The following is an 83,498-nucleotide window of genomic DNA, read 5'->3' on the forward strand; positions in this document are numbered from 1 at the left end:
GCGCCCGCGACATGGTCTTCCCCTATGTCAACATGCTGAGTTACTGGTTCTACCTGCTGGCGGTACTGGTGTTGCTCTCCAGTTTCTTTGTCCCGGGCGGCCCCACCGGTTCGGGCTGGACGCTCTACCCGCCACAGTCCATTTCTCAGGGGACACCGGGGGTCGAGTGGGGCATCGTCCTGATGCTCGTCTCACTGGCGATTTTTATTGTCGCGGCCACCATGGGCGGGTTGAACTACGTCACCACGGTATTGCAGGCGCGCACGCACGGCATGACATTGTTTCGCATGCCGCTCTCCGTATGGGGAATCTTCATGGCCTCGATCATGGCCTTGCTGGCGTTCCCTGCGTTGTTCGTCAGTGCGGTCATGATGCTGTTTGACAAGCTGCTGGGCACCAGCTTCTTTATGCCGGCGATGATCTCGCTGGGGCAGCAGCTCGATCACCAGGGTGGCAGCCCGATATTATTCCAGCACCTGTTCTGGTTCTTCGGCCACCCGGAGGTCTACATCGTTGCACTCCCTGCGTTTGGTCTGGTCTCCGACCTGATCAGCACCCATGCGCGTAAAAATATCTTCGGCTACCGAATGATGGTGTGGGCCATTATTGCAATTGGCGTACTCAGCTTTGTGGTCTGGGCGCACCATATGTATGTCAGCGGAATGAACCCGTACTTTGGCTTTTTCTTCGCCGTCACCACCTTGATCATCGCGGTGCCGACCGCACTGAAAGTCTACAACTGGGTGCTGACCCTGTGGCGCGGCGACATCCATCTGACCGTGCCGATGCTGTTTGCCCTGGCCTTTATCGTCACCTTCCTGGTCGGCGGTCTGACCGGCTTGTTTCTCGGCAATGTGATCGTGGATATCCCGCTCTCGGACACCTATTTCGTCGTCGCCCATTTTCATATGGTCATGGGGGTTGCACCGGTACTGGTGGTGTTCGGCGGTATTTATCATTGGTTCCCGAAAGTAACCGGGCGCATGTTGAACGATACCCTGGGCAAGCTGCATTTCTGGATTACCTTTCTGGGCACCTACGCCATCTTCTTCCCCATGCACTACCTGGGATTCCAGGGCATGCCACGCCGCTACTACGCCTATGAAAACTACGCGTTCATCCCGCAGTCGGCGCAAGATTTGAATGCTTTCATTACGGTGATCGCATTGTTCGTCGGCGTTTCCCAACTGCTGTTTCTGTTCAACCTGGCCTGGAGTGTGTTTAAAGGCAAGCCCGCAGGCAGTAATCCCTGGGGCGCGGCCAGTCTGGAATGGCAAACGCCGGACACCCCGCCGAAACACGGAAACTGGGGAGAGAAGTTGCCGGTCGTGCATCGTTGGGCCTATGACTACAGTGTGCCGGGGATAGAACAGGATTTCGTTGCGCAAACGGTCTCCGCCGAGGAGCTGGAGCACATGCGGCAACTCAGTGCCGGCACCAAGATAGCGGACGTTAAAACATGAGCAGGTTGCTATTGAGAAACGCCGACGGTTCTGACCCCGGCGGCAGTTGGAGTCGCGATCCCGGGGATGTTCAGTCCGCCGAGGGTGCCGATAGAAGCCAAATCGCAAGAGTGGGCTTGCGCCTGTTTCTGGTCGTGGTGAGTTCGTTATTCTTTCTCTTCCTGATCGCCTTTATTGCCCGTTCACAAATGGCCGACTGGCTGCCCCTGACAGACCCCTTGGCGCCGTTAGCCAATCTCTGGCAGTTATGGCTGAATTCCGCTTTCCTGGTATTGAGTTGCATCGCGCTGCAGGGGTCGCGTATGGCCGCCCGGCAGGCTCGACTGGGCGCAACGGTCATAGGTTTTGCATTGGGGGGCGCATTTGCCATGGCCTTTCTGGTGGGGCAACTCTGGGTCTGGCAGCAGTTTGTCGCCTGGGGCTACTTTGTCGCCAGCAATCCGGCCAACAGTTTCTTCTACCTGTTGACCGGCCTGCATGGGCTCCACCTGCTGGGCGGGCTGATAGCCTGGGGCATAATCGCCGCTAAGTTCCTGCATCGCTTGCCGTTGCCGCAACTCAGCGTCAGCGTAGAGCTCTGTACCATCTATTGGCATTACTTACTGGGTCTTTGGTTCGTGCTATTCGCTTTGCTGGCCAGCACGCCGCAAACCTATGAAGCGATCGCCAGATTCTGCGGCCTGAGGTGAAAAGCCATGGCATCGCACCCACTTGCCCCAGGCGAGACCCGTTCATCCAATCCACCAGACTCACCGCCTGCACCGGGATGGCAGGGCATCGCCAGCGACTGGTCCTCGGATAAGGAGGCCTTCAAGCAGGTCCCCTGGGGCAAGGCGATGATGTGGATATTCCTGCTCAGCGATACGTTTATATTCACCTGTTTTTTAACCGGCTACATGTCGGTACGCATGACCATCACCACCGCCTGGCCGAACCCCAGTGAAGTGTTCGCATTGACGATCGGCGGTCAGGCGATCCCGCTTATTCTGATCGCCATCATGACCTTTGTGCTGATCAGTAGCAGCGGCACCATGGCCATGGCCGTCAATTTCGCCTATCGCCGTGATCGCGTGAAAACCACTGTCCTGATGCTGGCGACCGCGGCCTTGGGGGTGACCTTCGTCGGCATGCAGGCATTTGAATGGAGCAAGCTCATCGCAGAAGGGGTGCGTCCCTGGGGGAACCCCATGGGGGCGGCGCAGTTTGGTGCCAGCTTTTTCATGATTACCGGGTTCCACGGACTGCATGTGTCAATCGGTGCTATCTACCTGAGCATTGTGGCGCTGAAAGTATTCCGGGGTGATTATGAGCGCTCCGGAAACTATCAGAACGTCGAGATAGCCGGGCTTTACTGGCACTTCGTGGACTTGGTGTGGGTGTTTATTTTTGCTTTCTTCTATTTATGGTAGAGGAGCACTGGTGATGGCACAGGCTCAGGGTCAGCAACATCCAATCAGTTTGTACCTAAAGATCTGGGGGCTGTTATTCGTCCTCAGCACGCTGTCGTACCTTGTCGACTATTTCCACTTCCATGGTTACCTTCGGTGGTCCCTGATTATCACTTTCATGTTGTTGAAAGCAGGTTTAATTGTCTCCATCTTCATGCACATGGCCTGGGAACGGTTGGCCATGGTCTACGCCATATTGGTACCACCTTTGTGTTTGCTGGTACTCGTCGGACTGATGGCCACCGAGGCGGACTATGTTTTCCTCAGCCGCGTCATTTCCTTCGGTCAATAATCGACTTTCGGTGACCTTGAGTCTCCAGGGCTAACCCGATATCACTCGCTTGAACTGATGCCATTTGTGCTGCCAGGCTACTGTCCAGTGGGGGGCTGCCGCTCCCGTGCCAGCGATCTTCAGCGTTGGATGATGTCCGATTACCTGGTCCAATACCGATTCCTGATTCGGATCGACATCCACGAAGAAGATATATTTACCCTCGTCTACCACCTGTTTAAAACTGCGGAAATGAGCGTTCGGCACCTGGAACCCCAAAAAACCGCCTTCCCAGATGCAGAAGCCGAATATAACAACGGCAAGGAAGATAAAAGGCACCCAGCCAGCGGCGGATTCGCTCCAGCCCATCCAATAGGCGCCACCCAGGACCAGCGCCGCGAGTGCCACACCGATCACCGCACCAATCTCCCCGGAGTGAACAGCATCTTGCTTCATTAACGAGTTAACCTCGTGAAGGTGATGTTGTTCAACATCAGCAACTTCTTCACTGAGCACGTGAATTTGTTCGGAATTGATGCCGCTGGCTTCCAATTCATTTTCAACGGTTTCAAGATCGTCGAGATTGTCACTGATGTAATAGTGTCGGTTCATGCCACACCTCCCATCTCGCGTTTGCTGTAGACCTCCTCTGTCCTGCAGCCTTTAACCGAGATTTGCCGTCGGTATCTGTACCCGTGGGGAACGTTGCACACTTGATGCAATCCGAAAGAAGTATAGCACCCGCCAGCATGCGCAGAAGTGAGCGTCAAGATCTTGGCTCCGTTGACTCTCCCGTCAGGGGCCACCCTATGCTGAAAGCGCGCATTTGATGAACGTCAGCAGTTCAACGCTTTGCTGGCTGTAAACCCGATATTTGCCTTCGCGCCTGGGCGGCGGCAGCAAGCCAATGTCACTTGTTTTGCTGGGCCCAACTGGCCCGAACCTCAAGGAGAAGGTGCAAGCGTGCCATCGGGCAAGGTGGCGTTCTGCTTTATTGCTGCCCCCTCCAGTTGAGAGCGTGCCTTGTCACGTCGTTGCTCCCAACGTTCTTTCCTCAAGGCAAGGTTTTTACCTTCAATGAAATCAATGTACTTGGTGAGGAATTCGATGAACTGGGGTTTGAATATCCCATTGTGTCCATCGATGATCTCAGCCTTGGTGTAGACCACGGCAACGGGGCTATTGGGTACCTTGGTTTTCGGTAGCCGCTGCAGGCTTATCCCGGCAAATGACAGGTTACCGGTGAAGTCGAAATGGGAAATGACTTCTCTATTGTTGTAGTCCGCAGCCACTAACGAATCCGGGGTGCCAGGCGTCAACTCTATCGTATGCGTGCGCTGGGGTTCGAACTCGCCCAATGCTTCACCGTAGAGGTTGCCTTGATAGTCGTTGCTGAAGGAGGGGCGGAACGGACGCGTCAGCCCACGTGCAATGGGAAAGAAGAACTGTCTCGCCGAGTCGTTCTCTGCGGAAAAAACCACGAGTTGCGGCGCCTGTTTATAAGAAAACCGGATCTGGCGGTAAAGGCTGTCGATCTTGGCGTACTGGTAGGCTTCGAGCGCAGGGTTGATCAAAATATTGACATCGCCAAAGCTGTCGATCGGCACGATCTGGTCAGCCATCTCGGCCGGAGTCGTCTGCGAAGGATCTTGCAGGGTAGTGGCCAATCTCGGTGCGCGTTCGGTGAGGTAATACTCCAGGGGGCGTGCGATCGATTTCATCAGGACCTGTCCACCGAAACTATGCCCGATACTCACCAGCCCCATGTAGGGCTTGCGGGTTTCTGGCTCAGGGATGTTCGAACGCACGCCCAGGGCGTTGGTTCTTAAGTAGATGCGGTGCAGGCGCTCGATAAATTCACTAATGTCACCATCACCCACCCGTTCGGCGGCCGTTTTGCGCCACCACATGGTTGCATAATCGAGCACGCCGGGAAGTGACTTACCCCGCCAGCCCACATAGACACCGATCAGTTTGAAGGTGGAGTTGCCCGTAATGTTCTGACGCGCGGTGGCGTACTCGGGAGAAGCCAGCTTGGCACCCAGTGACTTGGCGAGGATCGCCTGATAAAGAAAGCGTCCGTCACCACCAGGTAGCGGGGAGCGGCGTCGACAGCGTGCGGTTCAAGTGTTCTCCAATGAGTCAAGTCGACAAAAACAAAAAAGCAAGAGGCTGCCCACTCCGCTTCGGCAGCCACCTTGCAAAGTTTTCTTAATGCGTATCGGATGTCTGCCAGGCCGCGTGATGCCTATGGTTAGAGGTCGGTAGCGGGCCTTTTCAAAGCAGATTTCTTTGGTGCACACTAATAAGTCAAGGCGCCTCTTTGCTCTGGTCGTTGAGCTTCTGCGTAGCCTCGTCTTTCGCCGCATTGGCTTGCGTGATCAATTGGTAGGCAATGTAGTACTTGTTTCTTGTTCAGGTCCTCCTCGAATACCCGAAAGAATTCGTAAGTCGTACCGCGCTGGACACCTCTGTCGACAAAATAAAAAGTCTTGCTGTAAACCGTCAGGACTCGGGTGACCTGTCGATCGATCATCCCGTCGAGATCACCGGTCCACGGTTTCATTGCACTTTCGGTCGAGAGGGTCAGTCGCTCACGCGGCGCTGACTCTGGGGATACCATCGCTTCGGTTGCGGCATGGATCGGGCCGGCGAAAAGAGCGAATGCGAGCGCCGCAAATCCAGGGGAGAGTGCCTCATCCGCTCGCATCTTGCAGCCAGTGGGATCGGGGCCTAGTGTTAAGAAGCAGGCGCCAGTTAAGGGAGGAGGTCGTATGCGCTGCGTAAACTGCGAATTCGAAAACCCCTCCGGGGCCAGCTGCTGTGAAGCGTGTGGTGCCAGGCTGTCTCGCAGCTGTCCGCGCTGTGGTCACGAGGCGGACCTTTGCGCCAAATACTGCAGTGAGTGCGGCGCGCCGCTGACCGATGCGCCTGCTGCGCCATCACCGCGCCCCCGGCCTGTTTCAGGGCCTTCTCCAGCGCCCATTCATTACACGCCCCACTACCTTGCCGAGCGCATCCGCGCCGAACAGGCGGCCATGGAAGCCCGGGGGGAGAGCGCCGGCGAACGCAAGACCATCACGGCGCTGTTTGCCGACATGGCCGGCTCCATGGCGCTGATCCACGACCTCGATCCGGAAGAGGCCCAGCGCCTGATCGAGCCCGTCATCGCGTTGATGATGGAAGCCGTCCACTACTACGAAGGCTACGTGGCCAAGACGCTGGGCGATGGCATCCTCGCGCTATTCGGCGCACCCATCGCCCATGAAGACCATCCGCAGCGGGCGCTGTATGCGGCACTGCGTATGCAGGAGGCGATACACCGACATGGCGACCGTATTCGTCTCGAGAAAGGCATTCCGCTGCAAATCCGCGTCGGCATCCACACCGGAGAGGTCGTCGTGCGTTCGATCCGCACGGACAATTTGCACACCGATTACGATCCGGTCGGGCACACGATCCATATTGCGTCCCGGATGGAGGGAATCGCCGCGCCATCGTCGATCCTGGTGAGCGAGTCCACCCACAAGCTGGCGGAGGGCTATTTCGAGTTCAGGACTCTGGGAGCCACCCAGGTCAAAGGCATCCCCGAGCCGCTCGTCGTGTATGAGGTGCAGGGTATCGGCGCTCTGCGCACGCGCCTGCAACTGGCGGCACATCGCGGGCTGGCCAGGTTCGTCGGCCGCCAGGTCGAGCTCGACCACCTGCATCAGGCGCTCGATCAGGCCAAGGCGGGCCACGGGCAGGTTGTCGCGGTGGCAGGCGAGGCCGGGGTCGGGAAATCGCGGCTGTTCCATGAGTTCAAGGAACGCTCGCGGCGCGGCTGTCTGGTGCTGGAGACGTTCTCGGTGTCGCACGGCAAGGCCTTTGCCTATTTTCCGCTCATCGAGCTGCTGAAAAACTATTTTCAGATCACGGCCCTGGACGACGAGCGGCGGTGCCGGGAAAAGGTCATGGGCAAGACCCTGACGCTCGAGCGTAGCTTCGAGGATCTCGTGCCCTACCTGCTCTATCTGCTGGGTGTCGGCGAACGCAGTTCGGCGCTCGCTGAAATGGATCCGCAGATCCGGCGCGATCGTATCTTCGACGCGATTACGCAACTTCTGGCGCGCGAGAGTCGCGATCAGCCGATCGAACTGCTGTTCGAGGACCTGCAATGGCTGGACCGCGAGACCGAAGCATTCCTCGTGTGCCTCATTGACCGCGTGGCGAGCGCGCCGATCCTGCTCCTCGTGAACTATCGGCCCGAGTATCAGCCTGCGTGGACGCGCGCGGGTCATTGCAGCCAGCTGCGGCTCGAACCGCTGGGCCCGGCCGAAGCCCAGGGACTGCTCGCGGCCCTGCTTGGGGATGATTCAACCCTCGTCCCCCTCAAACAGCTCATCCTGGAGAAAACGGAGGGCAACCCGTTCTTCATGGAGGAAGTGGTGCAAACGCTGGTCGAGGAGAAATCGCTGCTCGGCGAACCCGGCCGTTACCGGATCGAGCAAACTCCGGCTGCGCTGCATATCCCCACCACCGTGCAGGGTGTGCTCGCCGCCCGTATCGACCGACTCCCCGTTGCGCAGAAGGAATTGCTGCAGACGCTCGCCGTCATCGGCAAGGAGTTTGTGTTCAGTCTGATCCAGCGCATCTATGATGGACGGGGCGCTCGGATGGACGACGATTTGCGCGATCTGCTGGCCCGCCTGGAGGCCGCGGAGTTCATTTACCAGCGACCCGCATTTCCGGAGGTGGAGTATTCGTTCAAGCATGCGCTGACCCAGGAGGTCGCGGGCCACTCGCTACTCACGGAGCGGCGTAGCGCACTGCATGAACGCACGGCGCAGGCCATCGAGGCACTGTTTCCCAGCCGTATCGCGGATTATTGCAGCGAACTGGCGCACCACTACAGGCTGAGCGGCAATGTCCCGAAGGCCGTGGAATACCTGTACCGTACCGGGCAACAAGCCCTCCAGCATTGCGCCCATCTCGATGCAATGCGTCACCTCGGCGCGGCGCTGGAATTGCTCGAGCATTTGCCCGACACGCCCGCGCGTGCTCATCAGGAACTGACGTTGCTGCTCTGCCTGGGGCCGGCCTTGATGGCCGTGCGAGGCTATGGTGTGCCCGAGGTGGCGGCCACCTACACCCGTGCACTGGCGCTATGCGAGCAAGTAGGCGACGACTCGCTTTTCCCTGCGCTGATGGGGCTGCGGATGTACTACCAGTTGCGTGCGCAATACTCAACTGCATGCGAACTGGGTGAACGATTGCTTAGTGTTGCGCAAACTGTGCAGGATCCGGACTTGCTCGTGGGAGCCCATGCGGCACTCGGGGCGACATTGCTTTTACAGGGGGATCTGCGCAATGCCCTTGAACACCAGGAGCGGGTGCGTGTCCTCTACAACCCGAACCGTCATCGCACACATGCCATTTCGTACGGCATAGACCCGGGCTACGCCCTGACACATTCTGCCTGGAGCCTTTGGTTCTTGGGTTTCCCCGATCAGGCAAGCACGCGCAGCCGGGATGCCCTTGCTCTGGCCAATAAGATTTTCGACCCGTTCAGCCTGGCCTTCACCCTGTCGGCTACGTCGATACTGGGACAGTTTCGGCACGATGTACAACTTGCCGAAGAGTGTGCTGATGCCGCCATCAAGCTTTCACTCGAACAAGGGTTTCCGTTTTATTTGGCGTGGGGGACTATTCTCCAGGGTTGGGCTCGCGCCGAGCAGGGAAACCTGGACGAGGGTATCGCTCAGATAACCAAGGGTATCGCCACTTACCAGGCAGCCGGAGCAGAGCTTGGATGCTCTTATTTTCTGGCCCTGCTGGCCGCAGCTCACGGGCGCGCCGGGCAACCGCAGGCAGGACTGGATGCCGTGACCGACGCTCTGGCTATGGTGGACAGAACAGGCGAGCACTTTTACGAAGCAGAACTGCACCGGCTCAAGGGAATGCTTACCCTCCAATGTCCGGGTGAAGACAAACAGGATTCTTCCGTGCAGCAGCAAGCGCAAGCATGCTTTCAAAAGGCGATCGCGGTCGCTCGACAGCAAGGGGCAAAGTCATTCGAGCTACGAGCCACAGTGAGCCTTGCTCAGCTATGGGAAACACGGGACAAGGAGGCGGCCAGGCAGATGCTGGCCGGCATCTATGGTTTCTTCACCGAAGGCTTCGACAGCGTTGATTTGCTACAAGCCAAGGCGCTGCTCGATGCATGGGCACCAAGCGGCGGGGTGAACGACCAAGAATGACCACAAAGAATGGAAAGCGTCGGAGCAGTGACGAGCGAAAGGCGGTCGCGCTGGCTTTGCAGGGTGGCGGAATGCACGGTGCATTCACCTGGGGCGTTCTCGATCGGTTACTCGAAGACGGCAGGCTAACCATTGAAGGAGTTAGCGCAACCAGTGCCGGCGCGATGAATGCCGTCGTGCTGGCCTACGGTATGCTGCAAGGTGGCGAGGCCGGCGCGCGCCAGGCGCTGCACGATTTCTGGTCCGCCGTGGCGCAGTCCGCCGAGCGTCATAATCCGTTGCGCTGGATGCCATGGCTGAAAGGGACACACAGCTTCGGTCTGGACTATTCACCCATGTATACGTTCGCGGACATGGCTCTTCGGATGTTCTCGCCGTACCAGTTCAATAGCCGCAACTTGAGTCCATTGCGAGAGGTGCTGGATAAGCAGGTAGATTTCGCAGCCTTGCGAAGCCAGTGCCCGTTCCACCTCTATCTATGCGCGACCAATGTCGAGACGGGGAAAATACGCATTTTCACGGGCGAGGACGTCTGCCCCGAAGCGGTGCTTGCTTCGGCCTGTGTGCCGACCTTGTTCCAGGCGATAACAATCGATGGGCAGCACTACTGGGATGGCGGTTACATGGGCAACCCGGCCATTTTCCCGTTGATCTACCACTGCCATACGCGCGATGTGGTAATTGTCCACATCAACCCACTCGTCCGCCCGGGAGTGCCCATTACAGCCGCCGATATCCTCAATCGCATCAGTGAAATCAGCTTCAACTCGTCGCTGATGCGCGAGATGCGCACGATCGCCTTTGTCACCGACCTCATTCAGCAAGGCAAGATCGATCGCAATGAAACGAAGGAGATGCTTATCCACTCCATTAAGTCCGACGCGGCGATGTGCGCGCTCAGCGTATCCAGCAAGTACAACGCGGACTGGAATTTCCTTTGCAAACTGCGCGACAACGGACGACGCGAGGCCGAGGCATGGCTCACGGAAAATTATCGACACATTGGCGAACGGTCGAGTATCGACATCCGAAAGGAATTTCTTTGAACGCCGCCATGAGACGGGAAAGATGGTTGGCGTCGGCGATGCCGTAGCGTTAGCTGGTCGATTATCGGGCACCAGGCTCGCGCTCCCTGGCCAAGGCCGACCCGGGCACGCTGCATGACCTGCACATGATCATGCCCAGTGTCGGCCGCTCCGAGCACCTGGACCTGTTCGAGCGCGGCATCGCCCGCAAGCTCGACTTCTCTTTCGCCGGCACGCAAAGCCTGCGCATCCGTTGTCTCGTGGGTTGCGGACAACACTCGATCAACTGGCGCGTAAACATCAGGTCTCTTTGAACGTGGCTATCGAGGTCGACACCTTGAACGCAATGAAGGATGTCGCGGCTGTTGGGGGTGCGTTCACGATCCTGCCTTTTCTGGCGGTACATCATGATCTCGCTGGAGAAGTGGGGCCGCGCCATCGTGCTCCCAAGTCAACCTGTATGCAAAGAGGGTGCTGGCTTGCGATTTTTCCAAAAAGTTGTTTGGCCGCTTTCGAATTTTCCGCAGTAAAAAGAAAAAAATCATTTCCGAAATTTTTCAAGTTATTGATTTATAACAAATAATAATATTGGCATTGCTTTTGCTCTCTTTGAAATCAAACAAGAGGAAAGAGCCATGCACGCCTTCCAAGCCAATCCCGAACCAAATCCCTGCTTCGTCCGCATTACGGGTACTCAACGCCAGCGCTTCATCGAGTTCGAGTTTTCCGTCGGCGATCCTGAGCTATCCGTCGAAATGATCATGCCCGTCCAGGCGTTCGAGGAGTTTTGTGCTCGCCACGATGCCCGGCAGTTGAGTGCTGAACAAGTGGCACAAGTCGAGTACGAACGACTGAAGTGGCGCTTCGGTGAGCCCGGTATCACTGAGTGACCCCCCCATCTCCACAAGAACAACAAGGGAGACCTTAAAATGCATGTCGATATCAAGACGTCGTCCGTCAAACCGATTCGTAATACCTACGCCTACGTGCAAAAACGCTTTGGTGACAAACCGGCTTCCCGCTATCAGGAAGCGAGCTATGACATCCAGGAAGAAATCAACTTCCATTACCGTCCGCTGTGGCAGCCGACCCATGAGATCTTCGACAGCTCTCGAACCCAGGTCACCATGCAGGACTGGTACGCACTCAAGGACCCGCGTCAGCTCTACTATGCGACGTACACATTGATCCGTGCCCGGCAACAGGAAGTGATGGAAAGCAATTTCGCGTTCGTCGAGAAGAATGCACTGTTCGCCAGCATTCCCGTCGACCTCCTGGAAAAGGCCCGCAAGCTGCTTGTTCCGCTTCGCCACTACGAGTGGGGCGCCAACATGAACAACAGCTTCATCACCGGCTATGGCTATGGTGCGACGCTGACCAATGCCACCATGTTCGCCACCATGGATCGCCTGGGCACCGCGCAGTACCTGACCCGTATCGGCCTGCTCGTGGACGGCAATCAGCCCGAGTGTCTGGAGCTGGGCAAACAGGAATGGCTCGATGCCGCTTGTTGGCAGCCGCTGCGCCAAAGCGTCGAGCGTATGTTTGTGGTCCAGGATTGGTTCGAGTTGTTTGTCGCCCAGAACCTGGTGTTCGACGGCTACCTCTATCCCTTGGTCAAGGAGATTGTCGACCGTGAGTTAGTGGGCAAGGGCGCTTCGGCCCTCGGCATGCTCACGGCATTCATGAGCGAGTGGTACGACGAGACGCAGCCATGGGTGAACTCGGTATTGAAAACAGCGGCGGCAGAGTCCCCGGCAAACCGTGAACTGCTGGTGGGCTGGATCGCTACCTGGCAAGTACCGGCGCGGGAAGCTATTGCTGCGCTGCTTACTGAATTAGGGAGTGACCCGCAGCAACTGGCACACCTCGATGAGGCCTTCACTAAACGCCTGACCAAGCTTGGCCTGATTGGCATGGAGGTGGCGGCATGAACGCCAATGTCTTTATCGCCTTCCAGGCCAACGATGAAACCCGGCCGATTATCGAGGCCATCGAGCAAGACAATCCACACGCCACCATTACCCACATGCCAGCGATGGTGAAGATCGATGCACCGGGCCGCCTGACGATTTGCAAGGACACGGTGGAAGGACTGCTTGGCCGTTCCTGGAACCTGCAGGAGATCCATATCAACCTCATCAGCATCTCCGGAAACATTGAGGAAACCGACGAAAGCTTCACGGTGGGATGGTTTCGCTAAGCGCGAAGGTATCCCGATCCATAAGAACAACAACGGAGAGAAACCATGAACTCGCAAGCTAATGTCGGTGCTGCGCGCAAACTCAGCCTGAAAGACAAATACGGCCTGATGACCCGTGACCTGGGCTGGGAAACCAGCTATGTACCGATGGACGAGGTTTTCCCGCACGACAAGTTCGAAGGCATCAAGATTCACGATTGGGACAAATGGGAAGATCCCTTCCGCCTGACTATGGATGCCTACTGGAAATACCAGTCCGAAAAAGAGCGCAAGCTCTACGCGATCATCGATGCCTTCGCGCAAAACAACGGCCACTTGAATGTGACCGATGCGCGCTATATCAACGCCCTCAAACTTTTTCTGACCGGCGTCACGCCCATCGAATACAACGCCCATCGCGGCTTTGCCATGGTCGGTCGGCAATTGCGTGGCGTAGGACCACGGGTCGCCTGCCAGATGCAGGCCATCGACGAACTGCGGCATTGCCAGACCCAGGTTCATACGCTGAGCCACTACAACCGCTACTTCAACGGCTTCCATTCCTGGCCGCAGAATTTCGATCGGCTGTGGTATCTCTCGGTGCCCAAGTCGTTCATCAACGATGCCATGTCGGCGGGACCTTTCGAATACCTGGTGTCGATATCGTTCTCGTTCGAGTACGTGCTGACCAATCTTCTGTTCATGCCGTTCATGTCTGGTGCGGCCTACAACGGTGACATGGCGACAGTGACCTTCGGTTTCTCCGCCCAGTCCGATGAAGCGCGGCACATGACCCTGGGGCTGGAGGTGATCAAGTTCATCCTCGAGCAGGATCCGGCCAACGTACCGATCGTACAGAAGTGGATCGATAAGTGGTTCTGGCGTGGCTACCGGTTGCTGACGCTGGTCGGCATGATGATGGACTACATGCTGCCGAAGAAAATCATGTCCTGGCGCGAAGGTTGGGAGATCTATTTCGAGCAGAGTGGCGGTGCCCTGTTTGCCGACCTCGAGCGCTATGGCATTCGCAAGCCCAAGTACTGGGAAGATTCGGTCAAGGAAAAGGATCACATCACGCATCAGGCCTGGAGCATGTTCTACCAATACTGCTGGGGCACCGGCGTACACGGCTGGCTGCCCAAGCAAGAGGAAATGGATTGGCTTGCCGAACAGTATCCCGACAGTTTCGACAAGATTTACCGCCCGCGCTTCGAGCAATGGAAAAAACAGGAAGACGCTGGCGAGCGCTGGTTCAACACCAGCCTGCCTTGTCTGTGCCAGGTTTGTCAGATTCCGATGGTATTCACTGAGCCCGATGCGCCTCTGATCCGCCGTCAGCGTGAGAGCAAGTACAAGGATGAGCGCTATCAATTCTGTTCTGACGGCTGCAAGGACATCTTCGACGACGAACCCGAGAAGTATATCCAGGCCTGGATGCCGGTGCAGCAGATCCTCAAGGGCAAGGCTGGCGGCCCGGGCATCGATGATGTGATTCGTTGGTCCTACCTGGATCCGGGCAGTGACACAGGTGCTTTCGAGGCCTCGGCCGACGCACGCAACTGGAAACTCTGGAAAGGTCTGTAAACCGGGTACCTACCCAAAAAAGACTCCCCGAAATAACAATAAGGCGGTGCTTGCGAGCACCGTCAAGGAGACTCTCATGCCTGTTATAGCGCTCAAACCCGATTACCGTGGTGAAGCTCGCGACGCCGTAGATCAGTTCAACGGACAGCAATTGATTTTTGTCGAGTGGATCGGCCACCTGAGTATTTGTGCGCCCATCGCGGTGCTGGTCGACCCTGAGCAAGGCTTTGGCGACTTCATCGAAAAAACCCTCCAGCAGAGCGTTTTCGCCTCTCATCCCGACTGGGCCGTCATCGACTGGCAACAGGTGCAATGGGGCTTCGAGCGTCAGCCGTTGAATCCGCAGCCCGACGCCACCTTTGCCAGTCTGGGCATCGGTCACAAGGCGTTCATTACGTTGCGCACCCCCAACCTGGATGGAATCTGAGAGGTCGTCATGAGCTACGAATTGACTATCGAACCGCTTGGCCAGGTCATCGAGGTGGAGGAGGGTCAGACCCTCCTTGACGCGGCGTTACGCGCCGGCATCTGGCTTCCCCACGCCTGCTGTCACGGCCTCTGCGCGACCTGCAAAGTGCAGGTGCTCGAAGGTGCAGTTGAGCTTGGCGAAGCATCACCCTTTGCCTTGATGGACATGGAACGCAGTGAAGGCAAGGCGCTGGTCTGTTGTGCCATCCCGCAGTCCGATCTGACTATTGAGGTAGAGATCGACGAGGAACCGGATGCCAAGGCGATCGCCTTGCGCGACTTTGAAGCGACGGTGCATTCGATCGTGGAGCTGACGCCGACCATCCGCGGCATTTTCCTGAAGGTCGACAACGACGAGATCGAATTTCAGGCCGGCCAGTACATCAATCTGTATGTGCCCGGCCTGGCCGAGCCGAGGGCGTTTTCGATTGCCAGCGTTCCTTCGCAATCGAGCCTGATCGAGTTGAATGTGCGCAAGGTCCCGGGCGGCGTTGGCACCACTTGGTTGCATGAGCAACTGCAGGTCGGACAGACGTTGAAGTTCAGCGGTCCGCTGGGTCGTTTCTTTACCCGCCACTCCGATCCCAATCCGGTGATTTTCATGGCCGGTGGTTCGGGGCTATCCAGCCCCAAATCGATGATCCTCCAGTTGCTGGAAGCCGGAGATACGAGAGCCATTTCCCTGTTCCACGGTGCGCGCAATCGGGCAGAGCTGTACTACGCCGAGCTATTTGAGCAACTGGCTCAAAGCTATCCACAGTTGCGCTACATACCGGTGCTCTCCGACGAGCCTGAACACAGCGACTGGAGCGGTGCGCGAGGCTTCGTACACGAGGCGGCCGAGCTCACCTTCGCCAACGATTTTCGCGATCACAAAGCTTATCTGTGCGGTCCTCCTCCGATGATCGAGTCGGCCATCCGCAGCCTGATGCGTGGACGACTGTTCGAACGCGATATCCACCTGGAGAAGTTCCTGAGCGCGGCCGACGCCAATCAGTCAACCCGCAGCCCGTTGTTCCGCAACATCTGAGGAGGCCGGCATGCACCTCATACAACTGTGCGATGGACAGGAGCAATTTTACTGCGATGGCCAGCGCAACTTGCTTCAGGGCATGCAACGGCTGGCCCGCAAAGGCATCCCGCTGGGTTGTCGAGGGGGTGGTTGCGGTGTTTGTCGCGTGCAGGTACTCAGCGGGCGCTACCACTGCCAGCGAATGAGTCGCGAGCAGATCAGCGAGGCCGAGGAGGGCATGGGTATTGCGTTGGCGTGTCGGCTCTACCCGGAGAGTGATCTGCAGATTTGCGTGCTTGGTTTGAAGGGCCGAGAACAGGCCCACCCACAAAACAACAAGAGGTAGACGCCATGAATAGGAAAGCCGTTCTGCGCCCTGGCCACGTTGCCATACGGGTGCTCGACCTGAACGCTGCGGTGCATCATTACGTGAACGTGCTGGGCTTGCTGGAAACCGCTCGCGATGAGCAGGGCAGGGTGTTCCTCAAGGCTTGGGATGAGCACGACCACCATAGCCTGGTACTGCGCGAAGCCGACGCTCCAGGCATGGACTACATGGCGTTCAAGGTGGCGGATGAGACAACGCTGCATCAACTGGAGCAGGCCATTACCGAGTTTGGCCTGGACAGCCAATGGATTGCCGCCGGCGAACATCCGGGGACTGGACAGCGACTGCGCTTCACGGCACCCACCGGCCATGTCTTCGAGCTGTATGCGCACAAGGTATTGCAGGGCAATGGGATGCCGACGACCAATCCCGGCATCAAGGCCGCCAACCTGAAAGGCATCCATCCCAGCCGCTTCGACCACTGCGCACTGATCGGTGACGATGTCTTGGGCAGCTACCGGTTATTCACCGAGGTCCTGGGCTTTGAACTGACCGAACAGATCGTGGCGGGTGATGACAAGGTGGCGGTATTTCTGTCCTGCAGCAATAAACCTCACGATGTCGCATTCATCCACGGGCCTGTGAAGGGCAAGCTCCACCACATGTCTTTTTTCGTCGAATCCTGGGCGCAGGTGCTTGATGCGGCGGACACCATTGCCGACCACGACGTGGCCCACGAGATCGGTCCAACCCGCCATGGCATCACCCGTGGCGAAACCTTGTACTTCTTCGACCCCTCAGGCAATCGCAACGAAGTCTTCAGCGGCGGCTACATCTGGTACCCGGACCGACCTGTGCTGACCTGGACGGCCGATGAACTGCCAAGGGCGCTGTTCTTTCACGAGCGCAAGCTCAACGAAACCTTCCTCAATGTCGTGACCTGAACGTCATCAACCTTTCGACCCCATCATGGAGAACCCCCATCATGAGCAGCAATCCTGAACTGGCCCACAGCCTGACTACAGGCAACTTCACTACCAATTGCCACGACGTCGGAACGGGTGACCCTGTCGTCATGATCCACGGTTCCGGCCCAGGCGTTACCGCGTGGGCCAATTGGCGCCTGATCATGCCCGAGCTGGCCAGACAGCGCCGGGTGATCGCCCCCGACATGGTGGGTTTCGGTTACACCGAGCGCCCCGAAGGCATCGAGTACAGCAAGGAGGTCTGGGTGCGCCAGATCAATGACTTGCTCGACACCCTCGACCTTGAACAAGTTGACCTGGTCGGCAACTCCTTCGGTGGAGGGATTGCCCTGGCCTTTGCCATTGCCTACCCCCAGCGGGTGCGTCGTTTGGTGTTGATGGGCAGCGTGGGCGTGCCGTTCGAGTTGACCAAGGGGCTCGACGCTGTCTGGGGTTACACCCCCTCTCTGGACACTATGCGCGGGCTGTTGGACATCTTCGCCTACAGCCGGGCGCTGGTGACCGATGAACTCGCGCAGTTGCGCTATGAGGCGAGTATCCGCCCGGGCTTCCAGGAGTCCTTCTCGCAACTGTTTCCTGCACCGCGCCAGCGCTGGATCGATGCGCTGGCCAGCCCTGAGGCAGCCATTCGCGGCCTGCAGCAGCAGGCGCTGATCATTCATGGTCGCGACGACCAGGTGATTCCCCTGCAGACCTCGTTGACCCTGCTCGACTGGCTCGAACATTCGCAGCTGCATGTGTTTGGCGAATGTGGCCATTGGGCGCAGATCGAGCATGCCTCCCGCTTTGCGCGCCTGGTAGGTGACTTCCTCTCAGAGTGACCGATGCGCTCCACGACCCTGTCCACAACAATAAAAACGGGACTGACCATGAACTGTAATCGCTACCGCCTGGCCTTGGCTTTATCAGGTTGCTTGTGCGCCGGCGGCGTCTGGGCCACCGAAAACGGTGCCGATTCCTACGCGTTGGGCGCAGAAGGCGTCATGGCCGGGGCTTTGCCTCCGGCCGGGGTCTACCTGCTGAGCTACTACGAGAACTATCACGCTTCGCGCTTTGTCGATAAAAACGGAAATTCCCTGATTCCGGGCTTCGGGCTCAACGTTGATGCCCTCGTGCCACGGCCGGTCTGGATGACCAATCAGCAGATCCTGGGTGGTCAGCTGGGCTTCTATGCTGCACTGCCGCTGGTGGATCTGCGCGTAAGCATGGCGGGGGAACGGGACTCCCGGCGGGCAATGGGCGATTCTATCGTCGCCTCGCTGCTGGCTTGGCACAACGGCAATCACCACTGGGTCGCGGCCGTAGAAGCGGTGTTGCCCACCGGTGATTACGACCGCGATCACATGGCCAATGCCGGCAAGAATTACTACACCGCGCGACCGATCTTCGCCTATAGCTACAGCCAGCCTGATGGGTGGGATCTCTCCACCAAGATCTCCTACAGCATCAACTCGAAGAACGACGCCACCGATTACCACTCTGGCGACTACATCGCTGGGGACTACAGCATGGGCTACAAAGTGGCGCCCAAGTTGACGCTGGCCCTGGAAGGCTACGTCTTCAAACAGCTTGAATCCGACCAAGTGAGCGGTGATGACATCGGCTTTCGCGGCCAGGCCGTGGCCTATGGTCCCGGCGTGCACTACCAGGGCCAAGGATGGTCATTGGAAGCCAAATACCTCCAGGAAACCGCTGTTGAAAACCGTCCCCAGGGCAATGCCACCTGGCTCAAATTCGTCTGGGCTTTCTAGCCTCTGCAAAGGACATCGTGATGACTCAATCCCACCTGGAAATGCTGGCCGAGAGCCTGATAACCGCCGAATGTGCGCGCCAACCCTGCGAGCCATTGCGTGAGGACATCGCAAGGTACAGTGATAATCCTGTCGAGACCGCCTACGCCATCCAGCAGTTGAACGTGCAGCGGCGGCTGGACGCAGGCGCACGTATCGTCGGTCGTAAAATCGGCCTGACGTCCGTCGCGGTCCAACGTCAGCTGGGCGTTGATTCGCCCGATTATGGATGCCTGTTCGCCGACATGGCTTTTGGCGACAACGAACAGATTCCCATTGACCGCCTGCTGCAACCGAAGGTCGAGGCGGAGATCGTGCTGGTCCTGGAGCGCGACCTGACTTTCGAGCGACATACCCTCGCCGATTTGATCAGCGCTACCGCTTATGCCTTGCCGGCACTGGAAATCGTCGACAGCCGCATAGCCGATTGGAACATCGGCCTCACCGACACCATCGCTGACAACGCCTCGTGCGGTGTGTTCGTGCTGGGTAACTCGCCAACGTCCCTGAGCCGCTTCGATCTGGTGGACTGCGCAATGCGCCTGACCGAAAACGGCGTCGAGGTTTCCCATGGCCAGGGCAGCGCCTGCCTGGGCAATCCGCTGAATGCCGCCTGCTGGCTGGCCGATCGCATGGTTAAGCTCGGCACGCCCTTGCGCGCCGGCGACATCCTGCTCACGGGTGCGCTGGGACCGATGCGTCCAGTGCGTGCCGGCGCTGATTATTTTGCAGAAATCGAAGGACTGGGGCGCGTGCGCGCCAGCTTTTCATCACTGGAGGCCAAGTCATGAGCCAACCGCGTATTCCCGTCGCCATCATTGGCTCGGGCAACATCGGCACCGACCTGATGATCAAGGTCATGCGCAACTCCCGGTATCTTGAAATGGGCGCCATGGTCGGTATCGACCCGGCCTCCGATGGGCTGGCCCGTGCCGCCCGCCTCGGGGTGCCGACAACCGCCGAAGGTATTGAAGGCCTGCTGGCGCTGCCCAATTTCAAGGACATCCGCATTGCTTTCGATGCGACCTCGGCGGGCGCCCACGCTTGCCACAACGAACGCTTGCAGGCCCATGGCGTGCAGGTCATCGACCTCACGCCGGCTGCGATCGGCCCCTACGTCGTGCCAGTGGTCAACCTGGATGATCATCTGAATGCGCCGAATATCAACATGGTAACGTGCGGCGGCCAGGCCACCATTCCCATGGTGCGCGCGGTGTCGCAGGTAGCGACGGTGTATTACGCCGAGATCGTGGCGTCCATCGCCAGTAAATCCGCCGGCCCGGGCACCCGGGCCAACATCGACGAGTTCACCGAGACGACGTCCCGGGCCATTGTCGAAGTCGGCGGTGCCCAGCGTGGCAAGGCGATCATCGTGCTGAACCCGGCCGAGCCACCGCTGATGATGCGCGACACCGTGTATTGCCTGGTCGAGGAGGGGGCCGACCAATCGGCGATTCGTGCATCGGTGGCCGAAATGGCCAGCGCCGTGCAAGCCTATGTTCCCGGCTATCGTCTCAAGCAGGCAGTGCAATTCGAGCACTTCGGTGCCGATCGTCCGTTGAATATTCCCGGATTGGGAAAAATCGCGGGGCTCAAAGTGTCGATCTTCCTCGAGGTCGAAGGTGCAGCCCACTATCTGCCGGCGTATGCCGGTAACCTGGACATCATGACCAGCGCCGCACTGTCGGCGGCTGAGCGGTTTGCCGAAGTCCGAATAGCGCAGCGTGCTGCGACGGGAGACCAGCAATGATCGACAAAAACCGGAAAGTCTACGTCTGCGACGTGACCTTGCGCGACGGCATGCATGCCGTGCGCCACCAATACAGCCTTGATCAGGTGCGCACCATTGCTCGCGCGCTGGATGCCGCCGGGGTGGACAGCATCGAAGTGGCCCACGGCGATGGCCTGCAGGGTTCAAGCTTCAATTACGGGTTTGGCGCCCATACCGACCTGGAGTGGATCGAGGCCGTCGCCGATGAGCTAAAGCATGCTCAGCTGGCCACCTTGCTGCTGCCGGGTATTGGCACTGTGCATGACCTCAAGGCTGCCTACGATGCCGGGGCCCGGATCGTGCGCGTCGCCACTCACTGCACCGAGGCGGACGTTGCCCGGCAACATCTGGAGTACGCGCGCCACCTGGGCATGAACGCCGTCGGCTTTTTGATGATGAGCCATATGAGCACGCCCCAGGAGCTGGCCGAGCAGGGCCGGTTGATGGAGAGTTATGGCGCCCAGTGCATCTACGTGGTGGATTCCGGCGGGGCCATGAACATGTACGACATTGCCGAACGCTTCAAGGCAATGAAGGATGTACTGGATCCTCGCACCGAGACCGGGATGCACGCACACCATAACCTGGGCCTGGGTGTGGCCAATAGTCTGGTGGCGCTGGAGCACGGCTGCAATCGTATCGATGCCAGTCTGTCCGGCATGGGGGCGGGTGCGGGCAATGCGCCGCTTGAGGTTTTTATCGCCGCCGCCGAACGCATGGGACTCAATCACGGTTGTGAGGTAAAACGCTTGATCGATGCCGCCGAGGACATTGTTCGGCCGCTGCAGGAACGGCCGGTTCGGGTCGATCGCGAGACGCTGGCGCTGGGTTACGCCGGCGTGTACTCGAGCTTTCTCAGGCATGCCGAAGCGGCGGCACAGAAGTATGGGCTGTCGGCCTTCGATATCCTTGTCGAACTGGGCAAGCGGCGGATGGTCGGGGGCCAGGAAGACATGATTGTCGATGTCGCGCTGGATATGCTGCGCACAGGATAAAAACCTTTCCCCTTCACGGCGGACAGGTTGTCCGCCGTTTCATTCCAGGTCGAACTTCTTCTGCTTGTAGCCAATCTGCGCACGGCTCAAGCCCAACAACCTCGCGGCGGCACTGAGATTGCCGTCGCAGCGTTCGATGGCCGCCTTCACTACCACGGCCTCCAGATTCTCCAAAGTGATGCGTTGGTCGAGAAGGTGGTCCAGGAAAATGTCCACGGCCCGGCTTTCTCGCTGCTCATTCCCGACGTGCCCGTCACGGTTGAGTCCGGTGGTGACTTCGTTGTGCAGCGGATCAATGGGCGACATGAACAGGGTCGATGCATCGATCAGGCTATCGTGCTGCGCCAGGATCATGCCGCGTTCGATCACATTCTCCAGCTCCCGCACATTGCCCGGCCAATCATGGGCCAGCAGGGCGTGGCGAGCCTTGTCGGTCAGCCCGCGTACGCGTTTACCCTCGCGCGCGGAGAACTTGTCGAGGAAGCGCTCCGCCAGCAAATACACGTCTTCCTTGCGATCACGCAGCGGCGGTATCGATACAGGGAAAACATTCAACCGGTAGAAGAGATCCTTGCGAAAGGTACCCTTGCTGACGGCGTCGGCAAGGTCGACGTTGGTTGCGGCGATGACTCTCACGTTTACTTTACGGGTAGTAGTGTCGCCGAGCCGGTCGATTTCGCCAGACTGCAGTGCACGCAGCATGCGGGTCTGGGCACCCATGCTGAGCTCGCCGACTTCGTCCAGGAACAGAGTTCCGCCGTCGGCCCGCTCGAAGCGCCCTGCGCGTGACGATTGCGCCCCGGTGTACGCACCTTTTTCGATGCCAAACAGCTCGGACTCGATCAACTCGCCGGGTAACGCCCCACAGTTGACGGCAACGAATGCCTTGTCGGCGCGTGGGCTGGCATTGTGGATCGCGCGGGCGAATACATCCTTGCCCACCCCGGTTTCACCCAACAGCAGCACAGTCACCGGGCTGGCGGCGGCTTTCTGGGCTAGGGACCAGGCCTGTTTGAAACAAGGTGCTTCGCCGATCAGGTCACCGGGAAGGACGTGTTCGGGCAGTGTCGATCGCAAGTCATCCACCTGACTCTGCAGGGAAAGCAGTTGCTCGACCACCGAGTCGGTCTGGTAATAACGCAGCTCGTCCTCGACGTCGTCCCAGTCTTCGACCGGCTTGCCAATGAAGCGGCAGCTGTTCAGGCCGGTTTCGACTTCCTTGTGCAGAATGAATCGGCCCATCAGCCCGCTGACGTAACCTGTCGCATGGCCCAGTTCACTCCAGCAGACAGGCTGGTCGCTGGCGCCGTAGAGGGTATGGTGAATCTCGTTCTCGATCGAATTGCGCCATAGCGCGTCGATATAGTACAGGCCACCCTTGATGTCGATCTCCACAGCCTGCAGTTCGACCTTGACGATGCCTTCCAGGGCGTGGAGCAATGGCCCTTTGTGCAGGAGTTCCAGATCGGACAGACCTTGGTAACTGCTTCGTACGATTTTCGCATCACGCAAACCCGCGGCATAGCCGACCCGGGTGAGAATCCCGCGTGCGCGTTCGACACCCAGCGAATCGATCAGCTCCTTGCGCAGCGCGGAAAGAGCGGAGGAGTGCATCAAAACCATGCGTTCTTCATCAAGCCAAATCTGGCCAGTCTGGAAAGAAAAGCGAAGACGGGAAGCAACCTCTGCAATGCCCGGCGAGCTTTGTTCCCATCCGTTAAGACGAACGGCATTTTTCATGACGTGGATGCCTATTATTTTTAGATGCGGGGATTGTATGCAGGCGAGCTTTTTTAAGCGACAAGAAGCTAAAACTTCCGTCGTGTGAGCCTATCAATTGATCATGCAAGCCAATGCGGCGAAAGACGAGGCAGTGCAGAAGCTCAAAGACCACAGCAAAGAGGCGCCTTGACTGATCAATGTGGCCACAGAGGCGAAAAAATCTTTTAAAACTACAATGAAGTGAGTTGAAACTGCCCTGGAAAAAACACCCGTGCCCTGGCCTGTGACCTGATGCAAAGAGCATCACGCTGACGCCGTGGCGAGGATGAGCGCATGCAAAGCACTGGAGAGCAAAAGCGGGCCCGTGTACTTGATCCGGTCGATCGTGTCACGGAGGTCATCTTCGGCCTGCTCATGGCAATGACCTTCACCGGAACAATCAGCGTGGCCACGTCTGGCCAGGAGGCAGAGCGCACGATGATGATCGCCGCGCTGGGTTGCAACCTCGCCTGGGGACTCGCGGACGCCGCGATGTATTTGTTGCGAACCCTGATCGAGCGCACACGCAACCGTACGCTTCGTACCAACCTGCTCGGTGCGACGGATGCAGCTGCCGGCCAAGCGCTCATTGCCGAGGCGTTACCTACGCATATCGCGGCAGTGGTCCGCCCTGAGGAGCTGGAATTCCTGCGCCACCGCGTGGTCGAGTATTCATCCATGCCGGTACAGCCGCGTCTCGGTTGGGATGATTTCAGGGGAGCTGTCGGCGTTTTCATGTTGGTGGTGTTCTCGACATTCCCGCTTGTAGTGCCGTTTCTGTTGCTCGACCAGACGGCGCTCGCCGTGCGCGTGTCTAATCTGGTCGGACTCGGGATACTGTTCATCGCCGGTTGGATACTCTCGAAGTATGCCGGCGCAAAACCCTTGCAAGGCGGTCTTGCGATGGCAGTCACCGGGGCCGTTCTCATCACCGCGATCATCGCGCTCGGCGGATGAGCAGAAAGTAACCTACCTGCGCTTGATGGTAGCTGTGCGTAGGGCGCTCATCACCGCCTGCGTGGCATCTGCCCCCGCGGCAGGGCGGGTAAGCAGATCGGTCGCCCGGCTATCAAGCAAGCTACCTGCCTGGAAATAGCCCATGACGGTGGCGACGCTGCGGTGTTCGGTCATGGCCATCACCTCACCCAGCGGCACCCCTTGGCGACCGGCTTCGGTGACAAACCCCGACCTCAAACTGTGCGCGGCCCAATCCCCCTCCAGCCCCGCGAGCTGAGCGCGACGCTGGACGATGCGGGCGACTTGGTCCGCCGACAAAGCCGTGGTGCCGACCTTGCCGCCCTTGTACAAGCGGCGAAACAGCGGGCCGGCTTCGGCCGGCGCGACGGCCAGCCACGCCGCAAGCGCCTGGGCTGCCGGTCCGCGCAGCGGCTTCTCGCGACGGGTGCCGCCGGTGTCCGTCTTGGTCGAGCCCAGGGCGTACAACCAAGTGTCGGCATCCAGCGCTCGCACATCGCCGACCTGCAGGGCGACCACCTCGGAACGCCGCCGGCCGCCACCACTCCAGGTCAGCAAGAGCAGGGCGCGATCACGGGTCCCGCGCACGCCGTCGGTGCAGGTGGCGAGCAGCGCTTGCAGCGGCTCGAGCACCAGGGCCGTTTTCTTGCGCACGCTCACCCCCTGGCGCGACTGTGCCTTGCGCGCTTCGCGCAGCAGGCTCTTCAACGCCGACGCTTCACTCGGGTTGTCCCAGCCCTGCAAGCGGTGCCATTTGCCCAGCACGGCCAGGCGGTGGCTGACCGTGTTGAATGCCAACGGACCCGGTTTGGCCTTGACCCGCGCCTTGACCAACGCGGCGTCGATCGCCGGTGGCAGCAGATGCGCCCAACCGCCATCGGCCAGCGGGCGGGCGAGGTGATCGAGGACGAACTGCACGGCCACCGTGGCCGGTAAGGGTGCATCCCCGAGCGCCTGGCCGTACCGCAACTGCAACCAGGCCGACCAGTAGGCGAGGGCGCTGCGGTAGCTGCGCACCGTATTCGCCGCGGTGCCCGCGGCAATAAAGGCCGCCGCCGCTTCCTGGGCGTTGTTCGCGAGGAAATGCAGGTCTAACGGCGTTTCGTCGACCAAGGTCAACTGATCTGTAATATTTAATACGTTCAACGTATGATAAATCCAATAATCAAAAAATAACGTCGGATAACATTTTATTATCAGACCTAATATAGCCGGAGATGAGTCATGGCAGTAGGGGTTCCCGAAAACGACGTGTTTGCCGCCGCGGATGCGGTATTGGCGCGGGGCGAACGGCCAACGGTGGAGCGTGTGCGTCTGGAACTGGGGCGCGGCAGTCCAGCACGGGTGGGTGGACTACTTGACGTCTGGTGGGATCGGCTGGCGCATCGCCTGAGTGGCGAGAGCCGCTTGCCGGCGTTGCCGGGTGAGGTGGCACAGGCGTTCGTGATGGTCTGGCAGCAGGCGATTCATCTGGCGCAGGGCGCTGCCGAACTCGCTGTAGAATCGCAGCGCCAAGTGCTGGAGGCAGAGCGCGAACGAGTAGCGGCGGTCGAGGACCAGGCGCGTCAGGATGCGGCGCAGTTTCGCCAGCACGCGGCGGAGGCTGTGGCCGGTTGTCAGGCGGCCGAGTCGCGCCTGGCTGATTTGGAATTGCTGCTGGCGCAGCGCCAGACGCAGATCGAGGACTTGCAGCAACAGCGTGAAGGTTTGCTGTACGAGCGTAGCGAGGCGCAGCAGCACGTCCAGGCAACACAGCAGGATCTACAGGCGCTGCGGCTCAAGTCCGAGCAGGAGCGCGTTGCGCAAGAAGCCTATATACGCGGGGTCGAGGATCGTGCGCACCGCGAGGTCGACCATGCCCGGGAGCAGGGCAAAGCCATTTCCGCCCAATTCAAGACCGTCGGACGGCAAGTCGAGCAATTGCAACGGCGGCTGGAGTCGATCCAAACCGAGCTCAGCCAAACCCAACAACGTGCCGCGGCACAGCAGGCCCGTGCCGATACCCTGGAGCAGCAACTGATGCAGGTGCGCGAAGCGCCGCCCGCCAAGCGAAAAGCGCGTGCACGGAAAACGCCCGCGGCACAAAGCTCTGGTTGAACACCGGTACTCGGGGCCGCGGTCCGGCGAAGAAACCGCGGCGGCCGATCAATCAGGCGGCGGGGAGCAGGCCTTTCTGTCTGGCGACATGAGTCGCCAGTGCGTCCATCAAGTCCGGCGACAGGCAGTCATAGGGCTCCAGGCCGATCGAGCGCAGGCGCTCACGGATGGCCTTCATTTGCGCTGGCGGTGTGCCGGTTTCGATGATGGAGGACACGAACGCTGCGAAGCTCGGCGCTGCCCATCCACTTTGGGGCGAGAGCTCGGTGTGGACGAAGTCCAGGCCATAAAACCCATGGTCCTTGTTCTCGATGCGCCCGAAGAGATGGGCGTGGCACTGCTTGCAGGCGTGCCGCTGGATGGTGGCGGTTTCGTCGACAATGGCCAGTTTTTCACCGTGGGCAGTGACGCTGACCTTGTCCCGAGGGACCACGGCAACGACGGAGAATATCGCGTTTTGCGGTTTCCAGCATTTGCTGCAGCCGCACGCGTGGTTATGCAGGGTTTGTGCGTCGATCTTGACCTCGACCTTGTCGGTCGCACACAGGCATTGCAGGGTGCCACCGGTGAAATTCGCGGCGGCGGGCTGGATACCGTTGTCCAGTGCAGGGTGAAGTTTCAAGGTGCTCACGTTGGCTTCTCCTTTCATGGTGTCAGAGGAACAACCGGATTATCGTACGCGAAAACACTTGAGTCAGGACAAACCTCCCAGCAGGCCATCGGCACGAAGCAGATCGACAATCACATGTTCATCGACTGCATACACACCTCGCGAAGCCTTCCAAACCAACTTCTTCTCCTGCAAGGCAATGAGTGCTTGCTGTACACCCGGTACTTCAACCTTTATTTCGCTGGCGGCAATCCCCGCCTGCTCCAGCGCTTTGGCGTACAGCGCCATGGTCGGAGCCTCGAAGGGTGCGTAGTGATCGCCCTTCACGCTCATGACGCGAATAACGGCAGACTGGATAGGGGTGAGGCCATGGATCACCTTCTTGAGGTTCGCGTACAACTCATCAGCTTGCGCTCGAACCAGCTCAGTGAACCGTGCCGGTATGGATTCAGGGTCAATGGTGAAGTCAAAGCGGATTTCGTCAGCCGCCGCGCCGAGCAGTTCAGGGCGGTAGCCACTTTCCTTGAATAGCTGGAACACCTCTGCTGGATCGAGCGCGCAGGGAAGATCAAGGTTGGCACACAACCAATCGATGAAGTCTTGATCCAGGGTGGGGAACTGCACCATGGAAGCGCCAAAGAAGGCCTGATCCTTACTGTTGCGCAGCATGGCCAGCTTGTCCCTGTTCGATCCGGTGCAGACGATGCGAAGGCCATGATGCTTCGAACTGTTGAGTTCGTCCCTTGCCGCCTTGAGGGCGAACAGGGCCGCTACACCTTCGCTCGTTGTTATCGCGTGCTGCGCTTCATCGATCATCAGGACGATGATCTTTCGCGATTCATCGGAGAGCGCCACCAGCGCAGTCGTCAGATCGATGTCTTTTCCGAGCCCGATCTTGTCCAGGCTGAAATTCAAGCCACCGACAGTGACCTTCTCCATGCCGGATGACTTTGCCAGCCGTGTGATGAACCCATCGTTACGCCCAACCGCTTCGCGGACGGCTTCTACGATGACCAGGCCGGGGTCTTTCGTCAGGTCTTTCCACAGGTCGGCATACAGCACAATCGCCCCTGCTGCTTCCAGGGCGGGCCGCAGGTCTTCACGGGCAAAAGTGGATTTGCCGGTGCGTCGTGGCGCTGCCAGAAAGACACCGGAACTGGCCGAACTGCCCACGGCGACCTGCATGATCAGCTTCGAAAGCCGCGCAGCCAAGGCCGGACGGTGAAAGAGGGTTTCAGTCATTGCAGGCCTCACATTCAAGTCTATAGTTGATTATAGAGTGATTATAGACCAATTATAATCAGGGCTTACAGGAGGGCTGTGAGTTTTTATGGCCGATTATAGAGTGACTATAGACAGATTATAGGGTGGGTCGCGGTGTTCCGGCGAGGGCCTTTATCACCGCGTAGCCGTCGATATCAATTGGGCATTCGATAATACCACCCCTTCACTCCTCGCCCGTGTTTCGATATCCGTCGTATGTTTTGTTGATCACGGCGCGCAGCGCCAGAGCGGCGGGGCAGGGTTATAAGGTAAGGTGGACGCTATGAGCCACCCTAAGTGATGGGGTGGTATTATTGCGCAGGTTTCCCAATGCCCGACACCGTCAAAGCCGCATATCAGGAACTATTGAGTTCTCTCGCCATTTTTGACGCTGCGTGGCCACCCTTGGTTTGCGCCGGACATGTTTGGCAGCTTCCAATCTTGAATACCCAGAAAACTCCATCGTATATTCCTGTCAAACACCTGACTGGCCTTGCGGCAGTGAATGCCAGTCGGGCAGCGTTCCGTGAGTTCGAGCGTGATATTGGCCAAGCACCAGGAACGGTCATGCGGTTGCCGGGATACTTCATCCTTAGCAGTTCTGTCCTTGAACAGGGCAGGGCAGTCAACCGCTGCAAAGCAGCCCTCCAGGCTGCTATCGAAGCCGAGCGAGTCGCCCAAAATGTCTCGATAAGTCGCCGATCGCACATTATGCGCCGCTCCCTGGGTAAAGATTTTTCCCTGAATCAACTCAAACGGTGCATTCAAGTCTTCGACGCCACCCCGCGACAGATTACGTTTACATGGGCCGGGCACACTTCCGGGAAGGAGAAAGTTGGGGTAGGGGGGCTACGCGAGTACTTGCTTGCCGAGGCTCAAGGTCGCGCCCAGCGTGAAGGTATTGCCATTGAGCAAACGCCCGAATGGATGGACTTACGAGCCCTATCCAATCTGAGTGATGACGATATGCTTGACTATCCCAAGCAGGTAGCACCTCACCCTCGGTGCATGCTTTGGTTCTCGGGAAGTAGCCGATACGACGCTATGGTTCACGCAAACCTTCCAATTTTCGTACTCCAGGGCAACGTAGAACCCAAAGTGGTTGGCCTGAAAGACTTCGACAGCCAGGCGCGCACAGCCAAGCGGCCAGATCAAAAGAATCGCCGAGCAGCCCTACCAGGAGGAAGATTTTTTCTACCCAGTGATGAGCCTAAAACACCACCAGCGGAGGAAGGTGCACATCTCGACGGTATTGCATCAACCTACGGACAGAGCGAGAGCCTTCAAAATTCGAAATAGGCGACTACGCTGCCTGCCGCAATCGCCCCGTGACTTCCTCGGAGGCCCCGCCAAACTGCGCAAGATGCAAACCGACTTCTCTCAGTAGAGCTGGAAAGATGCTACTTACAGTTGCCCGCTTTCCGATATCCCGCCGCCTGGGCTCCAGATTCAGAATCAAAAGTTATCTGGTTTTTCGCCGACACCTGACCATAACCAGGGCACCCCATTGACAGGTGATAGATCTGGCTTTTCCGGTTGCCAATGATCGAACCTGCTCCGCTTGTGCTTGCCAGGGACGGCTGGGCTGCTGCTCGCGGGGGATTCACAGGAATGGCGCTACCCACTCCATCACCAACCGCCTTGTATCCTTGCGTCCATCGACGGTCACCGGTTACGAACGGGTTGGAATACCCCATGATTGTCGCAATGCGCCTATCACGCTCTTTCTCCCAAGCCGAAACGGGGTGCTGTTTGTCCCAGGCCATCAGGAGCTGTTGCTGCTGACGAGACATGTTCAGATTGTATCGGTCGAACATGTAAAAGGTTGTCCTGGCGACTAGCCCCTTAACCTCGTCACGCGGTTCCGCCGATCGTTGATCGAAATCGACTCGCGTTTTGCACTGCCCATACTGCGGCGCCACTCCGGAAGCCATACCGTAGTTGAAATTGCTACGGTCGCCGTTCACCTCTCCAACGGATGGGTAGAGGTTGAACAGGTCTGCTTCCATTGCTCGAAAAACTGGATCATCGTCTACGCAGTGCTCTCGACCACCGTTCTGCCAGCATTGGCGTTGATTACCGAATGTCCAGGCAGGAACGATGTGTTCCCACTCAGTCCGTTCAGCACGGTTCTGTTGTTTCCTGGTTTGATAGCCGCAAGATTCAGCGTCAATCCGGCCACCCGACTTACCTACCCATGTCCACTTGCAACCACAATACAACTCGCCAAAGGCACTGTTCGCCTGGTCGAGGTAGATTTTTTGCTTTGCGATGACCTTGGCTTCGGAAAAGGTCGATGGAGGGCTTGAAAAAGCGGGGGTGATTACCGAGAGGGCCAGTGCTACTACGGAAAGCAGTTTTTTCATTGGACAGCTTAAGCAATTGAAAGGAAACGCATTATACGCACGACTCATCCAGCAATTGCTGGAAGGACGTGCCTTCAGGTTAGAATGTTCATCAATGTCTGTTCGTAAGAACCCTCCACTCGCTTCGCGTAGTCGCGCCAAGCGGTAGCCGGGCGACCAGCTGCTCATACGGTTTATGTGGCACAACGGAAAAAGCTTTCAGGGCTTGAAAGCGCGTTGCTACGCACTCACTGCTTATATTATATAGTTAAGGACACAAGATGTTATTACACGATTTGAGTCTTGGAACAGCCGTATACCAATCGTTATTTGAAGAATGAATCGCCCGCTGTTTGTTTCTCTAGATGGGCCCAAGGGAACCGGCAAAACCACACTGTTGGAGGCCGTTACGAAAGTACTGAGGGCAGACAACAAGAAGGTGATCCGACTTTGCGAGAAAAAAAGCGATCCCTATAGGGGTGAAACAATGGCCCTCGTTAACAAACTCGTCAGAAATCCCACCCGGGATTTGGAGTTGGGGGTTTGTGAGCGCTTTGCTGATAGCCGTACCTGGATTTCCCAGCACGTGCTGACTAAACAGCCACCGGGCAGCATCATCTTGATCGATCGCTGGTACCCGTCTGATGCCGCGTTTCGCCGGCTAGTCCCGTTTGCAGAGATTCTACAGTTGAACATCGATCGAAACGTGCGAGTGCCAGACCTGCATGTCGGGGTTGTCACCGCCCCTGATGTTTCATGGGCGAGGGCAGAGGCACGATCTCGCGGGTTGGGCAGTACTGTGATCCATAACCTGGAAGAGCATGTCGCTTGTACCAAGGCGTTCGAGCGAGCGATTGCAGATCACGGCTGGGTTTTATGCCGTAATGAAGGAACGATCGAAGACGCAACGATGCAGGTGATTTCTGAGATCTATAGAGTGCTTCGATGCCCCGTAGGCGAAGTTCGCGGCGCCGGCCTTGATGCGATCACGTAGACACGCTTGCCGCTTGCTATCTCTCGATCCGTCGCCAGCTGGCTGCCTGCAGTTCGGTCAGAAGGGCTTCGACCACAAACTCTGGTGGTTTGGGATTGGGCCCGACAGACAGATTGGTCAACGTCACCTTCTTCTACTACCGTAACCAAACGCGCTAACTGTAACCGCAGGATTGGTTGCAACAAGTACGCGGACCGGGACAGCGTCATGGGAGTAACCAAAGCCATCAACGGTGAACAGGTCGGCTTGGAAGAGCGCAAGGACTGGACGAAGAAGGCGCGGAAAATCTGGTTCTGAATGTTCGGCGCGCGGCGCCATGTGGACAGGAGAGGCTTATGAGCGTCCGAAGCAATGCTGCGAAGTTGAGATTTGATCCGGCGTTTGCGTCGTTGCGCGATGGCCTTTCGGTCGCTCAGCAGATTGGCGACTCACTTTGGGTGGCCAACGACGAAACCACGAACCTGGAACGCCTGAAAATCCAGGATGCTGCACCCGGCGACGTCGTGAGGTGCGATGAGCACCAATCGTTCCAGCTCTTGGACTATCTGGACCTGCCCCTACCGAATCAAGACGCCGAGATCGATATCGAGGGCTTGGCCTATGCCCAGGACAGTGGTTACCTCTGGGTGGTGGGCTCCCATAGCCTGAAGCGAAAGAAGGCCGAGGTCGACAACCCTGCGCAGAGAAATATCAAGCGACTATCGACGGTAGAGGCCGACGGCAATCGCTTTCTGCTGGCCCGCATCCCTGTGGTACAGCAGAACGACGGCTATGTACTCGCCAGGAAGGTGGACACCGATGGACGTACGGCGGCGCAGCTACATGGCAACAAGGTCGGTAACGACCTGACCACGGAAATTGCTGGAGATGATCAGCTATGCGACTTCCTGCGTATCCCGGGTAAAGACAACGGCTTCGATATCGAAGGGTTGGCGGTGATCGGCTCACGCCTTTTGCTGGGGCTGCGTGGACCGGTCCTTCGCGGTTGGGCTGTGCTGCTGGAGATCGAGCCCGAGCTGAGCGACGACTCGACTGACACGCTGGTGCTTAAGAAGATCAGCCCGGATGGGCGCCGCTACCGGAAGCACTTTTTCGCACTAAACGGCCTGGGAGTGCGTGACCTGTGCACGAGCGGCGACGATCTGCTGATCCTGGCGGGTCCCACCATGGACCTGGACGGTCCGGTAACGGTCTTCCGCTGGCGCGGCGGTTTCGCGTCCGACGAGGAAAGCGTGGTCTTTACGGATCAATTGGAGGAAGTGCTGAAGGTGCCTTTCGGGCAAGGCAATGATCACGCTGAGGGCATGTGTCTGTTCGAATCGGGAGAGCAGCTTGGGGAGGTTCTGCTGATCCTCTACGACTCCGCGGCGAAGTGTCGTAAACACGGCGCTACGGATGTGGAAGGGGACCTGTTCATCCTGAATTAGGTCCGTCCGTGTGTTTTCAGCGCAGGCTCTTCAGCGCGCGGGATGCTTGGGTGAATCCATGATGATGCGGTGTGCTTGAGGGCCAGCGCAGCCTTCGGCAGCGGCTACGGGCGTAAGCCTGCGTGAAATGTTGAGGGCAACGGCCCGCGCGTTGCTGCAGATTTCACGTAGGAGCGCATTAGAAAAATCTCGATTGTTGATGTGATCACGGTGTATTCATTTAAGAGCGGAGGTTTGGACGAAGCGGGCGTTAATCAGCATGAGCACCCGCCACTCAATACGCGATTTAACATAATATACATTATGCGAACCAAAGGATTGGTGCATCAGGGTCGATGAGGTCAGATTTCAAGGCTGGCAATCCCTCTCTGGCCGACCCTGTAAATTGTCGATGCTCTGATGACATCTGCTCCACGCTATTTCCCATTCTGTTCCATGACTTCACTGAAGACGCTTTGTTGCTAGCGTCGATGACGTTGCTCATACTCGCGAACTTGGCATTGATCGAATCTGCAGGCAGACACTCCGCACAGGAATCCGAAATGATAAGAGCATTTGAGCAGCATGATATGGAACGCATTCTGGACATCTGGCTCAGCGCTTCGCTAAAAGCCCATGACTTTATAGAGGCTGCGCACTGGCAATCCCATGTGGAGACGCTGCGTAACATCTATATCCCGGCATCAGAGTCTTATGTGATCGAGGAGCAATCCAGGGTTTTAGGGTTTTGCTCGTTGCTGGACAACCAGCTTGCGGCGCTGTTCATAGACCCCGCATTTCAAGGCAAGGGCCTGGGTAAGCAGTTACTCAAGCATGCAAAAGCCTTGCGCAATCAATTGACCCTGACGGTTTACAAGGAAAACACCCCGGGTTGCGCCTTTTACCTATCGCAAGGTTGTGTCGTGGTTCAAGAGCAAATTGACGCTCAAACAGGACAGACCGAATACCTGATGGCGACCGCTAATGCCATCGCCAGGGCCTGACACCTTCTCTTTAAATAACCAAATATTATAACTAAACTAAAAATCTATTTAGTTGAGTTATATATATCCGCTCGTTAATTCCGCTGTATCAAATTATCAACGCCCTACCCAACCCGGGCCCCGTGACAGCTACGCTTGAGCGTTTCACTTGGCAACTCTTGAAACAACGCCCGATAGCTGCTGGAAAACCTGCCCAGGTGCCAGAACGACCACTGCATCGCCACTTCGGCCACCGTGGTCTCCATGGGCGAGCGCTTTAGCAGTTCACGGTGCGCGCTGTTGAGCCGGCGCAAGCGTAGCCAATGGCTGGGCGTCATGCCGGTGTAGGCCTTGAACGCCTGCTGCAACTGGCGCAGGGACACCCCGGCTGCCCGAGAAAGCGCCAGCAGGTTCAGGGTTTCTTCCGGAACGTCGGCCGCCCATTCACCGATACGCTTCATGACCGCGCGTTCTTCGGCGCGGCGCCGCAGACCTCCGCGATCGAGGCAGACGCAGGCATTATCGAGGATGTACAGGCAGTCCTCCAGCAGCTGCTGGGTCAATGCCTCCTTGCTCGGCGGATCGAGTGTCTGCGCCAGCCGGGTCAGGGTCCCGCTCAACCAGCGGCTGAACAGCGCGTTTTGCCCCGAGTTCAGCGGCGCCATGAACAGCCCTTCAAGCCGCTCGACATCCAGGCCGTGACGCTGAACGAACGCCGGACCGAACACCACGGCGATTTCCTGGTAGTTCTGCGGGGTGATCCAGATGTTGCGGCTTTCTTCATTCAACACGTACAGCGCGTTATCGCTGCGATCGAAACAGAACGCCAGTGAGCCTTCGGGCGCGCTGAAATTCTGCTCGACCCGGGTGTTCATGTGTTCCTCGTAGATCTCCACGCCTTGCAGGTCCAGGTAGCGCACCCGTCCGGCGAAATGACCCGGCGACATCTGCTGGTAGTGCTGGACCCAACCGGGTGTGGCGCGGATCTGTTCGGCGACATCTTCGGTGTTGAAGGCTTGGACCTGTAACGGACTGGACGCTGTCATGGGAGACCTTACGCACTCGTTTGGTGCGTTTTGGTGCTGCTGAAAGTGGATAGATGGATCGGCAAGGCTCGCCCAAGATAGTCGTCAACGCGCCACAGGGGAAGTGTGTGGTGGATGAAACCACCCTCCCCGGCGTTAATGAAACCAATGACGAGGTCTTTATGAATGTCCCTTTCGATCAGCTGTTCACTTGGCTGAAAGATCACAAGATTACCGAAGTCGAGTGCGTCGTCAGCGACCTGACGGGCATTGCACGCGGCAAAATCGCACCCACCAACAAGTTCCTGCATGAGCGAGGCATGCGCTTGCCGGAAAGTGTGCTGTTGCAAACGGTAACCGGGGACTTTGTCGACGATGACATCTACTACGACCTGCTCGATCCGGCCGACATCGACATGGTGTGCAAGCCCGTTTCCGATGCGGTTTACGTGATTCCGTGGGCCATCGAGCCGACCGCCATCGTGATCCACGATACCTTCGACAAGTTCGGCAACCCGGTCGAACTGTCGCCGCGCAACGTGCTGAAGAAAGTCCTGCAGCTGTACACCGACAAAGGCTGGAAGCCGATTGTCGCGCCGGAAATGGAGTTCTACCTGACCCAGCGCTGCGAAGATCCGGACTTGCCGCTCAAGGCGCCGCTGGGCCGTTCGGGCCGTGCGGAAAGTGGCCGGCAGTCGTTTTCCATCGACGCCGCCAACGAATTCGATCCGCTGTTCGAGGACGTCTACGACTGGTGCGAACTGCAGGGCCTGGACCTCGACACCTTGATCCACGAAGACGGCCCGGCGCAGATGGAAATCAACTTCCGTCACGGCGACGCGCTGGACCTGGCCGACCAGATCACCGTGTTCAAGCGCACCTTGCGCGAGGCGGCGCTCAAGCACAACGTCACCGCGACCTTCATGGCCAAGCCGATCGGCGATGAGCCTGGCAGCGCCATGCACATTCACCAGAGCGTGGTCGATATCGCCAGCGGCCGGCCGATCTTCGCCGATGCCGAAGGCAACATGAGCGAGCTGTTCCTGCACCATATCGGCGGCCTGCAAAAGTACATCCCCAAAGTGCTGCCGATGTTCGCGCCCAACGTGAACTCCTTCCGCCGCTTCCTGCCGGACACCTCGGCCCCGGTCAACGTCGAATGGGGCGAAGAAAACCGCACCGTCGGCCTGCGTGTACCGACCTCCACGCCGGATTCGATGCGCGTGGAGAACCGCTTGCCGGGCGCTGATGCCAACCCTTACCTGGCGATTGCGGCGAGTTTGTTGTGCGGCTACCTCGGCATGGTCGAACGCATTGAACCAAGCGCTGCGGTCCAGGGCCGTGCCTACGAACGGCGCAATCTGCGCCTGCCGATCACCATCGAAGACGCCCTGACGCAGATGGAGGAATGCGAAACCGTCGGCCGCTACCTGGGCAGCAAGTTCGTGCGCGGTTACGTCGCGGTCAAGCGCGCCGAACACGAGAACTTCAAGCGGGTGATCAGTTCCTGGGAGCGGGAGTTTCTGTTGCTTAGTGTCTGAGACCTCACTCCCCGATTAGATCACAGTCCCCTGTGGGAGCGGGCTTGCTCGCGAAGGCGGCGCCATAGTCACTAATGATGTCGCCTGACACGCCGCTTTCGCGAGCAAGCCCGCTCCCACATGGGGTAGAGAACACCAGAGAAACACCTGAATAAAAATTCAACAACTATAAGAGGTGTCGCCATGCATCTATTGAAATCCATGCTCCCGGTCGCGCTGGCCATGCTGTTCAGTACCGCAGTGCAGGCCGGGCAAAGCGTCAGCGTCTACAACTGGACCGATTACATCGGCGAGACCACCCTCGCCGATTTCCAGGCCAAGACCGGGATCAAGGTCATCTACGACGTATTCGATTCCAACGAGACCCTGGAGGGCAAGTTGCTCGCCGGTCGCACCGGGTACGACGTGGTGGTGCCGTCCAACCACTTCCTCGCCCGCCAGGTGAAGGCCGGTGCCTTCCTCGAGCTGGATCGCTCGCAGTTGCCCAACTTCAAGCATCTCGACCCCAAACTGCTGGCGTTGCTGGAGCAAAACGATCCGGGCAACGCGCATTCGGTACCCTATCTGTGGGGCACCAACGGCATCGGCTACAACGTCGAGAAGGTCAAGCAGGTGCTGGGCATTGACCGCATCGATTCCTGGGCGGTGTTTTTCGAACCGCAAAACCTGAAGAAGCTCAGCCAGTGCGGCGTGTCGATGATGGATTCGGCCGATGAAGTGTTCCCTGCGGTCCTCAATTACATGGGCATGGACCCGCGCAGCGAGAACCCTGAGGACTACAAAAAAGCCGAAGCCAAACTGTTGACCATTCGCCCTTACATCACCTATTTCCATTCCTCCAAGTACGTGTCGGACCTGGCCAATGGCGACATTTGCGTAGCCTTCGGTTACTCGGGGGACGTGTTCCAGGCCGCCAACCGGGCCAAGGAAGCGAACAACGGGGTGAACATCGCTTACGCGATACCCAAGGAAGGCAGCAACCTGTGGTTCGACTTGCTGGCGATTCCCGCCGATGCCGGCAACCAGAAACAAGCCCATGCGTTCATCAACAACCTGCTGGACCCGCACGTGATCGCCAACGTCAGTGCTTCGGTCGGTTACGCCAACCCGAACCCGGCTGCCCAGCCCTACATGGACGCCGCACTGGTGAATAATCCAGAGGTGTATCCGCCCCAGGCAGTCCTCGACAAGCTCTACATCTCGACCACCCCGCCCCAGCCGATCATGCGACTGATGACCCGTTCCTGGAGCAAAGTGAAGTCCAACCAATGAACAACCAACACGCGCAGTCCTATTACGCGGCGACAGCGACAAGCATGGCGCCCTACCCCACGCTGGACGAGGATCTGGTCGCCGATGTGTGCGTGATCGGCGGCGGTTTCACCGGGGTCAACACGGCAATCGAACTGGCGCAGCGCGGACTCTCGGTGATTGTGCTGGAAGCCCGACGGATCGGCTGGGGCGCCAGCGGGCGCAACGGCGGTCAGTTGATCCGCGGGGTCGGCCATGACGTCAGCGGTTTTGCCCGGTATGTCGGTGAAGAAGGCGTGCGTTATCTCGAGCGCGCCGGGATCGAGTCGGTGGAACTGGTGGGCAACCGCATCCGCGAACACCGGATTGACTGCGACCTGCGCTGGGGCTTCTGTGAGCTGGCCAATACCAAGGCACAGTTCGCCGCGTTCGAGGCAGAGCAACAAAGTCTGGCCGAGTCGGGTTACGCCCATCAAACCTGCCTCGTGGGGCCGGAGCAGATCCGACAGCAGGTGGTGGACTCCGGGGTGTATGCCGGCGGTCTGGTCGACATGGGCTCGGGGCACTTGCACCCGCTCAACCTGGTCCTCGGTGAAGCGCGACTGGCACAAACCCTCGGCGTGCAGATTTTCGAGCAAAGCCCGGTACTGGAGTTGATTCATGGCAGTACCGTACAGGCGCGCTGTGCCGCTGGCACGGTACGCGCCGGCACACTGGTGCTGGCGTGCAACGCGCACCTGGAAGAACTCGAACCGAAACTGAGTGGCAAGGTGCTCCCGGCGGGCAGCTACATCATCGCCACCGAGCCTTTGGCGCCCGAGGTTGCAGCGCAGTTGATCCCGCAGAACCTGGCGTTGTGCGACCAGAAAGTCGGCCTTGATTATTACCGGCTCTCGGCGGACCGACGCCTGCTGTTTGGCGGGGCCTGCCATTATTCCGGGCGCGATCCGGCAGACATCGAGGCTTATATGCGGCCGCACATGCTCAAGGTGTTCCCGCAATTGGCCGACGTGCGCATCGACTATCAATGGGGCGGCAAGATTGGCATCACCGCCAACCGTTTCCCCCAGGTCGGGCGCTTGCGCCAGCATCCCAACGTGTTTTACGCCCAGGGTTATTCGGGCCATGGCCTGAATGTGACCCACTGGTGCGCCAGGTTATTGGCCGAAGCGATCCATGCCGGACACAGCCAGGGGTTCGATGTGTTCAGCGCCGTGCCGCACATGACTTTTCCTGGCGGGCCGATGCTGCGCTCGCCCCTGCTCGCCCTCGGTATGTTCTGGTATCGGCTGCGCGAGTTGCTCGGTTGACGAAGAAGCCATTGGTTGCCTGACAGGCCGCCTTCGCGAGCAAGCCCGCTCCCACATTGATCCTCATTGAACACAGCATTAGTGAACGACAGAGATCCCGGTGGGAGCGGGCTTGCTCGCGAAGAACGATGACGCGGTCTAAGGGGCAATTGCGCCTTTAGATTTGCTCAATCGCAAGGCACTTCTATATTGAGGGGGTGCTCTGACTTTCCTGTGTCCTGGCGAGTGCGGCCTATGGCTACTACTGACCACCTGATCATCTGCGAGCACTGCGACTGCGTGTATGAAAAAGTCACGCTCGCCAAACATCAGAAAACCCTGTGTACGCGCTGTGGCGGCGTGCTTGAGCGCTATAACGGTCTTTCGGTGGAACAGCGCCTGGCATTGACCTTCACGGCGGCTGTGTTGTGGACTTTCGCCAATTTCTATCCGGTCATGAGCATCAGCCTCAAAGGCCTGAAAAACAGCGCAACGCTCTGGGATTCGGTGCTGGCCCTCAGTCACGGGCCGATCACCTTCATTGCCCTGGTGGCGGCGATTGCGATGATCATCGCACCGGTGTTCCAACTGTTGTTGCTGATCTGGGTCCTGAGTTACGCCCTCGCGAACCAGCGCTCGCCCGGCTTCAGGTTCTGCATGCGCTGGCTGGAAACCCTGAGGCCCTGGAGCATGCTGGAAGTCTGTCTGCTGGGGGCCATGGTCGCGGTGTTCAAGCTCGCCGGCTTGCTCGATGTGTTGCCCGGTATCGGTCTGTTCGCCCTGGCGGTGCTCAGTTTGATGATGATCCGCATTGCCGGACGCGATATCCGCGAACTGTGGGACACCTTATGACGACGCCACCGCTCGCCAGCGAACTCAATCTGTGCCTGTGCCACAGCTGCGGCCTGGCCTGTGACATCACCCATGACCCCCATGAATGCGAACGCTGCGGCGCACCGCTGCACCGGCGCAAGACCGACTCGCTGGCCCGGACCTGGGCTTTTCTGCTGGCGTCGCTGATATTTTATGTGCCGGCCAACCTGCTGCCGGTGATGAACACCACCATGCTCGGCTCCGGTTCCGAAAGCACCATCATGGGCGGTGTGCTGGAGTTCTGGCAGCACGGCGCCTGGGACATCGCCCTGATTATCTTCATCGCCAGCATCGCGGTGCCAGGCATCAAGTTCGTCGCCCTGACGATGCTGCTGGTGACTGCCCAGCGCGGGAGTTCATGGGCGCGCAAGGAACGCTCGAAGCTTTACCGATTCGTCGAACTCATCGGTTACTGGTCGATGCTCGACGTGATTGTCGTCGCCCTGGTAGCGGCGCTGGTGAAGTTCCAGGCCCTGGGCGATATCGAACCGCGCCCGGGCATCTTGTTCTTTGGCCTGGTGGTGGTGTTCACCATGCTGTCGGCGATGAGTTTCGACCCGCGCCTGATCTGGGATCAGCGCGATGATGCACGCAATAACCCGCCCAACGAGGAGGTCATGGATGAAGTCGCAAGCCACTGACGGGCCGCAAGCCCCCGGCCCGGCCCCGGTCAAGACCCGCCGTTTCAGCATTTCGCTGGTATGGATCGTGCCGATCGTCGCCGTACTGGTGGGGATTTCGCTGGTGGTGCACAGCCTCATGCAGGAGGGGCCGACCATCACCATTACCTTCAAGACCGGCAGCGGCCTGACGGCCAACAAGACCGAGGTCAAATACCGCAATGTGGTGATCGGGCATGTCTCGGACGTGGAACTGAGCGACGACCAGAAGAGTGTCAACGCCACCGTCAAACTGTCCAAGCAGGCAGAAAGTTTCACCCGCCAGGACTCGCAATTCTGGGTGGTGCGCCCGCGTATCGGTGCCGGCGGGGTTTCGGGTATCGATACCTTGCTGTCCGGGGACTACATCGGCGCCGATATCGGCCAGTCCAACACCCGTGCGAAGAACTTCACCGGGCTGGAAAACCCGCCGCCCATCACCTATGGCGAACCGGGCAAGCGCTTCACGCTCAATACCCAGGACCTCGGTTCGCTGGACATCGGCTCGCCGGTCTACTACCGCAAGATTCCGGTCGGACAGGTGGTGGCCTATGCCCTGGACGCCGACGGCAAAGGGGTGAACATCGAAGTGTTTATCCATGAGCCCAACGATGCCTACGTCACCGAGAACACAAGGTTCTGGAACGCCAGCGGCATCGACGTGAACGTTGGCGCCAACGGCTTTGCGGTCAAGACCGAGTCGCTGTCATCCATCCTGGTGGGCGGCATTGCCTTCCGCGCCCCGGAATACAGCCCCGACGATCAACCGGCCAGCGAGGATCAAGCCTTCGACCTGTTCGAAGATCAGCAAACCGCCCTCGCCCCGCCCCACGGCAAGGGGCAATACCTGAGCTTGCGTTTCGACCAGGCGCTACGTGGGCTCAGGGTCGGGGCACCGGTGGAATTCCTCGGCATCGAATTCGGCAGAGTGGTGTCGATCAACCTTGATTACGACGCGACAAAGCGCAGTTTCCCGGTCAATGTCGGCATTGTCATCTACCCGCAACGCCTCGGTACGGCTCACGTCAAAATGCTCAAGGCCTTGAATCATGATCCCAATGACGAAGCGGCGGGCGTGCGGCTGATAGGCAGCTTCATCGAAAACGGGCTGCGGGCCCAGGCCCGTAGCGGCAATCTGTTGACCGGCCAGCTGTACATCGCCCTCGATTTTTACCCCAAGGCGGAGAAAGTGGCGTTCGATCCAACCGCCCGTCCCGTCTCTATACCCACCATTCCTGGCAGCCTCGAACAGTTGCAGGAAAAACTGGAGGGCATGGTCAACAAGATCAACCAACTGCCGATCGAGCGCATCGCCGGCAACCTCGACAGTAACCTGGTCGAGCTGCGCAAAGGCCTGGTCCAATTCAATGCCAAGACCCTGCCCGGCGTGCAGACCACCCTGGCGGACGTCAGCAAGACCCTGCAATCGGCCAGCTCGACCCTGGCCGAAGACTCACCGCAACGGGAACAGCTGAGCCAGACCCTGGACGAACTCGGACGCATGTCACGCTCCTTGCGCGAGCTTTCGGATTACCTGGGACGGCATCCGGAGTCACTGATTCGCGGTCGCCCCAACAATGCCGCGCCGCTGGATTTGCAAGCGCCACCGCGCAACTGACTACAGGAGCAATACCATGGCTTTTGCGCTGAAGATAACCTTGGTCACTGTGCTGTTGATGCTCACTGCTTGCCGCAGTGATCCGATTCAATTTCACACCCTGGTCCCGACCCAGTTGGGCAGCCATGGGAAGTCCGCTGTTGCGGAGATCCAGATCGAAGCGATCAGCGTACCGCCCCAGGTCGATCGTCCGCAGATCGTCATCCGCCAGGGCAACAGTGGCCTGGCGATTCTGGAAACCCAGTGGTGGGCCGCGAGCCTGGTGGACGAGTTGAGCAGCGCGTTGAAGGATCAACTGGTCAACAGCAATGCTCAACGCAGGATGTCAGTGCGGCTCGACGTGCAGCGCTTTGACTCGATTCCCGGCCAGTACGGCCTGATCGACGTCAAATGGCGCCTGCGCAATCTGGGCGAAAGCGATAACACCCTGGTCACGTGCCGCAGCATCTTGCAAACGCCTTCGGGACCGAATATCGATGATCTGGTGGCGGCCCAGCAGAACAACGTCAAACGCCTGGCCGCGCTAATCACCCAGGCAGCGAATGGAACACAAAGAGGTTGCCCGTCAGCCCAGTGACTTGACGATTTTTCTCATTCTGCGCATTACATTTGCCAGGCTTAACCTGCAAATGATTCGTATTGGCCTACAATAATTGACGACCACCCCGGTCAAGTCTGCGTGCACGATTCTAAAAGAACAGGAGCGGCCCCAGCATGATCCCCCCTATCCCGTCTTATCTTAAATACGCAGTGCTGACGGCCGCGCTGTTGAGCGCCGGTCACGGGTATGCCGCTGATACCGAGGGCATCGTGGTCTACAACGCCCAGCACGAAAGCCTGACCAAAGCCTGGATTGAAGGTTTTACCAAGGACACCGGGATCAAGGTTACCCTGCGCAATGGTGACGACACCGAGATGGGCAACCAGATCGTGCAGGAAGGCGCAGCTTCCCCGGCGGATGTATTCCTGACCGAGAACTCCCCGGCCATGGTGCTGGTCGACAACGCCGGGCTGTTTGCGCCGGTGGCCCCGGCCACTCTTGAACAGGTCGACGCGACCTACCGTCCGGCCCATGGCAAATGGGTGGGCATTGCCGCGCGCTCCACGGTATTCGTCTACAACCCGGGCAAACTGCCCGAAGCCGAGCTGCCCAAGTCGCTGATGGACCTAGCCGGCCCGAACTGGAAAGGCCGCTGGGGCGCGTCGCCCGCCGGCGCCGACTTCCAGGCGATCGTCGCCGCCGTGTTGGCCCTCAAGGGAGAAGCCGCGACCCTGGAGTGGTTGAAAGGGATGAAAAACAACTTCACCGCGTACCGGGGCAACAGCGCCGTACTCAAGGCGGTCAATGCCGGCCAGATCGATAGCGGCGTGATCTACCACTATTACCGCTTCGGCGATCAGGCCAAGACCGGTGAAAACAGCAAGAACACCGCCCTGCACTACTTCAAGCACCAGGATCCCGGTGCCTTTGTCAGCCTTTCCGGTGGCGGCGTCCTGGCTTCCAGCAAACACAAGGATCAGGCCCAGGCGTTTGTGAAATGGGTGACCGGCAAAGACGGCCAGGCCATCCTCAAGACCGGTAACTCGTTCGAATACGCGGTGGGCAAAAACGCCGAATCCAACCCTGAACTGGTGCCTTTGCAGCAGCTTGACGCGCCGAAAGTCGACGCTTCAACACTCGACAGTAAAAAAGCCGTGGAGCTGATGACTCAGGCCGGACTGCTCTGATTGATGCCTGAAACGCTACCGGCGGATGTCGCTGAGGCGATCCCGCCCAACTTGCGCCGACGCTCCCGCGGCCTCTTTGCGGGCCGCGGCGGTGCGTGGGTGATCGGTTTGTCGGTGCTGGTGTCGCTGCTGGCACTGCTGCCGATCGCTTTCGTCATCGGCGTGTCCTTCGAGACCGGCTGGGCGAGCCTGGTGCCGCTGATTTTCCGGCCACGGGTCGGCGAGTTATTGATCAACACCCTGTTGCTGGTGGTGATCACGATTCCCTTGTGTGTGCTGCTCGGGGTGGCCCTGGCCTGGCTCACCGAGCGTACCGATATGCCGGGGCGACGCTGGTGGTCGTTGTTGGCCACGGCACCGCTGGCAGTCCCCGCCTTCGTCCACAGCTATGCCTGGGTCAGCCTGGTGCCACCGATTCATGGGCTGTTTGCTGCAGTTCTGGTTTCAGTCATCGCCTACTTCCCGTTCCTGTACCTGCCAATTGCCGCATCCCTGCGGCGGATCGACCCGACCATCGAAGATGTCGCCGAGTCACTGGGGCTCAAGCCCTGGGCGGTATTTTTCCGGGTGGTGCTGCCGCAATTGCGCCTGGCCATCTGCGGCGGTGCCTTGCTGGTGGGCCTGCATTTGCTGGCCGAATATGGCCTGTACGCGATGATCCGCTTCGACACCTTTACCACGGCGATCTTCGATCAGTTCAAGTCAACCTTCAACGGCCCCGCCGCCCACATGCTGGCCGGGGTGCTCGCCTTGTGTTGCCTGGCGATGCTGACCGTCGAATCCGCCGCCCGGGGCCATGCACGCTATGCCCGCGTCGGGTCGGGCAGCGCCCGCGAACAGCGGATCGTGCGCCTGTCTACCGGGCCAACCGTACTGGCGCTGGCCTTGCAGATCCTGACCTGCGCACTGGCGCTGGGTGTGCCGTTGATCACCTTGGGTAAATGGTTGATCGCTGGCGGCACGCAAGTCTGGCAATTGTCCGAACTGCTGCCGGCGCTGGAACAGACCGTGCTGTTGGGCATCAGCGGGGCGATATTGACCACCTTGGCGGCCATTCCGATTGCCTGGCTGTCGATTCGCTCGCCCGGGCGACTGCAGCGGGTGCTGGAAAGCTGTAACTACATCACCAGCTCGTTGCCGGGGATTGTCGTGGCCCTGGCCCTGGTGACCATCACGATTCATTTCGCCCGGCCGATTTACCAGACCACGATCACGGTGCTGCTGGCTTATCTGCTGATGTTCTTGCCCCGGGCGCTGGTGAGTTTGCGCGCGGGGATTGCCCAGGCACCGATCGAGTTGGAAAACATGGCCCGCAGCCTAGGACGCTCGCCCGCCCGGGCGCTGTGGCTGATCACCTTGCGTCTGGCCGCTCCGGGCGTTGCCGCGGGGGCCGCGCTGGTGTTTCTGGCGATTACCAATGAACTGACGGCCACCCTGCTGCTCGCGCCGAACGGTACGCGCACCCTGGCGACCGGGTTCTGGGCGTTGACCAGCGAAATCGATTATGCCGCCGCAGCGCCCTATGCCCTGCTGATGATCGTCCTGTCGCTGCCGTTGACCGCGATTCTTTACCATCAATCCAAACGGACGGCAGGCCGATGAACACGCTCGAACTGCACTCGATCTGCAAGTCCTACGGTGCCCAGACCGCCCTGGAAAACCTCAGCCTGTCGGTGCCCGCCGGCAGTCGCACGGTGATTGTCGGCCCTTCGGGCTCGGGCAAGACCACCTTGCTGCGCATGATCGCCGGCTTCGAATTCCCGGATTCAGGCCGCCTTCTACTCAATGGTCTGACGCTGGTCGACAACACCCATGAGGTGCCGGCCCACCAACGATTGATTGGCTATGTTCCCCAGGATGGAGCCCTGTTCCCGCACATGACCGTCGCCGCCAACATCGGCTTCGGGCTGTCGACCAGGGGCCTTGAAAAACAGCAGCGTATCGCCGAACTGATGGACAGCGTGGCGCTGGACGCCAGCATGGCCAAGCGTTGGCCCCATGAACTATCCGGCGGCCAGCAGCAACGTGTGGCCCTGGCGCGCGCCCTGGCCCAGCAGCCGCGCCTGATGCTGCTGGACGAACCGTTTTCGGCACTGGATACCGGCTTGCGCGCCGCCATGCGCAAATTGGTCGCACGGCTGCTGGCCGATGCCGGCGTCACCACCATTCTGGTCACCCATGACCAGAGTGAAGCGTTGTCGTTTGCCGATCAGCTGGCGGTGATGCGTCAGGGCCGACTGGTGCAGTCAGGCCATCCGCTGGACCTGTACCGCTATCCCGACGATGAACAAACCGCCCTGTTTCTCGGCGATGCGGTGGTCATGCCGGCACGGATCGAAGCGGGCTGGGCCCATTGCGACCTGGGGCGGATACCGGTCAACAATCACAGGAACAACAAATGCGCGCAGATCATGCTGCGGCCCGAGCAATTGCACCTGGTCAGCATCCAGCCGAATCCGACAAAGGCCGTCGGCTGCCGTGCAGTGGTGACCGAGCGCGATTTCAGCGGCAATACCTGCACCTTGACGGTGGAGTTGCAGTCGCACAATTGCGCGCAACAGCCAGGCCGATCCTTGATGGTGCGCAGTTCGGGGTTGTATGCGCCACCCATGGGTAGCGCCGTTCAGGTCTCGATGATCGGCCACGCCCACGTTCTGAGCTAAGCCTGAACCCCGCTCCTCACAGATCGAAGCGGTCAACCGCCCGACGCCGCTCGTTGTCATCGCGCACATCGTAGTTGGCGGTGGTCTGAATGTTGCTGTGATGCGCCAGCTTCTGGGCGATCGACAAGTCATGCTCTTCGATCACTCGGGTAATGAACGAGCGCCGAAAGTCATGGGGCATGATCTTTACCCCGACTTGCGCGCCACGCTGGCGGGCAATGTAATAGATCGCGTGCTTGGTGATGCGCTCGCGAGTGATGTGACTGCCGCGGCGGATGCGATTGAACAGGAATGGATCGTCCTCTTCGCCTTCCTTGAGTTGCGACCGGCGCAGCTCCAGCCAGGCATCCAGTTTGGCGAAGGCCCAGGCCGGTGCGTACTTGATCAACTGCTTGTTGCCCTTGGCGGTGACCCGCAGGCTGCGTTCGGCGAAATCGACCTGATTCAGGTCCAGGTTCACCGATTCCGACTTGCGCATCCCCGAACCGTACAGAATCCCGATGATCGCCGCGTCCCGCAGGCCTTGTGGTCGAGGATCGGCGGCGCAGACCTCCATCATCTCCTGGATCAGCGAGCGCCTGAGATTGCGTCCCTGGGACAGCCGTGTACCGGATATTCCCTTGACCGAGCGCATTTTCAGCAGGTGCTCCTGACTGATCAGGCTCATGCGCCACGCTTCGTTCATCACCCCGCGCACGGCGTTGACGTACAGCGAAGAGGTGTTTGGCGCGTAGCCATCCGCGCGCAAGGTGGCCACCAGCGCAATGACGTCTTCGGGCTGCAACTCATGCCAGGGAATCTCCTCGACATTCATGTCTTCGAAACCCAGGCGGTCGGCCGCATCCTGCAAGACGTAGCGCATGGTCAGCTGGCTGGACGGTGCCAGGCGCGCCAGGTACAGGGTCAGCGGATTGATTTTTGGCGTATTGGCCACAACAGCGGGTAAGTCAGTCAAACGAAACGGCCTTGAATGAAAAGTCCAGGGGAAAAGCGCAACGATAGGTAAAGAACTGGCGGTTACGCTGCCGGTCATGGTCGGGAAAGTCAATTGGTTTGCCCGGCTGAGCAGGGACTGCACACGTCATCGCCCAATAACAAATGCGCCCCCCTGTAGCAGCTGGCTTGTCGGATCGCCGCACCGCAGCGAAAGCGGCCTTGGGCCTTGCGTCGCCCATGCAGACGCCTTCGCCGGCAAGCCTGGCTCCTACGGAGTTGGGCCAAACATTCATGAAAAATCAAGCTGGCACCTTCAAGTCGACACCCAACGCCTGGGCAAACGCCTTCACCAGCGGACTGCGCACGGTGTTGTGGCGCAGGATCAGGTTGAACGGCGTATCGATGTGGATCAGGTCCGGACGCACGGCTCGAAATTGCCCCTGGGCCACCAGCGAGGCAGCGTAATGCTGGGGTAGAAAGCCTACGAAACGCCCGGTCTTGATCAACAACGCCACGGCTTCGACCTGGGTCGCCGAGGCCGAGAAGCTGTCGAAGTGGGCGAAATTCAGTTTGTCGCGATGAATCGCATAGCGGTGGTTGATGCACTCGTGGTCCTTGAGCACATTGCTCCCCATTTCCGCCTCCGGCAGGGTGAACAACGGGTGGCCGACAGCGCAGTAGACTTGCGAGCGCTCCTCATACAGCGCGTAATAATCGAACTCTTCCCGTCGTTGATAGACCGGGACAATCCCCGCCAGCAATCGCCCCTCTACCACGCCCCTTTCCACCTCGTCCAGTTGAGAGGTCTGAAGTTGGAATCTTACTTTGGGCGACGCTTCGTTAATTCGTCTTAGTGCAGCAACTAACGGCGAATGGGCGTCGGAAATCGTATTGTCAATAATCCCCACGCCAAGATCGCCGACAAGTTCATTTTGCGCTGAACTAAGACGATCACGAAAGTTATCGACCGAGGCAAACAGGTCAATGGATGCCTGATACACCAGGCTGCCTTCTTCGGTCAGGTGAAAGCCTTCCCGCCCCCGAGTGCACAGGCGCATGCCGATGCGAATTTCAAGGTCGGAGATCTGTTTGCTGATGGCTGCCAGCCCCACATTCAGCTCGTTCTGGGCCGCACTGAACCCACCGGCCTCAACCACGGCCTTGAACACTTTGAGCAATTTGAAGTCCAGGCCACTGAGGGTCAGCGGTGCCCGATGCGGCGTTTTTGGCGGCGGGTTTCCGGAATTGGAAAGTGGGGTTTCCATAATGCTTATTTACCTCTGGCGCCCTTTTCAACACTCTGTGCACAACAACAAAAACATAGCTGGCCAATAATAATGAACACAGAAAACCAGGCTTGGCAACCGCTAAAAAATTTCGCCCATCAGTGCCAACTCACTGATTTCGAACTGTTAAAGCTGACATTTCGATCAACTCTCGCCACTGCGCAACTGCCCTTATGAAAACTGCTTGGACCGAACCACGCCCCGAATAATTTCCGGCGCGTATTCCCAGCCCGGCACCCCGATCCGTAGGCGCTGGCTGGTGTAGGAACTGGCTTGCCAGCGAAGCTCTTGGCCACAACACCATTTACCTCCGAGCAACGACGAGGAAAACAACAAATGTCTCAACCCATCGACCGTCTCTGGGGTGCCCGCTTCAAAAGCGGCCCGTCCGAAGCCCTGGCGACCCTGTCCCGTTGCCCTGAACGCTATTTCCGGCTCACCCCGTACGACCTCGCCGGTTCCAAGGCGCATGCCCGTGAACTGCAACGTGCCGGGCTGTTGAGCGAGCAAGAAACCCGGACCATGCTCGACGCCCTGGAGCGTATCGGTGATGACTTCCGCGCCGGCAGCATCGCCCCTACCCTGGACGACGAAGACGTCCACACCTTCATCGAACGCCTGTTGACCGAACGCCTCGGCGCCCTCGGTGGCAAGCTGCGCGCCGGTCGTTCGCGCAATGACCAGACCGCCAATGACCTGCGTCTGTTCCTGCGTGATCACGTGCGCACCCTGACCGTTGAAGTCCTGGCTTTGCAGCACGCCCTGGTGGATCAGGCCGAGCAACACGTCGAAAGCATCTGCCCGGGTTTCACTCACCTGCAACAGGCCCAGCCGATCGTCTTCGCGCACCACTTGCTGGCCCACGCCCAATCCATGCTGCGCGATGTGCAGCGCCTGGTGGACTGGGACGTGCGCACCTCGCTGTCGCCACTGGGCGCGGCGGCCATGGCCGGCTCCGCCATTGCTCGCCTGCCGCAGCAGTCGGCCAGGGAAATGGGCTACAGCGGTGTCTGCGAAAATTCCATCGACGCCGTGGCCAGCCGCGATCACGTCGCCGAATTCCTGTTTATCGCCAGCATGCTCGGGATCAATATTTCCCGCCTCGCGGAAGAATTCTGCCTGTGGTCGTCCCGGCAATTTCGCTGGGTCGACCTGGACGATGCCTACGCCACCGGCAGTTCGATCATGCCGCAGAAGAAGAACCCGGACATTGCCGAACTGGCCCGGGGCAAGGCTGGCCGCCTGATTGGTAATCTGACCGGCCTGCTGTCCACCCTCAAATCCCTGCCGCTGTCGTACAACCGCGACTTGAGCGAGGACAAGCACGGCGTGCTCGACAGTGTCGACACCTTGCTGCTGGTGCTGCCGGCCATGGCCGGCATGGTCGCGACCATGACGGTCAATGTCGAAGAGCTGCGACGTCAGGCTCCGCTGGGCTTCACCCTCGCCACCGAAGTGGCCGACTGGCTGGCGATGCGCGGTGTGCCGTTCAAGGAGGCCCACGAAATTACCGGTGCGCTGGTCCAGGCCTGCGAGAAACACGACATCGAGCTGTGGGAAGCTTCCCCGGCACTGTTGGCGGAGATCGATCCGCGTTTGACGCCTGAGGTACGCGACAGCCTGACCCTTGAAGCGGCCATCGCGGCGCGCAGTGGTTGGGGGGGCACGGCGCCGCAACAGGTGCGCGAGCAGATCGGCCGCTTGAAGACCGCCCTCGCCGCGCAGCACGCGTGGACCGAGAACTATCAGGGTTTCCGGCTCTGAAGCAGGACACAAAACCTGTAGGAGCGAAGCTTGCTCGCGAAAGCGGTGGGGCAGTTGTCATCAGCGTTGACTCACACGCCGCCTTCGCGAGCAAGCTTCGCTCCTACAGTGGATTGTGGTTGGCCTGAATTACCAAGTGTACGGAGAAGCAAGATGAGCCAGACTCAGGCAGAACGACTCCAGGCGGAGCGCAAACTGGCGGAAAACCAGTTCGATATCACCCAGTATCACCATGTGCCACGGCGTTATTACGGGCGGATTTTCTTCGCCACCGTGATCGTCATTGCCATTCTCGGCCTGGTCCGCGCCTTCGCCGAAGGCAAGATCGAATGGTCGTACATCGGCCAGTTCCTTACCTCCCAGGCGATCATGTGGGGCTTGCTCAACACCATCGTCATGGCGGTGCTGGCAATGGCCCTGGGCATCGTCTTCGGGGTGATCACGGCGATCATGCGCATGTCGGCCAACCCGATCCTGCGTTATGTGGCAGTGACCTACACCTGGCTGTTTCGCGGTACGCCGCTGATCCTGCAACTGCTGTTGTGGTTCAACCTGGCGCTGATCTTCCCCACCATCGGCATCCCCGGCCTGTTCGAAATGGACACCGTGAGCCTGATGACGCCATTTGTGGCGGCCCTGCTCGGCTTGAGCATCAACCAGGGCGCCTACACCGCCGAAGTGGTACGTGCCGGCCTGTTGTCGGTGGACACCGGCCAGTACGAAGCCGCCAAGTCGATCGGCATGCCGCGCCTGCAAGCGCTACGCCGGATCATCCTGCCCCAGGCCATGCGGGTCATCATTCCGCCAGTCGGCAACGAATTCATCGGCATGGTCAAAATGACGTCCCTGGCGAGCGTCATCCAGTACTCGGAATTGCTCTACAACGCCCAGAATATCTACTACGCCAACGCCCGGGTCATGGAGCTGCTGATCGTCGCCGGTATCTGGTACCTGGCCACCGTCACCGTACTGTCCTTCGGTCAAAGTCGTCTGGAGCGTCGTTTCGCTCGCGGCGCCGGCAAGCGTTCTTGAGGAGTCCGACATGAGAAGCATCGTCAAGGCCGTGAGCCTGAACAAGTACTACGACCATTTCCACGCACTCAAGGACGTCAACATCGAAGTCGAGCAAGGCGAAGTGCTGTGCATCATCGGCCCTTCCGGCTCCGGCAAAAGCACCTTGCTGCGTTGCATCAACCAGCTGGAAAAAATCGACAAGGGTGGGCTGTGGGTCGACGGCGAACTGGTGGGTTACCGCATCGTCGGCAACAAACTGCACGAGCTCAACGAGTCGCAGATCGCCCGTCAACGCCTGTCCACCGGCATGGTGTTCCAGCGCTTCAACCTGTTCCCGCACATGACTGTGTTGCAAAACATCATCGAAGGGCCGTGCCAGGTGCTCAAGCGTTCGCCCAAGGAGGCGCACGAAGAAGCCGTGGAACTGCTCGCCCGCGTAGGCCTGGCGGACAAGCGCAACAGCTACCCGATCGAACTGTCGGGTGGCCAGCAACAACGTGTTGCCATTGCCCGTGCTTTGGCCATGCGCCCCAAGCTGATGTTGTTCGATGAACCCACTTCGGCACTCGACCCGGAACTGGTCGGTGAGGTGCTGTCGGTGATGCGCGATCTGGCGCAGACCGGCATGACCATGATCGTCGTCACCCATGAGCTGGGCTTCGCTCGCGAAGTGTCCAACCGCATGGTGTTCATGGACGGCGGGCAGATCGTGGAGGCTGGAAGCCCCGAAGAAATACTAATAAGTCCGCAAAACCCGCGCACCCAAAGCTTCATTTCTGCCGTTCGATCCTAAGTGCCGTGCTTGGAAAACAAGAGCAGCCTCACAACACTCATAAGAGAACGACCATGAAGAACTTCGTTATTCCAGCAGTACTCGCCAGCGTCATGGCCTCCGGCTTCACTTTCGCCGCCGAATTACCGGCCAGCATCAAGGCCAAGGGCGAGGTCGTGGTCGCGATCATGCCGAACTACCCGCCGATGGACTTCAAGGACCCGGCCACCAACACCCTCACCGGCCTCGACTATGACTTGGGCAATGCCCTGGCCGAACGCCTGGGCGTGAAGATCAAATGGCAGGAAACCGGCTTCGAGCAAATGATCAACGCCCTGACCACCGACCGGGTGGACATGGTGATGTCGGGCATGACCGACACTGCCGAACGCCAGGCCAGCGTGACCTTCGTCGACTATTTCACCAGTGGGCCGCAGTTCTACACCTTGCAGAAAAACAAGGACACCAACGAGATCATCGACCTGTGCGGCAAGAAGGTCGGCACCAGCCGCCGCACGACTTTCCCGACGGAAATCGCCGAATGGAGCAAGGCCAATTGCGAAGCCGCAGGCAAGCCTGCAATCAATGTGATCGGCACCGAAGGCTCGGCCGACGCCCGCGCGCAACTGCGCCAGAGCCGTATCGATGCGGCGATGCAGGGCAGCGAGACCTTGTCGTACCTGAAGACTCAGGAAAAGGACATGTACAAGACCGTGGGCCTGCCGATCTCCGAGCAGTTTACCGGGTTGGGCGTGAGCAAGAAAAAGCCTGAGCTGAGTGAAGCGGTGAAGGTGGCGTTGCAGAGCATGATCGATGACGGCACCTACCAGGCGATTCTGAAGAAGTGGGACCTGGAATTGGGCGCGATCAAGACGGTGACCATCAACGCCGGCAAGTAATGCTTGCCCTGTAGGAGCGAGGCTTGCCCGCGAAGGCGGTGTTTCAGTCAGCAGAGATATTGAATGTGCTGGCCTCTTCGCGAGCAAGCTTCGCTCCTACAGGGGCGGTGTTTTACCTATAGAAGAATGGAGTGCCACTGATGTCCTCCTCACCCCAACCCACCTGGCCCGACCAGCACAAGGGCTGCCTCGCCCTGGCTTTCGACCTCGATGGCCCCACCGGCGATGCCATGCTCAATGGCTCGATCTGGCGCAAGCCCGACTACTTCGGTTTCGGTGGTTACGGCCCCTATCGGGCGCTGCCGAGGATCCTCGACCTGCTCGACGAGTTCCGGATCCCGACGACGTTTTTCGTCCCCGCCTGGGTGGTGGAGAACTGGCCAAGACAGTGCCAGGCCATTATCGAGCGCGGACATGAGGTGGCCTACCACGGCTACAAACACGAATCCTTCTACGCCCTGACGCTGGAGCAGCAAAAGGACGTGATGAACACATCCCGCGAGGTGTTCTGGCAACACCTGCACATCCGCGCCGAAGGTTTCCGCACCCCGTCCGGCGACTGGCGAGCCGAGACGCCGGCGATGCTGGTCGAGGCCGGTGTGACCTACTCCAGCAGCATGCGCGGCGATGACCGGCCGTACCTGGTGACAGTGCCGGGCTTTGACACGCCGTTGGTGGAGATCCCCGGGCGCTGGGAAATGGATGACTACGCCTCCCTCGCCTACACCCGTGCGCCGGATTTCCCTTCGGGACTCGACCGCACCGCCAGCTACGAGCTGACGCTGGACAACTGGTGCCGCGAATACGACGGCGCCATGAACGAAGGCCTGTGCCTGACCACCTTGTTCCACCCCAAGATCACCGGCAAGCCGGGGCGCATCCTGCTGCTGGAGAAACTGTTCGAACACATGCGCCAGCGCGACGACGTCTGGTTCGCCACCTGCCGCGATGTCGCCCGGTGGTGGCTGAAGGAGCATCACCATGGCTGATTCCACTGTCTGGCCCAACGGCTATCGCTGCGCCGTGGTGCTGACCGTCGATTACAACGACATCCACGGCATTCTCACCCAGGCCCCGGAAGTCGCCGGGCGCGACAAGACGCTATCGGTCTGGCGTTATGGCACCCAGCGTGGTGTCGATCGTTTGCTCGGTTTGTTCGCAGAACTCGGGATTTCCAGCAGCTGGTTTGTTCCCGGCATCGTCGCCGAGGAAAACCCCGAACATATTCGGTCGATCCAGGCCGGTGGGCATGAGATTGCCTGCGCCGGCTATCGCCATCAAAACTACGACACGCTGGACCTGGCCGCGCAGAGCGCCGAGATCGCCAAGGGTTGCGCGGCGTTGACTGCGCTGACCGGCCAGCGTCCTACCGGGTTTCGTATCCCGGCCGGCAATGGCGCGCCGGGTTTCATCGAGGCTTTGAAAGACCATGGCATACGCTGGTCGTCGTCATGGCGTGGCGATGACTTGCCATTCCCTCACCCGACCGCGCCCGAAGTCATCGAGCTGCCGCTGCACTACGAACTGGAAGACGAACCCTACTTCGCCTTCAACCTCAGCCCCGCCGTGCCACCGGCGCAATCGCGGATCGCGTCTTACAGCCACACCTTGGGCAACCTGCAAATGGACTTCGCCGGATTTCATCGGTTTGGCTTGTGTTATGTGCTGCGGCTGCACCCGGAGATCATTGCGACCCCGGGGCGGATTGGTGTGTTGCGCGAGTTGCTTGAGGGGATTCAACAGCACGATGACGTGTGGATTGCCACGGGCGCCGACGTCACTCGATGGTGGGCCGAGTCGGCGCTGCCGGTGACCGAGGACCATCCCGCTTCAGTGTATGAGCGGCATTACCGGGATTACCTCCTATGACGGAACCCATGCAACGACTGGCGCTGGATGAACTGGAATCGGTCGGGTCGCTGGACCGATGGCTGAATTGACTATGGCATTGCCTGACCCGGCCCCTTCGCGAGCAAGCCCGCTCCCACAGTTGAAATGCATTCCCCTGTGGGAGCGGGCTTGCTCGCGAAGGGCAGCGACTCGGTATCAAGCAAAACATCACAACATCTGAATAAGGATATTTGCCCCCCCGTGGCCACTTACTCACTCGTCATCCGCCGGCTGATGATCTGCTCGCTGACCATCGTCGTCAGCCGCGCCATCACCAGCCCGCTGCTCACGCTGTTCCTGAGCAACAAACTCGACCTCAACCAACAGGACGTCGGCTTGCTGCTGGGCATCGCGGTGTTCATCGCCACCCTCCTCGCGCTCTACGGCGGTTACATCATCGACCGTCTCGAGAAGCGCCGGCTGCTGATCCTCGCGATGCTCTCCAGCGCCATCGGTTTCGTGCTGCTGACCTTCGCCGACAACCTCTACCTGACCACCGCCACCCTGGTGATCACCGAAACCGCCTCGGCACTATTCCTGATCGGCTCAAAGGCGATCCTCAGCGAAAACCTGCCCATGGGTCAGCGCGCCAAGGCCTTTTCCTTGCGCTACACCCTGACCAACATCGGCTACGCCACCGGCCCGATGCTGGGCGTGGTGATTGCCGGCGTGTATCCGATTGCACCGTTCCTGATCGCCGGCGGTATCGCGTTCTTCAGTATTTTCCTGATGATCGGGATACCGAAGGACACGGCCCTGGCACCCGCAATCGGCCAACCCCAGAGTTTTCTCAAGACCCTGGTCACCCTGAAAAACGACCGCACGCTGATCATGTTCACCTGCGGCTGCCTGCTCAGCACCGTGGTCCACGGCCGTTACACCCTGTACTTGTCGCAATACTTGCTGGTGACCCAGGATGCCAAGCGTGCCCTGGAAACCATGGCCGCCCTGCTCGCCTGCAACGCCATCAGCGTGATCCTGCTGCAATACCAGATCGGCCGTTTCCTCAAGCGCGAACAATTGCGCTACTGGATCGCCGGCGGTACCAGTCTGTTCATCGTCGGGCTGATCGGCTTCAGCCTGGCCGACAGCCTGGTGTCCTGGTGCGTAGCGATGTTCATCTTCACCCTCGGTGAAATGATCATTTACCCCGCCGAATTCCTCTTCGTCGATACCCTGGCGCCAGAGGAACTGCGCGGCAGTTACTACGGCGCGCAGAACCTCGCAGCCCTGGGCGGGGCCTTGAGCCCGGTGATCTGCGGCTTCCTGCTGCTGCATTCCCCTGCGCCTACCATGTTTTATGCCTTGAGCGCGCTGACGGCCATGGGTGGTTTCCTGTGTTTCATGAGTGGGCGTCGGGTGGCCCTACTTCAAAAATAATGAACTGAAGCTTCATTAATATGAATTTGTCAGCATCAGGATTGAACGGCACACTGTGCCGGTTCCTCCCCCAATAGTTGGAACACCTTCAAGGGCTTTCTGGGTATCCCAGCTAAGCCTTTTTTTTGCCTCGATTTTTTCTATGGATCCTGTGCCTCATGCTTGCTCGCTGGTTACCTGCCGCCATCAATACCCGTCCTTCGGAATGGAGCCGCGCCGCCATTGGCATGTCCCTGGGCACGATGTTTAGCGTCTGGCTCTGCAGCCAGGTCTTCGGCCTGCAAGTGGCGCAGCATCTGATCGGCCCGCTGGGTGCATCGGCCGTGTTGCTGTTCGCCGTGTCCTCCGGCGCGCTGGCCCAGCCTTGGTCGATTCTTGGCGGGTATTTGAGCGCCGGGGTGGTCTCGTTGCTGGTCGCTCATGTGCTCGGACGAACCCTCGGCAGCGCTTGCCTGGCAGCGGGCATGGCGCTGATTCTGATGTGCTGGCTGCGTTGCCTGCATCCACCTGCTGGAGCATTGGCGTTGCTGTTGGTGCTAGCGGACCCGGCGACCATCGCCCTGGACTGGAAAGCCCTGGGTCCGGTGATGCTCAGCGCATCGACCATGCTGCTCAGCGCCCTGGCCTACAACAACCTGACACGCATCCGTTACCCCAAACGTGCCAGCGAACCGGTTGCCGTAGTGCCGGCCGATCACCCGCCGATCGACAATCAGGCTATCACCGCCCAGGATCTCAAACTGGCCTTGGCAGAGATGGAGGCGTTCTTTGATGTCACCCCCGAAGACCTGGAACAACTGATCCATATCAGTGAGTTACACGCCAAACGTCGCAGTATTGGTGAAGTTCTGAACCAGAGTTACTGACAGCACACATCCCCCTGTGGGAGCGGGCTTGCTCGCGAAAGCGGTGGCTCAGTCGCCATCGATATTGAAGGTGATGGCCCCTTCGTCGGAACGCCGCCCGGGGCAAGCCCGCTCCCACAGTGACTTGTGGTGGATACAAAATATCCAGACTCGCATGGAATCCCAGTGGGAGCGAGCTTGCTCCGGGCGGCGTTCCGACGATGAGGCCGTGTCAGTCAACCTCTGTGTTGAATGACACATACCTTTCGCGAGCAAGCCCGCTCCCACATTTAGAGTCATGCAAATATGCAGGAAGCACCTGCACATATCCCGCTTGTACATCACAAATTTGCACTGTTACGATCCTGCATCGCTCGCACGTGAGCTTGTCTATAAAGAACAATAAAAGCAGGGAGTTACTGATGACTGCTCAGGTTTCTTCTCCGGGGACTTCGTCCATGGATGCCACGCAAAACGAAGTGCTGGCCGAGGTCCGCAACCATATCGGTCACCTGACCCTCAATCGCCCCGCCGGCCTCAATGCCCTTACCCTGGACATGGTGCGCAATCTGCAGCGTCAGCTCGACGCCTGGGCGCAGGACCCGCAGGTGCATGCGGTGGTATTGCGCGGTGCCGGCGAGAAGGCTTTCTGTGCCGGCGGCGATATTCGCTCGCTGTACGACAGCTTCAACAACGGCGACACCCTGCACGAGGATTTCTTCGTCGAGGAATACGCTCTCGATCTGGCGATTCACCACTACTGTAAACCGGTCCTGGCCTTGATGGACGGTTTCGTCCTGGGGGGTGGCATGGGCCTGGTACAAGGCGCAGACTTGCGGTTGGTCACCGAGAAAAGCCGTCTGGCGATGCCGGAAGTCGGGATCGGTTATTTCCCGGACGTCGGCGGCAGCTACTTCCTGTCGCGGGTTCCCGGTGAACTGGGGATCTACCTCGGCGTCAGCGGCGTGCAGATTCGCGCGGCCGACGCGCTCTATTGCGGCTTGGCCGACTGGTATCTGGACAGCAGCAAGCTAGGCACCCTGGACGAGCAACTCGATCGGCTGCAATGGCACGACACGCCGCTCAAGGACCTGCAAGGCCTGCTGGCAACACTTGCGGTGCAACAACTGCCCGACGCGCCACTGAGCGTGTTGCGCCCGGCCATCGATCACTTCTTCGCCCTGCCCGATGTGCCGAGTATTGTTGAGCAACTGCGTGAAGTAACGGTCGCCGACAGCCATGAGTGGGCCGTGGCCACCGCCGACCTGCTGCAAAGCCGTTCGCCGCTGGCCATGGGTGTTACTCTGGAAATGCTGCACCGCGGTCGGCAGTTGAGCCTGGAAGACTGCTTTGCCCTTGAGCTGCACCTGGACCGTCAGTGGTTCGAGCGCGGCGACCTGATCGAAGGCGTGCGCGCCTTGCTGATCGACAAAGACAAGAGCCCGCGCTGGAACCCACCGAACTTGCAGGCGCTGGACGCCGGGCACGTCGCGAGTTTTTTCAGCGGCTTTGACCCAAGCTGGAGCTGAGCCATGCACGATATCGAATTGAGCGAAGAACAAGTCATGATCCGCGACATGGCCCGGGACTTTGCCCGCGGCGAAATCGCGCCCCACGCCCAGGCCTGGGAAAAGGCCGGCTGGATCGATGATGGCCTGGTGGCGAAAATGGGCGAACTGGGCCTGCTGGGCATGGTGGTGCCCGAGGAATGGGGCGGCACCTATGTCGACTACGTCGCCTATGCCCTGGCCGTGGAAGAAATTTCCGCCGGCGACGGCGCCACCGGCGCGCTGATGAGTATCCACAACTCCGTAGGCTGCGGGCCGGTGTTGAACTACGGCACCGAAGAGCAGAAACAGACCTGGTTGCCGGATCTGGCCAGCGGCCAGGCCATCGGCTGCTTCTGCCTGACCGAACCCCAGGCCGGTTCCGAAGCCCACAACCTGCGCACCCGCGCCGAATTGCGCGATGGCCAGTGGGTGATCAACGGTGCCAAGCAATTCGTCAGCAACGGCAAACGGGCGAAACTGGCGATCGTCTTCGCGGTGACCGATCCGGATCTGGGCAAGCGCGGCATCTCGGCGTTCCTGGTACCCACGGACACTGCAGGTTTCATCGTCGATCGCACCGAACACAAGATGGGCATCCGGGCTTCCGATACCTGCGCGGTGACCCTGAGCGACTGCACGATCCCCGAAGCCAACCTGCTCGGCGAACGCGGCAAAGGCCTGGCCATCGCCCTGTCGAACCTCGAAGGTGGTCGCATCGGTATCGCGGCCCAGGCATTGGGTATCGCGCGTGCGGCATTCGAAGCGGCGCTGGCCTATTCGCGGGATCGGGTCCAGTTCGACAAACCGATCATCGAGCACCAAAGCATCGCCAATATGCTGGCCGATATGCACACACGCCTGAACGCGGCGCGGTTGCTGATTCTGCATGCTGCGCGCTTGCGCAGTGCCGGCAAGCCTTGCCTGTCGGAGGCTTCACAGGCCAAGCTGTTTGCCTCGGAGATGGCCGAGAAGGTCTGTTCGTCGGCGATGCAGATTCATGGCGGGTATGGGTATCTGGAGGATTACCCGGTGGAGCGTTATTACCGGGATGCGCGGATTACGCAGATTTATGAAGGGTCGAGCGAGATTCAGCGGATGGTGATTGCCCGCGAACTGAAGCACTATCTGGCGTAATGCCCTAAAAGCTTCGCGGGCAAGCCTCGCTCCTACAGGTTATCGGTGTTCGCATGAACAACTCATAACCTGTAGGAGCGAGGCTTGCCCGCGAAGACGTCCGCTAAGACCCTACATCACTTCCCTTTGAATTCGGCCTCACGCTTGGCAATAAACGCTGCCATCCCTTCCTTCTGATCCTGCGTCGCAAACGCCGCATGGAACACCCGACGCTCAAAGCGCACACCTTCCGCCAGGCTCACTTCAAACGCGCGGTTGACGCTTTCCTTGACCATCATCGCAATCGGCAGCGACTTCTTCGCAATAGAGGCCGCAACCTTCAGCGCTTCTTCCAGCAGTTCATCCGCCGGCACGATCCGTGCGACGATCCCGCAACGCTCTGCTTCCACCGCGTCGATCAGGCGGCCGCTGAGGCACATTTCCATGGCCTTGGCCTTGCCCACGGCGCGGGTCAGGCGCTGGGTGCCGCCCATGCCCGGGAGCACGCCAAGGTTGATTTCCGGTTGACCGAACTTCGCGTTGTCACCCGCCAGGATGAAATCGCACATCAACGCCAACTCACACCCACCGCCCAAGGCGAAACCGTTGACGGCGGCGATGATCGGCTTGCGGCGGTTGGCCACGCGGTCGCTTTCTCTGAACAGGTCGTCGAGGTAGATCTGGGGGTAGGTCAGGTCGGCCATTTCCTTGATATCGGCGCCGGCGGCGAAGGCTTTTTTCGAGCCGGTCAGTACGATGCAGCCGATATTCGAATCGGCCTCCAGGCCGTCGAGGGCAAGGTTCAATTCGCTGACGATCTGCGCATTCAACGCGTTCAGCGCTTGCGGACGATTGAGGGTAATCAGGCCCACGCGACCGTGGATTTCCAGCAAAATCGTTTCGTAACTCATAAATAACTCCTGTTTTGCATAAGGCTCGATCTCCGTAGGAGGCCGCCCAGCCTGCGAAGAGGCTGCGCGTTCGCGCAGAGAACATGCCGATAATCGGCAAATAATTTATCTTAAAAAAATCAATAAGATAAATTTTGTTCTATAAGAGCTGTCGAGTGAACGAGGTTGCGATCCTTTGATCTTGCCATTGAAAATAACATCTAAAGATCGCAGTCTCGTTTCACTCGACAGCGCCTGCAGGTTCCAATTAAAGATTGCGCGAAATGACCATGCGCTGAATATCGCTGGTGCCTTCGTAGATCTGGCAGACCCGTACGTCGCGGTAGATCCGCTCCAGCGGGAAATCGTTCAGGTAACCGTAACCGCCGAGGGTTTGCAATGCCGAAGAGCATACCTTCTCGGCCATTTCCGAGGCGAACAGCTTGGCCATCGAGGCTTCGACCAAGGCCGGTTTGCCGCTGTCACGCAGGGCCGCAGCGTAATGAACCATTTGCCGGGCCACGGCGATCTGGGTTGCCATATCGGCCAGACGGAACGCTACTGCCTGATGTTCAATGATCGGTTTGCCGAAGCTCTCACGCTCACGGGCGTAGTCACGGGCCGCTTCGAACGCGGCACGGGCCATGCCCACCGATTGCGAGGCGATGCCGACACGGCCGCCTTCAAGGTTGGCCAGGGCGATCCGGTAACCTTCGCCCTCTTCACCCAGACGGTTGGCCAGCGGCACTTTCACGTCTTCGAACAGAATCTGGCACGTGTCGGAAGCGTGCTGGCCGAGCTTGTCTTCGACGCGGGCGACTTTATAGCCCGGCGAATCGGTAGGCACGATCAGTGCGGTGATCCCGCGTTTGCCGGCGCTCGGGTCCGTCACTGCGAACACGATCACCACCCCGGCGTTTTGCCCGGAGGTGATGAATTGCTTGCAGCCGTTCAGTACGTAGTGATCGCCTTCGAGGCGGGCGCGGGTTTTCAGGCCACTGGCATCGGAGCCGGCCTGGGGTTCGGTCAGGGCGAAGGCACCCAGCATCGCGCCGCTGGCCAGGGGTTTGAGGAAGCGCTCTTTCTGGTCGTCGTTGCCGTACTTGAGGATCGGCACACAACCCACCGAGTTGTGCACGCTCATGATGGTCGAGCAGGAACCGTCACCGGCGGCGATTTCCTCCAGGGCCATGGCGTAGGCCAGGTAACCGGTGTCGCAACCGCCCCACTCTTCCGGCACCAGCATGCCGAAGAAACCCAGCTGCGCCATCTCGCCGATGGCTTCCTTGGGAAAGCGGTGTTCGCGGTCCCATGCTGCGGCGAACGGTTTCAGCCGTTCCTGGGCAAACTGCCGGGCCGCGTCGCTGATCTGAAGTTGTTCGTCATTGGGAATCATGCCAAATCCTTAAAAACCGTTTGTACAAAATGCCTGGTTGAAACACTGGACCTGTGGGAGCGGCGGTGCGGCGATCCGACTTGCTCGCGAAAACGGAGTATCAGGCGACATCAATGTTGACTGTCACGGCCCCTTCGCGAGCAAGCCCGCTCCCACATGTGACTGGTGTCAGTTTCAGTAGAGGCATTCAACGGCCATGGCCGTCGCTTCACCGCCGCCGATGCAAATCGCCGCAACACCACGCTTCAGGCCTTTCTGGCGCAGGGCCGAGAGCAAGGTCACGAGGATCCGCGCACCGGACGCACCGATCGGGTGACCCAGGGCGCAAGCGCCGCCGTGGACGTTGATCTTCTCGTGGGGAATTTCCAGTTGGGTCATGGTCACCAGACTGACCACGGCGAAGGCTTCGTTGACTTCCACCAGATCGACTTCGTCCAGGGACCAGCCGGTTTTCTTCATCAGTTTCTTGATCGCGCCCACCGGAGCCACCGGGAACAAGCCCGGGGTATCGGCAAACGCGGCGTGACCATGGATCACCGCCAGCGGTTTCAGGCCGCGTTTCCCGGCTTCGGAGCGGCGCATCAGCACCAGTGCCGCCGCGCCATCGGAGATCGAACTGGAGTTCGCTGCAGTGACGGTGCCACCCTCGCGGAACGCCGGTTTCAGCGAGGCGATCTTGTCCAGTCTGGCTTTCGGCGGCTGTTCGTCGTGGCTGATCAACACCTGCTCTTTACCCACGGTCACGGTGAGCGGCACGATCTCGTCCTTGAAGCTGCCGTCCTTGATTGCCTGCTGTGCGCGGGTGGTCGAAGCAATGGCAAACGCATCCTGGGCTTCACGGGTGAAACCGTTGGTTTCAGCGCAATCCTCAGCGAAGGTGCCCATCAAGCGGCCCTTGTCGTAAGCGTCTTCCAGACCGTCGAGGAACATGTGGTCGAGTACGCGGCCATGGCCCATGCGGTAACCGCTGCGCGCGCGGTCGAGCAGGTACGGCGCGTTGGACATGCTTTCCATGCCGCCCGCGACGATCACGTCGGCGCTGCCGGCCACTAGCATGTCATGCGCGAGAATGGCCGCTTCCATGCCCGAACCGCACATCTTGTTCAGGGTGGTGCAACGGGTCGATTTATCCAGCCCGGCGCCCAGCGCGGCCTGGCGCGCCGGGGCCTGGCCGAGACCGGCGGACAGTACGCAGCCGAACAGCACTTCTTCGACGGCATCCGATGCTACCCCGGCGCGTTCGACGGCCGCACGAATCGCGGCAGCACCGAGTTGCGGCGCTGTCAGGTTTTTCAGTTCGCCCTGGAAACCGCCCATCGGGGTGCGGACGGCGCTGACGATAACAATTGGATCGTTGGCAATAGTCATGACAAATCCTCTTTACTTGGCGGCCATGCGCAAGGCACCGTCGAGACGGATCACCTCGCCATTGAGCATGCTGTTTTCAATGATATGCCTGACCAGGCCGGCATACTCACCTGGTTTGCCCAGGCGCGGCGGAAACGGCACGCCGGCGGCCAGGGATGCGCGGACTTCGGGGGTCATGCCAGCCATCATCGGCGTTTCGAAAATGCCCGGCGCGATGGTCATCACGCGGATGCCGAAGCGCGCCAGTTCACGGGCGGCGGGCAAGGTCAGGCTGACGATCGCGCCTTTGGAGGCCGCGTAGGCTGCCTGGCCGATCTGGCCGTCGTAAGCCGCCGCCGAGGCCGTATTGATGATGACCCCGCGCTCGCCATCGGTATCCGCTTCGGTCTCGGCAATTGCCGCTGCGGCCAGGCGCAGCATGTTGAAGCTGCCGATCAGGTTGACGTTGATCACCTGGCTGAAGTTGGCCAGCACGTGGGGGCCGGTCTTGCCGAGGATTTTCTCGCCGCGCACGATGCCGGCGCAGTTGACCAGGCCATTGAGGCCGCCGAAAGCTTTGACTGTCGCCTGCACCGCGGCTTCGGCCGCGGCTTCGTTGCTGATATCGGCCACCACGCTTTGTGCACCGAGGCGTTCAGCCTGGGCCGCAACGGCGTCGGCGTTCATGTCCACCAGCATGACCTTGGCGCCCGCCGCGACCAGCATTTCAGCGGTGGCAGCACCGAGACCGGAAGCACCGCCGGTGACGAGAAAAACCTTGTTTGCGATCTGCATCATTGTTTCCTTGGATTCAAGCTGAAACGTTCTTCGCCGCGGCCTCTTGAGCCTTGGCGATTTCCTGGTTGCGCAAGATAAAGCGCTGCAACTTGCCGCTTGGGGTTTTCGGCAACTCGCTGACAAATTCGATTTCGCGGGGATACGAGTGCGCCGCCAGACGCTTGCGCACGTGTTGGCGCAGTTCTTCGGCGAGTGCGGGTTCTGCGCGGTACTGCGGGTTGAGCACGACGAAGGCTTTCACCAGCTCGGTACGTTCCGGGTCGGGCTTGCCGACCACGGCGGCTTCGACCACCGCCGGGTGCTCGATCAGCGCGCTTTCGACGTCGAACGGCCCCACACGATAGCCGGAGGTGGTGATCACATCGTCACTGCGGCCAACGAAACTGATGCTGCCATCCGGATTCCACTCGACGGTATCGCCGCTCAGGTAATAGTTGCCGACGAAGGCCTTGGTCGGCGCGCCTTCGTAACCGGCGAACCAGCACATCGGCGATTGCGTGCGATCAATGGCCAGGATGCCTGGCTGACCGACGCCGAGTTCCTTGTACTCATCGTCCAGTACCACGATACGGTGGCCTGGCGAGGCGAAACCGGCGGCCCCCATGTGGATCGGATGATCGAGACCATGGTGGTTGCACAGGACCATGCCCAGCTCCGTCTGGCCGTAATGGTCATGAATCACCACGCCCAGGTTATCGGCGAACCAGCGGATCACTTCCGGGTTCAACGGCTCGCCGGCGCTGCTGACGATGCGCAGCTTGCCCTTGATCGAGCGCGCGAACTCGTCGCCACCGGCAATCAGCAGGCGATAGGCGGTGGGTGAACCGGTGAGGTTGGTGATCCCGTATTTGTTGATCACCCGGCAGGTGCTCTCGAGGGTGAACGGGCCATCGTAGAACGTGATCGGATGCCCCATGGCCATGGGCCCGGTGACGCCGAAATAGATGCCATAGGCCCAGCCCGGATCGGCCACGTTCCAGAACGCGTCTTCCGGGCGCAGGTCCACGGCGTCGCGGGTGTAGCTCTGGAAGGCCACAATGGCCTTGAGCGGTACCGACAGCGCTTTTGACGGACCGGTGGTACCCGAGGTGAACATCAGCAGGAACGGATCTTCGCCGGTCAGCAGCACCGGTTTGCACTCGGCCGGATAATTGGCCAGTTCGGCCCAGAAACTGTAGTCGCCCCGAACGATGCCCTGCCCCTTGGGACCGGCGACGGTGACGATGGTCGGGCAGTCGGCCACTTCACTCAGTTTCGAGCGATTGACCGCGTCGGTGACCACTACCTTGGCCCCGGAGCTGCTCAAGCGATGCTCTATGGCTTTGGGGCCGAAGGCGGTGAACAGCGGTTGGTAGACCGCGCCTATGCGCCAGGTGGCGAACACGGTAATCAGCAATTCGATGTTGCGGGGCAACAGGCCTGCAACCTTGTCGCCCTTCTTCACACCCTGGGCGAGGAGGAAATTGGCAAACCTTGCCGCTTTATCCTGCAGGTCGGTAAAGGTGTAGGTCGCGCTGGCGCCGTCCCGGCCTTCCCAGAACAGCGCGATGCGCCCCGGCAAGGCATGCCGGTCGCAACACTCGACACAGGCGTTGAGGGCCGTCAAATCGCCCGCGAGTGCGGCGTCGACGGTGTGCTGATAATCGAACTGTGACGTGGCAGACAAGTAATCGCGCATTGCCAGAATCCCTGTGTCTTCTTATTAGGTTTGGGGGAACCGTAAGTAACAGGGAAATACTCGCTCTACACGGGGGGCGGGACAATGGTCAAAGCTATCAAGTTGTGTGACTGGTTTGGCCAAGGTTCAAGACATGTGGCGCCTGGGCGGCCGCCTTCGCGGGCAAGCCTCGCTCCTACAGGGTCCGGTGGTGAACCACAATTGTTATGAACGAACCGAATCTGTAGGAGCGACGCTTGCCCGCGAAGGCGCCAGATCAGGCACCACAAAATCCGGTTCAATCAGCCTCATTCAAAATCAAACTGCGATAATGCCCCGGATTGGACCCCGACCACTTGCGAAACGCCTTGTAGAACGAGCTGGCATCGGCAAACCCCAGGCGCGTGGCAATCTCGGCAAAACTGATGGCCGGCTCGGCCAGCCATACAATCGCCAACTCCTTGCGCACGCTGTCCTTGAGTCCCTGATAGGTCTGCCCTTCTTCGGCCAGGCGCCGGCGCAAGGTCGAGGCCGACATGCACAGCCGTTGCGCCAACGCCTCGGTCTCCGGCCAGCGTTCGGCGGGCAATTGCCGCAAATCATGCTTGATCCGGCTGGCCAGGCTTTGCGGGTCGCGGTACTTCACCAGAATATTCGCCGGTGCATGGGCCAGGAAACGCTTGAGTTCTTCAGCCGTGCGCTTGATCGGCACATCCAGGCACTCGGCGGAGAAGATCATTCGCGTGCGCGGCCGGTCGAAGCGCAGGTTTTCGGAGAACATCACCCGATAGTCATCGCAGAAGTCCGGTTCCGGACAGCGCAATTCAATGGCCAGGATCGGAATCCGCCGTCCCGCCAGCCAACAGGCCACGCCGTGAACGATCATCCAGTAGGTGAAATAGGTGAAGGCCCGACGCGGGTCCTGGTCGTCCTCCAGCAGCACGATCTCCGCCAGGCTTTGCTGGCGAACCAGCTGTGCGGGCATGTGTTCCAGCATCAGCGACAGAAAACCCAGGCCCGAGGTCAGGCCGGCGGCCAGGCTCGGCTGCACCATGGAACAACGACAGAAAAATTCCAGGCTGCCGGATTTGAGCTTGCGCGGGTCCATGCCAAAAAACTCGTCGTCCCGGCGCCGGGCCAGCAATCGCCACAGGCGCGCATACGCAGTGGCCGGGACACGGGCGTCGGCGGTCTGCAGCAGTGCCGGATCGACGCCGACCTTGTTCAACACCTCTTCGGTGGCCGCTCCCGGGGCGCAACTTTGCAACAGCGCTTCACGCACCAGTTGAATGGAAATGGTGTCTTTTTCCGACATTAGAGAATCCGGTACAACAACCGCTCGATCCGCACGCGACTCACGCGCTTGAGAAATTTGGCCACCGCCGGCGGGTATTCCAGCAGCGTGTCCAGTTCCTGGTAACGCTCGATGCGGCGGGTGTGCTGGAAAATCTCGTCCAGCTCTTTGCGCCGCGGCTCAAGCAACTCACCTTTGGGGTCATCGATCAGCAGTGCGTTTTCCAGATCCAGACGGAATGCCCGCGGGTTGAGGTTGTTGCCGGTCAGCAAGGTGTAGCGCTGGTCGATCCACATGCCCTTGAGATGATACGTGTTGTCACCGTCTTTCCACAGGTGCAGGTTCAGCTGACCGCTGTCGATGCTGCGATGATGGCGCTTGGCAAAGCGCCGCAGGCTGATCTCATACAGATACGGCAACGCCGCGATCACCTTGAACGGTTCACTCGGCGGGATGTAGAAGTCGTTCGCCGTCTTGTCCCCGACCACGATATCGATCTTCACCCCTCGCGCCAGCGCTCGGTTGATTTCCCGGGTGACCGCCAGTGGCAGGTTGAAATACGGCGTGCAGATCGTCAGTTGCTCCCGGGCACTGGCGATCAACTCGCAAATCACCCGGCTCAGCGGATTGTTCTTGCCCACGCCGAGCAACGGGCTGACGGTCAAGCCGTCTTTGGCGATAGTGCCCGTCGTGGTGTCGTACGCCGCGTGCTTGAGGCGGCTGCGCAGGTCACCGATGTCGTTGCGCAGGCTGCGGGTAGTCGGCAGGTTCGGCAGGTCCAGGCGATGCACCGCCTTGGAAGCGATCAGGCCGTGCTGGATCAGGTGCTGCATCGAATCGGCCAGCGCGCTGTTCTGCAGCAGGTGATAACGGTCGTAGCGGTATTTGTCGAACTTGTGCAGATAGACGTTGTTCAGACTGGCGCCGCTGTAGATCACGCAGTCGTCGATCACAAAACCCTTCAAATGCAGGACGCCGAACAGCTCTCGGGTCTGTACCGGAACGCCGTACACCGGGACCGCGCTGTCGCGAGTACGGGTGGTTTCCTGATACCAGGCCGAGTTGCCCGGCTGCTTGCCGGCGCCAATCAAGCCACGCTGGGCCCGCAGCCAGTCGACGACCACCACCACGTCCAGTTCCGGACGCGCCAGTTTGGCGGCGTGCAAGGCATCGAGGATTTCCTGGCCGGCGTCATCCTGCTGCAGGTAGAGCGCGACGATATAGATGCGCTGGGTCGCCTGGGCGATTTTTTCCAGCAGGCAACGGCGGAATTCGGCAGCGCCGGAAAGAATGGTGACGGCATCGGCGGTCAGCGGAAAACTGCGCAGTTTGGGCAGCAGGGAGCGTTTGAAAAGCGACGGCATAGGGCTCGCAGTGGGTCGAATCCGAAGAGTTCGAGAGCTTACACCATGGATCGGTTTGGGTCTTGTCGGTGTCTGTGATGGCCTCTTCGCGGGCAAGCCTCGCTCCTACGGTGATCGCAGTCCCCTGTAGGAGCGAGGCTTGCCCGCGAAGAGGCCGCCAAGTCCTGCGCCGAACTTGAGGACGCCTTCGCTACGGTGCGGCGATCCGACAAGCCAGCTCCTGCACAAGCAATCGCGGTCGCCCACAAGAATGGATGCAGGTAAGATACCGGCCCTTCCTCGCAGCCCTGTTCTGCGTCCTGCCGAAATTAAGCCGATTCCATGCCTTTCGAACTCAGCGTTGACCTCACCACCCTGGCCATCCTCGTCCTTGTCGCATTTGTTGCCGGTTTCATCGACGCCATCGCCGGCGGCGGTGGGCTGTTGACTACCCCGGCACTCTTGACCGCCGGCCTGCCACCGCACCTGGTGCTGGGCACCAACAAACTCAGTTCGACCTTCGGCTCGGCCACCGCCAGCCTCACCTTCTACCGCCGCAAGTTGTTCCACCCCAGGCAGTGGACGCATGCCATCGTCGGCACGCTGGTCGGGGCGCTGACCGGTGCCGTGGTCGCGCATTACCTGCCCGCGGAATGGCTGAACAAGATGCTCCCGGTGATCGTCTTTGCCTGCGGCCTCTACTTGTTGTTCGGCGGCACGCCGAAGGCGCCGCTGGACAGCGATGCACCGATCAGGAAAAAGTGGCAATCGAGCCAGGGTTTCAGCCTCGGCTTCTACGATGGCGTGGCCGGCCCCGGCACCGGGGCGTTCTGGACCGTCAGCAGCCTGCTGATGTACCCCATTGACCTGGTAAAGGCCAGCGGCGTGGCGCGCAGCATGAACTTCGTCAGCAACATTGCGGCGCTGTCGGTGTTCGTGTTTTCCGGGCAAGTGGACTGGATCATCGGCCTGAGCATGGGCCTGTCGGTGATGGTCGGCGCTTTCTTCGGCGCGCGCACCGCCATCAGCGGCGGTGCGAAATTCATTCGCCCGGTGTTCATCACCGTGGTGTTGGGCCTGACCGTGCGGTTAGCCTGGCAGCACTGGTTCAGCGTGGCCTAGACGCCGCGCCACATAGACGTCGATCAGGTAACGGGCAATCGAGCGTGACGCTGGCAACGGCGGCAGCACGTTGACGTTGAACCACTGGGCGTCTTCGATCTCGTCTTCCTGGCACACGATCTCGCCTCCCGCGTATTCGGCATGGAAGCCGAGCATCATCGAATGCGGGAACGGCCAGCACTGGCTGCCCATGTACTGGATGTTCCTGACCTCGAGCTGCACCTCTTCACGCACCTCGCGAATCAGGCAGTCCTCGGCCGACTCGCCCGGCTCGGCAAACCCTGCCAACGTGCTATAGACCCCGCTGACAAACCGCGGTGAGCGCGCCAGCAGGATTTCGTCACCACGGGTGATCAGCACGATCATGCTCGGCGAGATGCGCGGGTAATAGCGTAAATCGCAAGGCTCGCAGTACATCGCCCGTTCGCGCACCACCTGTCGGGTGGCCTGCCCGCAATTGCCGCAGAATCGGTGCTCGCGAGCCCAGGTGCCGATCTGCGCGGCATAACCGAGCACTTTGAACAGAGCGTGGTCACCTTCGAGCATGAAGGCGCGCAAGCCTTTCCAGTTGCAACCCGGCACTTCGCTGTGACTGCGCAACTCCAGCAAATAGACCGGTTCACCGTCCAGATGACCGATGCCGTGCTCGGCGAGGATCGACAGGTCCTGGCGTTTGAGCCATTCCCGTGGAAACAGCGCGCCATTGTCGTCGTACATAAACCCCTCAGGGCTGCGCGCCACGGCCCAGCCGCCGGGTTGATCGGTGTCCAGTACTGCAGTGGTCCAGCGTGAAGTCATTTTAATCAATCCAGAAATTCGGGTTTCTGTTTGCGCATATGGGCGGCCATGGCCACGCGCAGATCGGTGGATTGCAGCATGGCGTCGTTCCAGGTGGCGTAGCCGGTTCACGCAGCATGCCGTCACCGATGATCCTCGGCAAGCGTTGCAAGGTGCCGACGTCGGCGGCCAGAACCAGGCCTGAACTATAGCAAGGCCGTAAGGCAGCGGTCCGGCCAAAGGCGCCATGCACCCAGCGCGCACCACAACAGTGCACCCATCTCGCCAGGCGCTGCACAATCATGTGACGTTTCGCAGGTTTTTTGACGCCAAATCCTCGAAAACGCCGCCCTTCGTCGGTGCGTCACGCCCGCCAAACGGGACGCCCGTACCTCTTTGAACCGATTGTCGAACAATTTTGCCATTAGACCTCCCACGCTCTAACTTCTGGCCTAGACTCCTTCCCGCGAGGCGAAACCGGTCGGTCATAAAGTGAAAAAAAGTCGAAACTTTTACCCGCCGCGACCGGTCACCTGAAAGGGAGGAGTGTTGCGACTGGTGCAATCCTTGCAATGTCCATTTCAAGCGTTACTGCTTCAGCGCATGGCCAGCGTTTGCTGACCGATGCGTAGCGCGTTTGCGCCCGGCCATATGAATTGGCCACGGAACATCGTCTGCCAAACCTAAGAATTAGATCAACAATACGGGAGAGTCATATGATCAGTGGAGCTTTAGATATTCAGGCAGAACGTGCTTATCAGCAGGTCGGCGAATCGAGCGTGGTGAATGCCGGCAGTGCCCAATCGATCAGCGTCCCGGGCACCAAGGCGCTGGCACCAGTTGCCAGGCACAATCCCAATAGAAAGAAAGTCTTGTTCGTCACCTCCGAAATTGCCGATCTGGTGAAGACCGGAGGACTGGGTGATGTTTCCGCAGCGTTGCCCCGGGCCATGGCTCTGCTCCACGATGTTCGTGTACTGATTCCCGGATACCCGCAGGTACTGCACAGCGAAAACCCTATTCATATCATTGGCGAGCTGGGTGGCCACGCCGCCCTGCCCCCCTGCAAGATCGGGCGCATGGACATGCCGGACGGCCTGGTCATTTACGTGTTGATCTGCCCCGAACTCTACGAGCGCGAAGGTTCGCCCTACGGCGCCAACAACGGTCGCGACTGGCCGGACAACCATATCCGTTTCGCCCGACTGGGCCTGGCGGCCGCCGATATCGCTGCCAACCTCGCACAAATCCACTGGTGCCCGGACCTGGTGCACGCCCATGACTGGCCGGCCGGTCTGGCGCCTGCTTATATGCACTGGCGTGGACAGCGCACCCCGACCCTGTTCACCATCCACAACCTGGCTTATCAGGGCGTGACCAGTCTGGGATCATGCCCGGAACTGGGTATTCCTGCCCATGCACTGCAGCAGGACGGCATGGAGTTCTACGGCAAGATGTCGTTCCTCAAGGCCGGCATGGCCTATTCGAGCCACATCACCACGGTCAGCGCGACCTACGCCCAGGAAATCACCACCCCGGCCTTCGGCTGCGGCCTCGACGGTTTTCTTGCCGCCAAGACCCAGCAAGGCCTGCTCAGTGGTATTCCCAACGGCATCGATGAAAGCTGGGATGCGGCCACTGATCCACACCTGTTCTGCCCGTTCGAGATCGGCGATTGGGAGGGCAAAGCCGTCAACGCCGCCCACGTTCGTGAGCTGTTCGGCCTGGATGAATCCGAAGGTCCGCTGTTCGCCGTGGTCTCGCGCCTGGTTTATCAAAAAGGCCTGGACCTCACCGAAGCCGTCTCCGAATACATCGTCGAATCCGGCGGCCAGATCGCGATCATCGGGCGTGGCGAGCCGGAAGAAGAACAAGCCATGCGTGAACTGGCCCTGCGTTTCCCCGGGCAAATCGGGGTGCGCATCGGCTTCAATGAAACCGACGCCCGGCGCATGTTCGCCGGCAGCGACTTCCTGCTGATGCCGTCGCGATACGAGCCTTGCGGCCTGAGCCAGATGTATGCCCAGCGCTTCGGTTCATTGCCGGTGGCACGCAATACCGGTGGCCTGGCCGACACCATCGAAAACGGCATGACCGGCTTCCTGTTCGACGAATCCACGGTTGAAAGCTATCAGGAAGCCCTGCGCCGTGCCTTCAAGGTATTCGCCTACCCCGACCTGCTCAACGCCATGCGCTGCCGCGCCATGGCCGCGCCATTCAACTGGTGCAAGGCGGTCGAACCCTATGCCGAACTTTACGAACAGCTGGTGGCTAGAGCACTGGGTAAATCGCACAGACAGTAAGAGGTTTGCATAGATGCCGCTACGGACCCACGAGACCTGGCCCCACGGCGCAATTATGCTGGACGCAGAACACACGCGTTTTGCCTTGTGGGCGCCCGATGCGCTTTTCGTCAGTGTCGAACTGGAAGATGGACGATCCTTGCCACTATTGCCTCAGGCCGATGGCTGGTTCGTGATCAACACCCGCTGTCCGGCCGGCACGCGTTACCGCTACAACATCGACGGTGAGCTGGAGGTGCCCGACCCGGCCTCCCGCGCCCAGGCCGGTGACATACACCTGCACAGCGTGGTGGTCGATCCCCTGGCCTATCGCTGGCAACACAGCACCTGGTCGGGCCGGCCATGGAACGAGGCGGTGATTTATGAATTGCACGTCGGTGCCCTCGGTGGTTTCAGTGAAGTCGAGAAGCACCTGGCGCGCCTTGTCGAACTGGGGGTTAGCGCGATCGAGCTGATGCCCCTGGCGCAGTTTCCCGGTGACCGCAATTGGGGCTATGACGGCGTCCTGCCCTATGCGCCCCAATCCTCCTATGGCACCCCCGAACAACTCAAGCACCTGATCGACACCGCCCACGGCCACGGCCTGGCGGTGATTCTCGACGTGGTCTACAACCACTTCGGCCCGGACGGCAATTACCTGCATCGCTACGCCAAGGGCTTTTTCCGCGAAGACAAGCACACGCCCTGGGGTGCGGCCATCGATTTCCGGCGGCGCGAGGTGCGGGACTTCTTCATCGAAAACGCTCTGATGTGGCTGCTCGAATACCGCTTCGACGGTTTGCGCCTGGACGCGGTCCACGCCATTGAAAGCCCCGACTTCCTCCAGGAACTGGCGCATCGGGTTCGCCAGCAGGTAGATCCGGCGCGGCATGTGTGGCTGACGGTGGAGAACGAGCACAACCAGGCCAGCCTGCTGCAGGAAGGCTTCGACGCGCAGTGGAACGATGACGGCCATAACGCCCTGCATGTGTTGCTGACCGGCGAAACCGACGCCTATTACGCCGACTATGCCGACCACCCCACCGAGCAACTGGCTCGCTGCCTGAGCCAGGGTTTCGTGTTTCAGGGCCATGTCACCCGCCACGGTACGACCCGCGGAGAACCCAGCGGTCACTTGCCGCCCAGTGCTTTTGTGCTTTTTCTGCAAAACCACGACCAGATCGGCAATCGCGCCTTTGGCGAACGCCTGCATCAGTTGACCCACCGCGACGCGTTGAAAGCAGCTACAGCGCTGCTGCTGCTGTCACCGATGATCCCCCTGATGTTCATGGGCGACGAGTTCGCCGCCGAAGAACCGTTCCTGTTTTTCACCAGCCACCACGGTGAGCTGGCGCAACTGGTGCGCGAAGGACGACGCAACGAATTTGCCGCGTTCAGCGCGTTTACCGATCCGCATAAACGCGAACAGATTCCCGATCCGAACGCACGACAGACCTTCGAAGCCTCCCGGCCCAGACTGACCGCCACCGGCCAATCGGCCATGGTGGGCCTGTATCGCCAACTGTTGCGGCTGCGCCATCAGCACATCATTCCCCATCTGCCCGGTACTGTTGCCTTGGGCGCCGAGGTGCTGGCCGAGGGCGCGGTGACGGCACGCTGGCAATTGGGTGATGGCAGTCAGCTGCGTATTGATCTGAACCTGAGCGACACGCCAGTGGTCCACTCACCACAGGCCGACGCTTCGCTGCTGTTCGAACACCCACCACAGTCGGCGGGCCTGTTGGACCAGGGCACGCTTGCCCCGTATTGCGCGCTAGTCAGCCTCACGGCCGCAGCCCCTTTGCTACCCCTGGATGGAGAGCGCCAATGAGTGATGCGCAACTGGAAATACTGGCCAGCCGTGCTGGTTTGGCAGTCGACTGGATCGACGCCAACGGCCGCCCACAGAAAGTCGCCCCATCGGTTTTGCGCAACGTCCTCACCGGGCTCGGCCACCCCGCCGGCACCGCACAGGAAATCGACGCCAGCCTGCTGCAATTGCTGGAAGTGCAACAGACCCGCCACCTGCCGCCGCTGATGACCGCAGACGTCGGAGTCGGCCTGAATCTGGCGCATTACTTCGAGCCGCAAACGCCCTGCGAGATCCACCTTGAAGATGGCTCGCGGCTCAACCTGACACTGGACGCCGAGGCGATTCTGCCCGGCCTGGTTCCAGTCGGTTACCAGCACGTCAGCATCGACGGGCAATCATTTACCCTGGCCGTTGCGCCGGCTCGCTGCTACAGCGTCGGCGACGCGGTCGGCAGCCCGATCCCGCGGGCCTGGGGCCTCAGCGTTCAGCTGTACTCGCTACGTCGTCCAGGCGACGGCGGATTCGGCGACACCCAGGCCCTGGAAGATCTTGCCCGGGTCGCTGGCGAGCGCGGTGCCGAAGCGCTGGCGATCAGCCCCTTGCATGCGATGTTTGCCAGCGATACCCATCGCTACAGCCCTTATTCGCCGTCCAGCCGGCTGTTCCTCAACAGCCTCTACGCCGCACCGGGCCTGATTCTCGGCGAGCGCGCCTTACGGGCGGCGATCGATACCACGGGGCTCGCCGCCGAACTCAAGCACCTTGAACAACTGCCACTGATCGATTGGCCGATGGCCGCCGAGGCCAAGCATCGTCTGCTGCAGGCGCTGTACGAAGGGTTTGTCCAGGGCGAACACCCGCTGCATGCAGACTTCTGCAGCTTTCGCCACGCCGGTGGCGAAGCTCTGGAAAACCACTGTCGCTTCGAAGCCATTCAGGAAAACCGCGCCGACAAGGGTGAAGGTCTCGACTGGCGCGAGTGGCCCGAACAATGGCGCGACCCGCGCAGCGCCGCCCTCGCCGGGTTTGCCGAAGAGAACGCCGCCCGCATCGGCTTCTTTGCCTTCTGCCAATGGCTGATCACCCGCTGCCTGGAGCGCGCACAAACGGCCGCCCGCAGCAGCGGCATGAGCATCGGACTGATCGCCGATCTGGCGGTGGGTGCCGACGGCGGCGGCAGCCAGGCCTGGAGTCGCCAGGACGAATTGCTCGCCTCCCTGACCGTGGGCGCACCACCGGACATTCTCAACCGCACCGGCCAAGGCTGGGGTATTTCCGCGTTCTCCCCCGAAGGCCTGGTACGCAACGGTTTTCGTGCTTTCATTGAAATGCTCCGGGACAACTTCGCCCATGCCGGTGGCCTGCGCATCGACCACATCATGGGCCTGCAACGGCTGTGGGTGATTCCCAATGGCGCACCACCCGCTGACGGCGCCTACCTGTATTACCCGGTGGACGATCTGCTGCGCTTGCTGGCCCTCGAATCCCATCGCCATCAGGCCGTCGTGCTGGGCGAAGACCTCGGGACGGTGCCGGACGGCCTGCGGGAAAAACTCATCGCCCGCTCGATCCTCGGCATGCGCGTGTTGCTGTTTGAACAGGACAACGCGCACTTCAAGCCAATGCTCGACTGGCCGGACAACGCACTGGCCACCACCAGCACCCATGACTTGCCGACCCTCAATGGCTGGTGGCATGGCCACGATATCGACTGGAATGCCCGTCTCGGCCTGGTCGACGCCCCGGGTGAAATCGAATGGCGCCAGCACCGCGAACGCGAGCGCGAGGGCTTGCGCCGGGTGTTGTGCGAGGATCCACAGAACTTTCGCGAGGAGTCCCATGAAACCGATCAGGTGCTGGACGCCGCGATCCGTTTCCTCGGGCATACTCCGGCGCCGCTGGTGCTGCTGCCGCTGGAAGATGCCCTGGGCATCGAACAGCAGGCCAACCTGCCCGGCACCACCGACGCCCATCCCAACTGGTCCCGACGCTTGCCCGGTGACAGCGAAACCTTACTCGATGCCCCGGACGCCGCCCGGCGTCTGGAGCTGCTCGCCTGCGCGCGACTTCAGGCGGCCGAGCGTGACCAATGAATCAAGCGCTTATCCAACCGTTGGGGGCCACCCTGCGACTGCAGTTTCATAAAGGCTTCACCCTGGATCAGGCGGTGCCGCTAATACCCTATTTCGCCAGCCTGGGCATCAGCCACCTCTACGCTTCACCCCTGCTGAGCGCGCGCCCCGGCTCCATGCATGGCTACGACGTGGTGGACCCGACCACGGTCAACCCCGAGCTGGGCGGCGAAGCGGCATTGCGCCGCCTGGTCAACACCTTGCGTGAGCACCGGATGGGGCTGATCCTCGACATCGTTTCCAACCACATGGCGGTCGGCGGCGGCGACAATCCCTGGTGGCTGGACTTGCTGGAATGGGGCCGCCTGAGTCCCTACGGCGAGTTCTTCGATATCCAGTGGCATTCGCCCGATCCGTTGATGGCAGGCCAGCTGCTGCTGCCCTTTCTCGGCAGCGATTACGGCGTCGCCCTGCAGGACGGCACCCTGCCCTTGCGCTTCGATGCCCGGCACGGCGCGTTTCATGTCGAACACTACGAGCATCACTTCCCGATCTGCCCGACGAGTTACGGCGAATTGCTCAAGGCTGACGATCAGCTGAGTGCCGAGCAAGCCGGGCAACTCAAATCCCTGGCAGACCGTTTCAGCACCTTGAGCTACCAGACGGACGCGCACAGCCTGGCGATCCCGCTCAAGGCAGAACTGCGCGAACTCGCCGCTGATCCGGCCATTGCGCAAGCGATCCAGCGCAACCTGGATGCGTGTGATTCGCTCACTCGCGAGGGATTCGAGCGTCTGCACGACTTGCTCGAGCGCCAAAGCTATCGCCTGGCCAGTTGGCGCACGGCGGCGGACGATATCAATTGGCGGCGCTTTTTCGATATCAACGAGCTGGGCGGACTGCGGGTCGAGCGGCCGGCGGTGTTTGAAGCGACCCACGCGAAAATCTTCGAGCTGGTGGCCGAAGGCCTGGTCGACGGTCTGCGCATCGACCACATCGACGGCCTTGCCGATCCACGGGGTTACTGCCGCAAATTGCGGCGCAGGGTCGATCGGCTGTCACCGGACCGGCACCTGCCGATCTACGTCGAGAAGATCCTCGGCGAAGGCGAAACCCTGCACCGCGACTGGTCCGTCGATGGCACCACCGGTTATGAATTCATGAACCAGTTGTCGCTGCTGCAACACGACCCTCAAGGTGCCCGGACCTTAGGCACACTCTGGAGCCGATACAGCCAACGGCCCGCCGATTTTCGCCAGGAAGCGCAACTGGCCCGCCAGCAAATCCTCAACGGTTCCCTCGCCGGGGACTTCGAGAGTGTCGCCCAGGCGTTGCTGCAAGTCGCCCGGGACGACCTGATGACCCGCGACCTGACCCTCGGCGCGATCCGGCGGGCATTGCAGGAACTGATCGTGCACTTCCCGGCGTATCGCACCTACATCAGCCCCCGTGGCCGCAGCGCTGAAGACGATGTGTTTTTCCAGCAGGCCATGGACGGTGCCCGGCAATCGCTCAGCGAGGCCGACTGGCCGGTGCTCGATTGCCTGGCCCGCTGGCTCGGCGGTGAACCGTGGCGCAAACGCCCGGCGGGTCGCCAGCGCAAGATGCTCAAGCACGCCTGCGTACGCTTTCAGCAATTGACCTCGCCGGCCGCCGCCAAGGCCGTGGAAGACACCGCGTTCTATCGCTCGGCAGTGTTGCTGTCGCGCAATGACGTGGGTTTCAGCACCGAGCAGTTCAGTGCGCCGGTCGCCGATTTCCATGCCGTTTGCATCAACCGTCTCGAAACGTTTCCCGATAATTTGCTGGCGACCGCCACCCACGACCACAAACGCGGGGAAGACACCCGTGCGCGGTTGGCGGTGTTGAGCGAACGCAGTGCCTGGTACGCCGAGCAAGTGCCGCTCTGGCAAGCCCTGGCCCGACCTCTGCGCAATGACGACCAGATGCCATCGACGGGTGACGAGTTGATCCTGTATCAAGCGATCCTCGGCAGCTGGCCGCTCGACTTGCGCAGTGAAGATCCACTAGCGATCGAGGCGTACGCTCACCGTCTCTGGCAGTGGCAACAGAAAGCCTTGCGCGAAGCCAAGTTGCAAAGCAGCTGGAGCGCGCCCAACGACGCTTACGAACAAGCGGTTGAGCAGTTCCTGCAACGACTGATGCTAAGTCCCGAAGGTGAACTGTTGCGCGCAGCCCTGGGCAAGGCGGTCAACACCCTCGCCGCTCCCGGCGCACTCAACGGCATGGCGCAAACCTTGCTGCGCATGACCGTGCCGGGCATACCGGATCTTTATCAGGGCAACGAGTACTGGGATTTCTCGCTAGTGGATCCGGACAACCGGCGGCCGGTGGATTACGCTGATCGGCAACAGGCCTTGCACGCCTGCTCGGGCTTACCCGAGCTGCTGACGACCTGGCGGGACGGGCGCATCAAGCAAAGCCTGATCGCCCAGGTGTTGAACCTGCGGGCCGAACACGCCGAGCTGTTTCGGCGAGGGGCGTATCAAGCCCTGGAAGTTATCGGCGGCCAGGCGCAGCGGGTGCTGGCGTTTGCCCGCTCGCTGGAAGGCAAACGGGCGATCGTGATCGTACCGATTCGCTGCGCCGAACTGCTGAAAAACAGTACCGAACCGCGAATTGACGCGCGGCTGTGGGGCGATACGCGAGTCAAATTACCGGTCGCCACCACTGATGTACATTTGAAGGGACTTTTTGCCAGCGGAGCAGTCACAACCCAAGGGGAACTGATGATCAGCGCTGCGCTGGGGGATTTCCCGGTCAATCTCTTTATCCAAACTACCGACACTTGAGTGCAGTTCAGGAGCATAGCGATGAGTACCGAAGATAAACGCATCCGCGAGTTTGCCTATCAGATCTGGGAATCTGAAGGTAAACCCGAGGGCCACGAAGCCCGTCACTGGGAAATGGCCCGCAAACTGGCTGAGGCCGAAGCCCTGTCGCCGAACAAGTCGTCGAAAGCCGCTGGCAGTAAAACTGCCGCGACTAAACCGGCGACGAAAAAGCCCGACGGCAAGCCAGTCAATGACAAGTCGCTAGACGGCAAGGGCGCCGAGCCGAAAACCAAGGCGAAGGCCAAGCCGGCCGCAGCGTCATCGGTGGTCCCGCCCGGTGAAAAAGCTGCCGCGAAGAAGCCTCGCACCGCGCGTAAACCACCCGCGGTCTAACGCTTCCCTACCGGTCCTGAATAAATGTGTGGCGAGCTCCCTCGCCACCGCGGGGCTCGCTCGTCCTCGAAAAAATACCAGAGCCAAGCATTACCCCCCTTTGCAGGAGCCTCTATGAGCAGTCCAAAGAAATCCGCGCCAGAACCTCACGTCGAGACGCCTTCTCGAATCCGTGAAGGTTTGCCCTTTCCGCTGGGCGCGACCTGGGATGGCTTGGGGGTCAACTTTGCCTTGTTTTCCGCCAACGCCACCAAGGTTGAATTGTGCATCTTCGATGATGCCGGCGAAGTCGAGCTGGAACGCATCGAGTTGCCGGAGTACACCGACGAGATCTATCACGGCTACCTGCCGGATGCGCATCCGGGGCTGATCTACGGCTACCGCGTCCATGGTCCGTACGATCCGGCCAACGGTCATCGCTTCAACCACAACAAATTGCTGATCGACCCCTATGCCAAACAACTGGTGGGCGGTTTGAAATGGTCCGAAGCGTTGTTCGGCTACACCATCGGCCACCCCGACGCCGACCTCAGCTTCGATGAGCGCGACAGCGCGCCCTTCGTGCCCAAATGCAAGGTGATCGACCCGGCCCACACCTGGGGGCACGACCATCGTGTCAGCGTGCCGTGGGACAAGACGATCATTTATGAGACTCACGTACGCGGCATCAGCATGCGTCACCCCTCCGTCCCCGAGAGCCAGCGTGGCACCTTCGCCGGGTTGATGGTCGATGACGTGATGGAACACATCCGCAAGCTCGGTGTGTCGACCGTGGAATTGCTGCCTATCCATGCCTTCGTCAATGACCAGCACCTGCTGCACAAAGGCATGACCAATTACTGGGGCTACAACAGCATCGCGTTTTTCGCCCCGGATCCGCGTTATCTGGCCAGCGGCAAGATCGCCGAATTCAAGGAGATGGTCGCGCACCTGCACGAAGCCAATCTCGAAGTGATCCTCGACGTGGTCTACAACCACACCGCCGAGGGCAATGAACAGGGCCCGACCCTGTCCATGCGTGGCATCGACAACGCCTCGTATTACCGCTTGATGCCCGACGACAAACGCTACTACATCAACGATTCCGGCACCGGCAATACCCTGGACCTGAGTCACCCCTGTGTGCTGCAGATGGTCACCGACTCCCTGCGCTACTGGGCCACGGAAATGCATGTGGACGGTTTCCGTTTCGATCTGGCGACCATTCTCGGCCGTTACCACGACGGTTTCGACGAACGTCACAGTTTCCTCGTGGCCTGCCGCCAGGACCCGGTGCTGCGTCAGGTGAAGATGATTGCCGAGCCCTGGGATTGCGGCCCCGGCGGTTATCAGGTCGGTGGTTTTCCGCCGGGCTGGGTCGAGTGGAACGACAAATTCCGCGACACTGTGCGCGCGTTCTGGAAAGGCGACGATGGCCAATTGGCAGACTTTGCCCACCGCATGACCGCGTCCGGCGAAATGTTCAACCAGCGTGGGCGGCGGCCTTATGCCTCGCTGAACTTCATCACCGCCCACGACGGCTTCACCCTCAACGACCTGGTGTCGTACAACGACAAGCACAACGAAGCCAACGACGAGAACAACCAGGATGGCAGCAACAACAACCTGTCCTGGAACCACGGCGTCGAAGGCCCCACCGACGATCCCGAGATCAATGAACTGCGCCAGCGGCAGATGCGCAACTTCTTCGCCACGCTGCTGCTGTCCCAGGGCACGCCGATGCTGGTGGCCGGCGACGAATTCGCCCGCACCCAGGAAGGCAACAACAACGCCTATTGCCAGGACAGCGAGATCGGCTGGGTCAATTGGGACCTGAGCGAAGACGGCAAGGCCCTGCTCAAGTTCGTCAAACGCCTGATCAAGCTGCGCCTGGCGTACCCGATCCTGCGTCGCGGGCGTTTCCTGGTGGGCAACTACAACGAAGACATCGGGGTCAAGGACGTTACCTGGCTGGCGCCGGATGGCAGCGAGATGACCATCGAACAATGGGAGGAAGCCCATGGCCGCTGCCTGGGCATGCTGCTCGACGGCCGCGCCCAGGAGACCGGGATCCGCCGCAAAGGTGCCGACGCAACCCTGCTGCTGGTGGTCAATGCCCATCATGACGTGGTCAATTTCCTGCTCCCGGAAGTACCCGATGGCGGTTTCTGGACCTGCATGATCGACACCAATCAACCCTCCATTCGCGGTCAGGAACGCTTCGAGTTCGGCCACGAGTACTCGGTCACCGGGCGTTCGCTGCTGCTGTTCGAATTGCAGCGTGAGGCTGACGAATGAAAGGGGCCGCTGTTGGAAGGCGACCCGCAAATCGGCGTGCCGCCGGTCCTGGCGCCTTACGTACTGGACCGGTTGCTGCAACCCTTCGGCTACGCCGAGACCACCGAATTGCCTCCTGGCCAGGAAGATAAAAAACGTACCAGATGGAGTATCGACGCGACGAATGGCCTGACATGAGCAATACTCTGCTCGCGGCAATCCAGGGTTTGGAGCGCTGCACTTTGCAATCAAACAAGGATGTAGCCCCGATGAAACCTGTTTCCATCAATGAAAGCAGCCAGTGCGCGCAGATCTGGAACAGCGCCCCTCAGCTGGACACCATCCCCTTCATCAACACCGAAACCCTGGTCCCTCCCGGTGCGCGTGCCGTGGTGATCGCACCGCATCCCGGTGATGAAGTAGTGACCTGCGGCGGCTTGCTGCAGTTGCTCAGCGCCTTGGGTCATCCCTTGCAATTGATCTCGATGAGTGACGGCAGCGCCAGCCATCCGGGCTCGCAACTGTGGTCGGAAAAACGCCTGAGTGTGTTTCGCCCTCAGGAAAGCGTCGAAGCCTTGCGCCGGCTCGGGTTACCGATGCACAGCCTGAAGTGGATTCGCGGCGGCTTCACCGACAACGCCCTGGCCGAGCGCGAACTTCAGTTGACCCAATTCATTGCCCGTTACTTGCGGCCCGGCGACGTGGTGTTCAGCACCTGGGGCGAGGACGGCAATGATGACCATGATGCCGTCGGCCGGGCCAGCGCCAAGGCGGCCGACCTGGTCGGTGCGACGTTTCACGAAGTGCCGCTATGGGCCTGGCACTGGCCATCCCGTGATCGTGGGCTGATTCCCTGGCATCGGGCGCGCAAGATCCGGCTCGACACCTGGACCGTCGCGCGCAAAAGCCACGCCACCCATGCCTATGCCAGCCAGCTCGACGGCGAACCGGCGATCGGCCTCGCCCCGCTGCTGCCCCGGGTATTGCTGGAGCGGATACGCTTGCCCTATGAAATCGTATTCATCTGAACCAACGCCGATCAACTGTGGGAGATTCTATGGTTGAGGGGAAGCCTCAACCTGCTTTCGGTTGGTATTCGCTCTGCCCTTTCAGTAGGGCGAATACGATTCGAGCGAGTTTGCGAGCCAGTATCACCAGTGCTTGCGTGGTA

Annotated in this window: 73 protein-coding genes and 3 pseudogenes (1 of these 76 running past the window's edge); 56 read left to right on the plus strand and 20 right to left on the minus strand. The window is 59.9% G+C overall.

Translation table 11 applies throughout. The features are described 5' to 3' along the window. The 4 genes in view from ctaD to F8N80_RS08300 are tightly spaced (at most 13 nt apart) and all read left to right on the plus strand, a layout consistent with a single transcriptional unit that may run on beyond the window. Window positions 1–1,463, plus strand: partial view of a cytochrome c oxidase subunit I gene (gene ctaD, locus F8N80_RS08285; protein WP_150783693.1) — the 3' portion only. Its footprint begins 313 nt before the window's first position; the window shows 1,463 of its 1,776 coding nt (coding positions 314–1,776); its start codon lies beyond the left edge, outside the window; the stop codon is at window positions 1,461–1,463. Next, on the plus strand, window positions 1,460–2,152 hold the full coding sequence (locus tag F8N80_RS08290) for a cytochrome c oxidase subunit 3 (RefSeq protein WP_150783661.1): 693 nt from the start codon (window positions 1,460–1,462) through the stop codon (window positions 2,150–2,152). The genes ctaD and F8N80_RS08290 overlap by 4 nt, the downstream gene beginning before the upstream one ends. A 6-nt stretch (window positions 2,153–2,158) precedes the next feature. Further along, entirely contained in the window at window positions 2,159–2,872 is a 714-nt protein-coding gene (locus tag F8N80_RS08295; protein ID WP_150747876.1) for a heme-copper oxidase subunit III family protein, read from the plus strand. 13 nt (window positions 2,873–2,885) lie between these two features. Beyond that, on the plus strand, window positions 2,886–3,203 hold the full coding sequence (locus F8N80_RS08300; protein WP_150747875.1) for a cytochrome C oxidase subunit IV family protein: 318 nt from the start codon (window positions 2,886–2,888) through the stop codon (window positions 3,201–3,203). Window positions 3,204–3,233: 30 nt separating this feature from the next. On the opposite strand, the gene F8N80_RS08305 is transcribed toward F8N80_RS08300, so the two are convergent. The 3 genes and pseudogenes from F8N80_RS08305 to F8N80_RS08315 form a co-directional block, all read right to left on the minus strand. After that, a complete protein-coding gene (locus F8N80_RS08305) occupies window positions 3,234–3,794 on the minus strand; it encodes a magnesium transporter (protein ID WP_150747874.1) in 561 nt (186 codons plus the stop codon). Between the two features lie 207 nt (window positions 3,795–4,001). Further along, window positions 4,002–4,094, minus strand: a pseudogene (locus F8N80_RS08310) (MerR family transcriptional regulator); the annotation flags it as partial. Window positions 4,095–4,126: 32 nt separating this feature from the next. Next, on the minus strand, window positions 4,127–5,092 hold the full coding sequence (locus F8N80_RS08315) for a hypothetical protein (protein WP_150747873.1): 966 nt from the start codon (window positions 5,090–5,092) through the stop codon (window positions 4,127–4,129). Between the two features lie 864 nt (window positions 5,093–5,956). Here F8N80_RS08315 and F8N80_RS08320 point away from each other — a divergent pair. The 17 genes and pseudogenes from F8N80_RS08320 (at window position 5,957) to dmpG (ending at window position 21,562) form a co-directional block, all read left to right on the plus strand. Continuing rightward, window positions 5,957–9,421 (plus strand): adenylate/guanylate cyclase domain-containing protein, encoded by a 3,465-nt coding sequence (locus F8N80_RS08320; RefSeq protein WP_150747872.1) that lies wholly within the window; start codon window positions 5,957–5,959, stop codon window positions 9,419–9,421. After that, window positions 9,418–10,467: a patatin-like phospholipase family protein gene (locus F8N80_RS08325; RefSeq protein ID WP_150747871.1), complete on the plus strand. Its 1,050-nt coding sequence runs from the start codon at window positions 9,418–9,420 to the stop codon at window positions 10,465–10,467. Before F8N80_RS08320 ends, F8N80_RS08325 begins: the two co-directional genes overlap by 4 nt. 77 nt (window positions 10,468–10,544) lie before the next feature. Further along, a pseudogene (locus tag F8N80_RS08330) lies at window positions 10,545–10,718 on the plus strand (malonate decarboxylase subunit alpha); the annotation flags it as partial. A gap of 44 nt (window positions 10,719–10,762) precedes the next feature. Next, window positions 10,763–11,029, plus strand: a complete 267-nt coding sequence (locus F8N80_RS31135) for a hypothetical protein (protein WP_191632886.1) — start codon at window positions 10,763–10,765, stop codon at window positions 11,027–11,029. Window positions 11,030–11,081: 52 nt separating this feature from the next. Continuing rightward, a complete protein-coding gene (locus F8N80_RS08340) occupies window positions 11,082–11,336 on the plus strand; it encodes a phenol hydroxylase subunit (protein WP_150783662.1) in 255 nt (84 codons plus the stop codon). 39 nt (window positions 11,337–11,375) lie between these two features. Next, a complete protein-coding gene (locus F8N80_RS08345; RefSeq protein ID WP_150783663.1) occupies window positions 11,376–12,380 on the plus strand; it encodes an aromatic/alkene monooxygenase hydroxylase subunit beta in 1,005 nt (334 codons plus the stop codon). Further along, window positions 12,377–12,649: an MmoB/DmpM family protein gene (locus tag F8N80_RS08350; RefSeq protein ID WP_150747868.1), complete on the plus strand. Its 273-nt coding sequence runs from the start codon at window positions 12,377–12,379 to the stop codon at window positions 12,647–12,649. Before F8N80_RS08345 ends, F8N80_RS08350 begins: the two co-directional genes overlap by 4 nt. Window positions 12,650–12,694: 45 nt before the next feature. Beyond that, window positions 12,695–14,212, plus strand: coding sequence for an aromatic/alkene/methane monooxygenase hydroxylase/oxygenase subunit alpha (locus F8N80_RS08355; protein ID WP_150747867.1), 1,518 nt, complete (start codon window positions 12,695–12,697; stop codon window positions 14,210–14,212). Between the two features lie 76 nt (window positions 14,213–14,288). Next, window positions 14,289–14,639, plus strand: a complete 351-nt coding sequence (locus tag F8N80_RS08360; RefSeq protein WP_150747866.1) for a phenol hydroxylase subunit P4 — start codon at window positions 14,289–14,291, stop codon at window positions 14,637–14,639. 9 nt (window positions 14,640–14,648) lie between these two features. After that, window positions 14,649–15,710, plus strand: a complete 1,062-nt coding sequence (locus F8N80_RS08365; RefSeq protein WP_150783664.1) for an NADH:ubiquinone reductase (Na(+)-transporting) subunit F — start codon at window positions 14,649–14,651, stop codon at window positions 15,708–15,710. 10 nt (window positions 15,711–15,720) lie between these two features. Further along, on the plus strand, window positions 15,721–16,038 hold the full coding sequence (locus tag F8N80_RS08370) for a 2Fe-2S iron-sulfur cluster-binding protein (protein WP_150747864.1): 318 nt from the start codon (window positions 15,721–15,723) through the stop codon (window positions 16,036–16,038). A 5-nt stretch (window positions 16,039–16,043) separates the two neighbouring features. After that, on the plus strand, window positions 16,044–16,964 hold the full coding sequence (locus F8N80_RS08375) for a catechol 2,3-dioxygenase (protein WP_150747863.1): 921 nt from the start codon (window positions 16,044–16,046) through the stop codon (window positions 16,962–16,964). Window positions 16,965–17,005: 41 nt separating this feature from the next. Next, window positions 17,006–17,827 (plus strand): alpha/beta fold hydrolase, encoded by an 822-nt coding sequence (locus tag F8N80_RS08380; RefSeq protein WP_150747862.1) that lies wholly within the window; start codon window positions 17,006–17,008, stop codon window positions 17,825–17,827. Window positions 17,828–17,875: 48 nt separating this feature from the next. Further along, a complete protein-coding gene (locus tag F8N80_RS08385; protein WP_150747861.1) occupies window positions 17,876–18,757 on the plus strand; it encodes a SphA family protein in 882 nt (293 codons plus the stop codon). A 20-nt stretch (window positions 18,758–18,777) separates the two neighbouring features. Further along, a complete protein-coding gene (mhpD, locus tag F8N80_RS08390; protein WP_150783665.1) occupies window positions 18,778–19,587 on the plus strand; it encodes a 2-keto-4-pentenoate hydratase in 810 nt (269 codons plus the stop codon). Further along, window positions 19,584–20,546, plus strand: a complete 963-nt coding sequence (locus tag F8N80_RS08395) for an acetaldehyde dehydrogenase (acetylating) (RefSeq protein ID WP_150747859.1) — start codon at window positions 19,584–19,586, stop codon at window positions 20,544–20,546. Before mhpD ends, F8N80_RS08395 begins: the two co-directional genes overlap by 4 nt. Further along, complete coding sequence (gene dmpG, locus F8N80_RS08400) at window positions 20,543–21,562, plus strand: 4-hydroxy-2-oxovalerate aldolase (RefSeq protein WP_150747858.1); 1,020 nt, start codon at window positions 20,543–20,545, stop codon at window positions 21,560–21,562. Before F8N80_RS08395 ends, dmpG begins: the two co-directional genes overlap by 4 nt. A gap of 39 nt (window positions 21,563–21,601) precedes the next feature. Here the strand turns inward: dmpG and F8N80_RS08405 are convergent, their stop codons facing one another. Beyond that, window positions 21,602–23,254 carry a sigma 54-interacting transcriptional regulator gene (locus F8N80_RS08405; protein WP_440131183.1) on the minus strand — a complete coding sequence of 551 codons (1,653 nt, stop codon included), beginning with the start codon at window positions 23,252–23,254 and terminating at the stop codon, window positions 21,602–21,604. Between the two features lie 363 nt (window positions 23,255–23,617). Here F8N80_RS08405 and F8N80_RS08410 point away from each other — a divergent pair, with 363 nt between their 5' ends. Continuing rightward, the gene (locus F8N80_RS08410) at window positions 23,618–24,280 is read left to right on the plus strand and encodes a hypothetical protein (RefSeq protein WP_150783667.1); all 663 of its coding nucleotides are present in this window, start codon (window positions 23,618–23,620) and stop codon (window positions 24,278–24,280) included. A gap of 12 nt (window positions 24,281–24,292) precedes the next feature. Here the strand turns inward: F8N80_RS08410 and F8N80_RS08415 are convergent, their stop codons facing one another. Beyond that, complete coding sequence (locus F8N80_RS08415; protein ID WP_150783668.1) at window positions 24,293–25,444, minus strand: tyrosine-type recombinase/integrase; 1,152 nt, start codon at window positions 25,442–25,444, stop codon at window positions 24,293–24,295. Between the two features lie 78 nt (window positions 25,445–25,522). Between F8N80_RS08415 and F8N80_RS08420 the strand changes: the two genes are divergently transcribed. Continuing rightward, window positions 25,523–26,395 (plus strand): DNA-binding protein, encoded by an 873-nt coding sequence (locus F8N80_RS08420; protein WP_150747461.1) that lies wholly within the window; start codon window positions 25,523–25,525, stop codon window positions 26,393–26,395. A 52-nt stretch (window positions 26,396–26,447) separates the two neighbouring features. On the opposite strand, the gene gfa is transcribed toward F8N80_RS08420, so the two are convergent. Further along, window positions 26,448–27,026, minus strand: coding sequence for an S-(hydroxymethyl)glutathione synthase (gene gfa / locus F8N80_RS08425; protein WP_150747460.1), 579 nt, complete (start codon window positions 27,024–27,026; stop codon window positions 26,448–26,450). Between the two features lie 63 nt (window positions 27,027–27,089). Then, window positions 27,090–28,190: an ATP-binding protein gene (locus F8N80_RS08430; RefSeq protein ID WP_224790662.1), complete on the minus strand. Its 1,101-nt coding sequence runs from the start codon at window positions 28,188–28,190 to the stop codon at window positions 27,090–27,092. A gap of 408 nt (window positions 28,191–28,598) precedes the next feature. Here F8N80_RS08430 and F8N80_RS08435 point away from each other — a divergent pair, with 408 nt between their 5' ends. Further along, a complete protein-coding gene (locus tag F8N80_RS08435; protein WP_150747458.1) occupies window positions 28,599–29,567 on the plus strand; it encodes a DNA replication terminus site-binding protein in 969 nt (322 codons plus the stop codon). A 101-nt stretch (window positions 29,568–29,668) separates the two neighbouring features. Here the strand turns inward: F8N80_RS08435 and F8N80_RS08440 are convergent, their stop codons facing one another. Then, window positions 29,669–30,634, minus strand: coding sequence for an endonuclease (locus F8N80_RS08440; RefSeq protein ID WP_150747457.1), 966 nt, complete (start codon window positions 30,632–30,634; stop codon window positions 29,669–29,671). A 316-nt stretch (window positions 30,635–30,950) separates the two neighbouring features. Between F8N80_RS08440 and F8N80_RS08445 the strand changes: the two genes are divergently transcribed. From F8N80_RS08445 to F8N80_RS08455, 3 genes are all read left to right on the plus strand, one after another. Then, window positions 30,951–31,607, plus strand: a complete 657-nt coding sequence (locus F8N80_RS08445) for a dTMP kinase (RefSeq protein WP_150783670.1) — start codon at window positions 30,951–30,953, stop codon at window positions 31,605–31,607. A gap of 335 nt (window positions 31,608–31,942) precedes the next feature. Beyond that, window positions 31,943–33,034 carry a DUF3616 domain-containing protein gene (locus F8N80_RS08450; RefSeq protein ID WP_150783671.1) on the plus strand — a complete coding sequence of 364 codons (1,092 nt, stop codon included), beginning with the start codon at window positions 31,943–31,945 and terminating at the stop codon, window positions 33,032–33,034. Between the two features lie 542 nt (window positions 33,035–33,576). Next, the gene (locus F8N80_RS08455; RefSeq protein WP_150783672.1) at window positions 33,577–34,017 is read left to right on the plus strand and encodes an N-acetyltransferase; all 441 of its coding nucleotides are present in this window, start codon (window positions 33,577–33,579) and stop codon (window positions 34,015–34,017) included. A gap of 104 nt (window positions 34,018–34,121) precedes the next feature. On the opposite strand, the gene F8N80_RS08460 is transcribed toward F8N80_RS08455, so the two are convergent. After that, window positions 34,122–35,042, minus strand: coding sequence for a helix-turn-helix domain-containing protein (locus F8N80_RS08460; RefSeq protein ID WP_150744138.1), 921 nt, complete (start codon window positions 35,040–35,042; stop codon window positions 34,122–34,124). 161 nt (window positions 35,043–35,203) lie between these two features. Here F8N80_RS08460 and F8N80_RS08465 point away from each other — a divergent pair, with 161 nt between their 5' ends. The 10 genes from F8N80_RS08465 to F8N80_RS08510 all read left to right on the plus strand — a co-directional run bounded on the left by F8N80_RS08465 (window position 35,204) and on the right by F8N80_RS08510 (window position 46,643). Then, window positions 35,204–36,562, plus strand: coding sequence for a glutamine synthetase family protein (locus F8N80_RS08465; protein ID WP_150744137.1), 1,359 nt, complete (start codon window positions 35,204–35,206; stop codon window positions 36,560–36,562). A 183-nt stretch (window positions 36,563–36,745) separates the two neighbouring features. Next, complete coding sequence (locus F8N80_RS08470) at window positions 36,746–37,834, plus strand: polyamine ABC transporter substrate-binding protein (RefSeq protein ID WP_150744136.1); 1,089 nt, start codon at window positions 36,746–36,748, stop codon at window positions 37,832–37,834. Beyond that, the gene (locus F8N80_RS08475) at window positions 37,831–39,123 is read left to right on the plus strand and encodes an NAD(P)/FAD-dependent oxidoreductase (protein WP_150783673.1); all 1,293 of its coding nucleotides are present in this window, start codon (window positions 37,831–37,833) and stop codon (window positions 39,121–39,123) included. The genes F8N80_RS08470 and F8N80_RS08475 overlap by 4 nt, the downstream gene beginning before the upstream one ends. A gap of 234 nt (window positions 39,124–39,357) precedes the next feature. Next, a complete protein-coding gene (locus tag F8N80_RS08480) occupies window positions 39,358–39,954 on the plus strand; it encodes a paraquat-inducible protein A (protein ID WP_150744134.1) in 597 nt (198 codons plus the stop codon). Beyond that, window positions 39,951–40,616, plus strand: a complete 666-nt coding sequence (locus F8N80_RS08485) for a paraquat-inducible protein A (RefSeq protein ID WP_150744133.1) — start codon at window positions 39,951–39,953, stop codon at window positions 40,614–40,616. Before F8N80_RS08480 ends, F8N80_RS08485 begins: the two co-directional genes overlap by 4 nt. Continuing rightward, complete coding sequence (locus F8N80_RS08490) at window positions 40,597–42,252, plus strand: PqiB family protein (protein ID WP_150744132.1); 1,656 nt, start codon at window positions 40,597–40,599, stop codon at window positions 42,250–42,252. The genes F8N80_RS08485 and F8N80_RS08490 overlap by 20 nt, the downstream gene beginning before the upstream one ends. Before the next feature lie 16 nt (window positions 42,253–42,268). After that, window positions 42,269–42,829: a PqiC family protein gene (locus F8N80_RS08495; RefSeq protein ID WP_150744131.1), complete on the plus strand. Its 561-nt coding sequence runs from the start codon at window positions 42,269–42,271 to the stop codon at window positions 42,827–42,829. Between the two features lie 137 nt (window positions 42,830–42,966). Then, the gene (locus F8N80_RS08500) at window positions 42,967–43,980 is read left to right on the plus strand and encodes an iron ABC transporter substrate-binding protein (protein WP_150744130.1); all 1,014 of its coding nucleotides are present in this window, start codon (window positions 42,967–42,969) and stop codon (window positions 43,978–43,980) included. A 3-nt stretch (window positions 43,981–43,983) separates the two neighbouring features. Further along, a complete protein-coding gene (locus F8N80_RS08505; protein WP_150783674.1) occupies window positions 43,984–45,582 on the plus strand; it encodes an ABC transporter permease in 1,599 nt (532 codons plus the stop codon). After that, window positions 45,579–46,643, plus strand: coding sequence for an ABC transporter ATP-binding protein (locus F8N80_RS08510; RefSeq protein ID WP_150783675.1), 1,065 nt, complete (start codon window positions 45,579–45,581; stop codon window positions 46,641–46,643). The genes F8N80_RS08505 and F8N80_RS08510 overlap by 4 nt, the downstream gene beginning before the upstream one ends. Window positions 46,644–46,659: 16 nt before the next feature. Here the strand turns inward: F8N80_RS08510 and F8N80_RS08515 are convergent, their stop codons facing one another. Together F8N80_RS08515 and F8N80_RS08520 are read right to left on the minus strand one after the other, a co-directional pair. After that, window positions 46,660–47,598: a site-specific integrase gene (locus F8N80_RS08515; RefSeq protein WP_318185853.1), complete on the minus strand. Its 939-nt coding sequence runs from the start codon at window positions 47,596–47,598 to the stop codon at window positions 46,660–46,662. A gap of 280 nt (window positions 47,599–47,878) precedes the next feature. Then, window positions 47,879–48,844 carry a LysR family transcriptional regulator gene (locus F8N80_RS08520; protein WP_150783676.1) on the minus strand — a complete coding sequence of 322 codons (966 nt, stop codon included), beginning with the start codon at window positions 48,842–48,844 and terminating at the stop codon, window positions 47,879–47,881. Window positions 48,845–49,201: 357 nt separating this feature from the next. On the opposite strand from F8N80_RS08520, the gene argH reads away from it, so the two are divergent. From argH to F8N80_RS08570, 10 genes are all read left to right on the plus strand, one after another. Continuing rightward, the gene (gene argH / locus F8N80_RS08525; protein WP_150744126.1) at window positions 49,202–50,629 is read left to right on the plus strand and encodes an argininosuccinate lyase; all 1,428 of its coding nucleotides are present in this window, start codon (window positions 49,202–49,204) and stop codon (window positions 50,627–50,629) included. A gap of 153 nt (window positions 50,630–50,782) precedes the next feature. Beyond that, a complete protein-coding gene (locus tag F8N80_RS08530; protein WP_046047004.1) occupies window positions 50,783–51,661 on the plus strand; it encodes an amino acid ABC transporter permease in 879 nt (292 codons plus the stop codon). Window positions 51,662–51,671: 10 nt separating this feature from the next. After that, window positions 51,672–52,436: an amino acid ABC transporter ATP-binding protein gene (locus tag F8N80_RS08535; protein ID WP_150744125.1), complete on the plus strand. Its 765-nt coding sequence runs from the start codon at window positions 51,672–51,674 to the stop codon at window positions 52,434–52,436. 53 nt (window positions 52,437–52,489) lie between these two features. Beyond that, a complete protein-coding gene (locus tag F8N80_RS08540; RefSeq protein WP_150783677.1) occupies window positions 52,490–53,314 on the plus strand; it encodes an ABC transporter substrate-binding protein in 825 nt (274 codons plus the stop codon). Between the two features lie 140 nt (window positions 53,315–53,454). Then, window positions 53,455–54,303, plus strand: coding sequence for a polysaccharide deacetylase family protein (locus tag F8N80_RS08545; protein ID WP_150783678.1), 849 nt, complete (start codon window positions 53,455–53,457; stop codon window positions 54,301–54,303). Next, window positions 54,296–55,183 (plus strand): polysaccharide deacetylase family protein, encoded by an 888-nt coding sequence (locus F8N80_RS08550; protein ID WP_150783679.1) that lies wholly within the window; start codon window positions 54,296–54,298, stop codon window positions 55,181–55,183. Before F8N80_RS08545 ends, F8N80_RS08550 begins: the two co-directional genes overlap by 8 nt. 222 nt (window positions 55,184–55,405) lie before the next feature. Further along, window positions 55,406–56,584 carry an MFS transporter gene (locus F8N80_RS08555; protein ID WP_150783680.1) on the plus strand — a complete coding sequence of 393 codons (1,179 nt, stop codon included), beginning with the start codon at window positions 55,406–55,408 and terminating at the stop codon, window positions 56,582–56,584. Between the two features lie 158 nt (window positions 56,585–56,742). Continuing rightward, window positions 56,743–57,450, plus strand: a complete 708-nt coding sequence (locus tag F8N80_RS08560) for an HPP family protein (RefSeq protein ID WP_150783681.1) — start codon at window positions 56,743–56,745, stop codon at window positions 57,448–57,450. Window positions 57,451–57,851: 401 nt separating this feature from the next. Then, complete coding sequence (locus F8N80_RS08565; RefSeq protein WP_150783682.1) at window positions 57,852–58,958, plus strand: enoyl-CoA hydratase/isomerase family protein; 1,107 nt, start codon at window positions 57,852–57,854, stop codon at window positions 58,956–58,958. Window positions 58,959–58,961: 3 nt separating this feature from the next. Beyond that, complete coding sequence (locus F8N80_RS08570; RefSeq protein ID WP_150744118.1) at window positions 58,962–60,113, plus strand: acyl-CoA dehydrogenase family protein; 1,152 nt, start codon at window positions 58,962–58,964, stop codon at window positions 60,111–60,113. 116 nt (window positions 60,114–60,229) lie between these two features. Here the strand turns inward: F8N80_RS08570 and F8N80_RS08575 are convergent, their stop codons facing one another. The 7 genes from F8N80_RS08575 to pssA all read right to left on the minus strand — a co-directional run bounded on the left by F8N80_RS08575 (window position 60,230) and on the right by pssA (window position 68,838). Further along, window positions 60,230–61,003 carry an enoyl-CoA hydratase gene (locus F8N80_RS08575; protein WP_150744117.1) on the minus strand — a complete coding sequence of 258 codons (774 nt, stop codon included), beginning with the start codon at window positions 61,001–61,003 and terminating at the stop codon, window positions 60,230–60,232. A gap of 247 nt (window positions 61,004–61,250) precedes the next feature. Continuing rightward, window positions 61,251–62,378, minus strand: coding sequence for an acyl-CoA dehydrogenase (locus tag F8N80_RS08580; RefSeq protein ID WP_150744116.1), 1,128 nt, complete (start codon window positions 62,376–62,378; stop codon window positions 61,251–61,253). Window positions 62,379–62,552: 174 nt separating this feature from the next. Next, a complete protein-coding gene (locus F8N80_RS08590) occupies window positions 62,553–63,746 on the minus strand; it encodes an acetyl-CoA C-acyltransferase (RefSeq protein ID WP_150783683.1) in 1,194 nt (397 codons plus the stop codon). Window positions 63,747–63,758: 12 nt separating this feature from the next. Beyond that, window positions 63,759–64,520: an SDR family NAD(P)-dependent oxidoreductase gene (locus F8N80_RS08595; protein ID WP_150744114.1), complete on the minus strand. Its 762-nt coding sequence runs from the start codon at window positions 64,518–64,520 to the stop codon at window positions 63,759–63,761. 16 nt (window positions 64,521–64,536) lie between these two features. After that, complete coding sequence (locus F8N80_RS08600) at window positions 64,537–66,201, minus strand: AMP-binding protein (protein ID WP_150744113.1); 1,665 nt, start codon at window positions 66,199–66,201, stop codon at window positions 64,537–64,539. Between the two features lie 277 nt (window positions 66,202–66,478). Beyond that, window positions 66,479–67,495, minus strand: a complete 1,017-nt coding sequence (locus F8N80_RS08605; protein WP_150783684.1) for an AraC family transcriptional regulator — start codon at window positions 67,493–67,495, stop codon at window positions 66,479–66,481. Continuing rightward, window positions 67,495–68,838 carry a CDP-diacylglycerol--serine O-phosphatidyltransferase gene (pssA, locus tag F8N80_RS08610; protein WP_150744111.1) on the minus strand — a complete coding sequence of 448 codons (1,344 nt, stop codon included), beginning with the start codon at window positions 68,836–68,838 and terminating at the stop codon, window positions 67,495–67,497. Before pssA ends, F8N80_RS08605 begins: the two co-directional genes overlap by 1 nt. 321 nt (window positions 68,839–69,159) lie before the next feature. On the opposite strand from pssA, the gene F8N80_RS08615 reads away from it, so the two are divergent. Next, a complete protein-coding gene (locus tag F8N80_RS08615; protein WP_150783685.1) occupies window positions 69,160–69,939 on the plus strand; it encodes a TSUP family transporter in 780 nt (259 codons plus the stop codon). On the opposite strand, the gene nudC is transcribed toward F8N80_RS08615, so the two are convergent. Next, complete coding sequence (gene nudC / locus F8N80_RS08620; protein WP_150744109.1) at window positions 69,907–70,737, minus strand: NAD(+) diphosphatase; 831 nt, start codon at window positions 70,735–70,737, stop codon at window positions 69,907–69,909. The genes F8N80_RS08615 and nudC overlap by 33 nt on opposite strands. A gap of 5 nt (window positions 70,738–70,742) precedes the next feature. Beyond that, window positions 70,743–70,909, minus strand: a pseudogene (locus tag F8N80_RS31475) (hypothetical protein); the annotation flags it as partial. Between the two features lie 523 nt (window positions 70,910–71,432). Between F8N80_RS31475 and glgA the strand changes: the two are divergent. The 8 genes from glgA to F8N80_RS08655 all read left to right on the plus strand — a co-directional run bounded on the left by glgA (window position 71,433) and on the right by F8N80_RS08655 (window position 83,355). Continuing rightward, complete coding sequence (gene glgA / locus F8N80_RS08625; RefSeq protein ID WP_150744108.1) at window positions 71,433–73,019, plus strand: glycogen synthase GlgA; 1,587 nt, start codon at window positions 71,433–71,435, stop codon at window positions 73,017–73,019. A 13-nt stretch (window positions 73,020–73,032) separates the two neighbouring features. Then, entirely contained in the window at window positions 73,033–74,829 is a 1,797-nt protein-coding gene (gene treZ, locus F8N80_RS08630; RefSeq protein ID WP_150783686.1) for a malto-oligosyltrehalose trehalohydrolase, read from the plus strand. After that, window positions 74,826–76,904: a 4-alpha-glucanotransferase gene (malQ, locus tag F8N80_RS08635; RefSeq protein WP_150783687.1), complete on the plus strand. Its 2,079-nt coding sequence runs from the start codon at window positions 74,826–74,828 to the stop codon at window positions 76,902–76,904. Before treZ ends, malQ begins: the two co-directional genes overlap by 4 nt. Further along, window positions 76,901–79,696 carry a malto-oligosyltrehalose synthase gene (locus F8N80_RS08640; RefSeq protein WP_150783688.1) on the plus strand — a complete coding sequence of 932 codons (2,796 nt, stop codon included), beginning with the start codon at window positions 76,901–76,903 and terminating at the stop codon, window positions 79,694–79,696. The genes malQ and F8N80_RS08640 overlap by 4 nt, the downstream gene beginning before the upstream one ends. Before the next feature lie 21 nt (window positions 79,697–79,717). Then, a complete protein-coding gene (locus tag F8N80_RS08645) occupies window positions 79,718–80,071 on the plus strand; it encodes a DUF2934 domain-containing protein (RefSeq protein ID WP_150744104.1) in 354 nt (117 codons plus the stop codon). Window positions 80,072–80,185: 114 nt separating this feature from the next. Next, entirely contained in the window at window positions 80,186–82,348 is a 2,163-nt protein-coding gene (gene glgX / locus F8N80_RS08650; RefSeq protein ID WP_150744103.1) for a glycogen debranching protein GlgX, read from the plus strand. 12 nt (window positions 82,349–82,360) lie between these two features. Further along, window positions 82,361–82,525 carry a hypothetical protein gene (locus F8N80_RS31140; protein WP_191632888.1) on the plus strand — a complete coding sequence of 55 codons (165 nt, stop codon included), beginning with the start codon at window positions 82,361–82,363 and terminating at the stop codon, window positions 82,523–82,525. A 71-nt stretch (window positions 82,526–82,596) separates the two neighbouring features. Beyond that, window positions 82,597–83,355, plus strand: a complete 759-nt coding sequence (locus tag F8N80_RS08655; protein WP_150783689.1) for a PIG-L deacetylase family protein — start codon at window positions 82,597–82,599, stop codon at window positions 83,353–83,355. The last annotated feature ends 143 nt before the right edge of the window (window positions 83,356–83,498 follow it).

Origin of the sequence: Pseudomonas fluorescens, assembly GCF_902497995.1 — a bacterium.
In the GTDB taxonomy this organism is placed as follows: Bacteria; Pseudomonadota; Gammaproteobacteria; order Pseudomonadales; family Pseudomonadaceae; genus Aquipseudomonas; species Aquipseudomonas fluorescens_BK.

Excerpts from the sequence above, each read along its gene's own strand:
- F8N80_RS08290 (WP_150783661.1), top strand. The coding sequence starts at position 1,460 with ATGAGCAGGTTGCTATTGAGAAACGCCGACGGTTCTGACCCCGGCGGC.
- F8N80_RS08295 (WP_150747876.1), top strand. The coding sequence starts at position 2,159 with ATGGCATCGCACCCACTTGCCCCAGGCGAGACCCGTTCATCCAATCCA.
- F8N80_RS08300 (WP_150747875.1), top strand. The coding sequence starts at position 2,886 with ATGGCACAGGCTCAGGGTCAGCAACATCCAATCAGTTTGTACCTAAAG.
- F8N80_RS08305 (WP_150747874.1), bottom strand. The coding sequence starts at position 3,794 with ATGAACCGACACTATTACATCAGTGACAATCTCGACGATCTTGAAACC.
- F8N80_RS08315 (WP_150747873.1), bottom strand. The coding sequence starts at position 5,092 with ATGTGGTGGCGCAAAACGGCCGCCGAACGGGTGGGTGATGGTGACATT.
- F8N80_RS08320 (WP_150747872.1), top strand. The coding sequence starts at position 5,957 with ATGCGCTGCGTAAACTGCGAATTCGAAAACCCCTCCGGGGCCAGCTGC.
- F8N80_RS08325 (WP_150747871.1), top strand. The coding sequence starts at position 9,418 with ATGACCACAAAGAATGGAAAGCGTCGGAGCAGTGACGAGCGAAAGGCG.
- F8N80_RS08340 (WP_150783662.1), top strand. The coding sequence starts at position 11,082 with ATGCACGCCTTCCAAGCCAATCCCGAACCAAATCCCTGCTTCGTCCGC.
- F8N80_RS08345 (WP_150783663.1), top strand. The coding sequence starts at position 11,376 with ATGCATGTCGATATCAAGACGTCGTCCGTCAAACCGATTCGTAATACC.
- F8N80_RS08350 (WP_150747868.1), top strand. The coding sequence starts at position 12,377 with ATGAACGCCAATGTCTTTATCGCCTTCCAGGCCAACGATGAAACCCGG.
- F8N80_RS08355 (WP_150747867.1), top strand. The coding sequence starts at position 12,695 with ATGAACTCGCAAGCTAATGTCGGTGCTGCGCGCAAACTCAGCCTGAAA.
- F8N80_RS08360 (WP_150747866.1), top strand. The coding sequence starts at position 14,289 with ATGCCTGTTATAGCGCTCAAACCCGATTACCGTGGTGAAGCTCGCGAC.
- F8N80_RS08365 (WP_150783664.1), top strand. The coding sequence starts at position 14,649 with ATGAGCTACGAATTGACTATCGAACCGCTTGGCCAGGTCATCGAGGTG.
- F8N80_RS08370 (WP_150747864.1), top strand. The coding sequence starts at position 15,721 with ATGCACCTCATACAACTGTGCGATGGACAGGAGCAATTTTACTGCGAT.
- F8N80_RS08375 (WP_150747863.1), top strand. The coding sequence starts at position 16,044 with ATGAATAGGAAAGCCGTTCTGCGCCCTGGCCACGTTGCCATACGGGTG.
- F8N80_RS08380 (WP_150747862.1), top strand. The coding sequence starts at position 17,006 with ATGAGCAGCAATCCTGAACTGGCCCACAGCCTGACTACAGGCAACTTC.
- F8N80_RS08385 (WP_150747861.1), top strand. The coding sequence starts at position 17,876 with ATGAACTGTAATCGCTACCGCCTGGCCTTGGCTTTATCAGGTTGCTTG.
- mhpD (WP_150783665.1), top strand. The coding sequence starts at position 18,778 with ATGACTCAATCCCACCTGGAAATGCTGGCCGAGAGCCTGATAACCGCC.
- F8N80_RS08395 (WP_150747859.1), top strand. The coding sequence starts at position 19,584 with ATGAGCCAACCGCGTATTCCCGTCGCCATCATTGGCTCGGGCAACATC.
- dmpG (WP_150747858.1), top strand. The coding sequence starts at position 20,543 with ATGATCGACAAAAACCGGAAAGTCTACGTCTGCGACGTGACCTTGCGC.
- F8N80_RS08410 (WP_150783667.1), top strand. The coding sequence starts at position 23,618 with ATGCAAAGCACTGGAGAGCAAAAGCGGGCCCGTGTACTTGATCCGGTC.
- F8N80_RS08420 (WP_150747461.1), top strand. The coding sequence starts at position 25,523 with ATGGCAGTAGGGGTTCCCGAAAACGACGTGTTTGCCGCCGCGGATGCG.
- F8N80_RS08430 (WP_224790662.1), bottom strand. The coding sequence starts at position 28,190 with ATGCAGGTCGCCGTGGGCAGTTCGGCCAGTTCCGGTGTCTTTCTGGCA.
- F8N80_RS08435 (WP_150747458.1), top strand. The coding sequence starts at position 28,599 with ATGCCCGACACCGTCAAAGCCGCATATCAGGAACTATTGAGTTCTCTC.
- F8N80_RS08440 (WP_150747457.1), bottom strand. The coding sequence starts at position 30,634 with ATGAAAAAACTGCTTTCCGTAGTAGCACTGGCCCTCTCGGTAATCACC.
- F8N80_RS08445 (WP_150783670.1), top strand. The coding sequence starts at position 30,951 with ATGAATCGCCCGCTGTTTGTTTCTCTAGATGGGCCCAAGGGAACCGGC.
- F8N80_RS08450 (WP_150783671.1), top strand. The coding sequence starts at position 31,943 with ATGAGCGTCCGAAGCAATGCTGCGAAGTTGAGATTTGATCCGGCGTTT.
- F8N80_RS08455 (WP_150783672.1), top strand. The coding sequence starts at position 33,577 with ATGATAAGAGCATTTGAGCAGCATGATATGGAACGCATTCTGGACATC.
- F8N80_RS08460 (WP_150744138.1), bottom strand. The coding sequence starts at position 35,042 with ATGACAGCGTCCAGTCCGTTACAGGTCCAAGCCTTCAACACCGAAGAT.
- F8N80_RS08465 (WP_150744137.1), top strand. The coding sequence starts at position 35,204 with ATGAATGTCCCTTTCGATCAGCTGTTCACTTGGCTGAAAGATCACAAG.
- F8N80_RS08470 (WP_150744136.1), top strand. The coding sequence starts at position 36,746 with ATGCATCTATTGAAATCCATGCTCCCGGTCGCGCTGGCCATGCTGTTC.
- F8N80_RS08475 (WP_150783673.1), top strand. The coding sequence starts at position 37,831 with ATGAACAACCAACACGCGCAGTCCTATTACGCGGCGACAGCGACAAGC.
- F8N80_RS08480 (WP_150744134.1), top strand. The coding sequence starts at position 39,358 with ATGGCTACTACTGACCACCTGATCATCTGCGAGCACTGCGACTGCGTG.
- F8N80_RS08485 (WP_150744133.1), top strand. The coding sequence starts at position 39,951 with ATGACGACGCCACCGCTCGCCAGCGAACTCAATCTGTGCCTGTGCCAC.
- F8N80_RS08490 (WP_150744132.1), top strand. The coding sequence starts at position 40,597 with ATGAAGTCGCAAGCCACTGACGGGCCGCAAGCCCCCGGCCCGGCCCCG.
- F8N80_RS08495 (WP_150744131.1), top strand. The coding sequence starts at position 42,269 with ATGGCTTTTGCGCTGAAGATAACCTTGGTCACTGTGCTGTTGATGCTC.
- F8N80_RS08500 (WP_150744130.1), top strand. The coding sequence starts at position 42,967 with ATGATCCCCCCTATCCCGTCTTATCTTAAATACGCAGTGCTGACGGCC.
- F8N80_RS08505 (WP_150783674.1), top strand. The coding sequence starts at position 43,984 with ATGCCTGAAACGCTACCGGCGGATGTCGCTGAGGCGATCCCGCCCAAC.
- F8N80_RS08510 (WP_150783675.1), top strand. The coding sequence starts at position 45,579 with ATGAACACGCTCGAACTGCACTCGATCTGCAAGTCCTACGGTGCCCAG.
- F8N80_RS08520 (WP_150783676.1), bottom strand. The coding sequence starts at position 48,844 with ATGGAAACCCCACTTTCCAATTCCGGAAACCCGCCGCCAAAAACGCCG.
- argH (WP_150744126.1), top strand. The coding sequence starts at position 49,202 with ATGTCTCAACCCATCGACCGTCTCTGGGGTGCCCGCTTCAAAAGCGGC.
- F8N80_RS08530 (WP_046047004.1), top strand. The coding sequence starts at position 50,783 with ATGAGCCAGACTCAGGCAGAACGACTCCAGGCGGAGCGCAAACTGGCG.
- F8N80_RS08535 (WP_150744125.1), top strand. The coding sequence starts at position 51,672 with ATGAGAAGCATCGTCAAGGCCGTGAGCCTGAACAAGTACTACGACCAT.
- F8N80_RS08540 (WP_150783677.1), top strand. The coding sequence starts at position 52,490 with ATGAAGAACTTCGTTATTCCAGCAGTACTCGCCAGCGTCATGGCCTCC.
- F8N80_RS08545 (WP_150783678.1), top strand. The coding sequence starts at position 53,455 with ATGTCCTCCTCACCCCAACCCACCTGGCCCGACCAGCACAAGGGCTGC.
- F8N80_RS08550 (WP_150783679.1), top strand. The coding sequence starts at position 54,296 with ATGGCTGATTCCACTGTCTGGCCCAACGGCTATCGCTGCGCCGTGGTG.
- F8N80_RS08560 (WP_150783681.1), top strand. The coding sequence starts at position 56,743 with ATGCTTGCTCGCTGGTTACCTGCCGCCATCAATACCCGTCCTTCGGAA.
- F8N80_RS08565 (WP_150783682.1), top strand. The coding sequence starts at position 57,852 with ATGACTGCTCAGGTTTCTTCTCCGGGGACTTCGTCCATGGATGCCACG.
- F8N80_RS08570 (WP_150744118.1), top strand. The coding sequence starts at position 58,962 with ATGCACGATATCGAATTGAGCGAAGAACAAGTCATGATCCGCGACATG.
- F8N80_RS08575 (WP_150744117.1), bottom strand. The coding sequence starts at position 61,003 with ATGAGTTACGAAACGATTTTGCTGGAAATCCACGGTCGCGTGGGCCTG.
- F8N80_RS08580 (WP_150744116.1), bottom strand. The coding sequence starts at position 62,378 with ATGATTCCCAATGACGAACAACTTCAGATCAGCGACGCGGCCCGGCAG.
- F8N80_RS08590 (WP_150783683.1), bottom strand. The coding sequence starts at position 63,746 with ATGACTATTGCCAACGATCCAATTGTTATCGTCAGCGCCGTCCGCACC.
- F8N80_RS08595 (WP_150744114.1), bottom strand. The coding sequence starts at position 64,520 with ATGCAGATCGCAAACAAGGTTTTTCTCGTCACCGGCGGTGCTTCCGGT.
- F8N80_RS08600 (WP_150744113.1), bottom strand. The coding sequence starts at position 66,201 with ATGCGCGATTACTTGTCTGCCACGTCACAGTTCGATTATCAGCACACC.
- F8N80_RS08605 (WP_150783684.1), bottom strand. The coding sequence starts at position 67,495 with ATGTCGGAAAAAGACACCATTTCCATTCAACTGGTGCGTGAAGCGCTG.
- pssA (WP_150744111.1), bottom strand. The coding sequence starts at position 68,838 with ATGCCGTCGCTTTTCAAACGCTCCCTGCTGCCCAAACTGCGCAGTTTT.
- F8N80_RS08615 (WP_150783685.1), top strand. The coding sequence starts at position 69,160 with ATGCCTTTCGAACTCAGCGTTGACCTCACCACCCTGGCCATCCTCGTC.
- nudC (WP_150744109.1), bottom strand. The coding sequence starts at position 70,737 with ATGACTTCACGCTGGACCACTGCAGTACTGGACACCGATCAACCCGGC.
- glgA (WP_150744108.1), top strand. The coding sequence starts at position 71,433 with ATGATCAGTGGAGCTTTAGATATTCAGGCAGAACGTGCTTATCAGCAG.
- treZ (WP_150783686.1), top strand. The coding sequence starts at position 73,033 with ATGCCGCTACGGACCCACGAGACCTGGCCCCACGGCGCAATTATGCTG.
- malQ (WP_150783687.1), top strand. The coding sequence starts at position 74,826 with ATGAGTGATGCGCAACTGGAAATACTGGCCAGCCGTGCTGGTTTGGCA.
- F8N80_RS08640 (WP_150783688.1), top strand. The coding sequence starts at position 76,901 with ATGAATCAAGCGCTTATCCAACCGTTGGGGGCCACCCTGCGACTGCAG.
- F8N80_RS08645 (WP_150744104.1), top strand. The coding sequence starts at position 79,718 with ATGAGTACCGAAGATAAACGCATCCGCGAGTTTGCCTATCAGATCTGG.
- glgX (WP_150744103.1), top strand. The coding sequence starts at position 80,186 with ATGAGCAGTCCAAAGAAATCCGCGCCAGAACCTCACGTCGAGACGCCT.
- F8N80_RS08655 (WP_150783689.1), top strand. The coding sequence starts at position 82,597 with ATGAAACCTGTTTCCATCAATGAAAGCAGCCAGTGCGCGCAGATCTGG.